This window comes from Caballeronia sordidicola (genome assembly GCF_002220365.1).
GTDB classification, from domain to species: domain Bacteria; phylum Pseudomonadota; class Gammaproteobacteria; order Burkholderiales; family Burkholderiaceae; genus Caballeronia; species Caballeronia sordidicola_C.
The window spans coordinates 1-115,343 of the sequence record NZ_MTHB01000256.1; the positions used below are offsets into that span (position 1 = coordinate 1).

A 115,343-nucleotide genomic window follows, 5' to 3' on the forward strand; every position below is an offset into this window, starting at 1 on the left:
TCCTGCAAGTCATTAGCGATGTCCGTCAGTTTCTCTACCCACGCTAGCACTTCAAGCTCCGACGGCGTTAGTCCCTCTCGAGCGATGTCGGGTAGTGAGAATTTTTTTGGAAGAGTCACGAGTGCGGATCAAATGATGTTGGTGCGACAAACGTTAACATCGTCATCCGCAGTTTACAAGCGCAATCATGAGCGCACGCAACGAAGCTATCGGCTACCTCGACCGCGTGCGCAGATCAAATAACACAGCACGGCGCGTGGTGCTCGCCCCGGGTTATTGAGAAGTTACACCTGGTTCGCGACGAACTTTTCATGGATGGCAATTCGCGTCAGAACGTGGCGACCTTCTGCACGACCTATGCAGACGATGAAGTCCGCCGGTTGATGGATTTATCGATCGATAAGAACATGATCGATAAAGACGAATATCCGCAGACCGCCGAAATTGAAAAACGCTGTGTCCATATGCTTGCCGACTTATGGCATGCGCCGCGTTCGTGGGAGACCACGGGATGCTCGACAACGGGTTCGAGCGAAGCCTGCATGCTGGGTGGACTCGCGCTCAAATGGCAATGGAAGAAGCGCCGCCTGGCTGAAGGCAAATCGGTCAACAAGCCTAATATTGTGTGCGGACCCGTGCAAGTATGCTGGGACAAGTTCGCCCGTTATTTCGATGTCGAGCTTCGCCAGGTTCCTCTCAGTGGCGACTCGCTCGGTCTGCAACCTGAGCAGCTTGCCGCCTATTGCGATGAAAACACCATCGGCGTGGTCGCTACGCTCGGCATCACCTTCACGTGCGTTTATGAGCCCGTCAAGGCACTCGCCGGCGCACTGGATGCATTGCAACGAGATGTTGGCCTGGACATTCCCATTCACGTGGATGCAGCCAGCGGCGGATTTGTCGCGCCTTTCATTCAACCGGATCTGGAATGGGACTTCAGCATAGAACGGGTGAAATCCATTAACAGCTCGGGCCATAAGTATGGCCTGGCGCCGCTCGGAGTAGGTTGGGTGGTATGGCGTAGCGTAAAGGACCTGCCGGACGAGCTGATCTTCATGGTCGACTACCTTGGCGGCAACATGCCCACGTTCGCGCTCAATTTTTCGCGGCCGGCGGGGCAGATCATCGCGCAGTATTACTTGTTGCTCCGGCTAGGCCACGAGGGGTACAGGCGCATCCAGCAGGAATGTGCGGACACAGCACAATTCCTGGCAGAGGGTCTCGCCAAGCTCAGCGCCATAGAAATGGTGTACGACGGCCGCGGTGCGCTGCCTGCGGTTTGCTACAAGCTGCGCCACCCCGATACCGCCGGCTTTTCGCTTTTCGACCTGTCGGACCGCGTTCGCATGCGGGGCTGGCAAATCGCCTCTTACAAGCTTCCCGCTGACCGTGAGGAAACGATCGTCCAGCGCATCCTGATTCGCCGGGGCATCACGCGCGACATGGCGGTACTGCTGCTGAACGACATCAAAAATGCAATCACGCATCTGTTGGAAAACCCGGCGCCTAATTCAAAGGCGGGACCGAGCTTTCACCATGACTGAACTTGAAGGCTTAACGACCAGGGGTCTGATATGACTGCGACAGCAAAGAAGCGCACTTACCTGAGTGCAACATCAATCGGCCTGATGACGGCGGCCGCCGTGGTGACCAGCTTGCGCGGCTTGCCGCTGCTCGCGAAGGAAGAGATGACGATGTTCGTCTATCTCGCGTTCACCGTGATCTTCTACCTGATCCCGGCGTCACTGATCTCCGCCGAACTTGGCGGTGCTTTCGCCGACCGGCGCGGCGGCATATATACGTGGGTGGGTGAGGCATTCGGCAATCGATGGGGCTTTCTCGCGATCTGGCTGCAATGGATTCAAAACGTGGTGTGGTACCCGGTCGCGCTGACGTTCGGCGCGGCGGCTATCGCTTATACGATCGGCCGCCCGGAGCTGGCGACCAATGGCGTCTATGTCGGCGTGTTTTGCATCGTTGCCTATTGGCTTGCTACCTGGGTAGTGCTGCAAGGCGTGGAGGTTTTCGCGCGGATCGCCAATTGGACATTCATTATTGGCACGATCGTTCCCGGATTCGTATTGCTCGCGTTGCTGGCGTACTGGATCTACACGGGGCATGCACTCGGCTGGCAGCATCTGAAGGACCCGGCACTTTCCGCAGCGGGCCATGCGCGTTATTGGCCCGCCATCCATGGCTTCGGCACCATCGCGTTTCTTGCCGGTATTGTGTTGCTGTTCGCCGGCGTAGAAGTCCAGGCCGTACATGTGATGGACATGCGCAGCCCGAGCCGCGGCTACCCGGCAGCAATCGGTCTGGGCGCCATCATCTCGATCCTGATTTTTGCGCTGGGCGCGCTGCCGATCGCCGGCATTCTTCCGTACGAAAAGATCTCGCTGCAGTCCGGCGTATTCGATACCTTCGCCGCGGTCATCACGGACATCTGGCACATGCAGTGGCTCGTATCGGTTCTGTCGCTGCTGGTGGGCGTGGGTGCCATAAGCGGTGTGCTCGCGTGGCTTGGCAGCCCTTCACGCGGACTGCTTGAAACGGCTCATGAAGGCGAACTGCCGCCGGTGCTGCAAGCCAAGAACAAACAAGGAATGCCCACGCATATCCTGCTGGTGCAAGGGGTGATTGTTACCCTGATGTCTTGCTTTTACTTCGTCATCAAGGACGTATCGGTCGCGTTTTTCCTGATCTCGGCAATGACTATCGCGCTGTATTTGATCGCTTACATGCTTATGTACGCGGCCGCGATAAAACTGCGCTATAGCGCGCCCGATCTCGAGCGTCCGTTCACGGTGCCAGGCGGGATCGTGGGGATGTGGATTTTTGCGGGCGTGGGCCTCGCGGGTGTAGTGTTCAGCTTCGTGGTGTCGTTTTTCCCGCCCGACCAGTTGCCGGTGGGTTCGCCTGCCATGTACATCGGGCTGGTGACGCTGGGCATTGTGGTGTTTGGCGGCGTCCCGCTGATCATCCACCATGTGCGCCGCAGTAACTGGGCTGCACCGGCTGATGCGCCGGTGTTGGCCGCGGCTGCCGCGAAGTAAGAGAGGAACCGGACCCGCGTGGGGAACCCGACAGCCTGAGGGGTTCTGCCGGGTTCGCCGGCTGATTGATGCTGAATTTGGCTTACGTGGATCGATCCTCGCGCAATCGTCTTTATGCAAGGCGAGGGAACGCCGGTCCATCGTGGAAGATGAAGCAGATGTGATTGTCGAGCAGCGCAGGGCTGCGGTTACGCGGCGTTTATATCTGGGTTACCTTGTTCTTTAATAGCAATGGTTCGGCAAACACCCTTGGGGAGCACTGCGATGGCGGAGCGCTTGATTGATGTGTTGGACGGCAGTGGAACGGTTATTCATACCTACCCGGTCACGCTGGGGCACGCGGATGATCCCGCCGATGATGCGCGATACGAGGCAAAGGCATTGGAGGCAGCAGCCCACGGGCGCCTGGTGCCCGATGCCGAGTTGCCGAGCTTGAGCGCCAGAGTCCACGTGGGGCGGGGTGGTCAACTGGCGTCTTATGGCGACGATCTAGATAGTCGTTCGGAAACGAGACAAGCTCTGGAGCAGGGCATTCGCGAGCGTGCCTACCTTTTGTGGGAACAGGAGGGTTGCCAGGAGGGCCGGGCAGATGATTATTGGCAGCGTGCCGCCCACCAGCAACTCAGCGAGCGCGCGTATGTGCTCTGGCAGCAAGAGGGGAACCCGGAAGGACGTGCCGATGAAAACTGGCATCGGCTACGGGAATTCGGGGCTCAATGACCTGAGACTTCAGGGCAAGGATCGGGGTCATGGTTTGACCGACTACGATCACCTGAAGCGTGAACCCTGACATCGCTGCGGTTTCCCGCAGCGATGTCATTATTTATTCAAACAGGATCACCGCTTTCCCCGGTCCATGTCCCGTCTTGTTGCGCTCGATTGCAGCGGTAGCGTCGCTTAACCTGGCGACTTCCGACACTTCCACCTTAACCGTGCCTTGGTCGACCATGCTCACAATCTCCGCAAGTTGTGCCGCATCGGGTCGCATCTGAAACCAGACGCCATGTTTGCCCGGCGGCGTCTGCGCTGCAATATCAGGCGCGGCCGTGCTCACGATTCTTCCCTTATCGGTGATTACTTGCCACGAGTTGGTCAGCGCCGCGCTACCGACCAGATCAAGCACCAGATCGATGTCCTTGGTCCGCTCCCAGAACGAGGAAGTCCGGTAATCGATGACCTCATCCGCACCCAACCCACGCAGATAACCCGCGTTGATACCCTGGGCCGTCGCTATGACACGCGCCCCGGCACGGCGCGCGAACTGGACGGCGAAACTACCGACACCGCCGGCTGCACCATGAATCAATACGGTCTGGCCGCGTTTCAGTTCTCCTGCTTCGAACAACGCCTGCCACGCAGTCAGCGCCGCAACCGGGATCGCCGCAGCACGCTCGTCGGTCAGGCTGGCAGGTGTCTTCACCAGCGTGTTTGCGGCAATGGCGACAAAACCGGCATAGGCGCCGAGTCCGGCCACCGGACCCATGACCCGATCGCCGATGGCGAACCCAGTCACGTCGGCACCGACTTCGGTCACCTCACCCGCGAGTTCAACCCCAAGCGTCGCGGGGAGGGGCAACGGGAAATCGTTCTGCAACCAGCCGTCACGGATCTTCCAGTCGAGACTGTTGATTCCCGCGGCCTTGACGTGAACGACTACTTGGCCTGAAGCGGCGGCGGGCATCGCGATGTTGTCAATCTTCAGGGCGTCTGGACCGCCGTAGGCGTGGATACGGAGAGCGCGGTTCATTGAGCTTTCCTCCAGTGCAGGATAGTCGATATACCCATTCGCGCCGGGTGAATAGAACGTGCTGCTGTCAGGTGCGTTGAGCGGCGCGTGGGCGAGCAAGCGTTGCGGCAAATCCGGGTTGGCGAGATACAGGCTGCCGAACACGGTTGCATCGGCGTTGTCCTGCTCGATCAGCGTTTGCGCGCTTTCGCCGGTCAGCCCGCCGCCTGCCAGATAGGGACCATCAAACAACGGGCGCAGGAACGTGCGGTAATCGGATTCGCTCTTGGTTTTCATCACATGCAGATACGCCAGCTTGAGCGCGTTGAGTTGCTCCACGAGATAACGATAGGTCTCCTGCGGCGCTGCATCGATCACATCGTTGAAGCCCATTTCAGGCGCGATCTTGATACCCACTCGGTCGCTGCCCGCTTCCTGAGTCATCGCACCCAGTACTTCCAGGATGAATCGTGCGCGATTCGCCAGGGATCCGCCGTAAAGGTCGGTCCGCTGATTCGTTCCCGATGACAAAAACTGCTCGGGCAGATACCCCGAAGCAGCGTGCAATTCAACACCGTCGAATCCGGCCGCCAACGCGTTGCGCGTGGCAAGCCGATACCCCTGAACAATATTCGCTATCTCATCGGTCTCAAGGGCGCGCGGTTGTACAAACTCCTGCGGTCCTGCTGCGGTGAATACCTTACCGGCGGGCCGGATCGCCGATGGCGCGACTGGCGTTGCGCCGTCCGGCAAGAGGCTCGGATGAGAGATACGTCCGGTGTGCATGAGCTGCAGGAAGATAAGGCCGCCCTTGGCGTGCACTGCATCGGTGACAGGCTTCCAAGCCTCGGTCTGCGCCTCGGAATGGATGCCCGGCGTGCGCACGTAGCCTTTGCCCATCGGCGCGGGAAAGGTGCCTTCCGTGATGATCAGGCCGGCGTTGGCGCGCTGGCCGTAGTAGTCCACCGCCATGGGCGAGGGCACGCCCGTGGCGTCATCGGCGCGTGAGCGGGTCATCGGCGCCATGACGAGGCGATTGCGAAGCGTATAGCGGCCAATCCGGGTAGTGCTGAAGAGCGGGTTCATGTCGATTCCTTGGTTGAGGAGGTGCAGACACATAGTGCATTGATCCACCCAAGGGATAAATAGCTATAATTGAAAACAGTGATCCACCAGTGGAGCAATCATCGTGGAACTGTTGAGCTATATGCGTTTGTTCGTGGAAGTCGCCCGGACCAAAAGCTTCAGGGGCGCGGCCGAAGCGCTGGATATGCCCAATTCAACGCTGTCGCGCCATATATCGGAGCTGGAAAAGACGATTGGTCTCCAGTTGCTTCATCGCTCGACGCGCAAGGTCGAACTCACCGCCGCGGGCGAGGTGTATTTCAAGCGGTGCCAGGGCATTGTCGAAGAAGCGCGCATTGCGCACGAATCCCTGCTTGATGTAGTGGAACGCCCGAGCGGCACATTGCGGGTGTCTATGCCGGTCGATCTCGCGACCGGTTATCTCGCGCCGATCCTGAGCGATTTCGCGAAGGCTTATCCGCTGATCAGCTTCGAATTCGACCTGACGCCGCGCCGCGTGGACTTGCAGAGCGATCCGTTCGATCTCGCCATTCGCATTGGAGCGCCGCCGACAACGCCGTCGACGCTCGTCGCACGGCAGATCGCGCTGTTGCCACGCTATCTCTATGCATCGCCCGACTATCTCAAGGCTGCTGCGCCGTTGATCCATCCCGACGACCTGACTAATCACGTGCTGTGCATCGGGCAAGCGGCGACGAGCCAGGGGGAGGTGTCGAGAACGCTTCATCGCGGGGAAGAGGTGGTCAACGTGATGATCACGTCGCGCTTCAGGATGAATAGTGTCGGCCTGAGCCGTGCGCTGGCGATAGCAGGTGTGGGTATCGCCGTGCTCGATACGGAGCTTGCGCGCGAGGATGTGGCGGCGGGGCGCTTGCGACGCGTACTGCCGGAATGGAGTCTTGCGCCCGTTCAGGTACACGCGATTACCGACACGCGACTCCTGCCGGCGCGAACTCGCTTGTTCATCGATTTCATCAGGGCGCGACTGAGCTAGCGCAGTCTTTAGCGTTAAATCCTGGGTGCCATCAATGCCGGCAGGCGTACCATATGAACCGGCCCCACATCTTTCTTGTTAAGCACATGAGTCAGCGTATGCGTTCGCTCAGCAAGTAAGAAAAGCGAAAGGGAACCGGCCCTCAACGTTGTCATCCGCAATGGTATTGCCGCTTCTCGATCAACCGGGAGACGCCATGACTGCTGTTCAAAAGATCTGGGCTGTGCTGGTAGGCAAGCCGCTCGATCCTCTCGATCCGCGCACGCGCCATGCCATAGCCGTCACGCCCCTGCTCGCGTGGGTCGGCCTCGGTGCCGACGGCCTGTCTTCCTCCTGCTACGGTCCCGAAGAAGCATTCCTGGCGCTGGGCCAGCACACACCGCTTGCCTTGATTCTCGCGTTGGCGACCGCAGCGACTGTCTTTATCATCGCGCTCGGCTACAACCAGGTCATCGAGCTGTTTCCAACGGGCGGAGGCGGTTATCGCGTCGCGACTGCGTTGCTGGGATCAAGCCCGGGGCTTGTCTCGGGGGCAGCGCTCCTGGTCGACTATGTGCTGACGATCGCAACATCGCTCGCCAGCGGTGTCGATGCGTTTTTCAGTTTATTGCCGGTCAGCGCGCAGGCGTTCAAACTCGCGACCGAGCTGACGCTGATCGTCCTGATGACCGGCCTGAATTTTCGCGGCATGAAGGAATCGATCCTTGTGTTGTTGCCGATCTTCCTCGGTTTTGTCGTGCTTCATCTTGGACTGATCATCTACGGTGTAGCCGTTCACGGCGATCATCTGGCGGCCGTCGTGCCGGGCGCCGTCGCAGAAGCGCACACCATGTCGCATACGCTTGGACCGCTGGTGGTCGTGGCACTGCTGATGCGGGCGTTCTCGCTGGGCGGCGGTACTTACACGGGGCTGGAAGCCGTGTCGAATAACGTCAACATGCTGGCCGAGCCACGCGTACCGAACGGCAAGGTAACGATGTTCTACATGGCGACGTCGCTGGCGTTCACGGCGGGAGGCATCATCCTGCTGTACATGTTGTGGCATGCCCAGCCGGTCGAAGGCCAGACGCTCAACGCGGTGGTGTTCGCCAGCGTGATCGAGCATCTGGGACTCGGTTCGGCGTTCGCGCGTCATGCGTTGCTGGCGGCCGTGCTGGCGCTCGAAGCGGGATTGTTGCTGGTCGGTGCGCAAACAGGTTTTCTCGATGGCCCTGCGGTGTTGTCGAACATGGCGTCCGATTCATGGGTTCCCCGCCATTTTCGTGACTTGTCTACGCGCCTCGTCAGGCAGAACGGCATCGTGGTCATGGGGATCGCAAGCCTCGTGATCCTGATGTGGACGAGAGGCAATGTGGACATCCTCGTCGTGCTGTACAGCATCAACGTGTTCCTGACGTTCAGCCTGTCGCTGCTGGGTCTATGCACGTACTGGTGGCGTCATCGCCACGACGGCAAGGGCTGGGTGAGGCCGTTCGCGCTGTCGGCGCTAGGTCTGGCAGTGACGAGTACCGTGCTGGTCATCACGCTGATCGAAAAATTCACGGCCGGCGGCTGGCTGACTGTGCTGGTCACCAGCGCAGTGATCGCTGCGTGTTTCCTGATCAGGCGGCATTACAGCGACACGCGTTCGCAACTCGCCCGTGAAGATTCGCTTTTCACGGACTTGCCGCCCGCGGCCAGTGAACCCGACGTCTCTGCACCGGACCCGTCCCAGCCTACCGCGATCCTGCTGGTCGGCAAGCATCGCGGCGCAAGCATGCATGCGCTCTTGTGGGTCAACCGGCTGTTTCCTGAGCACTTCAAGAACTTCATCTTCCTTGCCGTAGGCGAAGTCGATGCGCAAAGTTACGAGGGCACAGAACACCTGGAACGTCTGCAGAAAACGATCCAGTCATCGCTTGAATATTACGTTTCATACTGCCGCCGACACGCAATACCGGCCGATTACAGGATTGCCTTCGGCACGCATCCTATCGGCGAATTCATGAAACTCGCCGAGACGCCGATGGACGAGTTTCCGAACAGCGTCTGCTTTGCTAGCAAGCTGATCTTCAAGCGCGTCAATTTCCTGACGGCGTGGTTGCACAACCAGACGCCGGTCGAAATCCAGACGCGCCTGCATCAGCAGGGCAAGCAGATGGTGCTGTTGCCGATGAACGTGGGGTGACAGCCATGGATCCGTGCTCATTCGGCGTAAAGGCCTGCTATTTCATGGTGATTTTATGACGATTAGGAATGCGACTCATAGATAAGCGCTAGCACCAGATCAGGTCAGCCCGTCGCAGCCTGTTCGCGGCGCAGTCCCGGCGCAATCGTCCCGTGTCATTTGCATTAGGGTGCGAACCTGAGAGATCACCCATTGCGCTGCCGTTCGGTCGGCGAGCGCAATGAACTCCTCACTCAGCGGTGACTGACGTAACCAGCATGCGTACCTGCGCCACTGGCGCTATGCTACCGGTTCCCCCAATTGAGGACCATGTCATGAAACAGTCACCCGGATCCATGATCACCTACCAACGCCCTGACGGGAAAGACGTCCGGGGTTATTTGGCGAAACCGCAAAAGCTCGAGGGCGCGCCCGCCATTGTCGTGATTCAGGAATGGTGGGGCTTGAACGACCAGATCCGCGGCGTGGCAGATCGCTTCGCACAGTCCGGTTACCTGGCGCTGGTTCCCGATCTTTTTCGCGGAAAAGCCACCGTCGAAGAGGAAGAGGCGAGCCATCTGCTGGGCGCGCTCGACTTCGCCGACGCCGCCGGGCAGGACATTGCAGGTGCCGTGAAATACCTCAAGGCGCATTCGGAGCGGGTCGGTGTGACCGGCTTTTGCATGGGCGGGGCGCTGACGCTGCTCGCGCTATGCCATGTCCCGGACATATCCGCCGGCACGGTGTGGTACGGTTTTCCGCCGCTCGAATACGTCGATGCATCGAAGATCAAGGCGCCGGTGCTCGGTCACTGGGCCACACAGGACGAATTCTTCCCGGCCGAAGCAGTTGATGCACTGGAGAGCAAGCTGACTGAGGCCAAGGTCGACGTCGAGTTTCATCGCTACCTTGCGCATCATGCGTTCGCCAACGAAACAGCGGTCGGCCCGGGCCGCATTGCCAGGACCCAGTTCGACCCGGTCTGGTCGCAACTGGCGTGGGACCGGACGCTCACCTTTTTCGGCCGCACGCTGTGGCCGCACGCCGGCTAGCATCGCGGCAGGAGTCTGGAAACCAGCGGCGAGCCGATGCCCCGCTGGTCAACCGGGCCTCACGGGCGCATCCCCTACAAGATCTCAAACACGCTGTAAACCGGCCCATAGGCGAACCGATGTCCCGTACCCACGGCGATGATCCGGTTCAGCCACTCATACTTTCCTGCGGGCGCTTCGAACAGGGGGCTGATCCGGAAGTAGTAGCTTGCCGGGTCGACTTCCTCGCCTTTTTCCAGTCGCTGAATGACATCGGCGGGTCCGTGACGCAAGCCGCGATACGCCATCGTGATGTTCACGGCGTCATCGGTTTGCAGGATCAGGCGCACGTCGAGCGTCGTGCTTGCGTCGCTGCGAACGGTTTGCCAGTCACTGCCGCCGTCCAGCACCTTGCCGGATAGCCGCTCGCCGGCAAACGTTCCTGAAGGTACGATTCCCACGCGACGAAACGGCCCCGGTGTTTCACCGACGACCACAATCGGCTTGACGTCTAGCCGCATGACGAACAAGGGGCGGGTTTGCACGCTCTTGAGCGGTGTGGGGAGATCATCGAACAGTGGAGTAGACATGGTATTCACCATCGCGTTATATAAGCAGCGGCGCCAGTCCGTATGACGAATCTGAAGGCTGCGTGTTCACTAGATTGCCTAAGCTATTTAAGCGGCGAGAAGTCCGTGGGCCGCATGATCCGCGACTCCATGCTGACGAGAATGTCCAGCGCTTTGACCTTGCTGCCGAATGCCTGCCAGCGGCTGTCGGCTGCCATCCGGTCGCGGCGTTCGAGTCGATCATCAAGACTTTTGTACGCCCAGATATGAACGATCTGGCTGATGTCGCCAATTTCAGTCGTGAAGAAGCCGATCAGTTCGCCGAGGAATTCCTTCTGAAGTGGCAGGGCCTCGCTTTCATACATCGCAAGCCATTCTGCAGCGCGCAACGGTTTGAATGTATAGGTTCGAATTTCGTAGAGCATCGGTTTTCTCCAGGGCAATTAAAAGAGGTTACGACGCGGTTCGTCCACCGTTGACCCTGAGGACTTCCCCGGTCATGAAGCTCGACTTGTCGGACGAAACGAACACAATGGCATCGGCGATTTCTTCAGGCGTTCCAGCGCGCTTGAGCGGGACCCCTGCGAGGAAGGCCGCCTTGCGTTCAGCATTGACCGTCAGGCGATTTAGCATTGCCGTCTCTATGGGACCGGGGGCGACAGCATTGACCCGTACACCGAACGCCGCAGCTTCCAGCGCCGCGGACTTCGTAAGACCCTCCACCGCGTGCTTGCTGGCCACATAAAGGGACGCGCCTGCTGCGCCACGCGCGCCCATCGTCGACGAGATGTTGACGATGCTGCCGCTGCCTTGCGCGGTCATCACGCGCAGTTCGTGTTTCATGCCGAGCAGTGTGCCGAGCACGTTGGTGTCGAAGACGGCTGCGTAGCGTTCAGGCGTTTGCTCCGTCACGGGCGCTGACTCGCCTTCGGCGCCCGCGGAGTTGACCGCTACATCGAGCCGGCCGAAACGGGCCATGGCGCCATCAACAAGATGTCGGACATCGTCTTCGAAACGGACATCGGCCTGGATGAATTGAGCTTCTGCGCCGAGCGCGTTCAGTTCTGCTGCGAGCTGTCGGCCCTCTTCAGCACGGCGGCCCGACACCACGATCCGCGCGTTTTCTCGGGCGAATGCGAAGGCGGTGGCGCGGCCAATGCCGGTCAGCGCGCCCGTGACAAGTACAACAGGATGGCTGGACATTTCGTTTGCTCCTTGATCGGTCAGTGCAAAGGGCAAGTCCTGCCGATCGCACTGCCATTAATCGGGTGCCGTCGCTCAGACCATGCGCCGGCGTTTTTGCTTACACCGTCACCACGATCTTGCCGAACTGGCCGTTGGTTTCCAGATAGCGATGCACGTCGACCATTTCGTCGAACGTGAAGGTGCGATCGATCACCGGTTTGAGCGCGCCGCTTTCGAGCCCCTTGAGCACATACTCGACCGCAGCCTTCCGGCGTGTCTCGTCACCGCTCGTCAGCCAGATGTTGTGGGCCTTGACGGTGATCATCTTGGCGATCATGTCCAGCACGGGCAACGGCGTTACGTCTTCGCTTAGCGCACCGTAGATGTAAGCAATGCCCTGGAACGACAGCGCGGAAATCAGCTTCGCGAAGTTCGGGCCGCCGACCGGGTCGAACACGACGCGCGCACCTTGGCCGCCGGTGATTCGCTTGACTTCTTCGACCAGGTCGCTCTCGTCCGTGACGATCACGTGCGCCGCACCCGCGTCGAGCAATTGCTGTTTCTTGTCGGCCGTGCGCGTTGTCGCGATGGATGTCGCGCCGGCGTAGTTGGCAATCTGGATCGCCGCGAGACCGACGCTGCTCGAAGCTGCCGGGATGATCACAAAATCGCCCTTGCTTACTTTCGCGTCTTCGATAAGCGCGCCGTAGGCCGTCACGAACATCATCCAGACGGATGCAGCCTCGGCATATGAAAGCGACTCCGGGTGCTTGACGAGCGCGTAGTCCGGCGCAACGATGACTTCGCCGTACGTGAAGTACTGATTCATCGAGAACGACGGAATCAGGTTGACCTTGTCGCCGGGCGCGAAGCCGGTGACGTCGCTGCCCACTGCATCGACGACACCCGCTGCTTCGTACCCCAGGCCGGCCGGGAACTTGACGGGTTCAATGTAGGCGTCCGCGCGCCACATTGCTTCGGCGCGATTGATGCCTATCGCCTTGACGTTGATGCGAACTTCGGTCGGACCGGGAGCGGGTACCTCTGTCTCCACGAATTCAAGGACTTCGGGACCGCCGGCTTTGGCAAATTTGATGGTGCGTGACATGAGACTCTCCAGAGTAATTGGGTTCAAGCTGTGGGTTCAAGCTGTGGGTTCAAGCTGGGTTCAAGTTGAGTTCAAACGAAGCGCCGTTCGGTTCACACGGTTTCCGCGACTTCTACAGCAGGCAAATAAGCCGGGAAATCCGAGTAATGCTTTTCATCTCCGCCCCAGAATGCGGCGCGGACATACGGTGTAAGCGGCAGCTTGTGCTTCAGACGATACGGCAAATCAGGATTCGACGAGAAGTGACGACCGAATGCGACCAGGTCTGCATCGCCGGATGCCACGATCGCTTCGGCACTGTCGCCGTCGAAACCGCCGGCCGCAATAATCGGACCGGAGAAGTGCGGACGAAGATACTTCGTGGCAACAGGCGCTTGCCCTTCATGCAGCGTTTCGTCGCCCTTGATGCGTGGCTCGATCACGTGCAGATACGCAATCTTGTATTCGTCGAGCACCTTCGCGACGTAGCTGAAGGTTGCTTCGGGATTGCTGTCGGAGATGCCGCCCCATTCGCCTGACGGCGAGATGCGCACGCCGACCCGGTCCGCACCCCATACCGAGATGAGGGCCTCAACGGTTTCGCGCAGGAAGCGCACACGGTTTTCGATCGGGCCGCCGTAAGCGTCGGTGCGCTTGTTGGTACCGTCCTGGATGAACTGATCCACCAGGTAGCCGTTCGCACCGTGAAGCTCGACGCCATCGAAACCTGCATCCAGCGCGCGTTGTGCCGCGGTGCGAAACTCTTCGACAATGCCCGGAATTTCTTCAATGCCAAGCGCCCGATGCGGCGAAGCCGGAACGAAACCGTCCTTGGTCAGCGCGACGCCGTCGAACGGGACGACCGAAGGTGCGACCGGGTCAACACCGCCGGTCATCTCTACGTGGCTTTGACGGCCGCCGTGAATGAGTTGCATGAAGACGCGGCCACCCTTGTCGTGAACGGCATTGGCGATCGCTTTCCAGCCTTCTGCCTGCCCGTCGTGATAGAAGCTCGCTGCGCCCAGGTACGAGCGGGCAGGGATCGAGATGCTGACGCCTTCAATGATTTCGAGCCCGCCATTCGATGCGCGCTGGCCGTAGAAGTCCGCCATCATCGGGCTGGGGATGTCGCCTGGCTGGATGGTGCGCAGGCGGGTCATCGGTGCAAGGGCGACACGATGCGACAGGGTGTATGCGCCAACTTTCTTTGGTGTGAACAAGTGAGCCATGATCTTTCCTTTAGCAGGTAATCAAAATTTGGTTTGCTACGCGCCGGTTTAGCGCAATTTAAATCTGGATACCTAATCAATGCGGATTTTCACAAACACTGAAAATATGCTCGAATTCGTCCGATCAGAGTTTGGAGCCGCCGTCTACATGCAGCGTGTCGCCGGTAATCCAGCGCGATGCATCCGATGCAAGAAACGCAACTGCACTGCCAATGTCATCAGGCTGTGCGACCCGTTTCAGCGCCTGCATGCCGATCACCACTCCGCGTCCCTCGTCAGTTTTCGTGAAACTCGACATATCGGTTGCGACCACACCGGGCGCCACCGCATTCACGCGAATCCCGCGTTCGCCAAGCGCGGAGGCGAAATGCTTGACGAGGGTATCGACTGCGCCCTTGGTCGCCGCGTAGGCAGGCAGCTTGCCGACCACCGCATGCGCTGCGAGCGACGACAGCAGAACAACGCTACTGCCTTTGCACATCACCGGCAGCAGTTGCTGCACGAGGAAATAGGGTGCGCGCACATTCACGGCGAACAGGTCGTCGAAATCTTCGACCGTCGTTTCCTCGATACTCGCCGACTTCGAAATGCCGGCATTCGCCACCAGAATGTCCAGCCGATGGCCCACTACAGCGCGTGCCCGTTTGGCAAGCGTATGCGGACCGTCTGCATCGCGCAGATTCGCGGCGACTTTCTGAGCGTTGCCGCCTGCCGCACGGATTTCGGCTACGACCGCGTCCGCTTCCTTTTCCCCGCTGCTGTAGTGGACCAGCACTTGTGCGCCTTCCTTGGCAAGTGCGAGCGCGCTGGCGCGGCCGATGCCGCGTGAAGCGCCTGTGACGAGAGCGGTCTTTCCGGTGAGGTTGGTCATGATCAGACTCCTGAAGGTTGAATGAAAACGATCTGACAATTCAGTGCATGGGCATGGGCATGGGCATGGGCATGGGCATGGGCATGGGCGTTCGCTCAGGCGTGTTCGCCGCTCTCGGACAGAAACTGCGCCACATGTGTCACGAAGCGCTCGGGATACTGGTAAAGCGAGCCGTGATTGGCATCCGGGTAAATGATCAGCTGCGCGTTCGGAATGTTCTGCTGCAGGATCCACGAGTTGATCGAGTAGATGATGACGTCGTTATCCCCATTGACCACGAGCGTGGGCTGCGCGAGCGCTGACAGATAGTCGAAAGGGTTGTCGTGGGGCGCACCCCACTTGCCGAGTGCGGCGAGTTGCGCCGGTGCGACCGTTTCGTTGGCTTCGGGATCCCGGCCTTCGGTGCGCAGGCGCAAGCGCTGCAGGAACTTGCGGCCGGCTGCCTGGCTGGCATCCGACGGCGAGAAGTGCACGCGAAGCCACAAGTGATCCGGCTCCTCGTAAGTCGCGCCGAAAATATCCTGTGCTTGCGGCGTGAGCGATGCCATGCCCTCGCCGCTGCGGGGGCCCGTGCCAACCAGGATCAGGCGGCGTACGAGCTGCGGCTCGGCCAGCGCCAGTTCCTGTGCGATCAGGCCGCCCATCGAAAAACCGAGCACGTCGACTTGCGTGAGCCCGAGTGCCTTGATAAAGGCGGCAGCGTTGGCAGCCATCTCTTCAATCGACTGCGGCACCTCGCCCGACGTGCTGGAGATCCCGGCGTTGTTGAACAGGATCACTTCGCGACCCTGCGCAAGACCGTCGGTGACAGCCGGATCCCAGTGGTCCATCGTGCCGGTGAAGTGGATGTTGAACACGAGCGGCACGCCGCCCGTCTTGCCGAAGCGCCGATAAGCGAAGCGGATGCTGTTTGCATCAACGAATTGCGTCGGGGCGGTTTGGTGCGTATGGCTGGTCATGGCGATTCTCCGGTATAGATGAAAGGCATGGAGTGCGGTAGATTCAAGTCGTCGCGACGAACAGGTTGTTGCCGTTGCGTCGCTGCCTGATGCGTAATCTAGTTGGCCATTGCGGAAAGTAAAAAGACTTTGTAGGCTGAGGGGCATGCCTGCCAGGCATGGCCGAATTGAAGGAGGTGTATGGAGCTTCGACATCTGCGGTATTTCGTGGCCGTCGCGGAGACCGGTAGCCTGAGCGTTGCGGCCGAACGCCGCCTGCATACGTCGCAACCGTCGCTTAGCCGGCAGATCCGTGATCTGGAAGACGAGGTTGGAGCAGAACTGTTCAACCGCAGCGCGCGTGGAGTCGAGCTGACGCCGGCGGGCAAGGCTTTCCTCGACCATGCGCGCTTGGCACTGAGCCAGGTCGATGCCGCTATTGAAGCGGCGCGCCGCGCCTCTCAACCCACGAAACAGGTATTCGCGCTCGGTTTCCTGACCGGTCAGGAAATGACCTGGCTGCCGCGCGCCATGCAGGTGCTGCGCGATGAACTGCCGAACATTGACGTGACGGTATCGAGCCACTATTCGCCGGACCTTGCCGATGCGCTCGCACGCGGCAAGCTCGACCTCGCGTTTTTACGCGCCGAACCGGGGTTTGATCTCGACTATCGCGTAGTCAGCGGTGAAAAGCTCGTGGTGCTCATGCCGAGCGACCACCCCTTGACCGAGCGAGCGACGATCCGTCCGGAGGATCTTGTCGGCCAGCCTTTCATCATGGCCTCGAACAAGGCGAGGGTGCTGCACGACGTGATTGAGCGGTATCTGCAGCAGAGCGGGATCGATATCACGCCCGAACACGGCGTCGATAATCTGGCGATGGCCATGTCGCTCGTCGCATCCACGCGCGGGCTGGCGCTGATGCCGGAGTACGCGGAGAACTTGCTGCCTTGGTCGGTAGTCAGCCGTCCTCTTGAAGGCGACGCACCGACAATTGATTTGGTTATCGGCTATAGCAGGTCAAATACCTCTTCCGTGCTGAAGATGTTTCTTTCGAGAGCAGACGAGTTGACGATGCACGCTCCCACTTGATCTCCATGATCTTGCGATACACGTAACAAGTCCGGTCGCTGGGAGATAACAACTGCGAGTCCTGACAGGTGTCCTGTCTACCTCGCTCTGTCATGCTGGGTTTGACGCGCTGCAAGCGCGTCCCAGCGGCCGCGTTGTTAATCTAAATCAGAACTGAGAGGGCATCATGGTAAAAGACAGTGAGTTGAAGGCGAGCGCGCAACAGGTAAACGTGTTGGTGGTCATCGACACCGACTATGTGAAGGCGCATTACCCTCCTAATACCAATCAGTCGAGTCCCCAGGGAATTGACCATAACAGTCAATTCATGATTTGCACCGGATCCAGGACGCCGCCCGTTGGACAAGGAACGGCTGACCTCCAGTTCAGCGCGAACGTGGGAGATTTTGTTTCCTTTACGGGTACATCCATCTATGCCAATTCGGATGATGCTGTGATTATCTACGGCATCAACTATTGGCAAGGGGACAAGGTCTTCAACGGTTTCGAATCGGACCTCACGACCCGGGCCGGAGCGGTGATGCCGAACCCGGCCAGTCAGCCGACCGGATTGCCCGCCAATCAGGAAACGATCACCTTCGCCAGTTATGACTCACGGATTGCGAAGGGAGGTCTTGAGTACTTCTACGTTTACTTCGCGCTTTACTCGCTCGATAGTTCTGGGGAAAAGCAAAACCTGTACGGATACTTCTACTGGGATCCGTCGGTGAAGGTCGCCTGAAAAAGGTTGCGCGACGACAACTGCACGCTGCCCGACCTGACGCTCGACTCCCGTCAGGCTGCTTGAGCGAGACTTCATTCTACGGGCTGCGCTCAGCGCTCAATATGCATGGTTCGACCCCTGAAGGTTGGGGCCGAATCATGCACTTCACGCGATGGAGGTGGTATGGCTTTGGGTTACCAATCCGAATTGAGCAGGCCCATAGCCATTGCCTTGACGACAGCTTGCACCTTATTTGTGGAATTAAGTTTCAATAGCACGTTGTTAATATGAAAATTAACCGTGCGCTCGGCGATGTTCAGGATCCGCCCGATTTCATAGGAGGTCTTTCCTTCACTGGTCCAGCACAGTACCTCGCGTTCGCGCGCGGTCAGTGACGCGGCCGCTTCAGGCGTAACCTGCGCCAGGATAAAGCGGCTCATCATCATGTGCGAGACGTTCGCCAGCCAGTTCGCCGGTAACGGCAAGTGACTGATCTCAGCCGGCGTCAGCGCGTCTGCGTTGCGGGACATGGTCAGAAGTCCAAAGACGCCGTTTGCGCTCCAGCTGGAGTGAGCCACGCCGACGGTCAGGCCAAAATCATGGGCGTCCGACCACAGGCGCGAAGTCTCTCGGGAGGACCTGTTTGGCCAAACGATCAGGCTCGAGCTGTGCATGCCGGCGCGCACGGTCGGATCGATATCGATGAAGCGGTTCTCCTGATAATGCTTCATCCATCCGGCCGGATAAGTGTCAAAAATAGAGATAGCCGGCCTGGCAAGGGGTGACGGTATGCGAATCCCATAACAGCAATAATCAAAGCCGAGCCGCTTCGCAAATTCGGCGATATGTTGGAAAAGCTGATGTTCGTTCGCAGCCGCATGAAACTGTTGATGGGCGTCCTGGCAGACTCGTTCCATTGCTCCCCCGTGGTGGTCTGGTTATGTTTTCAGGTTCCATTAGCTTGACGATTTGGCAAAGGTCTCCCCATGAAACTCTCTTATTTGAATTCTTGCTTCCCGCGGTATGACGCGCGGTATGACGGCTACGTCCGCGTTGCAGAGCAAACGCTGAGTAGTTTGCAATTAGCCCACGTAATGTCGGGTTTCGACGATGGATTACTCGCCGAACTGCGTACCGCCAAATATGACGCTGTCGGTGCTGGATATACAGAGTGGCAAACTACGGTCTCGGGAGCCAGGCAAATATCGGTCGGATGGGATTGGTATGTCGACCGTACGTCGGGAATTCGCATAGTGGTAAAGAGCGACGTGAGAAGCAATGTCATGGGAACCGATTGTTTCGGCTTCGACATCGGCATGAAAAACACTGCCAGCTCACTCAGGCTTGGGCTTGCCCGGTTGGACTGGACCCATGCAGTCGCGGCCGCCATGTCGTTCACCCCGCAGCATATCAAACCACCTGCTCGCTGATTTTAAGTCTGTCCATCAGACTTTCCATCAGACTTTCCATCAGTCGTTATGCCAAACACAGCCGCCACCCGCTTCTGTTCGTTCTTTATAGACAAATTAAAAAGTTTTATCAATCTTCGACCATAAAGCCGACGTTAAAAGCGAGCCGCTCGACGCCTGTCAACGTTGACAGTTCCTGTCCGAAGAAACGCGCGTTGTAATGCATCCCTTAAAAAACAATACAGGGAGCATGATGCGCACTTTTGTTCATCAGGACGGGCCGCTGTCAGAGAGCGTGAGCGTGGCGCTCGCGCGCTACCGGTATCAGATATTCGTCGAGAACTTGGGTTGGGGACTGCCGATGGCAGACGGCTTTTGCGAGCGCGATCAATATGACCGGGACGATACCGTCTATGTGATCGCGAACGACGATGCCGCATCTATTTGCGGATGCGCGAGACTGTTGCCGACCACGCGCCCCTATCTGCTCGGACAGTTGTTCCCCTCTTTGCTTGCGCAAGGCATGCCGGTGCCTTCATCGCCTGACGTATGGGAGCTTTCTCGATTTGCCGCAACTCCGGCTGTCAGCGCACATCTCGAGGAGGGCAATCTCGCATGGGTCGTGCGCCCCATGCTCGCGGCCGTTGTAGAGTGCGCCGCCCAACTTGGGGCGCGACAGTTGATTGGCGTCACGTTCCTCAGCATGGAGCGGCTGTTCCGCCGCATTGGCGTGCATGCGCACCGGGCAGGGCCGGCACAACGCATCGATGGCAGGATGGTAGTTGCCTGCTGGATCGATATCGATGCTCAGACACTGGCGGCACTCGATATCGACTTTGCGGCAAAAAGTTATACTGAACAGGATAAATCGGGGCGTGAAAGTATCCTGTCGCTGGCGTTGTCTCACTGACTTGAGCCGTGGCTTGACGCGTTGACCTAGGTCAACGCCGCCACGATACGCTTGCGTACGATCTTCCACTCAGTGTGGGTTTAATCGGACCGCCGCATCAGGCTTGATCTTGCGGCGCGTCCGATTTTTTTTGACCTATCGGGTAGCAATTCGGCAATGCACGGAAATGGCGCATGTCAGGAATCGGGCGGCGGCTAACCCCGCGCCTTCAACGATTCCACCCCGCGCAGGGTATTGCGTTGCCGCCACTGCAGCGAATCGAGATTCGTGATGCGCAAATTTGGCAGCCGCGAGAGCAGGGTGCCCAGCCCCGTTTCGAGTTCCAGCGTTGCGAGCCGCGCGCCCAGGCAGTGATGAATGCCGGCGCCGAATGAAAGCAGCCGGCCCTGGAGCTGGCGCCCGATGTCCAGCTCATCCGGCTTCTCGAACTGGTCTGGATCGCGATTCGCGGCGCCGATCATCATGAACACCATCGTGCCGCGCGCGATCGAGTGGCCCGCCGCCTCCAGGTCTTCAAACGCCGTACGCACGATCATTTGCACCGAACTGTCGAATCGCAGGCACTCGCCGACAGCCTTGGACAGGAGCGACGCGTCGCCCTTGAGCCGCGCAAGTTGCTCAGGCTGGCGATGCAACGCAATCAGCGCATTACCCAGCATGTTCGACGTCGTTTCATGCCCCGCCACGAACAGCAGCAGCACGTTAGAGATGATCTCGGCTTCGGTAAGCGATTCGCCGGCTTCCTCCGCACGAATCAGCGCGGATACGAGGTCGTTGCCGGGTTTCGTGCGCCGTTCCTCGACCACGCTTTTGAAATAGCGTTCCAATGTTTGCGTTGCTTCGTTCGCGGCGGCAAGGTGCGCGGCGTCCATGGGCGCGGCTTCCAGCGCGTTGCCGAAGTGGCTTGCCGCCGAGCCGAGTTTTGCCCCATCTTCGACAGGCACATCGAGCAACCGGCAGATAACGTTCACCGGCAACGGCAATGCGTAGTCGCTGACCAGGTCGAACTGCGCGTCTGGCTCGAACGCATCGATCAGGCTGTCCGCCGTGCTCTGTGCGGTGTCGCGAAGCAGATCGATCTGACGGGCATTGAAAGCCGCCATCAGCAGACTGCGCAGGCGCGTATGCGTTGGCGGGTTGATCATGAGGAACATGCGGCTGAGCGCCTGGAACACCGGCTGCTCGGGTCCGCTTTCTCCGTAGCGCGCGACCACGCTTTGCATATAGGTCTTCCCCATGCGCCGATCGCGCAGCAGCGCGTCCACCACTGCGTAATGGCCGGTGATCACAACGTTGGGCGCCAGTGGAATCAGTGCGCCTTGAGAGCGAAGCTGTTCGTAAAAGGGGTAGGCATTTTCATAGAAGGCAGGAGATGAAAGGTCGCTGAATTTCATTAGATGCGTGGGTGAGTGGTGATACTGCGGACCGAGGCAAGGCAGGGGCCTTACGCACTGAGAACACATGCGTGGGCCGGTTTATTCCATCGAGTTCTTCCCGGCCGCGAGAGCGGTTGAGAAACGGGAATGCGCATAGATAGAATGTTGAACTTAAGGAGTAGGGTAACGCTGCCAAAATTGCGCGTTGGTGACCGGTGTGATTGCTTTCGTGGCCGCAGCCAGCCGCAGTACCCAGCGCTAAACAATAGCTCTTGACAGGATGGATGATGGGCGCACAGATTCGAGAAATGGTACTGGCCGACTATGACGCTGTTGTTGCACTGTGGAAAAGTGCGCCGGGTGTCGATATTCGTCCGGTGACCGACAGCCGCGACAGGATTGAACGGTTGCTTGCGTGCGCTTCAGGTCTTGGGTGCTCGGTGCGATCGTGCACGTGGTGGATGAGCGTGAGCGCTCAGGAGTGCCTCTCTCGAACGCAACGCCGATCACATCATGTGATGGCATCCGGGACAGATTGCCAGTTCGCAACGGGTAGCTGGCGAAGCGAGCAGCAGTTAAGCACGCTCCGCCCGCATCACTCGACCGTCACATCAGCCGCAAGCTGGTTTCGCCTTCGTGCAAGCGTCTGCGAGCTGAGCCGGAGGATCTTTCTTGAAGACGATCTTGTACGCTTCGAGCACGTTCGACTGAACCACCGGCAGCGACTGCACGCCGATCCAAGCCGGCGGCGTCTGTCCAATGAGCGCCTTCATCATGGCCATGGCCTCGGCTACACCCTGATCATAGGGGCGCTGCGAACCCGTTGCCTTCAGCGGTCCGCCCTTGGCGATCTCGATCGCGGATTCGAGGCCAAGATCGACTGTCGTGACCGGGATGTTTACGCCCTGAGCCCGCATCGATGTCAGCGTGTCCAACGCCGGTTGATCCCAGACAGCGAACAGTCCCTTGACGTCCGGATTGCCCGTCAAGAAGTCTCCCGCGATCTGCCCGACTTTGGACGGGTCGGTGAAGTCGACCTGCTTGATCTTGAGGTCAGGCCGGTTCTTTTTCATCCAGTCATTGACTGCTTTGGTGCGCTCCTTCGTGCTGAAGTAATCCACGCCGAAATTGACCAGGCCGATGGTGGCACCTTTGGCTACGCAAGATGCAAGCACCTTGGCCGCGATCTGGCCGTTGCCTTCGCTGTCTGCCGAGATCATCGACGCGTATTGTTCCGGATGCTTCAGGCCGGTCGGCACGTTGTCCATGAACACCAGCTTGATACCGGCCTGGGACACCTTCTTGTACGTTGCCGCGGTCGCGGTCCCATCGACCGGAATGGAGATGATGCCGTCCGGATGCCGCTGAATGGTGTTCTCGATATCCGCAATCTGCTTGTCGACCTGATACTCGGCCGACGCCGTTCCGATGACCTCCACCCCATATTTCTTCAGCGTGTCGGTTATGCCCTGGACCTGCAGTTGCGACCAGTCGAGATTCATGGTCTGCATCGAAATGCCGACCTTGAACTTGCCGGCTTTGACCTTGGCCGCGTCAGCGGCGCTCAGTTGCACCGTGTCCACCGACGCCGCTTTTTCGCCATTCGGTCCCTGCCCGACAATCGTTTTCGGTCCTATCGATGCAACCGGTAATCCGGTCACGCACTGCGCGCCGGCGTCGAAAGAAGACAGGGCCGCAACGCCTGCCGCTGCCATCATGCCGGCTAAAACCATTCTTGAGCCACGACGATGTTTCATGATTCTCCTCCGTTGGTTTTGATGTACTGCGTCCCCTGCCTACTTGCCGAAACCTGGCCGTCCTTAACCATTGTTTCCTGCATCGCGAGTGATCGGCATCCCCCCGTCACTTCTTTGTAAAGGCGACCGCCGCGACGATGATCGCCCCCTTGATGACAAGCTGGAGCGAAGAACTCACGCCCAGCAGAACAAGACCGTTATTGAGTGTGCCGATAATGAGGCTGCCCAGCAGCGTGCCGAGGACGAACCCCCTGCCACCGAACAGGCTGCAACCGCCCAACGTCACGGAGGCGATTACATCGAGCTCAAGCCCCTGAACGACATCGGGCCGGGCTGCGTGAGAGCGCGCGGACAGAACGAGCGCAGCGAGACCGGCAAGCATGCCGGTGAGCACGAACGCGAGCGTCGTCACGCGCTTGATGTTGATGCCCGAGTAAAGCGCTGCGGTTGGATTGCCGCCGGCTGCATAGATCTGCCGGCCAAAGACGCTGTAGTGAAGCAGCAAGATGCCGGCGATCACGGCCAGCACGGTCCAGATGATCGGGACCGGCACGCCGAAGATGTCGCCTTCGCCGAAGATCGAAACAAAGGAGTCGTTGGTGATGATGACCGGCCGGGTTGTGGTGACCAGCAGGGCCAGCCCGCGCGCCGCGCTCAGGGTCCCCAGCGTGACCAGGAACGAGGGAATATTCAGCCGGGTGACAACGAACCCGTTGATCGCGCCCACGATCGCGCCGGTCCCAATGCCCGCTATAGCCCCGATGATCCAGTTGTCGCCAACGTGCGCCATGGCGAGTGCGGCGGACATGCCGGACAACGCCAGTGCAGACCCCACTGACAAGTCGATCTGCCGGGCAATAATCACGAACGTCATGCCGATCGCGATGATGGAAACAAGCGCTGTCTGGCGGCCGATGTTCAGGAAGTTGTCGATGGAGAGGAACCACGGCGACGCAAAACTGAACACCACCAGCAGGATGGCGAATGCGAAATACAGCGCGTAGGGCCGGTCGCCCTGCAGCAGGAGTCTTACCAACTGCCACTTGCGGCCTCGCCGCTGTTGAGCTGCCTGCCCGTCAGTCGCGGGCGTTGAGACAGAGTCGTTCATGTTGCGTGCGCCCCGAAGGAAGTCCCCTTGGGGGACTCGGTGGTGGAACGGGAAAGCTGAATCAGGTGATGCAGCGCTTCGGCGTTGCCGAGATGAGCGCGATCCAGGGTATTGACGATGCGGCCATCGACGACAATCGAGATCCGGTCGCACAGGCGCAGAAGCTCATCGAGATCCGACGACACGACAAGCACACCTGTACCGGCCCGGGCAGCGTCCTGAACCACGCCGTATATTTCCTCGCGCGCGCCAACGTCGACGCCGACCGTGGGTTCATCGAGTAAAAGAAGCTTGGGCCGCGGGTGATCCCACTTGGCAAAAACTACTTTCTGCTGATTGCCGCCTGACAGGAACTTGACGTAGGTGGACGATCCCGGTGCTTTGACCGCGAGCTTTTTCATCGAGTTTTGCGCCTGCTGCACGGCAGCTTGGCTGCGCAGCCAACCCCAACGGGAAAATTGAGGCAGCCGCGGCAAGGTCAGATTTCGTTCGATAGAGTGATCGAGGACCAGGCCTTGCACATGGCGATCCTCCGGCACGAGCGCGACACCGAGTTTGATGGCTTGGGCCGGTGTTATCCGTGACAGCGCCTGGTCATCGATCACGATGCTGCCGGTATCAACTACCCTGAGTCCGAAGATGGTTTCCAGGATCTCGGTACGGCCGCTGCCAATCAATCCCGCGAGTCCATGGATCTCACCCTTGCAGACGGTGAGGTCCACATCGCGCAACCGGTCGTTGCCCACTTTGGACAACGCAAGAATGGGCTGGGCGGCTACGGCGACGTTCTCCTTGCCCACGGCAGGCACATTGCTCGCGGACCCCACAGCGGTCCTTTCCCGCGCATGCAAGGCCGCATGGCCGGGGCCAATAATGGCCGCCACCAGTTGTTTCATGTCGGTTTGCGCCGTTGGGAACATCCCGACGTTCAACCCGTCACGGAACACCGTGACACGCTGGGAAATACGAAATACTTCGTTCAACCGGTGCGTCACATAGATGACCCCCACACCGCGACTGGTCACCGTGCGAATGGCGTCGAAGAGAATCTGTTCCTCGCCACCGGTCAGCGCCGAGGTGGGCTCGTCGAGGATCAGTATGCGCACGTCTCCCATCAACGCCTTGCAGATCTCCGTCATCTGGCGATAGGCGAAGGGGAGGGAACCCACAGGCGTTCGCGCATCGAGCGGGATGCCGTGGGCCCGGAGAAAGTCGTTGACCATGGCCGTGAGCTGGCGTTTCTTGACGAAGCCCAGGCGCGTGCGCGGCTCTCGTCCCAGCATCAGGTTTGCCCCGACCGACAAGGACTCGACCAGGCTCAGGTCCTGATAGACGACGGCAACACCGGCGGCGCGCGATTGCGCCGGGGAGTCGAACGCGACTCTCTCGCCCGCGATCTCGATGGACCCTTCATCGTAAGCATGAACACCGCTCAGGATCTTGATCAGCGTTGACTTCCCGGCACCGTTTTCGCCCAGCAACGCATGGACTTCTCCGGGAAGCACTTCGAGGTTGACCCCGCGAAGCGCTTGCACGCCGCCAAACCGCTTGGTGACGCCCGCAACACGGATCAACGGAACCTGAGGCGATGATGCGGCCGCAACCGGCTCACTCATCTCGCTTGTCTCCTTCGTCTGCATGACGAAATTCTTTTATGGTTTCTTTTATGGTTTTGCGAATTTTTGCTATTGATCGCAAAACCATGTTGTGATCTTCTCATCAGCCAAATGGCGAGTCAATAACATTTGCGGCCGCCAGGATGTTATGAATGGCATTGAAATGTGATGATCGTATCTTTCGATGTAACTATTATTTCGTTTCTGGTAAACCCGGCTTGAATTCGCCTCGCTGCTGGTAGCGGGCGGTTCGCCATGTTGTCTCTTTGACTCGCCGTTCAATTGCCGCTCAACTTGCGATAGTCTTCGAGACATGAAGATCACTCCAGATCACACCTGTCGGGTTTTCGGCTCGCCCTGGGCAGATGTCTATTGCACGGATATCAACAGCGCTCGCCACTACGGCAAACACTGGCACGCAACCTACGGTCTCGGGCTACTGGAGAGCGGTGCGCAAAGCTCCGCTAGCGGTCAAGGACAGGTCGAGGCCCACGCAGGCGACCTGATCACGACCAACCCCGGTGAAGTGCATGACGGCCGCCCGATTGGCGGCGCATCGCGTCGCTGGCGCATGGTGTATCTGGAGCCCGCGGTCATCGCTTCCATGTTGGGCGATCCTCAGTCTCGCGCTGGCGCGGACGTGGCGCTCACGCGTCCTGTCATAGAGGACGCGCGACTCCGTGCGGCGCTGCGAGAACTGTTTCGGCGCGTGGAGAATGGCGGCGCCGGGCAGCCGCCGACCGACACCCATGTTCTCGCGTGTGAAGAATCCCTGGTCCAGACCTGCGCGCTCTTGTTGAACTTCCATTCGACAACTCCGCCTGCCCGGGAAATCGAGGTTGACCTGAGACGGGTTCGCGAGCGGCTGGGCGATGACCTGCTTAATCCGCCAACGCTCGCTGAACTAGCCGCCACGTCCGGCCTGAGTAAATACCAGGTGCTGCGCCGCTTCGAAAAAACGTATGGCATACCGCCCCATGCGTGGCTGCTGCAACAGCGCACCGAGCGGGCGCGTGGTTTGATTCGCAACGGACTTAGCCTGGCGCAAGCGGCTGCCGCTTGTGGCTTCGCGGATCAAAGCCACATGAACCGGCTTTTTATCCGTCATTTTGGATTCACGCCTGGTGCGTGGCAGAAAGTTACCTTGCGCGCACTGCAATAACGTTCAAGACGAGGGCCAGAGTATTCGTGACACTGGGCCACCTACTTGAAGGAGGTCTGGATTCATGGAAGCGTATGTACACGGTTATCAGTGGAACGAGAACGAACGCCTGCAAAACCAGGCGCGAACGCTCACTGACCTGCTGCACTCCGATACGGTTTATCCTGCGGGGCAGACCGTGCTGGAGGCCGGATGCGGCGTTGGTGCGCAGACGGTTACGCTAGCCGCGCGCAGCCCGGCCGCTCGATTTACTTCTATCGACATCAGTTCTCAGTCTATCGACGCAGCGCAACAAAAAATCCGCGCGGCCGGATTGACGAACGTCACGTTCCAGCAAGCCGATATCTTTTCGCTGCCGTTCGAACCTGAGTCTTTCGACCACGTTTTTGTCTGCTTCGTGCTGGAGCATCTCGGACAGCCGATGGAAGCGCTCATGCGGCTTAAGCGTTTGCTCAAGCCGGGCGGCACTATCACGGTCATTGAAGGGGATCACGGTTCGACCTATTTCTATCCGGACAGCCCTGCGGCCCGGGCCGCCATCCAGTGCCAAATCTCGTTGCAACAGCAAGCGGGCGGCAACGCGCTTATCGGCAGGCAGTTATATCCGCTGATGAACGCCGCAGGTTTCAACCAGGTTCACGTGTCGCCGCGCGTGGTGTACGCGGACTCGAGCCGGCCCGATCTGGTGGACGGATTCACACGGAAGACCTTCACCGCAATGATCGAGGGCGTGCGTACATCGGCAATATCGGCCGGCCTGATCAAGCCTGAAGATTTCGATGACGGTGTCCGGGATCTGCATCGGACCACTCAAGACGATGGCGTGTTTTGCTACACGTTCTTTAAGGGCGTGGGGCATAACTGAGATCGGTTGAGCGCTATCCAAGGCTGCTGCCTCGCCTGGTGCACATGATTGCAGCACGGCCCGTTCGGCCGTCGCGAGTCACGCATTCGCGTGACTCGCGACGGCGGTCGGTCCTTAGCTACTTGACCGTGAAACTGTAATGCCCCTGGGTGCGATGCCCGTCGTCGGCGACGGCAACCCAGGCGACCGAATAGACACCGGGCGTCAACGCATTCAGCGCAACCGACATATGTTTCTTGTCCGCCGGATCGACGACTGACTTTGCGCTGGTGACAGGCTTGCCCTGCGCATCGGTCACGGCGATCGAACTGAAGGCGGGTTCGAGTCCGTCGTCGAACTCGACCGCCACTTCCTTTTGCGAAGTCGACACGGTGGCTCCAGCGCCCGGCTCCTGATGCTGTGGATAGGCGTGCGCTTGAGCGAGTTGTGCACTCGCGAGAGCGGCTGCAGCAACTAACGTACGCACGGTGGCGGAGTTCAAAAGAGCGATTTTCATGGATTGAAGAGTGGCTTGCCGACAGAGTTAGGGAAGATATCGTCGAAATACAGATGTGCCTGCAGCAGGATCCCGACGTGGTTGCCCGTCGCGCGATTGACCGGGATCTGCGCTTCGATACCTAGCTGACCATAGCGGTTGAGCCAGATGAAACCGGGATTGATGGTTCCTGTCGTATGGCCGGAACACGGACCCGCCGTGCAGGTGTTCATCGGGAATTCGACCACCGGAATCAGGTTGGCGAGCGGCTGCGGCAAGCCGAGGTCTTTCACCTGCTGCTGCAGATACGGAATGCTGTACTGCAGCGTCGTGCCCCAGTCGAGCGAGTTCGGTGATGATCGCGATGTCGTCAGGTTAGGTCCGATTTCACCCGTGATTGCGAATGGTTTCAGGATGCCGAGACTCGAGGGAAGGTCGCCGAAGCCCTTGCCGAAATAGACTGTTGGCGTGATGGTGGAAGACGAATCGCCAATCGCGCGAGCGCCTGTGCCGCCCAGTTCGGTGTTCACGCCGACCGATGCCATGAACTCATGGCGAGCGTTGGAATAGGCCAGATATTTGAGGCCAAGCGTTATGTTGTCGAAGCCCTTTGCGGAACCGCCGTTGGGCGCGTTCTGCGTGACGTAGGCGCTGGCAATGCTGAACGCCAGATTCGACGTAATCAGCTTGTCCCATTCGAACGAGGCGGTGTTGACGTTCATGTTGTCACCGTCGTCCGTCGGGCTCTTGATGTGGCCGTACTGGAAGTCGAACTCATCGCCAACGCCAGGGTCGTCCACGGCCATCGTGGCGGGGAAGACCCGATCGCCGACCACCGCATGTGCCCAGGTGCCGGGTGAACCTGCAAGGCAGGCGGCACCGGCCGCCCACATAAGCGCGGCGCGTGCAGGCGCCGCGTGCCGCTTGAGAAGCGTACGCATTGTGATTCCTTTGTCATGATCGTTGTGAGCGCGCTATCGAACGCTGTCGTGTCTGGCACGCGACGGCATCGCGCAGCTGTGAGCCGCGCGAATGATAGGCACGAAATGAGTCAGTGATCAGGAAACGACAGGAGGCGCGCGAGGTTGGGCGGCAATGAAAAGCGGCACCGCGCGAACGGCCGCGCGTACCACGGGAAGCGGAGCACTGGTCACCGACACGGCGGCGGCAAAGGCCACCGTGGAACCGGTCAGGATGGGGAAGTGCGCGAGCAGGCCGCAGTAAGCGCAAGCCTGCCAATGCAGTGCGCCGGGGTGTGAGGAGGGGTCTGCATTCCCCGGTTCACTAAAGGCCGGGTCCGCTGAACAATACGTGCTCAGTGCTTGCCCTAGCCGGTCGTGCGCGGCTAGCGCATGCGATATTGTCGGCGCGATCGAAGTCATCAGGATTGCTAGCAATCCCAGGATACTTCCGATCTTCTTTAGGCGGCGGCGAAACATGCTGTGATCAGCACCGGACAGTCGATGATATGGCGCCGATTATGCCACGCGTTAATCAATTCAAAACGCAATAATTATCACGCGGCCTAAAGGTGCCTGAAGAGACGTTTGAGGTCGTACTGCAGGTACATGTTCAGGAGTATTGCCTCACGCGGGGCGTTAGGCGCTCAGGCGCTTGGCAGGCCAGGAATGTCCACGCCGAATGTTTGCAGCAAGAGGATTACGTTGAGGGACAACACCGCGAAGGCCGCCACAATGGCCACGAATTTGACTAGTGTCCGGTTCTTGTACGAGCCCATGACATCGGTCCGGCACGTGAACCAAACGAGTGCCGCCATGGGAAAAGGCAGCGCGAGACTGAGCACGACCTGACTCATGACCAGCGCCTGCGTAGCATTCACGCCCAGCCAGACCACGACGAAACTCGGCACCATCGTAATCGCGCGACGCAGCCATAGCGGGATGCGAAAGCCGACAAACCCCTGCATGATCATTTGACCGGCCATGGTTCCCACGACTGAACTGGAAATGCCCGACGCGATCAGCGACAGCAGGAAAATGCCCGCAGCGGCAATACCCAGTAGCGGTGCGAGCGTGTGATAGGCGGTCTCGATCTCGGCCACTTCCGGATGACCCGAGTGAAACGCGCCGGACGCCATGATGACCATGGCCATGTTGATCATGCCCGCAATCGTCAGCGCAATGATCACTTCCAGGTTTGAGAACGTGAGCAGCCTTTTGCGTTCGCCTTCAGTCTTGGGGGGATGGCGGCCCTGGGTGAGTCCCGAATGAAGGAAGAGCGCGTGCGGCATGACCGTCGCGCCGACAATACCCACCGCTATGGTCACCGCTTGCGCATCGGGTAAGTCCGGCTTGAACAGATGCAGTCCGACCTGGCCCCAGGCTACCGGCGCAATGAAGAGCTCCGCGAGGTAAGACAAGCCGATGATGCCGACCAGCGCGCCAATGATCAACTCCAGCGGCCGGTATCCCGCTTTCTCGAAGAACAACAAGCCATACGTCACGATTGCCGTGACGATCATGCCGATCAGCAGCGGCATGTGAAAAAGCAAACTCAGGCCGATTGCGCCGCCCAGGAACTCGGCCAGGTCGGTGGCCATGGCCGCGACTTCGCTGACGGCCCACATCACATAAACGAGCGGTTTGGGTAAATGATCCCTGCATAACTCCGCGAGATTGCGTCCGGTGACAATTCCCAGTTTTGCGGAAAGTGACTGGAATAACATGGCAATGACGTTTGCCAGCAGCACAACCCACAATAATCCGTACCCGTATCGCGCGCCGGCCTGGATATTGGTCGCGAAATTACCCGGGTCCATATAAGCCACGGAGACCACCACCGCCGGTCCGGCAAAGGGCAGGAGCACCGACCAGCCCGTGCGGCGGCCTTCCAGCACATCGCGCATGGCGAGTGTCGTACTGTCGCTCATCGATCGGCTAGTTTCAGCGCGGACACGGTCATCCATTGCTTGACTCAATACGTTAAAGATAATGGGTTGCTCTGCGCGAACCGGATTAAGGTCGTCATTGCGGCATCACATGCAGTGCATTTAATTGCTTAGCCCGACAGCAAATTAGCGCGTTAAGCAATCAGAGCACAGTTTTAGCCTTTTTGGGCATTCTCGTTGTTATTCCTTTCAATGTGCTTAGCACTGCAATCAGAAACCTTTCGATAACGGCGGTTGTTACCTTGCTTTTCCATCATTTCGCTTTAGCAGAGCCGCCGGCCACTTCCAAAGTCATCGTGCTCGACTCCGGTGAGGCGCAGTTCAGCTTGATCGACGAAGCGAACCGAAAGGTCGTTGGGACCGAGCCGACAGGCAAGGAACCCCATCACTTGATGGTGACGCCGGATGGCAATTCGCTCATGGTCGCCGACTCGGTATCGAATGATCTGATCTTTGGGCCCCGATGACATGGAATTGTCCGCCGATCGCAAGACGCTTTGGGTGACCTTCCGTTTTGCGCGCGACGTTGGCGTGATCGATCTCAACAGCCGCAAGCTGATCGACACCATCGCACCCGGACGTTCGCCGCATGAGCTTTATTTTGCGGATCGTGCCCCCGTGTACGCACCGAATCCGGATTGACCATGCGCGGTGTTTTAATCCGGCCTGGTTGAACCACCGAAACGGCGCAAAGCCCGGTTATCCTGAATGGGCCAGAAGGCTGGCAACGGGCTTGCCAGCCTTCACAATAATAATTTATTCGCCACTTGCTGCAGCATCGACAAGCCTCGACAAATGCGTCCTGGCGTCGTGAATATTGACGGTTTGCATATTTGCTTCCAATGGGCTAACGCCCTGTTCATCCACGCACCATCGGCGCGTACGCCAGCGCGCCCGTCTTATTCCTGTGTTGAGTCTTCATCGGTAGTGCCGTGCCCGCCAAGGCGCTACATCGGACCGGGCACCCGGCTCGGCTTCACGCGCAGATAAATCCGCAAGCCCTTCAAACGCCCCCACGCCCCGCCTGACTCCCCAGCGTCTTTACACTTTCTTTATATCCCCGGCAGTTCTCTTTTCCGGTCGTTTACGCGCGATCAACTAACCTTCAGCACGTCCAAATCCGCTACGGGAGATCAAAACAATGGACCTGCTATATATCGCCGGCATCATCGCCTTCTGGGCAGTGTGCGCGGCCCTGACCATCGGTTGCGACAAATTGCGTCGCGCCCCGGGAGGTCGTCCATGACCACCTGGATGCTGTTGCTGGCAGGTGCTTCGACTCTGCTCTTGTTCGTGTACCTCGTGTACGCACTATTGCGTGCGGAGGATCTGGAATGAACGCCAATACCGTATTTCAAACGGGCCTTTATATCGTCGTGCTGATCGCGCTTGCGATTCCGCTCGGTCGATACATGACCTCCGTCCTCGATGGCTCGTCTGTCGTTGTTCGACGCATCGGCCGTCCAGTCGAAGCGCTGCTTTACAAGCTTGCCGGCGTAGACGAAAAGTCGGAAATGTCGTGGAAGCACTACGCATTCGCCGTGCTTGCGTTCAACGCACTCGGCGTGCTCGTCGTGTACGGATTCATGCGCTTGCAACAGTGGTTGCCGTCCAACCCGCAGGCCTTCGGTGCCATGACCCCGGACGCCGCGTTCAACACGGCGGTCAGCTTCGTGACCAACACGAACTGGCAAGACTACACGCCTGAGTCGACCGCGAGCTATCTCTCGCAGATGGTCGGCCTGACCGTGCAGAACTTCTTCTCGGCCGCGACCGGCATTGCCGTTGTCGTCGCGCTGATTCGCGGCTTCGCACGTCATACGGCAACGACAATCGGCAACTTCTGGGTCGACCTGACGCGTATCACGCTGTACATCCTCGCGCCGCTGGCGACGGTGATCGCGCTGGTGTTCGTGAGCCAGGGCGCGATCCAGAACTTCGAGTCGTACCAGGACGTCGCCACGCTTCAAGTGACGACTTACCAGACGCCGAAGACAGATGCGCAGGGCAATCCGGTCAAGGATGCCAAGGGCAATCCGGTGATGGTGGACAACAAGGCCGACAAGCAGACGATCGCCATGGGCCCGGTTGCCTCGCAAGAAGCGATCAAGATGCTCGGCACGAATGGCGGCGGGTTCTTTAACGCCAACTCCGCGCATCCGTACGAAAACCCGACGCCGTTCTCCAACTTCGTCCAGATGATCGCCATGCTCGTCATTCCGGCGGCGCTGTGCGTGGTGTTCGGACGCATGGTGGGCGACAGGCGGCAGGGCTACGCCATCCTCGCTGCGATGACCATCGCGTTCACCATCGCATGCTGGGGTGAAATCTCATTCGAGCAGGCCGGCAATCCGCTGTTCACGTCACTGCATGTGGATCAAAGCGCATCAGCGATGCAGTCAGGCGGCAACACCGAAGGCAAGGAAACACGCTTTGGTATTGCGCAGTCGGGCATCTTCACGGTCGCCACCACGGCGGCTTCCTGCGGTGCTGTGAACAACGCGCATGACTCGCTGACGCCGATGGGCGGCTTCGTACCCCTGTTGTTGATCCAGCTTGGTGAAGTGATCTTCGGCGGCGTGGGGTCGGGCTTATACGGAATGCTGGTCTTCGCCATGCTCGCGGTATTCGTCGCCGGCCTGATGATTGGCCGAACGCCTGAATACATCGGCAAGAAGATTGAGTCGTACGAGATGAAGATGGTGGCGATCGTCGTGTTGCTGACGCCGTTCCTGGTGCTGCTTGGTGCGTCGATTGGCGTGCTGACGGCAGCGGGGCAAGCGGGTATATCGAACCCCGGGCCGCACGGATTCTCCGAGATTCTCTACGCCTATAGCTCCGCCGCCAACAATAATGGCAGCGCCTTCGCGGGCCTCACGGTAAGCACGCCGTTCTACAACATCTCGACCGGCATTGCCATGTGGTTCGGCCGCTTCGGTTCGATCATCCCGGTGCTGGCCATTGCCGGTGCGCTTGCCGCTAAAAAGCGTATTGCCACTACGGCCGGCAGCTTGCCGACCCACGGTCCGCTGTTCGTCGTGTTGCTGCTCGGCACAGTCGTGCTGGTTGGTGCACTGACGTATGTACCCGCGCTTGCGCTGGGTCCCGTGGTCGAGCATCTGATGATGCTCTCGGGCAAATAAGCGGTCACTGATACAGAGGAAAGTATGAACACAATTGTCAAACCGCCAGTGAAAACGCCGAACAAGGCACCGGAGAAGGCGCCGGAGTCGAGTGGCAATTCACGCTCGGCAGCCCGTTCGATGTTCGACCCCGCCATCGTCATGCCGGCGATTGTGGACTCGTTCAGGAAACTGGGCCCGCGTACGCAGTTGCGTAACCCGGTGATGTTCTGCGTCTACATCGGCAGTATCCTGACCTCGGTGTTATGGGTCGCGGCCCTCTCGGGCCAGGCTGAAGCGCCGGCAGGATTTATTCTCGCAGTCTCGCTGTGGCTGTGGTTCACGGTGCTGTTCGCCAACTTCGCCGAAGCATTGGCCGAGGGTCGCTCGAAAGCGCAGGCGGCGTCGCTGCGCAGCGCCAAGCGCGACGTGATGGCGAAGAAGCTCGAGTCGGCGAATCCGAAGTCGTCGTTGCGCATTACAACGGCAACGGAGCTGCGCAAGGGCGATATCGTGCTGGTCGAAACGGGTGACGTCATCCCGGCGGACGGCGAGGTAATCGACGGCGTGGCCTCAGTCGACGAGTCCGCGATCACGGGCGAATCCGCTCCGGTGATCCGCGAATCGGGTGGCGACTTTACCGCGGTCACAGGGGGTACCCGTGTACTGTCGGACTGGATCGTGGTGCGCGTGACGGTCAATCCCGGCGAGGCGTTCCTCGACCGCATGATTGCGATGGTGGAAGGCGCCAAGCGTCAAAAAACGCCTAACGAAATCGCGTTGACCATCTTGCTCGTCGCACTGAGCCTGGTGCTGCTGTTCGCGACTGCCACGCTGCTGCCGTTCTCTATGTTCTCGGTCGGCGCAGTGAAGGCCGGTCACGTGGTGACGATCACCGCGCTGGCCGCCTTGCTGGTCTGCCTGATTCCGACCACCATCGGCGGACTGTTGTCTGCCATCGGTGTGGCCGGTATGAGCCGGATGATGCAGGCGAACGTGATCGCGACTTCCGGCCGTGCAGTGGAAGCAGCGGGTGACGTCGACGTGCTGTTGCTCGACAAGACCGGCACGATCACGCTGGGCAACCGTCAGGCATCCAGCTTCGTACCCGCTCCAGGTCTCTCGGAGCAGGATCTGGCCGACGCTGCCCAGCTGTCGTCGTTGGCTGACGAAACGCCTGAAGGGCGCAGTATCGTCGTGCTCGCCAAGCAGCGCTTCAACATTCGCCAACGCGAGATGGCAACCCTCCATGCGACCTTCCTGGGCTTCACGGCACAGACGCGCATGAGCGGCGTCGACCTGCCCGATCGTGAGATCCGCAAGGGCGCAGCCGACGCGGTCAAGACGTATGTCGAGCGTCATGGCGGCCGTTATCCGCAGGAAGTATCGAATGCGGTCGATGAAATCGCGCGTCGCGGCAGCACGCCGCTGGTCGTCGCCGACCGGCGCGAAGAAGAAGGTGCGCGTGTCCTCGGTGTGATCGAGCTGAAGGACATCGTCAAGGGCGGCATCAAGGAGCGCTTTGCCGAGCTCCGCAAGATGGGTATCAAGACCGTGATGGTGACGGGTGATAACCGTCTGACTGCTGCGGCGATTGCGGCCGAAGCGGGTGTTGACGACTTCCTCGCGGAAGCTACGCCCGAAGCGAAGCTGGCGACCATCCGTGGTTACCAGGCAGAAGGGCGGCTGGTTGCGATGACGGGCGACGGCACCAACGACGCACCGGCGCTGGCGCAGGCCGACGTGGCCGTGGCAATGAACACCGGCACGCAGGCGGCGAAGGAAGCCGGCAACATGGTCGATCTCGATTCGAATCCGACCAAGCTGATCGAGATTGTCGAGATCGGCAAGCAGATGCTGATGACGCGCGGCTCGCTGACGACGTTTTCTATCGCCAATGACGTGGCCAAGTACTTCGCCATTATCCCGGCCGCGTTTGCATCGACGTACCCGCAATTGCGTGTGCTCGACATCATGCATTTGACGTCGCCTTCGTCCGCCATCTTGTCCGCCGTGATCTTCAACGCGCTGATCATCGTGTTCCTGATCCCGCTGGCACTGAAGGGCGTGAAGTACCGGCCGCTCGGTGCCGCGGCATTGCTGCGCCGCAATTTGCTGGTGTATGGCCTCGGCGGGATCTTGCTGCCGTTCCCGTTCATCAAGATCATCGACATGATTCTGACGGCGTGTGGCTGGGCCTGACCGACCAAGCAGCGTGAGCCGGGTTTGCCTGAGGCATACCCGGCGGCTGCCACCTTCGGTCTTATAACAATCTAACTGGATTGAATCATCATGAAAAATATCCTTCGTCCTGTGCTCGTGTTGTTCGCGGCATTGACCGTGGTGACCGGGCTGGTGTATCCGATCGTGGTTACTGCAGTCTCGCATGCCGCCTTTCCGACCGAGGCAAATGGTAGCCTGATCGAGAAGAACGGCAAGCTGGTCGGCTCGGAACTGCTGGGTCAGCAATTCGATGCACCTGGCTATTTCTGGGGCCGCCTCTCGGCAACCTCGCCGAACCCCTATAACCCGCAGGGTTCGAGTGCTTCGAACCTTGGCCCGACGAACCCGGCGCTCGCCGATGAAGTGAAAGGACGCATCAGCGCGTTGCACGATGCGGACCCAACGAATACGGCGCCGGTACCGGTTGACCTCGTCACGTCCTCAGGCAGTGGCCTCGATCCCGAGATCAGCCCGGCCGCTGCCGCCTATCAGATCGACCGCGTCGCCAAGGCCCGCAAGCTGTCGCACAACGACGTCGATGCACTGGTTCAACGCGCAACGAGCGGCCGTCAGTTCGGCATTCTTGGCGAGGCCCGCGTGAACGTGCTGAAGCTGAACCTGGCGCTTGACGAACTGAAGCCCGCAAGCTGATGGACCGCCCCGATCCCGACGAGCTGCTCGACAAGATCCAGCGTGACGAAGAGAAAAAGCAGCGCGGCAGGCTGAAGATTTTCTTCGGTGCTTCGGCTGGTGTGGGGAAGACCTATGCCATGTTGCAAGCTGGGCACCGTCGCCGTGAGGAAGGGGTCGACACGGTCGTCGGGATTGTCGAGACACACGGCCGCAAGGAGACGCTTGCGCTCGTGGAGGGGCTGGATGCCGTACCGCTGACGCTGTACGAATATCGCGACCGGAAGCTGCCCGAATTCGATCTCGACGCCGCGCTTGCACGCAAGCCGCAACTGATTCTTGTCGACGAACTCGCGCATTCGAACGTGCAGGGTGCCCGTCACCTTAAGCGGTGGCAGGACGTGTATGAGTTGCTCGACGCCGGTATCGACGTGTACACCACCGTCAACGTCCAGCACCTTGAGAGCCTGAACGATATCGTTGGGCAGATCACGGGTATCCGGGTATGGGAAACCGTGCCGGATCGCGTGTTCGATCTCGCCGATGAAGTCACGCTCGTGGACCTGCCAGCCGAGGAATTGCTCGACCGGTTGAGGGACGGAAAAGTCTATATGCCGCAGCAAGCGGCAAACGCGGTCAAGAATTTCTTCCGCAAGGGCAACCTGATTGCATTGCGCGAACTGGCGCTGCGTCGAACGGCCGACCGCGTGGACGCGCAGATGCGCGAGTATCGCGCCGATCAGTCCATTAGCCGGATCTGGCAGGCCCGTGAGCGACTCATCGCGTGCATCGGGCCGGGGCCAGAAAGCGCCACGCTGGTTCGCTCGGCCGCGCGTCTCGCTGCGAGCCTCAAGGCGGACTGGCTCGCGGTTTATGTTGAAACACCCAAGCTGCAGCGCCTGCCTGACGTATGGCGCAAACGCACGCTGGATGCGCTCAAGCTGGCGTCCGAGCTGGGCGCCGAGACGGTAACCCTTGACGGCGCCGACGCGGCCGCCACGCTGGTTGCCTACGCGCGCATGCGCAATGTGTCCAAGATCGTGGCGGGAGCGTCGGACGCGCCCGGCTGGCGCCGCCTGCTTGATCGACCCGTTGCCGAGGCGTTGGTGCACCACGCACACGATATTGACGTGACGCTGGTGAGCGTGAAAGCAGCAAAGGAAGGCCGCGAGCGCGATGCCAGCACCCCGGTATTCGCCGCTGTGCGCAACGAAGCCCGTTCCTCGCCCAACGCCTATTTTTTTGCGGCTGCTATTGGCGTCGCGATCACGGCGTTGGCGAGCCTGCTGTCGCGCCATATCGACCTCACGAACCTCGTGATGTTGTACCTGCTGGGCGTGGTCTTTGCAGCGGTCCGACTTGGACGGGGTCCCGGCGTTCTTCTGTCATTCCTGAGCGTGGCGGCGTTTGATTTCTTCTTTGTTCCGCCACAACTTTCCTTTTCTGTTTCAGATACGCAGTACCTGCTCACCTTCTTCGTGATGTTGCTGACTTCGCTCACGATCAGCCACCTGACTTCGAACCTTCGGCGCCAGGCTCGCGTAGCCTCGTTACGCGAGCGGCGCACGGGCGCCATGTACGCGATGACGCGCGAACTGGGCGGCGCGTTGATGACCGAACAGATCATCGAAATCGGGACGCGCCACGTAGGCGAAATCTTCCAGGCGAAGGTCGCCATTCTTCTGCCCGACAGCGCTGAAAAAATCCGTCAGAAGGTCGACGATCCCAATCCCCAATTCACGCTCGATGCCGCCGATCTCGACCTCGATATCGGGCAATGGGTATACGACCAACAAAAACCTGCGGGACGCGGCACGGACACGCTGCCGGCCAGCAATGCGCTTTACCTGCCGCTCAAGGCGCCGATGCGTACACGCGGTGTAATGGCGCTTATCACCGGTCATGCAGCCGAGCTTGCGGTCCCTGAACAGCAACGCATGATCGACACCTTCGCCTCCCAGATCGCGCTCGCGCTCGAACGTGTCCACTACGTCGAGATCGCGCAGGATGCGTTGGTCAACATGGAGTCGGAGCGCATGCGCAACTCGCTGCTGTCGGCCATCTCGCATGACCTGCGCACGCCGCTGACCTCGATCGTCGGATTCGCTTCGGTGCTGGAAGAGCAGCAGCGCGTTTCCAACGTTTCGGCCGACAGCGCACGTGAACTGGTTCACGCAATCCACGAAGAAGCACTGCGCATGAGCGGGCTGGTGACCAATCTGCTCGACATGGCGCGGCTCCAGGCGGGCAGCATCCGGCTGAACCGGCAGTGGTTGATGTTGGAAGAGGTGGTCGGCGCGGCGCTTGCCGTATGCCGCCGCACCCTCGCCGGGCACGCGGTGCAGGTTCGCGTTCCAGCTGACCTTCCGCTGATACAACTGGACGCGGTCCTGATGGAACGGCTGCTCGCCAACCTGTTTGAGAATGCGGCCAAATACACGCCGCGTGATTCATCGCTGTCTATCCACGCAGCGGCCGAACAGCACTCGGGCGAGCGCTACGTGAGGGTTTGCGTCGACGATAACGGCCCGGGCCTGCCGCCCGGCATACAACAAACGCTCTTCGATAAATTTACCCGCGGGGAGAAGGAGTCCGCGAAGCCTGGGATCGGTCTGGGCCTGGCAATCTGCCGGGCGATCGTGGAGGCGCATGGTGGAAAGATCGGCGCTGAGAACAGGGTGGATGGTGAAGGGAAGATGCTGGGCGCAAGGTTCTGGTTCACGTTGCCGGCCGATCAGGCGCCGCCCTTCGAGGCGCTTCCTGAGGAAGAGGGCGACGGGCCGGACGCTGCCGTGCATACGGATACTCCATGAGCGAGCCTACGTTGACCATTGTCGTCATAGAAGACGACAAGCAGATTCGCCGTTTCGTAAGAAGCACGCTTGAAGCGCAGGGTATGACCGTGTTCGAAGCTGAAACGGGACAGCAGGGTTTGCGCGAAGCCGCTTTTCGGCTGCCGGATCTCATTGTCATTGACCTTGGCTTGCCGGATACCGACGGTATCGATGTGATTCGTGAACTACGTACCTGGACCGAACAGCCATTGATCGTGCTTTCGGCACGCACTCACGAAGATGCCAAGGTTGCAGCGCTGGATGCGGGAGCGGACGACTATCTGACGAAGCCATTCGGCGTGTCGGAGTTACTCGCGCGAATCCGTGCGCAGCTAAGACGGCGTAACCGCGGCGGGCAGCAGGAGACACCGCAGGTTCGGTTTGGGCCGGTATCGGTGGATCTATCTGAAAGGCGTGTCACGCGTGACGGTGAACTGATTCATCTCACGCCAATCGAATACAGGCTGTTGACTACGCTGGTACGCCACGCCGGGCGAGTCATCACGCATCAGCAACTGCTGCGCGAAGTCTGGGGACCCGCTTATGTGGAGAACCAGCATTATCTGCGTGTCTATATGGGACACCTTCGCCACAAGCTGGAGCTCGATCCGGCGCAGCCGGTTCATATAGTCACGGAGACCGGGGTCGGCTATCGGCTTGTGGGTGCGCAGTAGCCCTTGGCTTAAGCGTTGTTTGACGGCGTTCCCATGCGCGTCTGATGGCGCGCTAGCGCCGTTCACTATTCGCGGCCCAATCGCGGCTTATGGAAAAAGCGCAAACGGCAGCGTGGCAGCAATATAAACCGCCAGACCGGTCGCAGGCAGCCCCAAGGTTATTGCGATCGCAGCAACCACCGTACCGCCCAGCGATACAGCAAGCAGCGTGCGCCGACGCGTTTGCCGTCCAGCGATGTTCGATCGTGTGCCTTCATCGTCCGGCTCGGTTTGTCTGGCCGCGCGTTTCCAGAACGTTAGGGCGTGCATGTTATTGACTCTCTTGATGGAGACCGAAAGTGTCGCTCTGCTTGCGCAATGACGGCGTTTAAATCGCGCAGGAGAGCGTATAGCTTTTATCAATTCGGCGCTGATCGCTCACGTCTTGACGCGTTCTTGATACGGCATGGTCCGCTTTTATCCCGATCGATACGCCGGGCGGCGTAGCCTTCCCGGACGCAAACGAGAAGGGACCGTGATGCATGAGAACCAGTCAAAAGAGTCAAGGCGACGGTTGCGCACGAAACTTGCCCTCTGCGTGTTTTCGTTCATGGTCGCAAGCGCGGCATATGCGACCGATGCAAGCGATGCAACCAATGAGCGGTCGGTGCCGGACGGAGAAATTTCGGTACGCGTCGAATCTCCGCCCAGCGAATCGCCACAGGTTGCAAATGTAGCTGCAGTGTTATGGCGGCAGTTTCGAGTGGCCCGGCAGGAGGCCACGCTGATTGCGCGTGCGGTCATCAGCGCGGCAAACGAATATGCAATGTCACCCGAGCTATTGCTGGCGGTCATTGCAACCGAGTCAGGGTTCGACCGGCAAGCGGTCAGCGTTGCCGGCGCGCAGGGGCTGATGCAGATACTCCCAGCTGCTCATCCGCAGGTATTTGCATCGGGCAACGATCTGACCGAGCCCGCGGAAAACGTGCGGATCGGTTCTTCGATCTTGCGTGAGTATCTCGATGCGTCGGGCGGTGACCTGGGTGTCGCGCTCAAACGATACAGCGGCGGCGGCAAGGGATATGCCCAACGCGTGGCTTTTCGCATGAGGCAGTTCTCGGCCAGCCTGCACACGCCGCCGGACGATGCAGCCAAGGTTGCGCTTGTAAGGTCGCCTTGACACAATTTTTACGCGCCAGGTTCAAAAATCTGCTTACGTTTAACACTGGACCTGCTGTAATCAAGTTGTAGTGATAGCTGAAACAAGGATGCTTATGTTACGGGTACTGATACCGGTGATAAACAAGGAAGGCGCACTTCAGGCCGCCCGGCACGCCGCATTTCTTTTCGCCGAGCACTGCGTGTCCGAGGTCGAGTTGATGGAGGTGCTTGAGCCTCCGGATCAGGGGCGCGCCAGTGCGTTTCATTCCCGTGGCACATTGCGCTTGCAGGAAAAGCGCGCGATGCTGAGCGCGCTCAACCAGACACGCGCCATTCTGGACGACGCGGGGGTTCCGTATCACTGGTCTCGTGTGTTTGGGCCAGTGGCTGGAGCCATTGCAGCGCGCGTGGCTGAAAAACACTCGGACATTGTCCTGGTCGATGCCAGCCACCTGGGCTTTCTTACCCGATGGTGGGTGCTGAACAAGCTGTGGCGGAGCATGCAAACACCGGTGACGATGGTTCACTAGGCAAGCATGCAATAAGCAGGCAATAAGCCCGTTGATCAACGAACCAACATTTATCAGCGTTCAGACAAGAGTACACAATCGTGTTAAAGCTTCATACGGCCATGCGGATCAGGGGCATGGCGAAGGTGGTGTGCGTCGCTATCGTGGCGAACCAGGTTCTGACCATGGCATTCGCGTATGCGGTGCAACAGCTTGATCCGGGTGCGCCGAGTCTTATCACGACCATTTTCAGTTTCCTGACGTGCGGTCTCGTGAGCATATGGCTTCAGTCAGACGCACGGCGCGCGTATTTGCTGGCGCGCGAGAAGGGCTGTATCACCCCTGTTGACAAGACCAACCCGGCGCTCAAGATCGCGCCCGATTGCCCGAAGTTGTGGCTGGTGGTTTTGCACATCGAAATGAATCCGGCTGCGGTGGGACTTTAAGCGGCTGGGCTGACAGCACCGGCCCTGGGGCGCGAACTCTTCGGCGCCCTCTGGCTCGCACATGACGACCCCCGCCTGGACGCTGAGCGCCGCGTACGAGTCGAGCGGAGTGCACGAAAATTGTTCGAGTTCAACGCAGTGAAACGCTGAAAACGGGACGGTCGACGCCACTTCGGCGGCCCAAAAAAGCCGGATTCATTATCCTGGCCTCGCTCAGTCGCGCGTTAGAAGAGCGCCGAAGTGAACGTGTAAGTGAGCGCCTAAGTGAGCGCCTAAGTGAACGCGGACAGGCACACACCGGTCATACCTGCTCCAGCCTATCAGAGCAGACGCCTTACTCCCTCTCTGGCGTCCCGCCGGAGCTCATCCAGATCCAGCCCGGGGATCTCTCCGTCGTCGACCACCACGCGGCCATTCGCGATGCTGTATCGAACCTTGCTCGGCTCGCCGGCCGCCACCGGCGCGATCGCCATATCGTGAAAGCCGTTGAAACGCAGCGCGTCGACGTCGTAGAGCACCAGGTCTGCCGCCTTGCCCACTTCCAGCGTACCGACCGCATCCAGACCAAGCACGCCTGCGCCGCCGGCCGTCCCCCAGTGAATGGTTTCTTCCACGGTAGTGGCGGATACCTGTTGCGCCGCACGGTGCAATAACCACGCGAAATGCGCTTCGTCGGTCATGCTGCCGGACTCGTTCGAGGCCACGCCGTCCACGCCCAGTGACATGGGCACGCCTGCTGCCGCCATCTGCGGCGCCGGCGCAATACCGCTGCCAAGCCGCGCATTGCTGACCGGGCAATGCGAGCAGCCAGACCCCGTCTCCGCGAGCATCGCGATCTCGGCGGGTTCCAGATGAACCAGATGGGCGAACCATACATCTGGTCCGAGCCATTCATGCTCAGCGACAAACTCGACGGGCAACATGCCGAATTTCTCCTGGCAGAAGTCGACATAGCGACGCGTCTCGGACAGGTGCGTATGCAGACGCAAGCCCATGCCGCGCGCTGCGCGTGCGATTTCCGGCAACAGCGCGGGCGGCAACGAAAAGGTTGGCGTGGTGGGCGCGACCACGACCCGGCGCATGGAGTCGGGGCGGGCATCGTGATAGCGGGACTTCAGGCGCTCGATGTCGCCGAGCATCTGGTCAAGTGACTCCGGATGTAACACGCTGTTCGCAAACCCCGGATGGTCCCCCGCAGCCTGAAGTGCGCCGCCTCGGCACAACACGAAGCGCATGCCGAACGCAGCGGCTTCCTCGAACAGAAGGTCGCCGGTTTCTGTCGTGCCTTTTGCGTGGTAAAGATAATGATGATCGGCGCAGGTGGTCACACCCGAGAGCAGGAGTTCCGCCAGCCCCAGCCGGGCGGCGATGCGAGCGAGGTCCGGTGTAAAGCGCGCGAGCCGAGGGTACGGCACCGCAGCCAGCCATTCCTGAAGATCGGCGTTTATACCGGCGGGGACCGCCTTCAGCAAGTTCTGGAACAGGTGATGATGCGTGTTGACCCACCCCGGATAGACGACGCAGGAACTGGCGTCGATGACTCTTTCATTTTCTCTCGCCACGAGTTGCGGACCGATTTCCTCGATCCGTCCCGCGCGAACGCGCACGTCGACTTGACCGAGCCGGGCGCGTTCGCCGCGCAGGCCGCTCATGACAGCAATCGGATTCTTGATCAACAGGGCTTCGCTCTGGGTGCTCACGTTTGTTTCTCCTTGCAACGCATTTCCTGCAGCGGCGCAGAGACGGCCGCCGTACGATTCGATTTGACTTATTCCCGGACCAGTTGATGTGTCTCGGCCACGACCTCGTCGTGCGCGCCGTTAAGCACTGCATTGAGCGCCACGGAGACGAGACAGGCGAGCACGACGCCGCTATGCAGGAACGGCTGGGTCCATTCGGGCATCTGCTTGATACCTCGGGTGCCATTACGGGAATCAGCGCTGTCGCGATCGTGAAGCCCACGATCAGCACGTTGTATCGATTGCTTTCGAAGTCGACCTTCGAGAGCGTCTGCACGCCCGCTGCCACGACCACGCCGAACATGGCGATCCCCGCTCCGCCGAGCGCGGCGGCAGGCGTTGCTGCGACGACCGCGCCAATCTTCGGCACCAGGGCCACGATGCACATCAGCGCTCCGCTGGTGGCAACCACCCAGCGGCTTCGCACGCCCGTGAGGATCACGAGCCCGACGTTCTCCATGAACGCGATAAACGGAAACGCCGCGAACATGCCTGCAATGGCGCTGGCAAGCCCGTTAGCGCGCAGGCCGCGCACGACGTCTTCCTCGGTGACCTGCTTGTCGACAATCCCGCCGATCGCGATGAAAAGTCCCATTGACTCGACCATCTGCACCACCATGACAACGATCATGGTCAGCACCGGCACGACGGCGAATACCGGTGTGCCGAAGTGGAACGGATAAGGGACGGTGAACCACGGCGCGCTCCTGACACCGCTGTAGTTCCCCATCCCGAGCAGACACGCGACAATCCCGCCGGCAATGAGCCCGATCAACACTGACAGGTTGCGCAGGAACGGCGAGCCGAAGCGATTGACCGCGAGTATCACGAGGGCGACGAACAGCGCGACCAGCAGGAATGGCGATGCGCCGAATTGGGGGTTCTGCCGACCGCCCGCTGCCCACTCATAGGCCACCGGAAACAACTGCAAGCCGATCACTGTCACGATGCAACCGGTCACGACTGGAGGAAAGAAGCGTCGCAGCCGGCCGATCAGGGGGGCGGCGAACAGCGTGAACAAACCCGCCCCGATCACGGCGCCGCACACGCCCGCGAAGCCGACATTCGGATTCGAGCCAATGGCGATCACCGGTCCGACACTGCTGAACGCAACGCCTTGCAGGATCGGCAAGCGCACGCCGAATTTCCAGAAGCCAATGGTCTGCAGCAGGGTCGAGATACCCGAGCAAAAAAGCGCGGTGCTGATCAGGATGGTCGTGTCGGCGGACGACATCTTGAGCGCCGACGCAACGATGAGCGGCACGGCAATCGCGCCGATATAAGCAACCAGCATGTGCTGCAGTCCGAGCGTAATCACCTGGCGCTTCGGCAGGCGCTGATCGACAGGGTGTGGGGCGGTGTTCATCGAATGTCTCCTGGATTTCGTTATTGACCAGCCCGCGGTCCGCGGCACAAGTGCGCGTTTGCACGCGTCGTTTTGGCAGCAGTCGCGCCACGAGTCATCCGCGGGCCGGCTGTTCAACCCGTCAGGCCGTTATAGGTGCGCCGAGACAGGCATGGAAGCGGTCGGTCAGCTCGGCGCGATCGAGATCGCGGCCGATAAAAACAATGCGGCTGGTCCGAGGCTCGCTACCCCAGGCCTGCGCCGCGCGCAGCTCGATCACGTTGTGCACGCCTTGCAGCACGTAGCGGCAGGGTTGCCCTTGCACGGCAAGAATGCCCTTCATGCGAAACAGCTTGCTCGCATCCGATACGCGTAGTTGGGCGAGCCAGTCCTGCAATGCGTCGAGGTCGACCTCGGCGGATACCTCGATACCTACCGACGAGACACTGGCGTCGTGTTCGTGTTCGTGCTCATCTGCGCGCTCGTGGTGATCGTGATCCTCATGCTCATGCTCATGCTCATGCCCGGAAAGTCCGCCCGTTTCGACCAGCTGCTGTGAGAACTCGGAGGCACCGACGCCAAGGATCTTTCCCAGGTCGATCAGTGCGTAGCTCGACGGGACAATGTCGGCGGTGGCGTTCAATGCGCGAATCCGTGTGGTCAGGGTGGCCACTTCCTGCTCGCTCACAAGGTCTACCTTGTTGATCACAATGCGGTCCGCGCATACGATCTGGTCTACTGCCTGATTGTCAGAACCGTCGAGGAGGATGTCGTCCAGATGTGCCGCTATATGCTTCGCGTCAACCATCGTCACGACTGCGTCGAGTGTGACCTGTTTCGCGATTGGATCGTCGAGGAAGAAGGTTTGCGCGACCGGATACGGATCGGCAAGACCGCTCGTCTCCACAATGATGTGATCGAGCCGCTCGGGCCTGTCGATCAGGGTGCGGACGATGCGCACCAGATCCTCGCGCACCGCGCCGACACAGCAGACACAGCCGTTCGTCATCTCGTAGATTTCCTCGGTCGATTCAAGCACGAGACCGCCGTCAATACCTATTTCGCCGAACTCGTTTTCGATCACGGCAATCTTGCGGCCGTGGTTTTCGCGCAGGATGTAGTTCAGCAGCGTTGTTTTGCCCGCGCCAAGGAAGCCGGCCAAAATGGTGACTGGAATTTTCGCGGCTTCATGATGGGTCATGTGGATGGTGTTCATCGATCGTCTCCTGGTGGTCATACTGACTGCTGATGCGTGGCCAAGCTTCATGCGAACTTCACGCAGTAAGCGGTTCTTCGACGGCTTCCCGCCACCGCGTAACGGTGCCTGTCTCGAGTCCGAACAAGTCGAGCACACGGCCGAGCGTGTGATCTATCACTTGTTCGAGCGATTGCGGCCGGGTATAGAACGCGGGAACGGGCGGCGCCACGATGGCGCCCATCTCGGTCACGGCGGTCATGTTGCGCAGATGCGCCAGCGTAAGCGGTGTCTCGCGCGCGAGCAGGACAAGCGGCCGGCGTTCTTTCAGCGTTACGTCGGCTGCTCTTGAAATCAGGCCGAGCGACATGCCGTTAGCAATTTCGGCGAGTGTCTTCATCGAGCAGGGCGCGACAATCATTCCCATCGTACGGAACGAGCCGCTTGCGATACCGGCTGCGAGGTCGTCGCACCGATGTGTCGTGGCAGCGAGCGCGCTGACATCGGCGAGTTTGTAATGGGTCTCGTGCGTCATCGTAAGAAGGGCCGCCCGCGAGATGATCAGGTGCGTTTCCACATCCAGTCCTCGAAGCAGTTCAAGCAAGCGCACGCCGTAGATGAATCCCGATGCACCGCTGATGCCGACCACCATGCGGCGGTTTTTATCGATCGTCATGCCGGCACTCCGCGCTCGAGACCAGCAAGCAATGAACGCGCATGCTCGATCGCACGTTCGCCGATGCGTGCGCGAATGCCGTCGAACGTGGACCCGCGAGTCGCATCAATACCCATGCGCGAAGTCGTGCCCGAAGCCGACGACGAAGGATCGAGCGGACTGCCCGGCAAGCCGTCGATTACGAACAGGTCGCGATGCGGCTGGAAATGCGTGGCGAGCGCCCATAACACTTGCGAGTCGTCGCTGATGTCGATGTCGCTGTCCACCGCGATGACGTTCTTCAGATAAGGGTCCCAGCCGAGCAATGCGAGCATGATCTGGCGCGCTTCACCGTCGCGTGACTGGTTCAGTGCGACATAGCAATGGAAGTGCGTGCCGGAGTTCGGGTAATGAAGTGCTGTCACGGAGGGAAAACGCGCCTTCAACTTCTCGCTCATTTCCGCCTCGCGCGGCAAACGCGCGAGCGTCAGGTGCTCGGCATACGGACCGCCGACCACGTCGACGAGCCATGCATCGCGACGGCGCATCATGGTGTCGACGCGAAGCAGATTGTTGGTCGAGCGGTCCGACGAATAACCGGAGAACTCCCCGAACGGACCTTCTTCGGCGTGCTCGGCCGGATCGATCGTGCCTTCGAGCACGAACTCCGCAGCAGCCGGTACACCGATGCCGTAACGCGGCGTGCGCACGAGTTCAAGCGGCGCGTTGAACAGGCCACCGGCTATCGAACGCTCATCCGTCCCGAACGGTACCCGCGCGGAAGCGGCCAGCATGAACAGTGGATGAGCACCAATCACCATCGCGACGCGGAGCACGTCGCCGCGTTGCTGCGCGCTTTGCAGCATCCGCCAGAGGTGGCCGCGTGAGTGCAGGCTGGTGGCGAGTGCATTGCGCGCTTGGCGCATGGAACGGTGGTAGCTGAGGTTGGCGATGCCCGTCACCGGATCTTCGGCGACGATCACCGCGTTGGTAATGTAGGGGCCGCGGTCGGTATCGAAATGCTGGATCATTGGCAGGTGATCGAGGTTGACTGCATCGCCTTCGTTGACCTGATCGAGAACTGGACCGTTCGCTACGAAACGCGGCGCAAGCGGTGCATTCGCACGGCGTTGATAGGCTTCAAACAAGTGCGGCGGTTCGACACCGAACAGCCGCGCAATGCGACTGCGGGATGCAAAGACGTTGGTGACGAGCGGTGTGTCCAGACCATCGACCTGCTCGCAGACCAGCATCTCATGCCGGCCTCGCGCCGCCAGTTCCGCGACCAGCGCAGTCACATCCTGATCGGCGGACAACGGCTGCCTGATCGTCAGCACGTCATCGGGAAAGAGGTCGCGATAGGTAGACACGAACGCGTGAAAGTCCTGCGTCCCCGCGAGTTCGTGCAAGCGTGCATCGGCCATGATGGGCTCCGGCGTGTGGATAAACGAGGTGAGACGACCGCGGGCGCAGACTCGGATACGGCTACGGCGCCCGTGGTCTTTCATCAACTACACATAGCTCGCCTTGAGGCGCTTCTCAGCCTCGGCCAGATCTTTCGGCGGTTTGCTCGGCTCGATGCCGACCAGCCTCGCGATGTTGTTACCCATGTAGTCTTCGAGTCCGTCTTCGTCCAGATCCATGCCTTGCGGCGCCGGCGAACACAGCATCTCCAGTTCACGCAACCACATGCCCGGCTCGTTCGGTGGCGAGTCCGCGCCGAACACGATCTTGTTGCGCGGCAACTCTTTCGCGAACTCGACAATGCGCGACTGATAACACCAGCCCGACTCGCAATACACGTTCGGCGTGTCCATCGCCATCCAGAAGGATTCGAATGAATAGTTGCCGCCGGTCTGAATCCCGAAGTGGCCAATGATGAAATTCACCATCGGAAATTCGCGGATGATCGGATAGAACTGCGTCGGGATGGTGTAGGGTCCGTCGCCGGTATGAATCAACACGACCACGCCCAGTTCCGCGCATTTCTTCATGGCGGGACGCAACCAGTCGAGCGCCCGGTCGGGCCGGTAGCCATGCATGTTGGCGTGCAGCTTCAGCATCTTGAAGCCGTACTCCTTCACATGGAACTCGAGTTCGGCCGCGCCGTTTTCCGGGCCCCAGCGCGGGTTGTAGGTGAAGTTGCCGATAAACCTGTCGGGGTATTTCTGCGTCAGTTCGGCGATATACGCCATGTAGTCGCGAATGCCTTCGCGGCCACGCCGGTTACCGTCGCGATAACCCGTGTTGCCGGGCGGCGGCTGGATGAACCCCATGTCGATACGGCGGGGCTTGCCGTTGATCATGTACGGGCCGTCCATCATCTTGAGCAGGCGCTCGCCGGTGAACGGTTCGCCGGTATGGCGCCAGGCTTCGTCGACGAGATTGGTCGGGTGCAGATGGGTATCGATGATCACGCGCGGACTCCGGCGAACTGGTTCAGATAATCGTGTGCTTGCTCCACACTGCGCGGCGGCGGACTCGGTTCGAGGCCGATCATTCGCGCGAGGTTGTTGCCGAGATAATCCTCGAGCGTGTCCTCATCGAGATTCAGACCTTGCGGCGGCTCGTGGCACAGGACTTCGAGCAGGCGCAGCCACATGCCCGGTTCGTTCGGCGGCGTGTCGGAGCCGTACAGGATCTTGTGCGTGGGCAGCACCTTCGCAAATTCGACAATGCGCGATTGCAGGCACCAGCTCGATTCGCAATAGACGTTGGGGGTATCCATGGCCATCTGGAACGGCTCGAAGCAATACACGCCACCGGTCTGCACGCCGAAGTGCGCCATGATGAAATTCACCGACGGAAATTCCCGGATCAGCGGATACCACTCGGTCGGAATGCTGTATGGACCATCGCCGGTATGAAGCTTGACGAGCAAGCCCAGCTCGGCGCATTTGCGCAAGGCCGGGCGCAACCAGTCAAGCGCGCGGTCCGGCCGGTAGGCGTGCATGTTCGCCTGCAACTGGACCATCTTGAAGCCGTGCTCCTTCGCATAGAACTCGATAGCCTTGGCCCCGTTCTCCGGACCGCAACGCGGGTTGTAGACGAAGCAGCCGAGCAGCCGGTCGGGGTAGCGTTGAACCAGCTCGACGGTGTAGGCCATGTAGTCGTCGATCGACTCGCGGCCTGAGCGCTCGCCGTCGGTCCACGTATAGATGGTGTTGCCCTGGGGCGGCTGGATAAAAGCCTTGTCGATGCGGCGCGGTTTGCCGTTGATGATGTACGGCCCGTCGAGCGTCTTGAGGAGGCGTTCGCCCGTGAACGGTTCGCCGTCGTGGCGCCAGGCGAGGTCGACCAGGTTGGTCGGGTAACAGCTTGTGTCGATGATCATGTACTCGATCTCCCATAACAGAGGAACTGGCATTAACCAGTTGCCGGATCGCTGGCAGGCGCATCTGCGGATGTGCATTGCGGCCCTTGTCAAAGCACTATTTTTTTAGTGCTTTCCCCTCGCCGGCATCGAGTGTCACACTGATGTGCACTGCTGCTTGATTCGCAGTCTCTTCAAACAAAAGCGCTCTGTACAATATTTTTTAACGTGACTCTTGATACGTAGGCGATATGGACATCCGGCTGTTGCGTTACTTCGCGGTGCTTGCCGACGAGTTGCATTTCGGCCGCGCAGCCGCGCGCCTGCACATTTCCCAGCCCCCTTTGAGCCAGCAGATCAGGCTGCTTGAAGAGGAGCTGGGCACGGCTCTTTTCACGCGCTCGCAACATCGTGTCGAGCTCACGGAGGCAGGGAAAACACTGAAGGAACAGGTGCCCCTGGTGTTCGCGCAGTTCGAACGGGCGATCGATCTGGCCCGTTGCGCGGGGCGAGGGGAAGTAGGCAACCTCGAGATAGGCATCATCAGTTCGGCCATGGTCGACGCCATTCCGCTTGCGCTGCGCGCGTTCGACGAGCGTTATCCGGCCGTACGGTGGACGCTGCACGAAATGACGCCTGCCGCGCAGATACAAGCGCTGAAGGAGCACCGCCTGGACGTGTGTTTCTTTCGTCTGACGCATGACGACCCCGAGATCCACAGCGAGGTGGTCGTGAGGGAATGTGCAATGGCCGTGCTGCCGCCGGGGCACCGGTTTGCACAGAGACAGGAGATCGCGTTGAAGGAGTTGCACGCGGAGCGCTTCGTGTCGTTTGGCCTGACGCAGTCGAAGCTTGCGAGGTTCTTACGGGACTGTTGTATTGAAGCCGGGTTTACGCCGAAGATCGAGCAGGAGGTGGTCGAGGTGCAGACGTTGCTGTGCCTGGTGCGGCAAGGGCTTGGCGTGGCCCTCGTGCCTTCCTCGTCGCAGCAGTTGACGACCGGCGGTGTGGTCTTCAAGCCGTTGAGCGGACAACCGCCGGAGGTGTCGCTCTATGCGCGCTTCCGGACCGGCGATACGTCGCCGGTGCTACGGCTGTTTCTCGATACCGTACGCCAGTGTGCCGAAGGCTCTTCTACTGAAGTCCCTCTCACCCAAGGCTCTGCGCAACCAGCGCCGTGAGCGTCTCCACCACGTCCGCCACCCTTTCGCGTTTGCCTTGCGGCCACACCGCGTAAAGGTTGTAGTGGGTGGCAATGGCCACCTCGGTCAATGCCACCAGTTGCCCCGCACGAAGCGCATCCGCCGCGAGCAAACCCCGTGCGAGCCCGGCGCCTACCCCGGCCGTCATGGCTTCAATCAGGCTCGCGGCGTTGTCGAACACGGCTAGCACGTTCGAAGGTTCGAGCGCCGCCAGGCCGGCCGCTTCGAGCCACGGAATCCACGATCGCTTCGTATAACCGAGCAGCGGCAACTCGAGCACCGCTTCGGGGGCGAGCGGCAAGCTCAGGCCGAATCTTTTCACCAGCGCCGGTGAGGCCATGACCGTCAGCCGGTCGGTGCACATCAGCTTGTTTTCATAGCCCTCCCATTCGCCGTAGCCGTATCGCAACGCTATATCGATGCGTTCGAACGCGGTGCGCTCGTGGCGAGGCGTGGACAACACAGTCAGGGCACGTCCGTCCAACGCGTCGATCAACCCCGCCAGGCGGGAGCTAAGCCAGTGTTGCGACAACTCCGGATCGACATCGAGCGTCAGGGAGTGGGCGACCAGGCGCTCCTGCACCGAAGACAACGCGCGGTCGATCTGCTCGAAGCCGTCGCCAAGCAGGTTGGCTAACAGCACGCCGGCGTCGTTAAGCATGACGCGCCCATTCTTGCGTTCGAACAACGGCTGCCCGACGAATTCCTCCAGCGTCCTGATTTGTTGACTGATTGCGCTATGCGTGAGGTCGAGCTGCCTTGCCGCGCTCGAGAAACTGCCGCCGCGCGCCGCGTTGAGGAAGGCCTGCATCGACTGGATGGAAGGATAGCGTTTGAACATACCTGTTAGCCGGACTGACGGCCGTTAGAAGAAATTGTCGCTGGCGCGGGATTTAACGGCTTTCAATAATCGGCGCGACGGCTGGACAACAAGCGACAAGCGAAGGGAGACACCCATGATCGAGATCATCGTCAACGACGAGCGGCATACGCTCGACAATGTACCGGAAGACATGCCGCTGTTGTGGGTGTTGCGCGACCACCTGAAACTCACGGGCACGAAGTTCGGTTGCGGCGGCGGCTTTTGCGGTGCCTGCACGGTGCACCTCGACGGTAATGCGATGCGCTCGTGCGTGCTGCCGGTGGCGGCGGTAGCGGGGCATCGCATTACGACCATCGAAGGTCTGTCGAAGACCGGCGAGCATCCGTTGCAGCGTGCATGGGTGGAAGAGGACGTGCCGCAATGCGGTTATTGCCAGCCCGGGCAGTTGATGTCGGCGGCGGCGTTCCTCGACGGCAAGCCCGAAGTCAACGACGAAACGATTTCCGCAGCCATGTCGGGCAACGTGTGCCGCTGCGGCACTTATGCGCGCATTCGAAGGGCGATCAAACGCGCCGCTCCCGAACTCCTGTCGTCAAAGAAGGAGGCATGATGCGCGACGCAAGCAAATCGGCGGTGGCAGTGGTCGAGTCTCGTCAGGTCTCCCGCCGGCGTTTCCTGAAGCAGGGTTCGGCGTTGCTCGCCGCGGGTGTAGCAGTCGGCTTTCGTCTGCCAGACGCGCGGGCGAACGAAGCATCGGGCGGCGCTGCGTCAACGAACGCGACCAACGAATTCGAGCCCAACGCATGGGTCCGCGTATTGCCCGACGATACGATCAAGCTCGTGGTCCACAAGCATGACTCGGGCACCGGAACGCGGACCGCGCTGGCAGCGATCGTGGCGGAAGAACTCGATGTCGACCCGTTCGCGGTCGACGTGATCACGCCCGAGAATCCGTTCTACGCGGTCTACATTCATCCATTGTGGAAGGTCTTCTCAACGGGGGGCAGTACCAGCGTCTCGCTTGAATACGATCGCCTTCGAATGGCAGGCGCAACCGCAAGAGCGATGCTCGTCGCCGCAGCCGCGAACCAGTGGAACGTGCCGGCTGCATCATGCTCGACTGCGAGCGGCTATGTCGAGCACGCGCCGAGCGGCCGCAGAGCGAACTATGGATCGCTGGCTGAAGCCGCCGCGCGCGTGCCTGTGCCGAGCGCCATTGCGCTCAAGGACCCCGCGCAGTTCAGGTACATCGGCAAGCTGCGGAAGAAGCGCGGGGCGGCGCAGAAGGCCGCAGGGACGTTCCAATACAGCATCGACGTCGATCTGCCCGGCATGCTGGTCGCCGTGATCACGCGCGCGCCGGTGATCGACGCGCGCGTGCGCAGCGTCGATTCGTCCAACGCACTCAAGCTGCCGGGCGTGCGCAGCGTGATCGAGATTCCGGGGCGGCCGGATGTGCTGGGCGGCAATCAGGCAGGCGTTGCGATTCTCGCGGATGACTACTGGTCGGCGCATCAAGGACAGGCGGCGTTGCAGATCGAGTGGGACGACAGCCTCTTCGAAAGCTTCAACAGCGACGCGCTCGCGGCTCATCAGGCTGCGTGGCTCGACAGCCCGGCGGCGCATGTCGTGCCGACCATTCAATCCGGCGACGCAAAGGCCGCGTGGACGCATCCGGCTCGCGTGATAGATGCATCGTATTCGATGCCGTACAAAGCCCAGAGCCCGATGGAACCCGTCAACGTCACCGCATGGGCAAGCAAGGATGCAATTGCCTACTGGGGTGGTATCCAGGTCCCTTCAACGGCGCAGGAAGCCGCCGAAGTGATCGGTGGCTTCAAGGGGAATCAGGTCACGGTGCACGAGCTCGTATCGGGCGGCAGCTTCGGTGCGCGCGAATCGAAATACTGGCTGCTCGAAGTCACTTACCTCGCGGTAAAGACCGGCAAACCGGTCAAGCTGATGAACAGCCGCGAGACCGAGATGGGTGCGCTGTTTCATCACGCGGCTACGTACCATCGCGCGAAGGCGGCGCTCGACGAGGACGGCCGCCTCGCCGCGTTGCAACTGCGCGCCGTCTCGCCGGCTTCGCCGGAGCAATGGGAGCCGGGTTATTTCGATCGCGCGGATCGCATGGACTACAGCACCACCGAGGGCATCAATGCGCGCGAGTTCACTTACTGCGCACCGCATCTGGACATTGGCTGGGTGCGTCATGAAACGGGCGTCCCGACGGGTTGGTATCGGGCGGTCAGCTACATCCCCAATGTGTTCGCGGTCGAGTCGATCATCGATGAAGCTGCTCACCTCGGCAAGCAAGACCCGTTGCTGTTCCGCCTGGCTAGCATGCACGACCAGCCTCGCCACGCGGCGGTCGTGAGGCGAGCAGCGGAGCGCGCGGGATGGCATGACCCGTTGCCCGCAGGCGTGGCGCTCGGCATTGCGACCAATCAGGCCTATGGCAGTTATATCGCGGTCGTGGCGCGGGTTGCGAAGAAGGATGGAGCGATCGTCATAGAGAAGCTCACCTGCGTGGCGGATTGCGGTCTGGCGGTTTCTCCCGGTGGCGTGGAGGAACAACTCTATGGTGGCCTGATGTGGGGCCTCGGACACGCGAGCTTCGACCAGATCGAGATCCGTAACGGACGTGTCGTGCAGCACAACTTCGATACGTATCGGGTGGCGCGGATGAGCGACATGCCGGCCGTCGATATCGACATCGTGCAGGGGGACCTCGCTCACCCGGGTGGCGTAGGTGAGCTGTCCAGTCCGGCGGTGACGCCGGCGATTGCCAATGCCATTTATCGTCTGACCGGGGAACGCAAGCGTTCGACTCCGTTTGACCTGCGCGCCATTTGACCGGCGCGATTTGCAGCACCGGAGTCATGACAAAACCGCACGAGGAGCGCCACGGGTGGCGGGCGACGCGACTGCCGCGACAAGCTCGCGGCAGTCGCGTTTTCCCCTAGTATTTGAAGGTTGACTAAGAGTCGCAAGGGCACCAAACTTCATCTTACGGTGTGATCACAGGTCACATATCTCGTAAGGAGCTGTTTAATTGACAACACGTGAAACAAGCGCGGACGCGTTGCCGCTTGAGCTGGTGGCGCGCGAGACCATGGCGGGCCGCGTCTACGCGCAGTTGCGCGAGGCGATCATGACGGGGCGCTTTGCCCCCGGTCAGGCGCTGAGCTTGCGCGGGGTCGCCGAGGCGGTCGGCTCATCGACCATGCCGGTGCGCGCCGCGCTCACGCGACTGCAAGCCGAAGGCGCGTTGATCGACGGGCCGGGCCGCGCGCTGATGGTGCCGCCCATGACGCTGGACCTGCTCGAAGAGCTGCGCGACGTGCGGATCGCCCTTGAAGGCTGCGTGGCGAAGCGGGCGGCATCTCGGATGACCAAGGACCATTTGAACGTGTTGCAAGCGGTGTTCGACACAATGGATGCCCACGTGGAAGCCGGCGATGTCCCCGCGTACCTGCGCAGCAATTTCGAATTCCATATAGCAATCTACACGCATGGCGCAAGCGACCTGACGCTCGCCACTATCCAGAATCTCTGGATGCGTATCGGCCCATTCCTGAACCTCGTGGCACCGGACATCCCGCATATGAGGTTGTCGATGGCGGCGCACCGCAAGATTGTCGATGCCCTCTGGAAGGGCGACGGAGAAGGCGCGCGGGCGGGCATCGAGGAGGACATCGGCGGCGCCGCTGCGGACTTGCAGGAACGCTTGCAGAGCAGGGAAGCGGCCAGGGCCTGAAGTTGGCGTGGGCCTGTGATCGGCCCTCAAAAAAACAATGGAGACACGCATGACGGTTCTACAGATGTTGAAACCGCACGCAGGGTTGCGCGTGCTGGTCACGGGCGGCGCGTCGGGTATCGGTCTCGTGATCGCGCGTGCTTTTGTCGACGCCGGATCGCGCGTGCATGTCTGCGACTCGAGCCAGCAAGCTATCGACGCGCTAAACGAAGCCGAGCAAAGCGCCGAGATGAACGCGATCACTACGACGCTTGCGGACGTGTCGGAGCGCGCGGCCGTCGACCGTGTATTCGACGGCGTGGACGCGCAGCTCGGCGGCCTCGACGTGCTGATCAATAACGCGGGGATCGCCGGCCCCACGGGCGGTATCGACGAGATGAACACGGATGACTGGGAACAGACCATCGACGTGAATCTCAATGCTCAGTTCTACTTCGCACGTCGCGCCGTGCCGCTGCTGCGCCAGGCGCGCGATGGCGGGTCGATCATTGCGTTGTCATCGGTGGCAGGGCGGCTCGGATACGCGTACCGCACGCCCTATTCAGCGACCAAGTGGGCGGTCGTGGGCCTCATCAAGAGCCTGGCCATCGAGTTGGGACCGGACAACATCCGCGTGAATGCCATCCAGCCGGGCATCGTGAAGGGGCCGCGCATTGAACGGGTGATCGCAGCACGCGCGCAACAGTTGGGTCTTTCCTACGAGCAGATGGAAAAAGAGTATCTCGCGAAGATTTCCTTGCGCCGCATGACCACGCCCGAAGAAGTCGCGGCGACCGCGCTGTTCCTGTGCTCGCCGGGGGGCAGCGGCATCTCGGGACAGGCGATCTCGGTGTGCGGCAACGTTGAAGTGCTCTGAACGCTTTTCTTATCCGACGAGGGCTTACAGCATGGCAACCAAGCGTAAAGTCATTATTACCTGTGCTCCCACGGGCGCGATTCATACTCCGTCGATGTCACCGTATCTGCCGGTCACACCGCAAGAGATCGGCGACGCAGCACTCGCTGCGGCCAAAGAGGGCGCGGCTATCCTGCACTTGCATGCACGGGACCCCATTGATGGCCGCCCCACGCAAGACCCTGCCGTGTTCCAGCAGTTCCTGCCGCGTATCAAGGCCGAGACCGATGCGGTGATCAATATCACCAGCGGCGGCAGTCCGCACATGACGGTGGAGGAGCGGCTAAAACCGGCTCACCATTTCAAGCCGGAGGTGGCGTCGCTGAACATGGGTTCGATGAATTTCGGCCTTTATCCCATGCTCGAGCGCTTCAAGGAGTTCAAGCACGACTGGGAGCGCCAGCATCTGGCGAATAGCCGCGACCTGATCTTCAAGAACACGTTCAAGGACATTGAGTACATCCTCACATCGTGCGGCGCGAACGGTACGCGTTTCGAGTATGAATGCTACGACATCTCGCATTTGTACAACCTGGCGCATTTTGTTGACCGCGGACTCGCGAAACCGCCGTTCTTCGTGCAGAGCGTGTTCGGCCTGCTTGGCGGTATCGGGCCGCATCCGGAAGACCTCATGCACATGCGCCGAACCGCCGACCGCCTGTTCGGAAGCGACTATGTGTGGTCGATCCTCGGCGCAGGACGTAACCAGATTCCGCTTGCGACGCTGGGTGTGGCGCAGGGATCGAACGTGCGGGTCGGGCTTGAAGACTCGCTCTGGATCGAGGCTGGCAAGCTGGCTGAATCGAGCGCTGCGCAGGTCGTGAAGATTCGCCAGGTGATCGAAGGCCTGTCGCTGGAGATTGCGACCCCGGACGAAGCGCGCGCCATGCTCGGGCTCAAGGGTGCGGCCAACACGAATTTCTAGGCTTGCCCTGGCGGGCGCAACTCCTTCAACCTTTGACGGTGGAGATCATCGTGGCTGTGTCGAAACTCAAGGTCGTGGCCATGCCTACTGGCTGGCTGACCGTCGACCGTTCATCTCAGATCTATGGCCGCTACTACGGCCAGCAGATCAAGGTCCCGGTGTGGTCGACGGCGATTGTTGGCGGTGACAAGAAGATTGTGGTGGATACCGGGATTCACGATCCGGGCTGGGTGTCGAGCTTCGTCTGTCCTTGCGAGCAGGCGCCGGAAGAGCGGCTTGAACGTGCGTTGAAGGAGTATGTGGGCTGGAATGCGGACGACGTGGATATTGTCATCAACACCCACTTGCACTACGACCATTCCGGCGGCAATACGCTCTTCAAGAACGCGCGTTTCGTGGTCCAGGCAAGCGAGTGGGAATACGCGGGCAGGCCCCTGCCGACGCAGTCGGCGTTTTATCAGGAGTTTCTGATCGGCCGCGAACCGCTTGCCTATTTTCGCTGGCAGTTTGTGCACGGTGTAGCCGATATCGCACCCGGCGTGCGGGTTGTGCCAACGCCGGGACATACGCCGGGGCATCAATCGGTTGCCGTCGATACAGCCGATGGCGTGGTCTTGATCGCCGGCGACTGCGCAAGCTGCATGGAGAATATCGTGGATCTGGTACCGGTCGGCATTGTTCATGAGACGGCCGCTGAACTGGCCTCGCTCAGGCGTATCCGGCAGATCGCAGACTTCGTTATTCCCGGTCATGACCCGAATGTCGTGGCCGGCTCAGCGGGCATTCAACTGCCCGCCAGCGCACGACTGAAGCACGTTGAAAGTTAGTACTGCTGGTATTAAGCAAGCGTTGAAACGTAGCGAACCACATAACCATACGCAGGATCGGAGGAAGACATGAACGCACTGACGAACACCATCCGTCGGGGGGCAAGGCTCGCGCTGGGCGCCGCGCTTCTCATGACGCTAGCCGTCTCGGGACAGGCCTCGGCCGCGGGGAAATACAAGGTTTTTCTGTCGATGAGTTATGTCGGCAATGACTGGCAAACCGAAGCTGCCAACATGGTCAAGGCCATGGCCGCTACGCCGGGGCTGAAGGACAAGGTCGACCTGGAAGTGCAAGTCGCCGGCACCGACGCGCAGAAACAGATCCAGCAGATCAACTCGATGGTCCAGGCTGGCGCGAAGGCCATCGTGATCTATCCAATCTCCCCGACCGCGTTGAATCGCGCCATCAAGAACGCCTGTTCGAAGGGCGTGGTAGTGGCAGCGTATGACGGTGAAGTGACCGAGCCGTGCGCCCACAATGTGACGATCGACCAGAAGCAGGCCGGCACGGTCACCGCTGAATGGCTCGCGAAGACGATCAACGGCAAGGGCAACATCGTGCTGATCAACGGCGTGCCGGGCACGTCCGTTGATCGCGCGCGCACCGACGCCGCGAAGGCCGTGTTCGCCAAGTATCCGGGGATCAAGATCGTCGCGGAAGGCACGGGCATGTGGAGTCAGGCGACGGCCAAGACGGAGCTGTCGAAGATCCTGGCGACCAATAGCTGGGACAAGATCGACGGCTTGTGGATGCAGGTGGGTTGCTTCACGGCGGCATCCATGCAACTCGATGCTGGAATAGCAGACGACAAGATCAAGCCGTGCGCGGGTGAGTCGTCGAACGGTCATCGCGTGCAGATGTTGCCGCCGGGCACGGTGAAGGGCGAGGGTGCCTATCGCTCGATTGGCTATCGCTCCATCTCGTATGGCTCGCCGCCGTACTCCGGTGCGCTGGCGCTGAAGATGGCCGTGGACAAGCTCGACGGCAAGGATTTTCCGGCGCACGTAACGCTCAAGCTGCCGTTGGTGGAGACCTCGCAATCGAAGTTGTGCACGACCGGCTCCATGGATGAACTGAAGGGCGGGTGCACCGCGTTCATGCCGGACAAGGTGCCGCCGGGCTGGTTTGCGGACATCTATTCGCAAGAGACGACCGAGGTTGGATTCAACGCGGCACTGACCGGCAAGCCGGACTAAGAGTAGAGGAGTGACGCCATGTCGAGTGCAGGGACAGAGACGATGACAGCGATGGGAACAAGCAGCAACGAATGGGCGCTCGATCTCTCGAAGGTCACCAAGCGGTTCGGCGCCACTGTCGCGCTCGACAACGCGTCGTTCCGCGTCAGACGTGGCGCCGTTCATGCGCTGCTCGGCGAGAACGGTGCCGGCAAATCGACGACCGTCAAGCTGTTGTCCGGTCTCATGCAGCCGGATGCAGGCAGCATCTCCATCATGGGCCGCAACGTGAGCATGCGCGGTCCCAAGGACGCGCATCGGGCCGGCGTGCAGACGGCATTCCAGGAGATGACGCTGGTAAGAGACCTGACCGTCGCGCAGAACCTGCTGATGGCGTACGAACCGACTGGCTGGTTTGGCCGTATCCGCCAGCGCGAATCACAAAAGCAGGCTGCGCAATGGCTCGAACAGCTAGAACTGGGCGATATCCGCCCGGGTGCGTATATCCGCGATCTCGCGCTACCCGTGCGCCAGAAGATCGAGATTGCGAAGGCGCTGGTCCGTCAGCCTGAAGTGCTGCTACTCGATGAACCTACGTCCGCGCTCTCCGGGCGTGACGTTGCGTGGTTGTCGCGACGAATCGAGGAGTTGAAGGCGCGCGGGGTGACTTTTGTGTTCATCACGCACCGGATGCAGGAAGTGCGCGAGTTCTGCGACAGCCTCACGGTGTATAGAAATGGCCATGACGTAGGCGCTTTCGACACCCATTCGATCTCTGACGACGAAGTCATTCGCCTCGTGATTGGCCGGTCGATGGACGCCAAATATCCGCCAAAAGTGGCGACCCCTTCGACGCTTCAAACCCCGGCGATGGAAGCGCGCGGCATCAAGGTGGACGGCGTGGTCACCGACTTCGACCTTACGCTCAAGCCAGGCGAAGTACACGGCATCGCCGCACTACAAGGCATGGGGCAGCGCGAAATTTTCGAGGCACTGTTCGGTGCCGAGTTTATCGACGCGGGTCAGATCCTCATCGATGGAAAGCGGGTAACGCTGACCTCGACCGCCGATTCGCTGAAGTCCGGCGTATCGACGAGTTTCCTGCCGGAAGACCGCAAGACCGAAGGTCTGTTCTTGCGTCTACCCGGCGGGGAGAATGTTTCGCTGCCGGTCATCAAGCGCTTCTCGCGCTTCGGCCTGATCGACAGGAAACGCGAGCAGGCCGCCATCAAGCAGGCGCTCGCGCAAATGGAAGTCAATCCGCGGGCGGTCTACAAGCCGTGCCTTTCTTTCTCTGGCGGTAACCAGCAGAAGATCGCCATGGCGAAATGGCTGCTCACGCAAAGCCGCGTGTGGCTGATGTTTGATCCCACGCGCGGCGTTGACGTGGGAACCAAGCACCAGATCTTCGTGCTGATGCGTGCGTTCGCGGCAGCCGGCGGCTCGGTGCTGTTCTATTCCACCGACGTGCCGGAGCTGGTCAATGTGTGCGATCGCGTTTCGGTGGTGTATCGCGGGCGCAATGTCGCCGAGTTGGCAGGCGAGGCGCTCACCGAAGAGAACGTGATGCGCAAGATGCTTTCAAGTTGATGGGCTCATGAAGCTCGTTCAGGCAATCCGAGGTCGATCATGAAAATTGCAATTGCGTCGCCCGATAGCGAGGTCGTGCGACCCGGGGGGCGTGTCGGTTTGTTGGCGCGCGTGGATCATTACCGCGGGCTGATCATCGCGATTGGTGCGCTGCTCGCGATGATGATTACGTGGGTGTCGCTGTCCGCCACGCCGGTCGGGCTGTACGACGTCGGCTCCGTGATCTCCAGCAGCGCGACGCTCGCGCTTGCGGCGATCGGGCAGACCATCGTCGTGCTGAGCGGTGGCTTCGACCTGTCGGCGTCGGCGGTGGTGTCGTTGTCAAACGTGCTCGCGGTCCGCTTCGTGCAGGGCACGCCGATCGAACAATGGGGTGGCGTTGCGCTGATTCTTGCGATAGGCGGGGGCATTGGACTGATTAACGGCGCGTTGATCGCGTGGTTCCGGTTGCAGTCGATCGTGGTCACGCTCGCCACCATGTTCATGGTGCAGGGTTTGACGCTGCTGATCCAGAACAAACCGGGCGGGAGTATCGGCGATCAGTTCGGCGCATTCATCACCTCCGATCTCGTGGCCGATAAAGTCCCCATGTCAGCGGCCGTGCTGGTCGCTGCCCTGCTCGTGTGGACCTCCGTCAAACGTACGCGCTTCGGCGTAGGCCTCTATGCGCTAGGCAGCGACCCCGATGGCGCCTATGCGAACGGTATGCCTGTCAGAGGCTACCGGATCGCGACCTATGCGCTCGCCGGCATGTTCTACGCGGCTGCGGGCTTGTATGTATCGGCACAGACCGGTTCTGCCGATCCGCTGGTGGGCCGGCCGTTGCTGCTCTCCATGTTCACGGCCGTCGTGCTGGGCGGCACGTGGCTGGGTGGCGGGCGAGGGGGTTGCGTGGGCACGGTGTTCGCCGCGATGACCCTGATGATCACGGTCAATATCCTGCTGGTGCTCAACGTCTCCGCGTTCTTTACGACCATCGCCGAAGCCGTGATCCTGATCCTGGCGGTGCTCGGGTCGTCGGTCGGCAAGCAGTCGGCAGCGCATCATTGCGCGCGCTACGCCGGACGATGGTTCACGGCGTGGCGCACCGGAACACGTGCGCGCAATGACCCGGGAGCGCGGCGCGTGAAGTTCGAAGTGGAGAACTTCCGTCCGATAGAAAACACGGAGCTAAAGGGGCACGTGCTGGGCGACTGGATCGAACGCAATCGCGAATGGGCCAAGTACGTCGTGCCGGCGTATCTGCTGTTCTTCGCGGTGATCGCGATCACGGGCGTGGTCTATGGCCCGGGTGTCCTCGCGAGTGCCAACTTCTATACGAGCTTGCTGACGCTGACCTTGTTCCTGGCCGTTCTAGGGCTTGGGCAGGGCGCCGTGATCCTGACGGGGGGGCTCGACCTTTCCGTGCCCTGGCTCATCACGCTGTCTGGCGTGTTGCTGACCGGGCTGACGCACGGCGTCAATGAAGCCGCGACGTGGGCCGTGCCGCTGGTGCTGTGCACCGGCTTGCTGGTAGGCGTGTTCAATGGTGTGGGCGTGGTCGTGTTGGGCTTGCCGCCCATCGTGGTCACGCTGGCAGCCAACGGCTTGCTTCAGGGCATTACGCTTATCTATTGCAACGGTTCGCCGCAGGGCTGGTCACCGTCGGCAATCAGTAATTTCACGAACGGGCGCGTGGGCCCCTTGTCGCTCGCCGCGTGGTGCGTGCCGCTGTTCCTTGCATTGGCGTTGCTGCTGCTGCATCGCACGGCTTTTGGCCGACGCATCTATGCAGTGGGCAATTCGCAGGTCGCGGCGAAGCTGTCGGGCGTGCGCGTAGGCGCCACCTTGATCGCGGTGTATTGCCTCTCAGGTTTGTGTTCCGCCGTGGTGGGCCTGTTGCTTGCCGGCTTCAGCAGCCAGGCTTTCCTCGGCATGGGCGACCCCTATCTGCTGCCTTCCATTGCGGTGGTGGTCGTGGGTGGTGCGTTGATCACCGGTGGCCGCGGTCATTATCTCGGTGTATTCGGCGGCGCGTTGCTGCTGACTGCGCTGGGCACGCTACTCGCCGGCACGACCGTGCCGCCCGCCGTACGCGACATCATCAACGGCCTCGTTGTACTGGCTGCCGTCATTACGTTGCGCGATAAAAAAGCTTGATCGTCGATGGAGCCACACCATGAGCAGACGCATTGCAGTGATCGGATCGGGACGGATAGGCCGCGCGTGGGCGATCGTGTTCGCGCGTGCGGGGTTCGAGGTCAGGCTTCACGACGCCGACCGCGCGATGCTCGACGGCGCGATTCCATCTATCCGCCGCAGTGTCCTGGATCTCGGCAAGTACGGACTGATCGATGAGCCGCAAGAGCAGATCGTGTCGCGTGTCACGGCATGTGAACAGCTCGCGGACGCGGTAAGCGACGCCGACCTGGTGCAGGAGAACATTGCGGAGATCGTGGAGGTCAAGCGCACGTTGTTCGCCGAACTGGACAAGCTGACACGCCCCGACACGCTGTTGGCCAGCTCGACCTCTGGCCTGCCTGCCTCCACGTTCACCGAAGCCCTGGAGGGTCGCGCACGGTGCCTTGTGGCGCATCCCGTAAATCCACCTTCGCTCGTGCCGCTGGTCGAACTCTGCGGGGCGCCGTGGACGTCGCCTGACACGCTGGCTCGTGCGCGTGCATTGTACGAAGAGGCTGGTCAGGAGCCTGTGACCGTTGCACGTGAGATCCCGGGTTTCCTGTTGAACCGCCTGCAAGGCGTGCTGCTCGATGAAGCATTGAGCCTGTACGCGCGAGGTTATGCAAGCGCCGCCGATCTCGACACCGTGATGCGCGATGGCCTCGGGCTGCGGTGGTCGTTCATGGGGCCGTTTGAAACCATCGACCTCAATGCGCCCGGCGGCGTCGCGGATTATGCGGCGCGTTACGGCGCGATGTATCGCTCCTTTGCAAAGGACAGCGTGCCGTTCGACTGGTCGCCCGACAGCATCGCGAGACTCGATGCCGAGCGCCGTGAAGCGTTGCCTCGCAATGAAATAGAAAGCCGCAGCCGCTGGCGTGACCGGCGGCTGATGGCCCTGCTTGCCCATCGTCGCGCGACCTCGAAGTCCGATGACGACAAGAGTTGATGACCGGAGACAACCATGATCGAAACCCGACTGATCGTCGATGCCAATAATCATCTTGGCGAGGGACCGCTGTGGGATGTGAAGGAGCAGCGCCTTTACTGGATCGACAGCACCGCTGCCGAAATCAGCAGTTGCCGCGCCGACGGCGGCGACATACGGCGTTATTTCGTGCCGCGCCACATTGGGTCGATGGCGTTGCGCGAGCGCGGCGGTGCCGTGGTTGCGCTCGCGAACGGCCTGCATTTCTACGACTTCGAGACGCAGACGGTCAAGCTCATTGCCGACCCGGAAAGCGACGATCCCGAGACGCGTTTCAATGACGGCAAGGTGGACCGGCGAGGGCGGTTTATCGCGGGCACGATGGCTTACGACTTCGACCGCTACGACGCCGATCGCGGCCAGCGTTCCAGCCGAAGCGGTGCGTTGTATCGGCTGGATACGAATGGTTCGGTAACGCGTCTGGACGGCGGTATAAGTTGTTCGAATGGACCCTGCTGGAGTCCGGACAGCCGCGTCTTCTATTTCACCGACACCTACGACAAGCAGATGTACGCATACGACTACGACATCGAGACCGGGGCAGTGGCGAACCGGCGGGTGTTCGCATCGGCGCGGGACATGGCGGGCACGTTCGATGGCGCGACAGTCGATGCTGAAGGCTATGTCTGGTCAGCGCTTGTCTTCGGCGGACGGATCTTGCGCTTCACGCCGGACGGCAAGCTTGATCGCGTGGTGGAGTTTCCTGTGCGCAACCTGACGAGCGTGATGTTCGGCGGTCCGAATCTGGACATCTTGTTTGTCACGACCATGGGCCGGCCGATGTGGGGCATCCCGCAGAAGGAGCGTGACAAGGGTGGGTTGTTCGCGATCACCGGGCTGGGCGTGAAAGGTTTGCCCGAGCCCAGGTTCGCAGGATAGGGGAGCTCGCATGCGTTTGAGCCGGCACAACAACCGTCCCTGGCGAAATCAGTACGCTGCCCAATGCCCGCGTTCCCACAACCACTGATTTCCCGCCCACCTGTAGTGTCCTTTCACCCAGTGATAACCCGGGGCCGGTTGTGCCGGCACGACTTCAACAAGCGGCTCCGGCCGTGGTGGACGTGCGGGTTCTACCACGCAAGCGGTGAGCATGATGCTAAGGAGTGCGAGGCTGATGACATGTTTCATTTTAGTTTTTTCCTGGTGAAGTTAAATAGGTGACTGCTTGTCAGTCGTTGCGCTGCTAAGTCCGCAGCAACCGGCTGGACATCGGGCTGGCGCTCTTCTGTGTAAAAAGAGTCGCCCTGACGTGAACCGGATCGAGGCCGAACGTTTCTCCGGCCGCGGCCGCAATCAGGCTGTCCAGCCCGAGCGTGGGCCGCAAATCCCTGCCCTGATACAGCGCCGAGGGCGCCAGCCCCGGCCAGTCCGCCAGAACCCGGCCGCCTTGCACCGCTCCTCCCAAAAGCATCGCGGCTGACGCCGTGCCGTGATCCGTGCCACCCGTTCCATTCGCCGTCGCCATGCGCCCGAACTCGGTGGCAACCAGGACGGTCGTGTTCGCCCAATGCTCGCCGAGGCCATCGCGCATGGACGCCATCATCGTGTCGAGCGCCTTCAGTTGCGCTCCCAGCCGCTGGTTCTGCGCGCTGTGCGTGTCCCATCCACCCGTCTCGATCATTGCAATGCGCGGGCCGTCGCTGCGGCCGAGGAAACTCGCGGCTAGCTTGCCGAGGCTTGCAGGGTCCTGACGCGCACCGGCGTCGGCGGCAAGGCCGCGAGCGTCCATCGCGGAACTCCAGAGCGCATGAAGCTGAGGGTCACCGGAATAGAGCTGGGAGACGCGCACCAACAGGTCATCAGGCGCCTGCGGCAACGCGGATGGTGCATACGATGTCACCTCGGCACGGCCGCGCAGCGCCAGCGGCACGGTGGACGCAAGCGCTATTGCGTTGGCTTTGGAGGCGGGCAGCATCGACACCAGCCGGTTGAGCCAGCCATCCTTCATTTGATAAGGCGCAGTACCGCCGGTTTCGAGCACGTTCTGGCCGTCGAAGTGTGAGCGATCACGGTACGGCGATGCAACCGCATGGACGAACAGCGCCTGCTGGGCGGCGTACATCTTCGCCGTCTCGACCAGCGACGGATGCAGAGCAAACGTACCGTCGAGCCTGGTTGCGCTCGACGGGTCAATCGCAAGCGCGCCGCGCAGGCTTGCATAAGCGGGATCGGCATAGGGCACGACAATGTTGAGACCATCGGCGGCGCCACGCTGGATCACAAAAACAAACCGCCGGTCCGACTCCACCGAAGCGAACGCCATGCGCGACCCGATCAGCATCGCACCGGCGCCTGCACCGGCGCACAACAAGAAATTCCGACGCGTGGTCATCGTGTCATCTCCTTTGGAAGTCGGGGGAAACCAGCAGCAGCGCAAGTGCGGTCGGCGCGCTTTCCGCTCGCGATAGTTCGGATGCCGTAGCATCGCTTAGCGAACCTGCAAGCAATTGGTTGCCGAGTGTGCGCGCGTCCAGCGTATCGCCAACGCGTGACGCAAATCGCTGTGCCAACTCCACCCGGCGCACGAGCGCATCGGGTGCGGCCCAGCTTGCGGCTATGTCGTCGTAGCCTGCGGGCGACCCTGGCCGCCACACAGGCTGGCCGAGCTGCGTCAGCAAGGGCGCGATCTGTGTGTTGCCGAGAGTGTTGAAACCCAGCCCCCGCAGCGACGACACCGTCCAGTCCCACGGCGTCTTGAACTTCGCGTCGACCGGCGCCCACGCCTCGGGCGAATCGATCAGCACCTGGTACACGCTGGACAGGTCGCCGTTCGTCGCGCTGAACACGCTGGCAAGGCGGTCGACCAGCGCGGGCGGTGGGGTATCGGCGACAAAATGCCGGGCGAGCTTGCCGGCAATGTGTTGCGCAGTCGCGGGCGAGGCAGCCAGATCGTGCAGCACGGCGAGGGCCTGCTGCTCGCCGGCCTGATCGTACTGCCGGTTCATGATCGTGCGTGTCCCCGGCTCGTGCAGCGGCTGGCGAAACACGAACTGTCCAGGCGCGGCAGCGTCATTGCGCTGGGCACCCGCACCCATGCCGCCGCCCATCGCACCGATGCTCCAGCCTGTCAGCGCCCGCGCGAACTCGGTCACGTCGTTTTGATCGTAGCCGCTGCGCACACCAAGCGTATGCAGCTCCATGATCTCGCGGGCCAGGTTCTCGTTCAGGCCGGGCTTGCGCTCAGGATGTCTTGCGGCGGCGCGTTCGGCCGCGGGGCTATCGGGGCCGACCGAGCGCGCCTGATCCAGGAAGATCTGCATGGCGGGATGACGTTCGACCGCAACCAGCATGTCCTCGAATCGGCCAAGTACATGCGGGCGGATGGCTTCGGCTTCGAACGAGCCGGCAAGCATGGCCACAGGCGGTTTTTCCACCGATACCGCGAAATGGTTCGACCAGAAGACCACCAGCCGCTCGACAAAAGGCGTGGGAGTTTGCAGCGCGCTCACGAATCGCGCGTTGACGGCTGCGCGATAGATATCGCGGAGTTTTTCGTTATAGGACTTGCGTACCGCCTGCTTGTCGTCGGCGCCAGCGTTGCGGATGGCGCTCTGGCGATCGGCGAATTCGGCTGCGAGCGCACTGCTTGATGGTTGGTCTCCTAACGCTTGCGGCATCGCCTGATAGCTTGCGCCAAAAAGCTGGCTCTTGAGCCAGCCCTTTGGATCGGACGGCGCTGCTTCGCCCGCACGGGCACCGAGTCCGAAGCGATTCAGCGCGATCGCGGCGGGGGTCACGGATGTAACCACGGATGTAGCGGATGTGCCTGATGTCACGTCAGCCATGGCTGTTCCCACGAATCGAGTTGCTATGGTGCTTGAACGGTGGGGCCGCCTGAATCCGTCGGTGTCCAGCCAAGTTTATTTTTTAGGCGGCGGCCCGACATGCAGCGGCCCGTGGCGCTCCAGCGCATCCACGAGTTTGAGCCGTTCATCGGGCGTCAGCGTGCCGGCGAAGTCAGCCACCGTTGCTTCGACCCGCGCACGCACCGCAACGTCGGCCTCGCGCGTGCGGGCGAGCGCTGCGTCGAGCGCGGCGCGATCGAATTGTGGAGCAGCAAGGGCCTGTACGACATCGAGTCGACCCGAGCGCGCGCCTACTATCAGCGGCAGGCTCTCACGGCGTGTCTGCCGCAGCGCCTCGCGCAACTGGTTCTGACGTTCCGGAGGCAATTCAGCCGCAGCGAAGCGCAAGCCGCGTTGCTGCGCGAGCACCTCGGCCTTCTGCTTCGCCACCCATCGATACGTCCCGCCCGCTATTGCCCCGAGCAGAAAGATGTTGAGCACCAGCGACACGATCAGCAGTGTCTTGAGCCGGGTTGTCGGCATGGTCATTGGTCGCTCCAGTCGGCCGTCGCGCTGCTAAATACGGTGCTTTCACCGGTTTGATCGAAAAGGCTCGGCGGGTTCGCCGGCGTGATGTAGATAGATCCGGTCAACGAAATGGCCAGCACGCCCGCCGCGATTCCCGCCACACCCACGCCCACGAGACCCGCGCCCGAGAGCCACCAGTGCGGCCGTTTCCACGCAGGTTCCTGACGTGCTGGGGCCAACGGTGCGCACGCCAGGATACGCCGGACCAGATCCGATTCGGGCGCGGCAACGCTGTGCCCCGACAGCACGAGATCGAGCGAGCGGGCGTCGGCAAGCGCAGCCAGGACGACCGGGTCACGTTGAGCGAGCAGCGCTTTGGCTTCTGCGCGTTCGGCGGCCGGCCAGTGTTCCGGCATGGCGCCATAAGCCTCGGTGAGGCGGCGAAAACGTTCGGGGGTCATCGGCGTTCCTTTCCAAAGACATGCTCGCCGCGTTCGCCGGCAAGACGGCTGCGCAGCGTGCGGCGTGCGCGCGAGAGCAGGCTTTCCAGCGCTTCGACGCTGATACCCATCAAAGCCGCTGCCTCGACATTGGGCAGTTCCTGGTAGTACTGCAACACCAGTGCCTCGCGCTGGCGTGCCGGCAACGCAGCGAGCGCGGCGGCAATGCGCTCACTGCGCGCGGACTCGTCGAGTTGATCTTCCGGCAGCGGCGCCTGATCAACGGGTTCGGGCGCGTCGTCATCGGAGATGACATCCTGACGGCGCCGCAAGCGGTCATAACACAGGTTGAGCGCCACGCGGTGCAGCCAGGTGTCAAAGCGTGCCTGGCCCCCCTTCCAGCGCGACGCCTGCTTCCAGATCCGGATGAACGCTTCCTGTGCCACGTCGCTCGCTTCGTCACGGTCTCCCAGCATCCGGGTCGCGAGCGCGAGCAGCCGCGGCAGTTTGCGCGCGACCATCTCGCGAACCGCTCCGGGTTCCCTGCCATCGATACGGGCTAGCAACTCCGCGTCCGGGTCTTGTTCGTTCAATGTGGTTGATCTCGCAGCACATGTTCAACAGCCTGCGCCGGGTTGGTCTGCGGCCCGGCGCGCCAGCGTGGGAAATGCTCAGTACACGACGACCGCCGGCCGATAATAAGCCGGCCGGGCTGGATAAACGACGCACGCAGAAAGCGCTGCGGCCGCAAATGCAATGGCGACTAGAGTTTTAAGCATGAGTGTCTGTCTTTGCCCGGGAGGTGACGAAGCGACGGTGAGCGTAGGTGGGCGCTGATTCAGCGTGCCCAGTGACCTTCGATCCAGCGCCAGTTCGGTCCGCGTTGCACCCAGTGCCCCGGCACCCAATGTGCGCCGACCCGTACCGGCCGCCAGTGGCCCGGCACCCATTCATAGCCGCGGCCAGCCCAGCGCCAGTGGCCGCTGTCCCACACATAACCGGGACGTCCTGAGGGAATGACTTCCGTGCGCATCGGCGGCGGTGCCGACGGGGCGATGATCACCTCTTGCGCGAATGCCGGCACGCTGGTCAGCGCGGCGAGCGCGGTAACGACGGCCAAAACGGCCTTTACCGCGAACGTGGGCGAAGCCCGTTTTCCTGGTGCTTTCATAACGGTTTCCTGGAGGTAGAAAAGACGCTCGATGCAAGTGCTGTCGAGTGCTTAAACGCGGGCTCACCGGAAATCCGTCGCACGATTTTGATTTTTTCAAGCGTGCTGAAAACAGGGCGAGATGTCGCGATGCGCTCGCCCGTATAAAAGCGGCTAAGCGCGCCGCTTTCCCTTATTCATCGCTGATTCGACACGTCCCCAAGTCATGGACGTATCGAATCATCCGACAAATAGATGAAAACTTTCCTAAAGTATTTTGTCGGCTTGCCGTAATATATTGGTAATTAATCGTAACATTGCGTAACACGCGCTGCCGCTCAGTTGCACGTCGACGCAACACGCAAATGAGCGATTGAGCGCTCCGGATTAACGCAACCACTCAAAGCCTTTTGGCAATGACTTGAACGGCTATTTTCCCGGCTTGTGTCACGAAAGTGTCATCTCGTATGAAGGGGAGATGCTGATCAGCCCAACCCAGGGATAACCCAAGGGAGTTCCAGTTTCCATGTCTGACGCAATCAAGTCCGCGGGACAATCTCTAATCAACGGCTCAACCGGCAAGAATACCGACGTCCCCGCGCTCGTCGCGGCTATCGTCAATGCCCGGGTTGCCGGATTAAACGCGGCTAACGCGGCAAAACAGAAAACCAGCACCTCGCAACTGACCGCTGTCGGTTCGTTGAAATCGGTCATGTCGTTGCTGCAAAGCTCGCTGGCGTCGCTGTCGGATGGCACCGCGCTGTCCGCCGTCACCGCTAAAGCCGACGGCAAGGGCTTGACGGCCACCGCCGGCAAGGGCGCCACGTCCGGCAGTTATGCGATCCAGGTCACCAACATCGCGACATCGCAAAGTATCACCTCGGTTGGGTTCGGCGCCAAGGAAACGCTGGGGGAGGGCACGCTGAAACTCTCGGTGGGCGGCTCGGACGTTTCGATCAAGATCGATTCGTCGAATAACACGCTGAGCGGCATTGCAGCCGCAATCAATGCCGCCTCGGGCAATCCCGGCGTGAGCGCAACAGTGATCACCGGCACGGACGGCGCGCATCTCGTGCTGCACTCGTCTACCACGGGCGTGGCAAACGGTATCTCGGTGGAGGTCACGCCGACCGGCTCGGGCGACAACACCGGGTTATCGAAGCTCAACGTCAGCTCGTCCACCTCCACCGTCGACCCGTCTGACCCGACCAAGACCGTGGCGCCGTACACGACTATCGGGACATCGGCGAACTGGAAACAAACCGCCGCTGGCAAGGACGCGTTGCTGATGGTGGCCGGCACGGAGGTCAGCAGCCCGAGCAACAGCGTGACATCGGCCATTGCGGGACTGTCGATCAACCTGACCTCTGAGTCCGTGGGCACGACGCAGACGCTGAGCGTCACTACCGACACGACTGTCCAGCAGACGTCGATCAAGGCCTTCGTCACGGCCTATAACAACTTCGTCAACATGGCGGCGTCGCTGACTTCTTTCGACAAGTCGCAACCGAAGGGCTCGCAGGGCGGTCCGTTGCTCGGCGACTCGATGATGAACACGGTCAGGAATGCGCTTGCAACCGTGATCAGCAAGGGCGTCCCGACTGCGTCGGACGGGACCAAGGCAATGACGAACCTCGGGACGATCGGTATCACGCTGCAAGAGGGCGGCACATTGAAGATCGACGAGACCGCGCTGAACGCGGCGCTGGCCAACAAGCCCGGCACGGTCAACGCGTTGTTCAATTCGAGTTCCGGCCTCGGTGCGGAGATGAACAAAACGCTCAAGACCTTTCTCAAGAAAGATGGCCTGCTCGATACCCGGACGACGTCGCTCAACAAGGACCTCGACAACATCAAGGTCCAGGGCACGAAGCTGGATGCATTCGCCACACAACTGACGAACGGCTACAACGCGCAGTTCACTGCGCTCAATACGCTGATGGCGCACATGAGCAGCAATGCGAGCTACCTGACCGCGTTGTTCGGCGGGGCCAACAGTGCGGGCGCACTGGCCGGAAACAAGGGTTGATCAGGAACGCGCCGCGCGACGAATGACGGTAAAAACGAACCGGGGCGTCCTGTCAGGACGCCCCGGTTCGTTGCGCGACGAAGAAAACGCGTGTGCTTCGTTACTTTGCTGCTTACTTGCGCTGCTTACTTTAAATCCCAGCGGATCTGCTCGACGATCCCAATGCCGCGCGAAGTCCGCACGCATTCGCTGACAGAGTCGATAAACGGCAACTGCTCGAAGCCGATCTCTTCGCGCAGGCGGCGGTTATAGAACTGGTAGTCCAGGTTGGCGAACCCGGCATGGATACCCCGCACATGTTCGATCAGCCGCGCCGCGCCCGAGTTTTTACGCGCGACTACATCGCACGCGATCCTGCGGAAATGGCGCGGTGCGCGGATCGAGTAGCGTTTCCCCGATATACCCGTGGCCTCATCTATTGCGCCGATGATCTGGCCAATGGCCGGCGCTTGCGATCCGGCCGAGACGTGGTAGGTGTCGAACGCCAGCTTCGGCTTGAGGGCGAACAAGACGTGCGCGCGGGTGCAATCGTCGACCGAGACCACATCGAGCCGGTCATCGCTTTTGCGCTGAAGCTTTACCGGCAGCGGAAGGTACTTCAGGTGGCGCGACGGCTATCCGGGACAATAGAAGGCCGGTGACCAATCCCCTAGTCTGATGGTCTATGCTATGTCCAGCAAAACACCATTCGATCATCATGAAGATGCCGAAATTTGTCAGAGCAGTCGTTGCACTCCTCGTCCCCCTCTTCCTCCTCGCAGCCGGAACGACATTCGCCGGACCTGTCGGCGAGATGCATCGCGTGACGGCTGATCCAACCGCAAGCCTGCGTGACGCCCAGCACCGCACGGAGCTTCGGATCACAGTGTGGTACCCAGCCGCAGCCGATGCTGCCGAACGTGAGATCACCGTTGGCGCTCCCGGCGCGGCGATCTTCAGAGTAGGATCCGTGGCTCCCGACGCAGCATTCGCCTCCGATACCGAGCGTCACCCCGTGATCCTTTTCTCTCATGGCTACGGGGGCACGGCCCGGCTCATGGGCTGGTTCGGAATTGCGCTGGCGCGCGACGGTTATATCGTGGTCTCGGTCGATCATCCCGGCAACAACGGCTTGGACACCATGACGCCCGCGGGCGCAGCGCTGTGGTGGGACCGCGCGGAGGATCTGCGTCTCGCGCTGCAGACGGTGGCCGAGGACCCCGTTATCGGTCCGCATATGGACTTGTCGCGGGTCGGCGCCGCAGGTTTTTCAGCCGGCGGTTTCACTGCGCTCGTGGCGGCTGGCGCCCGGGTTGATCGCGCGCATTTCGCCCGGTTTTGCGATGCGAATCCCGACGATGGTGTCTGCCGTGCGCAACCGGAATCCAACTTCACGGCGCAGGATTATGCGCAGCTGTTCAAGCGTCCTGAGATCCAGGCGGAACTGTCGCGTGCAGCCGATGACCACAGCATCAAGCAAGTGCGCGCTGCGTTCGTGATGGCGCCGGCGCTGGTGCAGGCCCTGCAACCCGCAAGCCTTGAACACTTGCCCAAACCGGTCGAGATCATGCTGGGCGATCTCGACACAACCGCGCCTCCCGCAACGAACGGCCTTGTCGCAATCCGAATGATCCCGAACGCTTCGCTTACAGAGCTTTCGGGTGTTGGCCACCGCGATTTTCTGTCGACCTGTACCAAGCTCGGACTAGCCAAGGTTCCGATCTGCAAAACGCGCGTTCCGCAAGACGATACTCATGCGCAGGCGATCAAGGCGGCTGAAGTTTTCTTCGATCGGCAGCTAGGCGTGTCGCGTTGATCGGACGCATTGATCGGACGCATTGAGCGAGCTTCTCGCGGCCACGAGCTAGCCGGTTTGCAGTGGTGGATGAAGTCATTGCTCGTGACCATTTTGCCGGTCCGCAAAATAGCGGGCGGGCGGCTTGCCCAATGCCTTCTTGAACATGGTGATGAACGCGGTGACCGACTCGTAGCCGAGATCTTCCGCCACCTGCTGAACCCGCGCGCCGGCTGAAAGGCGTTGCAACGCAATGACGATATGCAACTGCTGCCGCCAGCGGCCGAAGGTCATGCCGGTCTCGTTCTTGACCAGACGCGCCAGGGTACGTTCGCTCATGGCGACCCTTTGGCCCCACTCGGCGAGGGTGCTTCGATCCGCTGGGTCATTCGTCAGCGCGTCGGCAATCTGTCGCAGTCGCGCATGGGCGGATATCGGCAAATGGAGGTTCTCCATGGGCATCTGCGCGAGTTGGTCCAGCAAGACTGCTGCCAGGCGCCCCGTCGGGCCGTCGACGTCGTAGAGGTGCGCAAGAGCCGCCAGGTGCTCGATCAACTCGCGCACGAGCGGCGTGATGGCCAGCGTGCAACATTGGTCCGGCAAGCTCGCGGCGTCTGTTTCCACAAACAGGAAACAGACGCGCCCATTCGCCGTGACGCGGTTGCTATGCAGCATGCCACCCGGAATCCATACCGCGCACTGAGGCGGCACCATCCATAGCCCGTCGGGCACTGCACACGTGACGCCGCCATGCAGGGCAAGAACGAGCTGGCCTTTGCGATGCCGATGCATCGGCAACTCGATGTCGTTCTCACGAACATCGACACGCAAGGCAACGGCTGGCCGATGCAGCGCATCCGGATCGAAGTCCGCCAGCGAATCTTCCAACGAGGGCACGGAGGACGACATAGGAGAAGCAATGAGAGAGGAGAGGCCCTTGGCAGAGGCAAACAGACGTTTGACAGGATTTAGCGATATTTTGTCATTATCGCGGAATTCTTGTCGATGATGAATGCGTACGCTGGGGTCTTGTCGTCTATCGTCGAGAGTCCTCATGCAACATCAATCAACTGTAGCCAGCGGTGCTTCACGACCGGTATGGCTCATCGCAGGCATCCTGCTGTTCGCGACCAACCTGCGCGCGCCGATCACCGGCGTCGCACCGCTGCTGGACATGATCCAGAACAGCCTGGGTCTTGGCACGACCGCTGCCGGGATGCTCATCACATTACCCTTGCTGGCGTTCGCTGTCGTCTCGCCTTTTGCTGCGCTTTTAGCGAGGGAATATGGCCTGGAGCGTTCGCTGTTCATCGCTTTGGTGCTGATCGGAATGGGTATCGTCATACGCTCGACGGGTCCGGTCTGGAGTCTTTATCTTGGGACCTGGATCATCGGCAGCGGCATCGCGATCGGCAACGTATTGCTCCCCAGCCTGCTCAAGCGGGATTTCCCTGAAAAGGTCGCCACGCTTACCGCTGTCTATGCGCTGACGATGGGCTGCGTGGCAGCAATCAGTTCGGCTATTGCATTCCCTCTTGCGCATTTTTCCGGCTTGGGATGGCGGCTTGGCATTGCGATGTTCGTCATCCTGCCGCTTGTCAGTGCCCTCATATGGTTGCCGCAACTCGGCAATCGCACCGCGCCGGCGCAGGGGACAGCCGCGCCGCCGCATGGTGGCCGCGTGTGGCGTTCGGCCCTTGCCTGGCAGGTGACGCTGTTTCTTGGGCTCAACTCTTTTGTCTACTACGTCACGGTGAGCTGGCTTCCGACGATCCTGCGCGATGCCGGTTATTCGCCGGAACATGCCGGTTCGCTGCATGGCGCGTTGCAACTTGCCACAGCCGTTCCCGCGCTGGTGCTCATGCCGGTGATGCGTCACTTGAAAGACCAGCGACTGGCGGCGTTCAGTTCTTCGATCATTACCATGATCGGGTTGCTAGGTCTGTTGCTTGCGCCTGAGTGGGCAACGATCTGGACCGTGATGGTGGGCCTCGGGACGGGCGCGGCGATTATCCTTGGACTGGCATTCGTCAGTTTGCGGGCAAGCAGTGCGCATGAAGCGGCTGCTTTGTCGGGCATGGCTCAATGCGTCGGTTATCTGCTGGCCGCTCTGGGCCCGACGCTCGTGGGCTGGTTGCATAGCGATTTGGGCGGCTGGGGCGTGCCCTTAAGCCTTTGCGCAGCGCTTTGCTTCGTGATGGCATTGTTTGGTTTGCTCGCGGGGCGCGCGATTCATATCGTCGGAGCGGTGGCGAGACGCAGGCTCGCTTAGCGCGGCAACATTGCGGAGCGACGTTAGCTTTAGCCAAGTACACCGCTAAGAGCTCCTATGAGTTTTTGCCAGCATGCGCATCGTCGAACTGGCAGCAAGACTTACCCGCATGTGCGGCTCGTATTCACGCTTCTCCAAGGCGCGCGTTCTCGCTGTGCAAATCGTTAAATGTTGTCAGATCGAGATCTGGTTTATTTCCTTTCGACGCGAATGCGGAGACACTAGCATCACCCTTCCGAGGGTGTGTCCCGCGACGAAGGTGATCCTCGTCGTGCTTAAGTCCCATCCCGCCTGGGTGGGACTTCTTTTTAACGTGCCGGTCATTCCAGGCGAGCGGGCCCCTGGCGGCCAAGTGCTTCGACTAGCGACTCGTGAAAGCCTGGCTGCGGCGGAACAGATCACGCGCGATGGAACAGAAGAGAGCCGTGGTTTGCCCTTCATCCTGAAGACGTCGGCTCATGATGATTGGCGACGTAGGGCCGGGTTCGGGCAGCTGCCGGTAGACGACGCCATGCACCCTTAAACCATCCACGCTCTCGGGTACAAGCGACACACCCACTCGCGCAGCCACGAGTCCAAGCGCTGTCTGCAACTCCCGCACTTCGTGCACGGCGGCAGGTTCAAGCGCATGATCGCGCAGCGCCGATAACTGCTGGTCCGCATAACTCGGGCGCGGTGAGCTTGGATACACAATCAGCGTCTCGCGGGCCATATCCTCCAGCGTCAATTCCACCGATGCGTCCGCTAACGGATGGTCTTCCGGCAGCGCGGCAATCATCCGCTCCTCGACGAGTACTTCGCGCGTCAGTTGCACGTCGTCGAAACGCAGTCGTCCAAAGCCGACATCAATTCGTCCGCCCTTTAATGCGCCGAGTTGTTCCAGCGTAAACATCTCGATCAGCGACAATTCGATCTGCGGAGCGGCCTCGCGAAATGCACGGATCACCTGCGGCAGCGCCCCGTAAAGAGTAGACGGCACGAAGCCGATCACAATGCGTTCCGCCAATTGCGCGAGCCTGCGTGTGAGCGGCACGAGCTCGTCGCTTTCATCGATCAGGCGCTTCGCCTGTGCGTAGAAAACGCGACCCGCTTCGGTCAGGCGCAAAGGCCGCGAGCCGTGTTCGAACAGCGGCAACCCGACGCTTTCTTCGATCTGCTGGATCTGGCGGCTAAGCGGCGGCTGCGTCATGTGCAGGCGTCCGGCCGCGCGCGTGATGTTCATTTCTTCGGCTACCGCAATGAAATAGCGGAGTTGTCGCAGCTCCATGCAGACCTCAAACAGTTAAAGATCCAGCGGGATTGCCGATACGTCCGAATTTCTCCGAAGCACGGGCGCAGAAGATTGCAATGGAAGATGCCGGGCACCCGCGTCTCGCAGGCGCGCCGGCCGTGATTGTGGCACGGGCAATGAGCGAATCGGCAAACAAGACGTTTGCCGGCATGGAACAGCTTCTGGGCGCGCAGCGGATTGGGGATATCGACGCGCCGGGCATTCGCCTACCGAGGTCGCTACCCAAAGCCGCGATCAGCGTTCCTTGGCAGCTGGCTCGACCGCACCGCCTGGCGATGGGTTAGGGGCTTTATCGGCAATGCCTGTCCTGAGAATCCAGTTGTAAATCGCGCCCGCGATCATCAATGCCGAGGTACCGAAAAACACTTCACGCATGCCGAAATGTCCTCCGACGAAACCACCGGCAAGCGGCCCGACAACCTGCCCGGTATATTGGGCAGACGTCGAATAACCGAGCATATTGCCGGCTACCGACGCCGGTACGTTATGCCGGATCACGCTGGCAACGCAAGGCAGCAGGCCGCCGAGTGCCAGGCCCATCAGGAATCTCAGAACCACTAATTGCCAACCCCGTGTGACGAACGCTTGCGGGATGAGAAGGGCACCCGCCACCGCGAGGCAGCCAATAATAACGTTCCAATGCCCGACGCGATCGGCGAGCTTACCCAGGTAAGAGGACGAGAGAATACTGCCCAATGCTGCCGCCGACATCACCAGTCCCGCGACAAACGTGACCTGATGGACATCGACTACTTGCGCCACGTAGACCGTGATAATCGGCTCGATCGACATGTTTGCGAGCATCAGGAGCATGCCGGTCACCAGCATGGCGACAGTCGGCCGCTTGTCTGCGATCTCAGCCCAACTCCCACGCCGCTTGCCCTTCTTGTTCAAGCCCGGGTGACGCTCGTTCTTGACGAAGAATACGGTCGCGAGGAACGTAATGAAAATAAGGGCCCCCGAGGCGAGAAAGGTCAATCGTATTCCGATCAGTGGTGGCAGTGACCCACCAATGATCGGGCCGACCAGGTTACCGGCCATGATGCCGGAAGACAGGACACCGAGTGCCCAGCCGCATCGGTCTTTCGGCGTCTGCGTGGCGACCAGCACGGTGGAGCCCGACGCAAAGCCGCCAAGCAAGCCTGCGAGCAGCCTGAGGCCGACGAGTTGCCAGACGTTATGCGCCATCCCCATCAGGGACATGATGATGGCCATGCCAAGGCTGGCGCGGATCAGCATCGGCTTGCGGCCGTAGAGGTCGGCAAGCCGTCCCCAAAGCGGCGCGGTCAGTGCGGCAGTGAAAAAAGTTGCACCGTAAGCGACGCCGGACCACTGGACGATCGCGGCGTGATCCTTGACGCCTAACTGTTCCACGTAAAGCGGCAGGAACGGCAACATGAGCGTCATGGCCACAATGGTCGTGAACGAACCAAATACGCAGACGATGAGATTGCGCTGCCAGTGGGTGAACTCCTCCGCTTCCGGAGGAGTGTTGTAACTTGCGCTTGCCGTTTGTTTGTCCATCATTCTGTCCGGGTCGGCGTGGGCGGTTGAGGATTGCCCGGCGACCTCTTGAGGGTCGGAGCAACTGCCTGGCGCAAAGTGGGGAAGCGAGCTTGCTTTAATCCGGATCCTACGGCGTGAGTCGTTGCGCAGCCAGTCCGCTGGCTATACCGGTATCGCGACTACCCGGCACATCTCCGTGGGTCCCCGGTTGCTGGCGTTATCAATGGAGTCGGTAACGCGCGTTGACGGCTAAAGATCGGCCGCAATCCGCCGATAAAAAGGGGAAGTTTGCGCTTTTCTGCCAACCGTCACGTAGCAAGGACTCTAGCGGACGGCTGGCATGCTGTATCACCCCGGCAGAGGCTTTGACGATTGCTCTACAGCCCGGCTGCCCATCCTCGAATTTGCACCGCAATTCGCACGCGAACGCATTTTCCATTGCAACGTGAGCCCTCGAACAGTCGCTGATATGACGACAGAGGCTGGCGCAAGCACGTCTGCACGGCACTGCTTAAGGGATTTGAAAGACAGCAAGTTGAAAGAATGTCATATCGCCGCATGGTCCGCTAAAGCGGATATCGCGTGTTTTAAATTCAATCTACAAGGTCATCTTGATGAGCCAGTTCAAAGTTGTGACCCGTCTGTCGGTCGCCTTCGGTGCGTTACTCGTTCTTCTCGGCGTTGTGTCTATTGTCGGCCTGTTCGGCATGTCGAAAATCAACGAGGCACTGACGAGTATTGTCGAGCGCAGCACGGAAGAGATGACGCTTGCCCAGACGATGCGCTCTTCCCTCGACCAACGTTCCATCGCTGTCCGCGACATGATGCTGGTCGACAACGAGGCCGACGTGAAGGCCAATGTGGAAAAAATAAAGCACGAAGAAGGGATCTATGCGGATGCATCGCGAGCCTTGAATGACATCTTCGTGTCGAGCGGGGCAATAACGAACACGGAGCAAACACTGCTTGCGAAGCTGATAACGGATGAAGCTTCCACGCGACCGCTTATGGCCAACGTTGTTCAGCTCATTCTTTCAAATGATAAAGCCTCGGCCGGCAAGGCTTTATTGCAGGATGTCGTTCCGAAACAAACTCAATGGCGAGGCACGCTACGATCGCTGATCGAGCTTGAAAAAACGACGATGCATGACAAGGCAAACCGGGCCGAGAGCAGCTATGCGCAGCTTAGAGTCGCGATGATTGGCGCCGCGTTCGCAGCGCTGATCGTCGGCGTGATAGGCGCGTTGCTGATCACGCGCAGCATCCTGAAGCAACTCGGTGCGGAGCCAAGCGAAGCGCAACGCGTAGCCAGCGAGATCGCGGATGGAAACCTCGCCGTGCCGGTTGTGATCGCGCGCGGCGCAAGCGGGAGTTTGATGGCGTCGCTCGAGGCAATGCGCGCACAACTGAGCAGCATTGTCGCGGGGATCAAGACATCAGCCGATTCGATCGCGGTCGCGGCCAATGAAATGGCGCAGGGTAACGTCGACCTGTCGCAACGCACGGAGGAACAAGCGGCTTCGCTTGAACAGACCGCAGCGAGCATGGAAGAGCTGACGTCCACGGTGAAGCAGAATACCGACAATGCGAAACAGGCAAACATGCTTGCCCAGACTGCATCGGACGCTGCGACTGCAGGCGGGCAAGTGGTTGAGCGCGTAGTGACAAAGATGCGTGATATATCCGCTAGCGCCTCGAAAGTGGGTGAGATCATCAATCTGATCGAGGGCATTGCGTTTCAAACCAATATCCTTGCGCTGAACGCGGCCGTTGAAGCTGCACGCGCAGGTGAGCAAGGGCGCGGTTTCGCTGTTGTCGCCGCAGAAGTGCGTACGCTCGCCCAACGCTGCGCGAGTGCAGCCAAGCAAGTGAAGGATCAGATTGGTGAGTCGCTCGATCACGTTGATACGGGTTCGGGCCTGGTTGCCGAAGCCGGCAAGAGCATGAACGAATTGTTGAGCTCGGTTAAACAGGTGACCGACATCATGGGCGAAATCTCGGCCGCTTCGTCAGAGCAAAGCACCGGCATCGAGCAAGTCAGCGTCGCTGTTGGTCAGATGGACGAAGTGACGCAACAAAACGCTGCGTTGGTCGAACAAGCAACGGCGGCAGCGCAAGCAATGGCCGATCAGGCCAAAAGCTTGCGCGAAGCGGTGGGTGTTTTCAGGGTAGGAGTGGGAAGCAACTGAGGCCGCCCGGAACCCTTGGGCGCCGACGGGTTAGGTGCGACTTTGCTTGAATCGAATCGCCGGGGGGAAGGGTCAAGGGACAGAGAGTCAAGATGCGACAGTCCCGGCGAAAGGCTGTTGGAGCCGCGCTACCCCGGCACTTGAGCGTGTGACTGCGTGCTTTGTAATATTAACGGGCACGCGGGGACGCCGCCTTCATGGGGAATCATTGCGCGTATAGCTTACTCTTTTTTCGATCGGTGTCCGCGACCGGGTTGATGCCGGACCCCGTTGAATTTGGTGTTGATGCTGCTCGTTGCAAACCTCTGGAATCTTGCGATACGTCGGCTGCGGGCATCGGTAACGCCCTGTCGGGGTTCGCCAGGTTATACAAAGCAGTGCCCAACTGTCCTGCCGCGATTCCGTCGTCGTAGTCATCAGGGCTCTGGGCGTGAGCGAAAGTTACTAAAGAAAATGCTGCGCAGGTCATAGTCATTAAACGTTTCATTTCCATCTCCCTTGCCGCCGCACCGACCGTTAAATCGTGCTCGGTAGGCTTGTCTTGCAAGACCTGACAACGGAAACTTAATTTATAGTCTCTCAGCTTTACAAATAGCTCGCACCTCTCAAACCATCAGATTCGGCTATTTTCTAAAGTGCGATCCGCTCTTGCCGTAAACTCCTATACCAGTCTTGAAACAGCTTGCATACTTTGAGGTCGCACAGTGGCAAAACAGCATTCGCTCACGTTCCGGATGACTGCATTCATTGTCGTAGTCTGCGCCTTGCTTGTGGGCACGGACATCTGGCGCAGCTTTGCTGCCCGACAGGTGCAGCTGAAGGAAATGACGTCGGCCACCGCGAATCTCGCCCGCGCGATGGCGCAACACGCGAACGACACGATCAAAGAGTCTGACACAGCATCAATGGGCATCGCCGAGCGGGTGGAACACGACGGCACCAACCCTGTTGCCCTGGAACGGCTCCACCAATTATTCTCTTCTCGATTACACGAGCTTCCACAACTCAACGGCCTGTTTGTTTTTGATCGAACCGGTCAGATGATCGTGAGCTCGAGCCTGGGACACTGCGCAGCTCCAACAACGCAGACAGGGACTATTTTGTCTTTCATCGAAGCCACCCGGATCGCGGTGCCCGCGTGGGTGTGCCGCTGCTCAGCCGGTCGACCGGGAAGTGGGTCGTTCCGGTGTCACGAAGAATCGTTGACGCGAACGGTAGTTTCGCTGGCGTCGTAGTGGCGACAATCGACATCGATTTCTTCTTGCGGTTTTACAACAGCCTGGATATTGGGCATGCGGGCGCGGCGGCGCTGATCCTCGATAACGGGCACATGATCGTACGCAGACCGTTCGAGAGCCGTTTTCAGGGCGTGGACGTATCTGATACGGTTCTTTTTCGCGCCCACCAGCAGACCAAGTCGGGAACGTTCCTGACGAAGTCATCGCAAGACGGCGTTGAACGGCTGAATAGCTTTCGAAGCTTGCAGGACTATCCGCTGTTCGTCGCCGCAGCTTTGTCGCAGCAAGAAATATTGGCGGCCTGGTGGTCCGATACGCTTTGGCATTCGGCCGGTGTAGGGGCGCTGGTTATCGCGCTCGCGCTGTTCGGCTTTCGTCTCATCCGGCTCATCGGGCTAAGAACTGCGGCGGAAGAGAGGCTTGCTGCAAGCCTCGACATGACGCGCGCCATTCTTGATACAGCGATCAACCCGATTATCACCATCAATAACGTGGGCGTCGTGCGCTCGTTGAATCCTGCCGGTGAAAAGACCTTTGGCTACGCATCGCAGGAGCTAATCGGACGAAACATCAGGACGCTCGTTCCCGATAACTTTGTCGATGCCTACAACGATTATGTCGCTCAGTTCGCACAACGCAGCCGGACGGAAATCGGCAGTGGCCGGGAATTAGCGGGACTGCGCAAGGACGGCTCGGTCTTTCCCGCGCACGTTTCCACTGCCCCAATGCTCGTCGCCGGCGAGCTTTGTTTCGTCTGCGTCATCACGGATCTCACTGAACAGCACGTGCAACGCACCCAGCTGGCGGCCGCGCGGGACCAGTTGTTACTTGCAGCGCAAACAGCAGAGCTTGGAATCTGGTCCTGGAACCTGGCCGACAACGCGCTTAGCTGGAACGCGCGCATGTTCGAGATCTACGAACAACCGAAGACGTTACTTGGCAACGGTTTGAACTTCGATCACTGGCGCACGCGCGTTCACGCGGCGGACGTCGATGCCACGATGCATTCGCTCAACGCCGTGATCGAAGGCAATGGCGACGAGCTCCCGTTGTTTCGAATCGCGCTTCCGGGCGGCCGGATCCGCTACATCCAGTCGCGCATCCGGGTGGAGCGCGACGCGAATGGCACACCTGTCGTGATGACAGGGATCAATCGCGACGTTACGGACCAGCATCAACTGGAACTGCGTTTGCGCGAGGCGAAGGAGCAGGCTGACGCGGCGAGTGCCGCGAAGTCGTCGTTCCTCGCGAACATGAGCCACGAAATCCGTACCCCGATGAATGCCGTATTGGGCATGCTGCATCTTGTACAACTAAGCAACCTCAATCTGCGTCAGCGCGACTACGTCAGCAAGGCGCAGACAGCAGCGAAGTCGTTGCTTAGCCTGCTTAACGACATTCTCGACTACTCGAAGATCGACGCGGGCAAGCTGCAGCTCGACGTACATCCGTTCGAGCTGGAACCGCTGATGCAGGACCTGGGCGTGGTCCTGTCCGGCAATCAGGGCGAGAAGAGCGTCGAGGTTTTGTTCGACCTGGATTCGGCTCTTCCCGATTCGTTGATCGGCGACAGCCTTCGGCTGCAACAGGTCCTGATCAATCTGGCCGGCAACGCCCTTAAATTCACTTTGACCGGACAAGTCATAGTCAGCGTCGAGCAACTGGAACGTGTGGATGCGACAGTACGCGTACGGATTGCGGTAACCGATAGCGGTATTGGCATTAGCGCAGAGCAGACCGGACGTATTTTCGAAGGTTTCAATCAGGCCGAGACATCGACGACACGCCGTTTCGGCGGATCGGGCCTGGGATTGGTCATCTGCAAGCGCCTGGTCGGATTGATGGGCGGTGACCTTCAGGTTGAAAGCGAAGTAGGCGTTGGCAGCCGGTTCTGGTTCGACATCACACTCGGTGTCGATGGCGCAAAATCGCCCGCCGATGCACCTGTCATCGACCGGCCTTTGCGGTTGCTGGTAGCGGATGACAATCAGATGGCAGGAGAACTGCTGGTCCGAACGGTCGCGGCGCTTGGATGGCGGGCGGATCTTGTTTGCGGTGGTATCGACGCTGTCAGGAAGATCAGCGAGTCGGTGCAGGCCGGCGAACCTTACGACGTCGTATTGATGGATTGGCGCATGCCGGACCTGGATGGATTGAACGCGGCAAAGCTCATTCGCGGGGCGAAAGACGGCCTGCCTCTTCCCGTGGTCGTCATGGTCACCGCCTATGGGCGCGAAGTGTTGGCTGAGGCGCGCGAAAGTGGCGAGGCGCCGTTCGCAGGCTTCCTGACCAAACCGATCACGCCGAGGCAACTAAGCGACGTTGTACTGCGTGCGCTGAGCAGTACCCCGAATCCCGCGGGTACGCACCAGCCCGAGGTTCAGGAGCCGGCTTCCAAACCTGCTGCTCGCCTTGCCGGGCTTAATCTGCTCGTGGTGGAAGACAACGCCTTGAACCGTCAGGTTGCTGAGGGCGTGCTAAGGGCGGAAGGCGCTCAAGTGCAATTGGCCGAGGGTGGAATTGAAGGCGTGAGAAGGGCGACGGCGACAGGCATTGCGTTCGATGCAGTCTTGATGGATATCCAGATGCCGGATATCGACGGGTTCGAAGCGACACGGCGCATTCGCGCGAATCCTCGCTGTGCGGCGCTGCCCATTATCGCGATGACGGCGAATGCATCGAATGCCGATCGGCAAGCGTGTCTTAACGCCGGTATGAACGATCATGTGGGAAAACCCATTGATGTCGAACTACTGGTGTCGGTGCTGCACGCTCAAATTGACGGAGGAAAAGTCCCGCTCGCGTTCGCACCCGATCAAGCGCAGTTCGGCGAGGTACTTATTGCCGAGCCTCTGGTCGAAATGAAAGCGTCGATCGTCGCGCGTTTTGGTGGCAATATTGCACTGATCAACAGCGTCTTGAGTAATTTTGGGTCCCAGACTGAAAAGCAACTCTTGTTGCTTAGCCAGCAAATCAGGCATGACGAGCCGCTGGGTGCTGCCTCGGTGCTGCATGCGATTAAAGGGACCGCAGGAACAGTGGGGGCGCGCGCTCTTTCCGCGCGAGCCGGCCAGCTTGAATATGATCTGCGCCACGCCGTTGCCTCAGCAACGAACGTTGTCATCACTGACGAGGGCGTTGCCGATCTAAGAAGTCTCCTGCAAGACAGTGTCGCTGCATTGGCACATGAATTTGACGATGACACAATCGAGACACCCGCAGTCGACGTTGCATTGCCGTTGGCGGAATGGAAGCTGCGCCTGAACGAGATAGTGGCATTTCTTGAGTCGTCGAATCTGCAGGCCATTGCGCTTGCCGAGGCGCTGGTTGCTTACACCGGTTCGGAGCAACGGGTTCAATTCGATCATTTCCTGGTGAAGGTAAGGGAATTGGATTTCGCGGTCGCGGCGCTCAGCGCACGCGACATGTTGGAGCGATCGTGATACATGGAGCATATTCTGGAAAGCTGGTTACTTCATACGAATCGCCGTCCCAAGATCCTGATTGCCGACGATCAGCCGACGAACATTCGTGTTCTATTCGAGCTTTTCCGCGACCAGTGTGACGTGTTCATGGCAACGAGCGGAGCGCAAACTATACAAATCTGTCGCGCTGAGTTGCCCGATCTCATTCTTCTGGACGTCGTGATGGATGATATCGATGGTCATGAAGTCTGCCGCCGTCTCAAGGCCGACTCACTGACCAGCGCCATTCCAATCATCTTCGTGACCTCGCAGAATCAGGAAGCGGATGAAGTCATCGCCTTGGGGTTGGGTGCGGTCGACTTCATTACGAAACCCATCAACCCGGTCATCGTGCGCGCGCGGGTGCGCACCCACTTGACCTTGAAGCTACAGGGTGATTTGCTGCGCGCAAGCGCCTTGCTTGACGGGTTGACGGGTGTTGCGAACCGCCGCAAATTTGACGAGGATGTGCAGACTGACTGGCGCCAGTGCCTCAGAGAGAGCGCCCCTCTTTCACTGATTTTGATCGATATCGACTATTTCAAGCTCTATAACGATCGCTATGGTCATCAAGCGGGTGACAATTGCCTGAAGCTCGTCGCAATGGCTCTATTTGAAACGCTTAGACGTCCATATGACAAGCTGGCCAGGTACGGGGGGGAAGAGTTTGCCTGCCTTTTGCCAAAGACCAAACTCTCAGGAGCGAGCGCAATGGCGCAAAGAATGCAAACGCGCGTGAGCGAATTGAGAGTGGAGCATCTTGGCTCCAACGTTGATCAGATTGTGACCATCTCCCTAGGTGTCGCTTCAATGGTACCGACGCCCTCGGTTACTCCCGAATTATTGTTGAAGGCCGCTGATCAGCAACTCTATGAAGCGAAGCGCACGGGCCGTGCGCGCGTTTGTGCGTTGGCGGCGTCCTGATGAGTCAGGCACGTTTTCATGCCGGCCAATGGCCCGCGCGTCAATGACGCGATGCTAGTCCAACTGTCATAACGGATGTTTACCCTCGCGTTCCGTTGTTTGAAGCGAATGAGTGTCCACTGTCTGCCAATATTGGACAATTGCGTGAATCTCTGCTTCGATGCGTCGCACCGTGTCGATGATGCTTTGAATTCGGGCTTGCAAGACGACAGACTTGAATGGTTTGGTGATGACATCGGCGGCGCCCAGGTCGAGGGCTTGCTGTTCAGCGTCGACGTCGGCCGCCGGTGCGATATAAACAATCGGCACATGTTCGAGCGCCACCTCGGCTTTCAGTGCGGCGCAAATTTCAAAGCCGTCGTTGTGTGAGGTATGTGTGTCGAGAAGAATGAGGGTAGGCGCGTAACTACGCGCTAGTCGCAATGCTTCTTCGGAGGTGCCCGCAAAATGTAAGGTGCCTGTATTTTCCAGTGTTCGCCGCAAGAGTTGGATACCGGAAAGATCGTCCGCGATAATCAGCAGGTTAGGCTTTGCCGGAGTCACCGGCCATGTTCGTAACTTGCCGGCTCGACAGTCCCGATCAATATCCTTCACGACCTGTCTCACGCGGAGTTGGGCGCGCACGCGAGCCTTGAGTTGTGCTGCGATGAGCGGTTTCGTGACGTAATCCGCTGCACCTAGTCTCAACGCATCGACTTCCAGTGCGGGCGCGTCGTGGCTCGTCACGAAAATGATCGGGACGTGTGCCAGACTTGCGTCGCTCTTAAGGACCTCGCATACGTCAAATCCGGTCATGCCCGGCATATCGGCATCAAGGAGAATAAGGTCAGGGGGAGCATCCTTCGCAAGCACAATGGCAGCTTCGCCTGAGGTGGCGAACCGTTGATCGGGGTACGCGTCAAGCATTTGGCCCATGATTCGAATGGTCGACGGATCGTCATCTACTAAAAGAAGTCGCGCACTGTTTGCTGACATTCGGTTCTTCCTCAGGATTTTTTAATGTACGGCACCATGATGCGGCAATCCGACACAGCTTGATCGGGGGAAATGCGACGGCATTAGACCTTAAATCGTTTCTTGAAGCGGCCACGAAAATGGAGCGTTACCCTATTCTAATCTAGTGGTGGCCTGAAGGTCTGATGATTAAGCGTCAAAGTCTAATAGCATAAGACAGCTGTATTTCATTGCGATCGAGGTTATTGCCTGGATGCCGATTGCTTACGCCCTCGCTAATTGATGAGTGGGAGGCATTGATAGACCGAATTCTCAAGACTGCGCGCAAGAAGGAATTTCGTGAGTAAGCCGTAAAGTTGGTAATAACGGAAAGCACCGGTGCGTCAAAAGCCGTGCACTGACTTTCAATATCAGTGAAGACGTTGGCGACAGGGTATGGGCCGCGAAGGCCGGCAAGCCGTTGTTCAAAAGACCACCTGGCGCTGACGATCTACTCCTCGATGATGGCGGGAGCACGATCGTCAGACTTCCGGCCTGAACTTGTTCGGCCGCCTTGCAGAGGCGACGCGTCCAATGCCGTTCTCGCGGCGCACCGCCTCCATCGCCGCACCCTGTTGCTCACTTGCCGCCAGTGACATCGAGGAATGTGCCGGTTATGAAGGAAGCCTCGGCGCTTGCTAGCCATAGGATCGCCCGCGCAACCTCTTCAGGCTGACCGCCTCTTCCCATGGGGATCGAGTCTTTGACGCGATCCACCCGTCCCGGCTCTCCGCCGCTAGCATGCATGTCAGTGTAGATGTGCCCAGGGCGAATGCAGTTGACGCGTATCCCATCCCGCGCGACTTCTTTGGCAAAACCAATAGTGAATGTCTCGACGGCGCCCTTCGACGCAGCATAGTCGACATATTCGTTTGGACTGCCGAGCCGGGCCGATGCCGATGAGATGTTGATCACGGCGCCGCCCCGCCCATTGTGACGATACGACATCCGCTTCACCGCTTGCTGTGCACAGAGGATAGGGCCGATCGAGTTGACCGCGAAGATACGCCGCATCCGCTCGAATTCGAGATCCTCCAGCCGGGACTGCGGCGCAATGATCGCGGCGTTATTCACCAGTACATCGATCCGGCCGAACTCCCGGTCGATCGCGGCGAACAGCTGAGCGATCTGCTCTGGATCCGCGCTATCCGCGCGCACGGGTAAGGCCCGGCGCCCCACGGCTTCTACATCAGCCGCCACCGCTAGGGCGGCAGATTCGTTGGAGACGAAGCTTATTGCCACATCGTAGCCTTGTGCGGCAGCAAGACGCGCCGTCGCGGCGCCTACGCCGCGACCTCCGCCCGTTATCAGAATTAGCGGCGCCTGCGGGACGGTATCCATTTAGCGAACCTTCATGTGGTGGTGGGATGATGATTTGGGGTCGGGACGAAGGAATGCTGGCCGCTCATTGGCGGCTCATTGGCGACTCATTGGCGAGCTTTAGCCGATCCATCTCAACACAGATGGACGTAAGAATAACTATAGTGAAGCGCAAAGACAAAGCAGATTAATTGCTCGTCCGAGTTAGAAAAACTCTTTCGATGAAAAGCCTGCTGGCGTCCATGTGAGGTCTCGGAACCGGCTCTATTTCACCGGTCCCACACCTCGTGCGGCAGAGGCAACCCTTCCAGATCGGCCGCCGTCACCGGCTCGACCGGCTTGATACCGTCGCTCTCCAGCATCAACATGATCTGCCGGGTGTGCTGGGCGGCATGCCATGCGGTGCGTTCGAGGATTTCGTGGAATGGCCGGACGCCATAGTAGGTTTGCACCTTGAAGTCCATGCTCGCATTCTTCTGCGTTTCCCACCATGCCAGGAACCGCGCATGCACATCCTCGCCCCACTTGGCGATGTCCTCGCCGCTCCACTCATTGGGCGGAAGTTCATCAAATGATTCGAAGCGCAACGCAATACCTTGCGCGGCCTCCATGCCCATTTCGGCGACGCGGAACACGTGAAACGCGAGTCCCGCCGGCGTCCGGTTGCGGTTGCGAAAAACCATCTTGAGTTGCCCGGGCGCGAACTGACGCACGTAGCGTGCGGTCGCGCTCATCACCAAGTCGAGCTTTGCCACGAGTTGCGCGGGCGGAAGCGGTTCCATCACGCGGGTTTTCAGATCAAGGAACTTGATGACGTCGTGGATCGATTGGCAGAACGTATAACGCTTGCCGATCGATACCACCGGCACGCTGCGCGCGCCAAGTTCTGTCAGTTGAGCACGTGCGGCGGGATCGTTATGAACGTCCAGTGATTCAAACTCTATACCCTGTTCCGTCAGAAATTCTTTCGTGCGCAAGCACGACGAGCACCCCGGTTGCCAGAACACTTTAATGTGCGCGGCGGTCGTTGGGTCAGTCGATGTCTCAGTCATGGTCGTTCTCCGGGATGAACGTGTCGGTCAAGGCGCTTTGATCAGGCGTTGATGCCACTTCAGCATCGCGAGATTCACTACAGTCGCGAAGATGAAAAGAAGACTCGCGAGCGCCATGATGGTCTGTGAATCGTTGCGGCTCATGGCAATCATCAGCATGTGTCCGATACCGCTTTGCGACGCGAACATCTCGCCTATCAGCGTGCCGAGCAGGGTCAGCGAAAAGCCGATACGCAAGCCCGCCAGCACTTCGGGCACGGCGGCCGGGAGCAATACGTGACGCGCATACGACACCGGACTCAACCGGCACGCGCGTGCCGTGCGTGCGAACACGGGACGCATGTTGCGCACGGCGTTCATTGTGAAAATGGTGATCGGGATGATGCCGTGGATCACACCGAAGGTGACCTTTGCATAAAGCCCGAGTCCGAACATCAGCAGTACGACGGGGTAGAGCGTGATCTTCGGAATGGCATAGAACGCCATCAGGATCGGCTCGACGATGTCGCCTGCCAGGCGCTGCGCGCCGAGCACCAGGCCAAGACACACGCCGCCCATGCACGATATCGCGAAGCCCAGCGCGAACGCGACCGCCGTCACGCGCAGGTTCTCCGGAAAGTCGTCGTCGCTCATGATCGACTTGAGCTTGAGGAACGTAAGCCACGGACCGGGCAGCACCTCGGCGCCGAGCAGCGAGCTTGCCACCTGCCAAAGCGCGAGGAGCGCAACGACGAGCAGCGCGCCATCGCTCCACTTGCGGTGCTGATGCGCCGGCTTAAGTGTCGACGTCAGCAAGGTGCTCATGCGGACGCCCTCCGGGTGCGGCTGTAGAGACGTTCCTCGGCCATGTGCAGCAGCATGTTCAGCGTGCCCACGAATACGAGCAGCAGAAGCATGAGGCCGTACATCGTCGGGTTGTCGAAGTTGTTATATGCATACGCGATCCGGAATCCGAAGCCTGAACCCGCCAGCACGAACTCGCCCGCGATCACTGCGATGAACGCATACACCACCGCCAATTTGACGCCCGTGAACACGTACGGCAGGCTTGCGGGCAGCGTGATCAGCCGGATTTCATCGATCGTGCTCATGCGCATCGCACGTGCCGAGCGCAACAGCACAGGCGCAACGCGTTCGAGTCCGTTGAGCGTGTTGGTCGCCATCGCGACGACGCCGAACAGAAAGCCGATCGCGACCAGCGGCCAGCGATTCAGGCCGAAGATGACGATCAGCACGGGATACACCACGAAGATAGGCACCGCGTAATACGAGAGCAGGAGCGGATCGACCACGCGGCGCAGGCGCGGCAGCTTGAAGAGGCACACGCCGAAAACGAAGCCGCCCGCGACCGCAAGCAGTACCGCGAGCGACGCATTGGCGAGCGTCTGCAGGATGTCGTTCGTGTAGTCGCCTGACGCCAGCAGCGCCCACGCGCCTTCTGCCATTTTCGAGGGAGGAATGAACGAGACCGGATCGATCCACGCGCGCCGGCTCGCGATTTCCAGCGCGCCGACGAAGGCCACGACAAGCACCAGACGCCACCGCGCGGCGAGCTTCATGACTGGTTACCGAGCGCCTTGAGCGCTTCGCCTCGTAGCAGGCTCCAGACCTTCGCCGTCAGTTCGCCGAAGCGCGGGTCGAGCGCGGTGTTGCTGTCGCGCTGCCGTGACCAGCCAGTATGTATGGTCTCGATAAAGCGGCCCGGACAGGACGACATTACACCGATACGGTCGGAGAGCAGCACGGCTTCATCGATGGAATGGGTAATCAGCATCACTGTCGCACCGGTCTCGCGCCACAGATTGAGCATCTCCTCACCCATCAGCAGGCGCGTTTGCTGGTCGAGCGCGCCGAAGGGTTCATCGAGCAGCATGAGGCGCGGACGAACGACCATTGCGCGGGCGATGCACACGCGCTGGCGCATGCCGCCCGAGAGTTGCACTGGATACGAATGCGTGAACGCCTTGAGGCCCATGAACGCGAGCGCATGCTCCACCCGCTCGCGGATCTCGTTCTCGGGCACGCCGGCGCGGCGCGCGCCGAACGCGGCGTTGTCGTAGACGTCGAGCCACGGAAACGTAGCGTCCTCCTGGAAGACTATGGCGACCCCTTCCGGCACTTTGTCGCGCACCGGCACACCTTCAAACGTGACGGTCCCGGAACTCGCGGCATTAAGACCCGCGATGACGTCGAGCAGTGTGGACTTGCCGCAGCCGGACGGGCCGACCACGGAAAAAAACTCGCCCGCCTGGAGATTCAGGCTGACGGGTCCGAGTGCATGAAACGGCGGCTTGCCTTTCTGGCCGGCGTAGATGCGAGTGACGTCGGTGAGGGCGGCATGGATCGCGCAGGGCGTGCTATCTGGCGCGCGATCCGGCACGACCGTCAGCGGTACGCGTTTCATCGGCAACCTCACTTGGTACGCTCGCTTGCCGGCAGCATGGATTCATCGACGATTTTCTTCCAGTCGAACGGACCCGGCTCGATCGCCTTGATCAGCACGAGACCCTTGACCACTTCGTCCATGCTCGTGTAGTTGAAGCGGCCGGTGCTCCAGTAGCTCGGGTCCGTGTCGAGGCAGTTGTCGATCGCGGATTTTGCGACGGCAGGGTCGATCTTGTAAGCCTTCGCGAGAATTTGTGCGGATTCCTCACGATGCGCAATGATGTACCGCACGCCTTTGCTGCGCGCATCGATGATCGCCTTCACCGTATCCGGATGCGCCTTCAGGTAGTCGGTGCGTACGACGCCCACGGTCTGCGTCTCGGCGGGCACGATGTCGGTCGAGCGGAACGCGATCCTCAATTGGTCCTTACGTGCGCTGAATGAGGGTTCGGTCATGTACGCGACATCCACGGCGTGCTGCTGCAGCGCGATCATCATCGTGCCGGATGCACCCACTGGCTTGCGCTGAACCTGGCCGCTCAATCCCGCGCGATCGAGTCCGACGATCGTGATCATTTCGGTCATCGACTTCGGGCTGCTATAGCCGATGGTCTTGCCTTTCATCTGCGCGATGCCATTCACGTTGCCGTCCTTCAATTCCACCCATAGCAAGTCCGCGACGCTCTGCACGCCGCTATGGACGATCGTGATCGGCACACCTTGCCTGATCGCGGCGATAGCCGCCGGCAACGCGACTTCGCCGTATGGAATCTCGGACGCCATCGCGTTACGCACCGACGTGCCGCCACCCTCTGACGTGATGAAGCCGGTGACGTCGACGCCGTTCTGTTTGAAATAGCCTTTGTCCAGCGCCACCGCGAAGGGCACGCCATACATGCCATCGATCCAGTGCGTCACGGTCAGCGTGGCGGCCTGGCTGGTGTTGGCCGCAGCGCTCACGGTCACGAATGCGGCGCATGCGGCAAGCCGCACCAGGGCATGGATGGCTTTCATCGGCTGTCTCCTGAACATCAGGTTTTGGTTTGTCTGTGTCGAAAGTGTAGGACACTTTTGGAGGCACGGACGAGGGTAATGCATTCTTGTTTACACCTAATTGCCGGATTTATCCCTTTAAAAATGGCGTTTTTCCCTTTCCGATCAGGGTATATGCTGATGCCGATCGACCGGATTGTCACTAGTTTTGTCCTACACTTTTGCTTGATACTTTAGCCAATCGGCACGGCAGCTTCCGCTGTGTCCAACCATGCAGATCATGAATTACGAATCAGTCGAAGATGCTGACGACGCCGTCCAAGCCGTCCTCGAGCCGGTCTTGCGCACCGGCGAGACGGTCGATCGCACCGCCGACCTGCTCAAGCGCAAGATCCTCGAGGGCAGTCTCGTGCCCGGTCAGCGCTTGATATCGCGCGATCTGGTCGAAGAACTCGGCATCAGCCGCGGTCCGCTGCGCGAAGCGTTCCGGCGTCTTGCCGCCGATGGCCTCGTCGACCTCATTCCGAATCGCGGCGCGGTAGTACGCCGTCTATCCGTCGATGAAATCGCGCACATCTATCAGATTCGCGAGGCGCTCGAAGGGTATGCGGCGCGGCGCGCGGCCCAGATGATCGATGAGGGCGACAACCGCGCCCGCTTTACCGAGGTGCTTGAGCGTGGACGGCGTCATTTCACGCAGCCCGATTTCCAGGCGTTCGTGGTGGACAACCGGCAGTTCCACAGGATCATCGTGGACATGTGCGGGAATCCTCAATTAAGCGAATTGATCGACAAGTATCAACTGCCGGTATTCATGATCCAGTTGCGCCAGCGCATTGGCGTTGACCAGATCGTGCGCAATTCCCTCGCTGAACATGAGGCGATCGCGACCGGAATTCTGGCGGGCGACCCGGATGCCGCTGAAGAAGCCATGCGCCGGCACCTGTGGCATTCAGCCGATGAACTCGTCAAGCTGCCAGCGCTGAAGCTGCCTGAGTGAAATTAACGTGGTAGGCAAGGCGGCCGAGGGTTCCATCCCGCCCAACGAAGAGGTACCGACGCGTGGCAAAGACCCTGTTCGATAAAATCTGGGATCAGCACGTCATCGAGGAATTGCCGGGCGGAGTGAGCCTGCTGCACGTCGATCGTCATCTGATGCACGAGTTGACGAGCGTGGCGGCGATTCGCCAACTGGAAGCACGCGGCGCGAAAGTTCATGATCCGTCACTCACGTTCGCCACGCTCGATCACGTGATCTCGACGCGCCCGGGCCGCACTGCCGGCGATGAAGCCTGGAGCACCATTGCGATCAAGACGCTGCGCGAGCAGACGGGGCGGCTCTCCATCACGCGTTTTGATGTCGATGACGGCCGTCAGGGCATCGTGCACGTGATCGGTCCGGAACTAGGGCTGACGTTGCCAGGCGTGCTGCTTGTCTGCGCCGACAGCCACACCTGCACGCATGGCGCGCTTGGCGCGATTGCTTTCGGCATCGGTTCGACCGAACAGGTACACGTGCTCGCCACGCAGACGATCCGCCAGAAGCGGCCCAAAACCTTGCGCGTGCGCTTCGAAGGCGCGACTCGACCCGGTGTGGAAGCGAAGGACATGATCCTGTACCTGATCGGCGCGCTGGGCACGTCGGGCGGGACGGGTTATGCCATTGAATATGCGGGTCAGGCGATCCGCGCTTTGCCAGTGGAAGCGCGCCTGACGCTCTGCAACCTGTCGATCGAACTCGGCGCAAAGATCGGCATGATCGCGCCCGACGACGTGACGTTCGCCTACATAGAGGGCCGCGATTATGCGCCAGCGGGCGCGGCGCTCGATAAAGCCATCGCGCAATGGCGGGAACTCGCAAGCACCGATGACGCCGTGTTCGACAAGGAAATCACGATCGATGCCACGCTGATTCGCCCGCAAATCACATGGGGCACGAGCCCGGAGCATGTGATCGCGATCGATGCGCAAGTGCCCGATCCGCTCAGCGAAGCCGACCCCGTGCGGCGCGAGTCGCTCAAGACGGCGCTGGCTTATATGCAGTTGACGCCGGGACAACGGCTCGATCAGACGCCAATCGACCGGGTGTTCATCGGATCGTGCACGAATAGCCGGCTGAGTGATTTGCGCAACGCGGCGCAAGTGGTCAAGGGCCGGCACGTGGCCGCGCATGTAACGGCGTGGGTGGTGCCGGGTTCCATCGAGGTCAAGCGCGACGCCGAACGTGAAGGTCTGGATCAAATCTTTCTGGACGCCGGTTTCGAGTGGCGCGAGCCGGGCTGTTCGATGTGTGTCGGCGCGAATGGCGACATGGTCGGGCCGGGCGAGCGTTGCGTATCAACGTCCAATCGCAACTTCGTCGGCAGGCAAGGTCCTGGCGCGCTCACGCATCTGGCAAGTCCGCGCGTGGCGGCGGCGAGCGCCATCGCCGGCAGGATCGCCATGCTGGCAGGGGAAGAGTAAGCGGAGGTCGGTGCATGAAAGCGTTCACTGTTTGCGAAGGCATCGCCGCGCCGCTTATGCGCGACAACATCGACACGGACATGATCGTACGCGTGGAGCGGATTGCCCAGCTCGGGCGTGGCCAGTTCGCGCCATGGGCGTTCGAGATGGCGCGCTATCAAGCCGATGGCGCCGAAGACCGCAGCTTCATCCTCAACCAGCCGCCATTCCGGGACGCGCAAATCCTGCTGTCCGGTGCGAATTTTGGCTGCGGCAGTTCGCGCGAGATGGCGGTCTGGGCGCTAGAGGAATTCGGCATCCGCTGCGTGATCGCGCAGAGCTTCGGCGATATCTTTTACGCCAACTGCCTGCAGAACGGGCTGTTGCCAATTCGCCTTGACGGGGCGCAGATCGAATCGTTGGCAAAGCCGGCCTTAATCGGTGAACGGCTTCGCGTCGATCTCCGGACGCGCACGATCCAGGCGCCCGGTATTGATCAAATTGCATTCGATTTCCCCGACGATCGCCGCGAAGCCTTGCTTGAAGGTATCGACGAGATCGACCAGACGATGAAACTCAACGCGCGCATCCTGGCGTTTCAGCGCAATGACGCGGTGACGCGGCCTTGGGTTTATGTGCAACGCTAACGAATATTGACTGGAGCTGAAAATATGGTGAGCAGTACTGTTCATGCAGGCGCACGACTCGACCGATTGCCTACGTCGCGATTCCACCGGCGGATCCTGTGGCTGATCGGCGGCGGCATGTTTCTCGATTCGTTCGATATCTACCTCGCCGGCGGCGTGCTTGGCGCGCTCACCCGCAGCGGCTGGTCGAGCATGACGCTGAACGCCGCGTTTTTATCTTCCACGTTCATAGGCATGTTGATTGGTGCGTTCACCGCCGGCATACTCGGCGATGCAAAAGGCCGTAAGTTTACCTATCAGTTCAATCTGGCGATCTTCGGGCTGGCATCGCTTGCCGGCGCGTTTGCCCCCAACATGACCTGGCTGATCGTGTGCCGCTTCTTCATGGGACTTGGACTGGGCGCGGAAATCGTTGTGGGCTATGGGTCCATCGGCGAATTCATTCCGCCTGCCGTGCGCGGCCGATGGTCGGCATATCTGTCGCTGATCACAAACTCCGCTCTGTTCTTTTCCACCTTCCTCGGCTACCTGCTGATTCCGGCAATCGGCTGGCGCGCGATGTTCGCGCTGGTCGGGGTTGGCGCAATGATCGTCTGGCTGCTGCGCAAGAAGATGCCCGAGTCGCCGCGCTGGCTCGAATCGAAAGGGCGGCTGGATGAAGCTGACGCGATCCTGAAGAACATCGAGGCGGAGACCGCAGAAGGGCGCGAATTGCCGCCTATCGTCGAACCCGCAGGCACGCCGATCCGCGCTACCACGCTTGGGACCACGCTCGGTAGCCTGTTCAGGCCGCCGCTGCTGCGCCGCACCGTGCTCGCAGTGACCATCCAGATAGCCATCAATGTTGTGATCTACGGGTTCATTGTGTGGGTGCCGACGTTCCTCATGAAGCAGGGGCTCGGCGTGGCGTCATCGCTCGGCTATTCCACGCTGATGTCGCTCGGCGGTCCCGCTGGCGCGCTGATCGGCGTGTTGATCGCCGATCGCATCGGCCGCAAGAACGGGCTGATCGGCATTGCGGTGCTGGCGGCGATCGTAGGCTGGCTTTACGGTAACTCTTCGAGCGTCGGGATGGCCACGTTGCTGGGCTTCACGCTATTCACGCTGACCTACCTCATGGTCGCGCTCGGCATCGCGACGTATATCCCCGAGCTGTTCGCCACCGAAAACCGCATGCGCGCGAATGGCATCGCGGGGTCGGCGGGGCGGCTGTCGGGCATTGTCGCGCCGCAACTGGTCGTGCTGATGTACGTGTCGGGCGGCATCAAGGACGTCCTGTCGATCATCAGCGGCGCGCTCGTCTTGATGGTCGCGGTGCTCGTGATCTTCGGCGTCGAAACGAACCGGCGTTCGCTAGAGGAAATCGCAGCCGTCTCCGACGTCGAATCGCTTCATCAACCTGCTGCCGAACTTCCCGGCAACTGACTCTATTCATTCATTTCATTAACTCAACGAGGTCGAGCACATGACTGCCAATTCCCGCAGAAAAGCCCTTAAAAGCAAGTTCGCGTCGCGCGAGATTGTCGTGGCGCCCGGCATCTTCGACATGATTTCCGTGCGGCTCGCGGATACCATGGGCTTTGATTGCCTTTACATGACCGGCTTCGGTACTGTGGCCTCCTACCTTGGAGAGCCGGATGCGGGACTCGCGACCTACACCGACATGGTCAACCGCGTCACCGCGTTTTGCGGCGCGGCGAAGACGCCGCTTATCTGCGACGCCGACACCGGCTACGGCGGTTTGCTCAATGTCGCGCACACGGTGCGGGGCTACGAACGCGCGGGCGCGGCGGGCATTCAGATCGAGGACCAGGAGTTTCCGAAAAAGTGCGGCCACACGCCCGGTCGACGGGTCATCGCAATGGACGACATGGTGAAGAAGATCAAGGTCGCAACCGAGGCACGCGAGGACGCTGACTTTCAGATCATCGCGCGAACCGATGCACGCACATCGCTCGGTCTCGATGAAGCGTTGCGTCGCGGCGAAGCGTATGCGAAAGCGGGCGCGGACGTGGTGTTCATTGAATCGCCGGAAAGCGTGGAAGAACTGGAGAAGATCGGCAAGTCGTTCGATGTGCCGTTGCTCGTCAATGTGGTTGAAGGAGGGCGCACGCCGCAGTTGCCGCCCGCCGAACTGCAGCGGCTCGGCTTCGCGCTGGCGATCTATCCGTCGGCTGGCTTCTTGAGCGTGGCGCGTGCCCTCGAAAAAGCGTACGGCGAAATCAAGGCGATGAAAGGCACCGCGGCTCTTGAAAGCGAGCAGATGCCGTTCAAGGACATGTGCGAACTGATGGGCTTTCCGGCGGTATGGGAGTTTGATCGGTTGCATGCAGAGTGACACTGACGTGCCTACACTGAAGGAGGGCGTCAAGCTTCGACGTCCTGAACGGCCGAAAAATGCTGCGCCTGCGATGACGCTGTACTAGGGAGCCGCGACGCCAAGCGCGGATTCGAACAATTGATTGGTCATAGCGTGTTGGCTTGGCATGAGTGATTCCCGGATTCTGCCGCAATCACCCGCGACTCGGCTCACCGCTTGACGGCGCAGCAAAGCTTCGTTGCGTCGGGCTTACGCCCGCTGTCGACCAGCCAAACACACCCGCTCAAAATTTAAAAGAGGCTATCAGATCAAGCGCTTCGCCCTCGTCAACGACTTCCGCATACTTGGCCTGAAGGTCGAACAGATTGCTTTCGTGAGGCGCAAGCGCACGATCGCCGCAAGCATCGCGCACGACAAACGGCGTAAAGCCGTACTGCAATGCGTCGAGCGCCGTCGCCCTGACGCAGCCGGAGGTTGAAAAACCCATGATGAGCAGCGTGTCCACGCCAAGCGCGGCCAAACTTGATGTCAGGCTCGTGCCGAAGAATGCCGAAGCATACTGCTTGGTGACGACCAACTCGTCTGCGAGAGGTTGGAGGGTTGAGGGAAAGGCACCGAATGGTGAGTCCCCGAGGAAGCTTTCAAGCGCGCGAATCTTCTTGTAGAAGAGCCCCCCGTCCATGCCGTTCGCATTGTATTTAACCCGGGTGAAAACCACCGGAATCCCGGCGACACGAGCGGCTGCTGTGAGTCGCTGGCAAGCCGCTAGCGCTCTCACGAAGCCCGCCGCATAGAGCGGGCTTGCTCTATCAAGATAGGCCTGGACGACATCCACGAGGAGCACGGCCGGGCGGTTCCCGAATGCGAGGTGCCCGTCAAATCCGGCTTTGTTGTAGTCGGCTTGCAAGTCTTCTTGCTTATGGATGGTGTTAGTCACGCAGGTACTCCGTAGAGGTGGATCGAAGGTGGCGCGTAGAAGGTCAAGGTCCCGTAGCTCGCGTCAATGCGCTTAGCTGTTCAGCGTTTGCGCCTCCCGCTCTGAGCAGTCACTTCATTCGCTCGCGAAACGCAACGCGCCCGACCGGAAACGCCACGCCGATGGCCCTTCTTTCAAGGCTTCAATGGTGCGGCGGTGTATGGTTTCTGTGTCGAGGCTGTCGCCGAATGCGGGCTGCGCGGATGGTTGACGATCGAGCCAGTGTCCGAAGATAGCCTCGTCGCGCATGTGGTACCAGGCGGCTGCCAGATGTGCGCCATCGGCGCTGACGGAAAGGCTGCCGGGCACGGTGACTGTTTCCAATGAGGCGCAGCGCGGCCTTGCAGAGGTATATAGATGCGGATACAGGTCCTGAAGCGCGTGCGCCACCCATGTACCCAGCCCCTCGCCATCGACATCTGCGGCACTGATGCCGCATTGCGTGACGGCAGCATGGACCGCCTGCGCGGCATCGATGAATGCAGTGTCGCCCGTTGAGTCGATCGCATCCGAATCGCCGTGCCCAGGCAAATCTGGTGCGATGACTGGCCGTCCCTGCGCACATGCCCGCTCAATATAGCGATCCATGCCACGGGCGCCCCCGGGTGACCCGTGCAACACGATTAGTGGCTTGCCCGTGCCGCCGAGTGTGCCGCGCAGGTGCATGCGCGATGAGCTGGCGCGAACATAGGCGTCGCCAGCCGCGACCGCAGGCAACTTTGCCTCGATGCAGGCGTTCGTATGGGAGCTTCCGCAGGGTTCTGCTTTTCCCAGGAGACGCCAGATGGCCGTGGCCCACGCTTGCCTGTCGTCGGGAAAAGTGGCTAATTCAACACCTGGCGGTAGTGTGCCAAGACGTTCGAGATGCCCGAATAGCATGTCATCGTGTCGCGCGCCAATACAGGTGGGCACCCGCAGGTGCGGGAGCCAGCGTTGAGGGATGAACGAGAACGCTGCTGTATAAGGGGCGCGGTAGTTGTCACCCGCTGCGAGCAGATCGAGTGCCACTTCGTGCAACTGCAGTGCCGAAGGAAATGCCGTTCGAAGGCGCGCGCCGGCACCACGGTGATTCCACGGAAAGAAAATGTATTGATCGCGCACGCGAGCCCAAAGCCACGCTAGATGGGTTCCGTCAACGTGAGGCGTGAAGGGAGGAAGGTAGCCCGCTAGAATCGCCGCGCGTTCGTCGGCGCAAAATGCGCTCAGCCCATCGAGTACCAGTTGCGACACCCGCTCGGGATAGAGCGCGGCGAACGTCAGAGCGATTGCCGCACCGGTATGGGTGCCGTAGGTTGGCGCGCATTGGATGCCGAGGGCATCCAACGTTGCTGCGAATGCATGGGCGTAGTCGGGGACATCTGGGCGCCCGAGCGGTAAAGGCGCGGAATAACCGCAACCGGGTGTGTCGAAGGCGAACACGGTTATATCTGCGGGGCACGCCTGCATCAATGGCACGAGCGCGATTGACGACCGGGGTGAGGCGTGCAGCAGGACGACCGGAGGTCCGTCGCCGCTACGCCGATAGTGCACCAGCCGACCATCAACGCAGACGTAATGCGAAGTGACAAGACGAGCCATGGATAAGGGTCCGGATACAGGGAGAATGAGGTGCGCTTGAAGAAGCAAATATGTCAACCACGCTAGGTAACCACATTAGGCAACCAGCGGCCTCTCTGCAAATCGCGTGTAGGCAGTCTTCGCTACGTGGATAGCCCGGTCCAGTGCCATAGCCGCGCGAACCGGCTTTTGACGTGAGTAAAGTAAAATATTCCTTAAAAACAGGCGGCGCGGAGCAACTGTCTGTTCATCTGTCGGATTTTCCTCCAACGGTTTTGACGCCCGAATACTGGCTGACGAAATTGTTTCGTGACGAAGATTCATACGTCATCACGAAGTTGTCCAACAACACGAATTCAACTGGAAAAATTCCATGGCGCACGTTAACTTGAATGCTGCCGGCGATCTGGCTCGGGAGAGTCTGGAAGAGGAGGCTCATGCCACCTCGAATGCGTTACCGGACCCTGTGCCATGGCCCCGCCCTGGTCTTGCGTGGTACACGGTCGCGATCCTTCTGATCGCATATATGTTTGCTTACGTGGATCGCGCGATTCTCACCGTTCTGGTGGAGCCGATCCAGCGCGATTTTCATATCAACGATACGCAGATCGGTCTGTTGCATGGCTTCGCCTTCGTGATCTTTTATGCGAGCCTCGGCGTGCCTCTTGGCTATATCGCAGATCGTTTCAGCCGCAAGAAGTTGATCGTGGTCAGCATTGCGCTTTGGAGCCTGGCGACGGCGAGTGGTGCAATGACGAAGTCCTTTGGCGGGCTGTTCGCCAGCCGTATTGCGGTGGGAATTGGTGAGGCTGGACTGTCGCCAGCCAGTTATTCCATGATTGCCGATAATTTCGCGCCCGCCAAACGCAGTCTGGCGACGGGAATTTATACGATCGCCATCTACCTTGGCGGTGGCATGGCCATTCTTATTGGCGGTGCGCTCGTCGCTATTATTGGGCCGGCGCCGACTGTGGTCGTGCCGGTATTAGGCACCATTCGCGCATGGCAATTGCTCTTTTTGATGGTGGGATTACCGGGCCTGATCGTTTCAGCCGTTGCACTTACGCTTCGTGAACCCGCACGTCACGCGGTAAGTGACGAGGTTCCCGGACAAACGCTTGGTTCCAAGTTGGCCGAGGTCTTGTCGCATATCAAGAGCTTGCGGCGCCTCTACCTCTGCCACTTCTTTGGATTTGCCTTTCTCGGTGTTTCGTTCAACGTCGTCCTGCTGTGGGCCCGGCCGTATCTCTCGCGCTCATTCGGCATGGGACGCAGTGATGCTGCGATGCTGGTCGGAACGTTGATGATCGTATTTGCCACTGCCGGGATCATTTGCGGTAGCCTGCTGGCCGATCGCTGGCAGGCGCGTGGCAAGGTGGATGCGACGGTACGCGTCGGCCTTCTTGCAAGCTCGATGATTTTGATCCCACTCATTGCCTATCCGATGATGTCGAGCGTGTTCAGCGTTGGCATCTGTCTCGCGTTGCTGCTCTTTTGCGGCGCGTTTTCTTTCGGCGCCGCTCCTCCTGCGTTGCACCTCGTCACCCCTAACCGGATGAGGGCCATTGCGTCGGGCCTGTACCTGATGGTCAATAACCTGGTTGCACTCACCGTAGGCCCGACGCTGACGGGGGCGTTGACCGATTACGTATTCCACGATCCCAGGCAGATCGGTCTGGCAAGCAGCATCGTGGGGGCGGGAAGTGCCTGCATCGCGATAGTTTTGTTTGCTCTGATGCTACGTCCCTATCGGGAGGCCGCAATTCGCCTTTCTCCCGGAGTAGTAAAGGCATAGCAGAGAAAGAACCAAAAGATCAATTGGAAAAAACACAGAATTTTCATTCGTCTTTTTAGACAGATCAGGATCCCGTCGTAGAGGGTGCTGTCTTGAGAGGCGAGTCGCGCTGATTTCAACACTATATATTTCGGAGTGCAAAATGAAATACACCATATTGACTGTTTGCTCGATGGGATTGATGTGCGCTACTGCGCACGCGCAAACAAGTGTGACGCTGTACGGTGTTGTCGACGCTGGCATTGCCTACAGTTCAAATTCGAACGGGGCGCGCCAGTACTACATGAATAGTGCAAATGCCGGGGGTAATCGCTGGGGGCTGATTGGATCGGAAGATCTGGGTGGCGGGCTGACGGCAGTGTTCAACCTGGAGGCAGGATTCAGCAGCACAACGGGGGCGATCGGACAAGGCGGAACGGAGTTCGGACGCAACGCTATTGTAGGCATTTCCAGCTCAAAATACGGAACGGTCACTTTAGGGCGACAGAGCGAGTCTCAGTACGATTTTCTGTTTCGATACTCTGCGGGAGGATGGTGGGCGACGCCGGGGTCGGGATATGCCTCCCATCCCGGCGATCTCGACAATCTCGACAACTTTAATCGAGTGAACAACTCCGTAAAATTCAAGAGCATCTCGTATGGCGGCTTGACGGTTGGCGGCATCTACGGGTTCGGAAACAAGGCTGGAGACGTCACGCAAAATCAGATCTGGTCTCTCGCGGCAGCTTATGCGTTTGGTCCCTTTAGTCTCGCCGCTGGCTACTACAACGCGCGCGATCCAAACTATTCTGCATTTGGTAACCAGGCAAACGGCAGCACTGTAAGTACTAACATCACGAACCTTGCGATCGCCGGGTATGCATCGGCCAGAACGCAGCAGATCATCGCTGCGGGGGGGCAATATATCGCCGGTCCAGTGACTCTAAGTCTGCTTTACACCAATGCACAATTCAAGGATGTCGGTTCGGTCGCTGTTCAAGGATTGTCCGCGACGCAACAGGCCTTCAGGGGCACGGCAGTATTCAACAGCTATGAAGCAGGCCTGCAATATCAGCTGACGCCGGCTTTGGCGCTCGGCGTCGCCTACTGGTACACGCATAACGGCAACCTATCCGGTCTTGGAACTGCGCATTACGAGCAGATTGACGTCGGAGCGGACTATAGCTTGTCCAAGCGCACCGATGTTTACGCCTATGGGGTCTACGAACGGGCTGGCGGCACGGACTCCACCGGTGCTCCGGCAAGAGCGGCGATCACCTTTGCGTCGCCATCGAGCAGCAACGCTCAGACTATTGCCATCGTCGGTATGAGGCACAGGTTTTAATCAGGCGAGGGCGGAAGTCGACGGCCGCGTTGCCGTCAATGATGCCGCCGGGGCCTTTGCTGGTTCGTTACCTGTTCATGCATTCATATCCTGGCGAGCGGCGGCATCCGCCTGTCGGATACGAATACGCCCCGGATTTCCCGGTCATCCAGCGCCACGTAACATCAATATGAGTTCAAGGTTCTGCACACGCGCGTTGTGTGGAAGCTGTCCGAAAAAGTCGGGCAATGCTCGGCACCAGTACTCAAGGAGACTTTTTGAACGCTCAAACGCTGTATGACAAGCTTTGGAAGTCTCATCTTGTCCGTGAATATGCCGGTGGAGCGGGTCTGTTGTACATAGACCGGCAGTTGTTGCACGAGGTGAGCAGTCCGCAAGCTTTTGCCGGCATGAGATCCAGCGGTCGGGAGATCAGACGCCCAAACAGTCACCTGCTCGTTGCCGATCATGCGATTCCTACACGCCGGCCGAGCGATGGCCGCATACCCAACGAACAAGCACGTGCGCAAGTCCAGCTTCTTGCGGACAACGCCATCGAATTCGAGCTCGCTCATTTCGGCATGAGCGATGCACGACACGGCATTGTCCACGTGATCGGACCGGAGCAAGGCTTTACTCAACCTGGGATCACGTTAGTGTGTGGCGACTCTCATACGACGACACATGGAGCCTTCGGCGCACTGGCTTTCGGCATTGGCGCATCAGAATGCGAGCGCGTGCTTGCCACCCAGACTCTGCGGCAAACACGCGCCCGCAATCTGCGAGTCTGCGCAGAGGGAGCCTTTACTTCCGGGGTGTTCGCGAAGGATCTTGCGCTTGCGATTGTCGGCACGATAGGCGCGTCCGGCGGACAGGGCTATGCCATTGAATACTGCGGCGAGACGGTGCGTCAGTTATCAATGGAGGCGCGCATGACGCTTTGCAACATGACCATCGAGGCAGGCTCCCGAGTAGGTCTGATTGCTCCTGACGACACGACTTTCGCTTATATCGAGGGCCGCCCCAACACGCCCCATGGCGCCGCGTGGGAACGAGCCCTCGACTACTGGCGCTCGTTGCCAACCGATGCAACAGCACGTTACGAACAAGAAATTTATATTTCTGCGGAGTTGCTTGAACCACAGGTCACCTGGGGCACAAGTCCGGACCAGGTAGTGCCCATAACGGGATATCTGCCGGATCCGTCGCTGCAGGAATGCGAAATGGCAAGCAAGAAGATAGCGCGAGCACTAGCCTATATGGGGCTTGAGCCTGCAGCGGCCGTTGAGGGTATCGCGATCGACCAGGTGTTCATCGGGTCCTGCACAAACGGGCGCATAGAGGACCTGCGTGCAGCCGCAGCCGTGTTGCGCGGACGGCACATAGCGGACTCGGTGCAAGCATTGGTGGTGCCCGGTTCTGCGCAGGTTAAGCGAAATGCGGAGTCCGAGGGGCTCGATCGTGTATTCATCGAAGCAGGATTCGAATGGCGTCACGCAGGATGCTCGCTGTGCGTCGCCATGAACGACGACCGACTTGCTCCAGGTAAGCGCTGCGCATCAACGTCGAACCGGAATTTCGAGGGCCGACAGGGCGCGGGAGCGAGAACACATCTGATGAGCCCAGCGATGGCTGCCGCCGCTGCTGTCACAGGGCGCATCACCGACGTACGCACACTCTTACAGGGTCGCCCTGCCGGACAAGGTGCACCGTGGAAAAGTTGACACAAGTGACGTCGATCCCGGCATCGCTTCCCGATGCCAACATCGATACCGACATTATTTTTCCTGCAAGATTTCTGCTGATCACGGAGAAACGCGGACTCGGCCGATACGCATTCTATGAAAAACGCTTTGACGCGGATGGCGCTGCACGCGACGATTTCGTGCTGAACCGCGAGCCATGGAACAAGTCCTCGATCCTGATTACCGGAGACAATTTTGGCTGCGGCTCCAGCCGCGAGCAGGCGCCATGGGCGCTATACGACTTAGGAATTCGCTGCGTCGTGTCTACAAGCTTTGGTGAAATTTTCGAGGCTAACTGCTTGAACAACGGCATTTTGCCGGTGATGGTGAAACAGGTGGAACTCGCCGCACTGCACGAGGATGCAGGCTGTGCCCGCGAGTTGACCGCAGATCTTGTAGCGCGAGCGCTTGTGCGACATGACGGTACGCGAATTCCCATTGGTCTTCCTGAGTGGCAAAGCCAGGCCTTGCTCAATGGTTGGGACGAAATCGACCGCGCATTAAAAGAGGACTGCGAGCACACCGAACGCTTCGAGATCTTCCAGCGCGAAACCATGTCGTGGCTTTATGACAATGAAACACGTCACACCTAAACTTTAGTGAGTGCATTCATGGCCAATCCGGCTTTGCGGCAAAAATTGTTATCGAAGGAATTTTTCGTGGTTCCTGGCATACAGGACATGATCGCTTCAGTCATCGCCAATCAAGTTGGTTTCGATTTCGTGTATGGCACCGGGTATTGGATGACAGCGTCGGCGTTGGGTTTGCCGGATGCAGGCATTGCCACGTACACGCAAATGCTCGAGCGCATGGCGACACTCGTGAAATCGAGCCACTCCGCCGTCATCGCAGACGCGGACACGGGCTATGGCGGCTTACTCAATGTACATCACACTGTACGAGGTTATGAGGCTGCCGGCGTGACAGCGATTCAGCTCGAGGATCAGGAGTTTCCAAAGAAGTGCGGCCATACACCGTACAAAAGATGCATTCCAATGTCGCAGATGGTCGACAAGATCAAGGTTGCGGTCGATGCGCGTGAAAGCCGCGACATGTTGATTATCGCGCGGACGGACGCCCGAGCAGGCGATGGCTTCACTGCAGCCATGACGCGCCTCGAAGCTTACGCGCGCGCCGGGGCCGACGTGCTTTTCTTTGAAGCGCCTCAATCGAGAGAAGAGATGGTTCGCGCGTGCGCGGCGTTCGATCTTCCCATGGTCGCGAACATGGCCGACGGCGGCAAGACACCGATCCTCACTGCTGCCGAACTTGCTGAAATCGGCTATGCATTTTCCATCTATCCCTCCATGACAAGCCTCGTTGCCGCGGCAGCAATAAACGCTGCGCTACGTCGATTGAAAGACGCCGGTGTCAGCCAAAGTCCGGATTTGCCGATGTTCGACTTTACGGAATTCTGCGAGTTGATCGGCTTCAGTGACGTATGGGAATTTGAGCGGCGTTGGGGCCACGACGCCTGACGCGGTCAACCTCGAACATTTTTTAATCTTTGGAGTAGTTCCATGCCGTACGAAACCATCACATACGAGAAAAACCAGAACACTGCGGTCCTGACCTTCACAACACCTGAAGCGCTCAACGCGATTACTGAACAGCGTCTCGATGAGTTGGACCACGCGCTTGATGAGATCCACGCGAACCCCGACGTGCGAGCGCTGATCATAAGCGGTGGCGATGCGCGAGCGTTTTGCGTTGGTCTGCATCTTGACCTGCTTGCGCGAGCCTTCGAAGATCTTGACTATTTCGAATACGTAGTGCGCCGTGTAGCGGGGGTCATCAAGAAAATTGAAGATCTGCCGATACCGACAATCGCAGCCGTAAACGGTCTCGCAAGAGCGGGTGGCTTTGAAATCGCACTTGGGTGTGACTTCCTGTTGATGGCAGATGAAGCGAAAATCGGCGATGTTCATACGGACGCGGGTGTTCTGCCCGCAGCATCGTCGTTGCGCCTGCAACGTCGTATCGGCAATCAGAAAGCGAAAGACGTGATCTGGAGCGCGCGTTGGATGAGCGGGGCAGAGGCCGTGGAGTGCGGTCTGGCGCTGCGTTCATACCCTCTGCGTGAATTGCAACACGAGGCACTCAGGTTTGCCGAGAACTTTGCGACGAAGCCGAAAATGTGTCTCGCGGCGAACAAGTCTGTTTTCATGGACGGCGCCAACCTGGGTTCTCAAGAGGGTGCGGATCTTGAGCTGGAAGTTTTCAGCCGGTATATGCGAGCATACGGTTACGGCAAGGAGGGCTATACGGCATTTCGTGAAAATCGCGCACCCTCATGGCTTGTCAACCCGTAAGAGTACGCGCGACGCGGCCCCGTATATGTCGTCAGCCACGGCGTGCGCAGGCGTAGTAAACACCGCATACGGCCTAATGCCCGGTTGCCCTCAGATTCTGTTGAGTTGACAAGCTCATTGCACCGAACGACGATATAGCGCTGATGTCGTGGCTGGGTTGACGTCCGAGGTGTCGCATCCATCCCGGGAAGTCTCGGGCTTCCAGTATGGCTGCTCACCCTGGGCGCCCGACGTTTGGATTTCCGGCTTTGACACCGTAGATTCTGGAGGGGCCGAGTGGAAAAAGGTGTTCCAATTCGTTCCATCGCACGGGCCATTTCGGTTCTGCAGTGGATCAACCAGCGCGGCTCGTTGTCACTGATGGAAGTCGCAGTGCTCGCGAATCTTCCATATGCAACTACGTTTCGCATCGTCCAGACGCTAATGCATGAGGGATTCGTCACGCTGGAGCCTTCCCGCAAACGCTACCGCGTGACGAGCCTCGTGCAGACGCTGTCGCTCGGATACCGCGACCACGGCAGTCTGGTCGACATCGCGAGGCCTTACATGGTCGACCTGACGAAAAAATATAGCTGGCCGGTTTCGCTATCGACCGCCGTCGGCGGTTCGATGATGTTGCGCGACTCCACCTATTCGCTGTCTTCACTGTCTTTCAGCAACTATTATCCTGGCTACACATTTCCGATTCTCGAGGTTGCTTCGGGACACGCGCATCTGGCTTTTATGAGCGACGAGGCGCGCATTTCCATCCTTAACGGCCTGCGCGAGATCGGTGCAAAGTCATTGATACTCGACATGTTCGTTTCCGGAAAACTCACTGAGCGTATCCGCGAGAAAGGTTACGCGGTGCACGATCGCACCATGCAGACCGCCAACCCGGGCAAGACCTCGTCCATTGCGGTACCGATCATGGAAGCCGGGCATGAGACTGCCGAACTGACGCTAAGCTATTTCGTCACTGCCATGTCGCCCAGCGAGGCAGTTTCGCGCTACGTGGACCCGTTGAAAGCCGCCGCCGCCCAGATTGGCGAGGAGCTCACCCGCACGGTGGAAAATGCAGGCGAAAGCCAATCGGCTCCCGGATCAGTGTAGCTCGGATGTTGCACAGGATCCGGCCGTCATGGTGATCTGTCGCATGGACGGCGGGTACCCGTTGTTGCCTTGACTATTCCTTCTCAGTAACAAAGACGTTCGCCACTTTCTCTTACGCCTGATTCTTCGGAGCGGGCTGCTGGGAGACGCTGGCCGCCGAGCATTGAATCGGCCCTTGAGACCCCATCTTCGTCGCGCAGCCAGACCTGCTCGTCTCACGTCGCGCAGGCAGTCGGTTCCCGCTCAGTGGATAACCGGTCGTTACGCTTTGGCCTCGAAAAAGTGGCGATGCATGATTGATCTCATGTTTTCCATTTAACCAGAACGGTCGCAGACAGCGCCGTTCGCAAACCCAATGCGCTTATGACAGGTCACATTGATATTGTCGTCAATCTGTTTACGCCGGAAGAAGTAAATAACGGCCAGACCGGCTTCGATGGCAATTTTACAAGCCAGGTTCGTATGCCCGAGGCGATGAAGTCGGGCGTGTCAATCGAAGCGTATCTGAGAAAGATGGATCGGGCGGGCGTGGAGCGGTCGCTGCTCATTGCCGTACGTGCGGGCGATTTGCGTATGAAAGGCTCGTTCGAGATCCCCTACCAACAGGTGGCGAAGTGGTGCGATCGCTACCCGGATCGATTTTCCGGACTCGCGGGCGTGGACCCCTATCGCGGCATGCAGGGATTACGCGATCTAGAACAAGCGGTGCGTGAGTACGGGTTTATCGGTGCACACCTATATCCGCACTGGTTTCGGCTTGCACCGGACGCTGCGCTTTATTACCCGTACTACGCGAAGTGCTGTGAACTCGATGTGCCGGTCATGATGCAGGTCGGCCAGAACCTCATCTATCAAAAGGAAGTTCGGCTTCCGAGCGTTGCTCGGCCCATTCTGCTCGATCAGATTGCCATCGACTTTCCTGAGTTGAAATTGATTGGTATCCATATTGGAGTGCCTTGGACTGACGAAATGATCGCGATGGCGTGGAAGCACGCGAACGTCTTCATCGGTATTGATGCCTATGCGCCTAAGTATCTTTCTCCATCACTCAAGCACTACATGAATAGTTACGGCTCCGACAAGGTGCTATTTGGCACCGACTGGCCAGTGATAGACCCTGAACGCGCGGTTGCCGAAATGGTGGCGCATCAATTCAAACCCGACGCATTGGCGAAGATCATGCGTGGGAACGCGGTGAAGGTGTTCAAGCTATGAGCCAACCCATGACGCCTGATACGCCGCCTGTTTTGCCGATGGGCTTTCGCAATCTGACCGTTTCGAGCGGCATCCGAAGTTCAGCAAAGAGAACGCCCGAGAAGGTAGCGCTGATATGCGGAGACGAACAGAGAAGTTACGCGCAACTCGTTGAGAAAATTAATCGGGTTGCCAATCTCGCACGGGAATTCGGCATGCAGGCAGGTTCTCACGCAGCCGTGATTGCGCCTAATACGATTGAGTACATTGAGATCGTGGCGGGCGTGTCGGATGTGGGCGCCGCGATAGCAACACCCAACCCCAAGCTGACTGGAAGGGAGCTTGCCGACATCTGCAACGACGCGCACGCCACATTGGTATTCATTCATCCGGATTGCGCAACCGTTATTGACCGATCGCTATTCAACACCGTTAAGAAATTCGTGCAGCTCGGAGAGGAATATGACGCCTTGTTGAGCAAGGCGTCACCCGAGTTCGATCCCGCGTCAATTGCCGAGTGGACCACGTTTTCAATTCCTTATACCTCGGGGACGACGGGTCGTCCGAAGGGGGTCATGCTTTCGCATCGTTCAAGGAGCTTGGGCTTTCTCGCCTATGCGGCTGAGTACGGCATTTACTCTCCTGACGACCATTTTCTGGCGTTTGCGCCGATGTGCCACGGTGCGGGCCTGGCTTACGCAATGGCAGCCGTTTTTGTCGGCGGGACAACGGAGATTCTGGCGAAATTCGATCCGGAAGTTGTCTTGCGAGCCGTTCACTCCGGACGCGTGACAGGCATGTTCACGGTTCCGACGCACTATCACGCGATCTTTGGCCTCGATCGGGCCGTGCTCGAAGCAAACCGGGGCAATCGGCTAAAGGGCATCGTGGCAAATGCCGCACCGCTTCCGCAGAGTATGAAAGAGCAGATCGTAGAGTATTTCGGCGATGGCCTCTTGCATGAAACCTATGGTTCAACGGAAGCCGGTGTGGTGAGCAATCTACGTCCTCGGGACCAGTTGCGCAAACGCAATTGCGTGGGACAGCCATTCATTGGCAACAGCGTGCGCCTGCTGGACGAGCAGGGCTTGGAAGTCGGACCCGGCGTGGTGGGCGAGCTCTTCAGCACGTCGCCATTTCTATTCAATGGCTATTGGAACAATGAGACAGCGACGCAGGATGCATTTCGTCATGGCTGGGTCTCGGTGGGCGACCTGGCGATGCGAGACGAGGAGGGCTATCTGTACATCGTTGACCGAAAGAAAGACATGGTGATCAGCGGCGGGATGAACATTTACCCACGCGAAGTGGAGGACGTACTCAACGGCCACCCGAGTGTTGCGGAGTCCGCTGTGTTCGGCATACCGGATCCGCAGTGGGGCGAGTCGCTTGTCGCATGTGTGGTTATGTGGCCTGAGGCGCAGTTCAATTCTGATGAGCTGATGGCTTTTGGACGGACCAATCTCGCCTCATACAAATTGCCTAAAAAATACGTTCCGATAGATTCGCTTCCGCGTAACGCGAACGGCAAAGTGCTTAAGACAAGTCTTCGCGAGTGGTATGCAACGCTGAGCTGCTGACGTGAAATTCGCCTTGTTGCTGATCACATTCACCTATGTGTCGGAACTGCCAGGCGACGCCAACAGGCGCGGCTTCGACATCACTGAACCGGACTGAAACCATGACTTATCGACTAGGGGTAGATGTAGGTGGCACGTTCACCGACTTGCTGTTGTTCAACGACGCAGATGGCAACTTCTGGCGCCACAAAACGCCGTCGACGCCCCATGATTCTTCTGAAGGGATCATGACAGGCGTTGCGCAGATCTGCGAGCAAGCCGGTGTGACGCCTGCTGATATCGACGTATTCCTTCACGGCACGACGGTGGCGACAAACGCAGTCCTCGAAGGCAAGGGAGCGCGCGTGGGTCTGGTGGTGACGCAAGGTTACCGTCAGGTTCTTCAAATTGCCCGGTCCCTTGTACCGGGCGGCCTCGCCGCATGGATCGTATGGCCTAAACCCGAGCCTATTGCGCGGCTTGAGGATACCGTTGAGATCAAGGGACGCCTCGATGCGCAAGGTCAGGAGGTGCGGCCTCTTGTCGAGGATGATATGCGAGCGCAGCTTTCGACGCTCGCGGCAAGCGGAGTTGAAGCGTTGACGGTCGCGCTCATGAATTCATACGTCGATGGCCGGCATGAGCGCGAGGTGGCGCGTATTGCCGCCGAGATCATGCCCGGCATACCGGTCTCCTTGTCGCACGAGGTGCTGCCGGAAATGCAGGAGTATGAACGTACCTTGACGACGGTAGCTAACGCTGCTGTCCGGCCGCTTGTGGGTCGCTACGTGGCCAATTTGCGCAACCGGCTTCGCGATCTCGGGATGAAAGGACGCATTTCGTTGCTGCGCTCCGACGGCGGCTTGATGTCGACGGAAGCCGCGGAAGAACGTCCGGTTTCTCTGTTGATGTCCGGACCAGCCGGCGGTGTCACGGGTGCCCTATGGGTCGCGCGCAACGCCGGCCTGAAAAACATTCTGACGCTCGACGTTGGTGGCACTTCCACGGATGTCGCCCTGATCGAAAACGGCGAGCCACGGCTCGCCCGCACCACCGACGTGGGACATCTGACTGTGCGTGTATCGGCGCTCGACGTGAAAACCGTGGGCGCGGGCGGCGGATCGATCGCCAAGATCCCCGAGCTGACACGTGCCTTGCGCGTCGGCCCCGAATCCGCAGGCGCCGTTCCCGGACCGGCTGCATATGGTCGCGGCGGCAAGCTCCCCACCGTGACTGACGCCAACGTGGTGCTTGGCTACTTGCCGGAAAACCTGCTTGGCGGCACATTCCGGCTTGACCGCCAGGCAGCACACGATGCGGTCCAGACAATTGCAGATGGACTTGGCGTGAGTCTGCACGAAGCGGCGCGCGGCATCATCGACATCGTCAACGAAAACATGTTCGGCGCGTTGCGCATGATCTCGATCCAGCAGGGCTACGATCCGCGAGACTTCGCGCTGATGGGTTTTGGTGGCGCAGGACCGCTGCACGTCAACGCGGTCGCACGCCTCATGGGATCCTGGCCCGCGGTATCGCCGGTGTCGCCAGGCGTGCTCTGCGCGCTCGGTGATGCCACTACCCGCACGCGAACCGAGACG

Annotated in this window: 102 protein-coding genes and 2 pseudogenes (1 of these 104 running past the window's edge); 57 read left to right on the forward strand and 47 right to left on the reverse strand. The window is 59.9% G+C overall.

The genetic code is table 11. The features are described 5' to 3' along the window. Positions 1-290: 290 nt before the first annotated feature. The 3 genes from BSU04_RS35930 (at position 291) to BSU04_RS35940 (ending at position 3,773) form a co-directional block, all read left to right on the forward strand. Positions 291-1,544: a glutamate decarboxylase gene (locus BSU04_RS35930; protein ID WP_306427251.1), complete on the forward strand. Its 1,254-nt coding sequence runs from the start codon at positions 291-293 to the stop codon at positions 1,542-1,544. A 30-nt stretch (positions 1,545-1,574) separates the two neighbouring features. Continuing rightward, positions 1,575-3,053 carry an amino acid permease gene (locus BSU04_RS35935; RefSeq protein ID WP_089164993.1) on the forward strand — a complete coding sequence of 493 codons (1,479 nt, stop codon included), beginning with the start codon at positions 1,575-1,577 and terminating at the stop codon, positions 3,051-3,053. Positions 3,054-3,317: 264 nt separating this feature from the next. Then, the gene (locus BSU04_RS35940; RefSeq protein ID WP_089164994.1) at positions 3,318-3,773 is read left to right on the forward strand and encodes a DUF2934 domain-containing protein; all 456 of its coding nucleotides are present in this window, start codon (positions 3,318-3,320) and stop codon (positions 3,771-3,773) included. A 103-nt stretch (positions 3,774-3,876) separates the two neighbouring features. On the opposite strand, the gene BSU04_RS48650 is transcribed toward BSU04_RS35940, so the two are convergent. Beyond that, complete coding sequence (locus BSU04_RS48650; RefSeq protein ID WP_089164995.1) at positions 3,877-5,865, reverse strand: oxidoreductase; 1,989 nt, start codon at positions 5,863-5,865, stop codon at positions 3,877-3,879. Positions 5,866-5,968: 103 nt separating this feature from the next. Here BSU04_RS48650 and BSU04_RS35950 point away from each other — a divergent pair, with 103 nt between their 5' ends. The 3 genes from BSU04_RS35950 (at position 5,969) to BSU04_RS35960 (ending at position 10,057) form a co-directional block, all read left to right on the forward strand. Then, positions 5,969-6,859 carry a LysR family transcriptional regulator gene (locus BSU04_RS35950; protein WP_089164996.1) on the forward strand — a complete coding sequence of 297 codons (891 nt, stop codon included), beginning with the start codon at positions 5,969-5,971 and terminating at the stop codon, positions 6,857-6,859. A gap of 196 nt (positions 6,860-7,055) precedes the next feature. Next, the gene (locus BSU04_RS35955) at positions 7,056-9,026 is read left to right on the forward strand and encodes an APC family permease (protein WP_089165189.1); all 1,971 of its coding nucleotides are present in this window, start codon (positions 7,056-7,058) and stop codon (positions 9,024-9,026) included. Between the two features lie 314 nt (positions 9,027-9,340). Continuing rightward, positions 9,341-10,057: a dienelactone hydrolase family protein gene (locus tag BSU04_RS35960; RefSeq protein ID WP_089164997.1), complete on the forward strand. Its 717-nt coding sequence runs from the start codon at positions 9,341-9,343 to the stop codon at positions 10,055-10,057. A 74-nt stretch (positions 10,058-10,131) separates the two neighbouring features. On the opposite strand, the gene BSU04_RS35965 is transcribed toward BSU04_RS35960, so the two are convergent. The 7 genes from BSU04_RS35965 to BSU04_RS35995 form a co-directional block, all read right to left on the reverse strand. Further along, positions 10,132-10,626: a DUF3237 domain-containing protein gene (locus tag BSU04_RS35965; RefSeq protein ID WP_089165190.1), complete on the reverse strand. Its 495-nt coding sequence runs from the start codon at positions 10,624-10,626 to the stop codon at positions 10,132-10,134. A gap of 83 nt (positions 10,627-10,709) precedes the next feature. Next, positions 10,710-11,030: an NIPSNAP family protein gene (locus tag BSU04_RS35970; protein WP_179258559.1), complete on the reverse strand. Its 321-nt coding sequence runs from the start codon at positions 11,028-11,030 to the stop codon at positions 10,710-10,712. Between the two features lie 28 nt (positions 11,031-11,058). Continuing rightward, positions 11,059-11,808 carry an SDR family NAD(P)-dependent oxidoreductase gene (locus BSU04_RS35975; protein WP_089164998.1) on the reverse strand — a complete coding sequence of 250 codons (750 nt, stop codon included), beginning with the start codon at positions 11,806-11,808 and terminating at the stop codon, positions 11,059-11,061. Positions 11,809-11,908: 100 nt separating this feature from the next. Then, positions 11,909-12,898, reverse strand: a complete 990-nt coding sequence (locus tag BSU04_RS35980) for a zinc-dependent alcohol dehydrogenase family protein (protein ID WP_089164999.1) — start codon at positions 12,896-12,898, stop codon at positions 11,909-11,911. 92 nt (positions 12,899-12,990) lie between these two features. Beyond that, positions 12,991-14,106, reverse strand: coding sequence for an alkene reductase (locus tag BSU04_RS35985; RefSeq protein WP_089165000.1), 1,116 nt, complete (start codon positions 14,104-14,106; stop codon positions 12,991-12,993). Between the two features lie 124 nt (positions 14,107-14,230). Next, complete coding sequence (locus BSU04_RS35990) at positions 14,231-14,977, reverse strand: SDR family NAD(P)-dependent oxidoreductase (protein WP_089165001.1); 747 nt, start codon at positions 14,975-14,977, stop codon at positions 14,231-14,233. A gap of 95 nt (positions 14,978-15,072) precedes the next feature. Beyond that, entirely contained in the window at positions 15,073-15,936 is an 864-nt protein-coding gene (locus BSU04_RS35995; protein ID WP_089165002.1) for an alpha/beta fold hydrolase, read from the reverse strand. Positions 15,937-16,116: 180 nt separating this feature from the next. Between BSU04_RS35995 and BSU04_RS36000 the strand changes: the two genes are divergently transcribed. Further along, positions 16,117-17,007, forward strand: a complete 891-nt coding sequence (locus tag BSU04_RS36000) for a LysR family transcriptional regulator (RefSeq protein WP_089165003.1) — start codon at positions 16,117-16,119, stop codon at positions 17,005-17,007. Between the two features lie 166 nt (positions 17,008-17,173). After that, positions 17,174-17,728, forward strand: coding sequence for an inclusion body family protein (locus BSU04_RS36005; protein ID WP_089165004.1), 555 nt, complete (start codon positions 17,174-17,176; stop codon positions 17,726-17,728). A 176-nt stretch (positions 17,729-17,904) separates the two neighbouring features. Here BSU04_RS36005 and BSU04_RS36010 read toward each other — a convergent pair whose 3' ends face one another. Next, positions 17,905-18,627, reverse strand: a complete 723-nt coding sequence (locus BSU04_RS36010) for an autoinducer binding domain-containing protein (protein ID WP_089165005.1) — start codon at positions 18,625-18,627, stop codon at positions 17,905-17,907. Between the two features lie 69 nt (positions 18,628-18,696). Here BSU04_RS36010 and BSU04_RS36015 point away from each other — a divergent pair, with 69 nt between their 5' ends. Together BSU04_RS36015 and BSU04_RS36020 are read left to right on the forward strand one after the other, a co-directional pair. Beyond that, positions 18,697-19,140 carry a DUF4902 domain-containing protein gene (locus BSU04_RS36015; protein WP_089165006.1) on the forward strand — a complete coding sequence of 148 codons (444 nt, stop codon included), beginning with the start codon at positions 18,697-18,699 and terminating at the stop codon, positions 19,138-19,140. A gap of 232 nt (positions 19,141-19,372) precedes the next feature. Beyond that, positions 19,373-20,029 (forward strand): acyl-homoserine-lactone synthase, encoded by a 657-nt coding sequence (locus tag BSU04_RS36020; RefSeq protein WP_089165192.1) that lies wholly within the window; start codon positions 19,373-19,375, stop codon positions 20,027-20,029. Positions 20,030-20,223: 194 nt separating this feature from the next. On the opposite strand, the gene BSU04_RS36025 is transcribed toward BSU04_RS36020, so the two are convergent. The 4 genes from BSU04_RS36025 to BSU04_RS36040 form a co-directional block, all read right to left on the reverse strand. Further along, positions 20,224-21,423, reverse strand: a complete 1,200-nt coding sequence (locus tag BSU04_RS36025) for a cytochrome P450 (RefSeq protein ID WP_089165007.1) — start codon at positions 21,421-21,423, stop codon at positions 20,224-20,226. 593 nt (positions 21,424-22,016) lie between these two features. Next, complete coding sequence (locus BSU04_RS36030) at positions 22,017-23,162, reverse strand: substrate-binding domain-containing protein (protein WP_089165008.1); 1,146 nt, start codon at positions 23,160-23,162, stop codon at positions 22,017-22,019. A gap of 106 nt (positions 23,163-23,268) precedes the next feature. Then, the gene (locus BSU04_RS36035; RefSeq protein WP_089165009.1) at positions 23,269-24,270 is read right to left on the reverse strand and encodes an ABC transporter permease; all 1,002 of its coding nucleotides are present in this window, start codon (positions 24,268-24,270) and stop codon (positions 23,269-23,271) included. Continuing rightward, complete coding sequence (locus BSU04_RS36040; protein ID WP_089165010.1) at positions 24,267-25,886, reverse strand: sugar ABC transporter ATP-binding protein; 1,620 nt, start codon at positions 25,884-25,886, stop codon at positions 24,267-24,269. The genes BSU04_RS36035 and BSU04_RS36040 overlap by 4 nt, the downstream gene beginning before the upstream one ends. A 313-nt stretch (positions 25,887-26,199) precedes the next feature. On the opposite strand from BSU04_RS36040, the gene BSU04_RS36045 reads away from it, so the two are divergent. After that, positions 26,200-27,048 (forward strand): AraC family transcriptional regulator, encoded by an 849-nt coding sequence (locus BSU04_RS36045; protein ID WP_089165011.1) that lies wholly within the window; start codon positions 26,200-26,202, stop codon positions 27,046-27,048. A gap of 64 nt (positions 27,049-27,112) precedes the next feature. Then, the gene (locus tag BSU04_RS36050; protein WP_089165012.1) at positions 27,113-27,913 is read left to right on the forward strand and encodes a methyltransferase domain-containing protein; all 801 of its coding nucleotides are present in this window, start codon (positions 27,113-27,115) and stop codon (positions 27,911-27,913) included. Positions 27,914-28,031: 118 nt separating this feature from the next. On the opposite strand, the gene BSU04_RS36055 is transcribed toward BSU04_RS36050, so the two are convergent. The 4 genes from BSU04_RS36055 to BSU04_RS36070 form a co-directional block, all read right to left on the reverse strand. Further along, positions 28,032-28,409, reverse strand: coding sequence for a copper resistance CopC family protein (locus BSU04_RS36055; protein WP_089165013.1), 378 nt, complete (start codon positions 28,407-28,409; stop codon positions 28,032-28,034). Next, complete coding sequence (locus BSU04_RS36060; RefSeq protein ID WP_089165014.1) at positions 28,406-29,329, reverse strand: hypothetical protein; 924 nt, start codon at positions 29,327-29,329, stop codon at positions 28,406-28,408. Before BSU04_RS36060 ends, BSU04_RS36055 begins: the two co-directional genes overlap by 4 nt. 117 nt (positions 29,330-29,446) lie before the next feature. Then, complete coding sequence (locus BSU04_RS36065) at positions 29,447-29,827, reverse strand: DUF2946 domain-containing protein (RefSeq protein WP_089165015.1); 381 nt, start codon at positions 29,825-29,827, stop codon at positions 29,447-29,449. Between the two features lie 167 nt (positions 29,828-29,994). Further along, complete coding sequence (locus BSU04_RS36070; RefSeq protein WP_089165016.1) at positions 29,995-31,314, reverse strand: Nramp family divalent metal transporter; 1,320 nt, start codon at positions 31,312-31,314, stop codon at positions 29,995-29,997. Positions 31,315-31,592: 278 nt separating this feature from the next. Between BSU04_RS36070 and BSU04_RS49005 the strand changes: the two genes are divergently transcribed. The 8 genes and pseudogenes from BSU04_RS49005 to kdpE all read left to right on the forward strand — a co-directional run bounded on the left by BSU04_RS49005 (position 31,593) and on the right by kdpE (position 40,779). Further along, positions 31,593-31,763, forward strand: coding sequence for a YncE family protein (locus tag BSU04_RS49005; protein WP_373452908.1), 171 nt, complete (start codon positions 31,593-31,595; stop codon positions 31,761-31,763). Further along, a pseudogene (locus tag BSU04_RS49010) lies at positions 31,750-31,938 on the forward strand (YncE family protein); the annotation flags it as partial. The gene BSU04_RS49005 and the pseudogene BSU04_RS49010, both read left to right, overlap by 14 nt. Before the next feature lie 600 nt (positions 31,939-32,538). Beyond that, on the forward strand, positions 32,539-32,634 hold the full coding sequence (locus BSU04_RS36085) for a potassium-transporting ATPase subunit F (protein WP_035566418.1): 96 nt from the start codon (positions 32,539-32,541) through the stop codon (positions 32,632-32,634). Next, on the forward strand, positions 32,631-34,439 hold the full coding sequence (gene kdpA, locus BSU04_RS36090; RefSeq protein ID WP_089165017.1) for a potassium-transporting ATPase subunit KdpA: 1,809 nt from the start codon (positions 32,631-32,633) through the stop codon (positions 34,437-34,439). The genes BSU04_RS36085 and kdpA overlap by 4 nt, the downstream gene beginning before the upstream one ends. A 120-nt stretch (positions 34,440-34,559) precedes the next feature. Beyond that, a complete protein-coding gene (gene kdpB, locus BSU04_RS36095) occupies positions 34,560-36,620 on the forward strand; it encodes a potassium-transporting ATPase subunit KdpB (protein WP_089165193.1) in 2,061 nt (686 codons plus the stop codon). Positions 36,621-36,710: 90 nt separating this feature from the next. Then, positions 36,711-37,292, forward strand: a complete 582-nt coding sequence (gene kdpC, locus BSU04_RS36100; RefSeq protein ID WP_089165018.1) for a potassium-transporting ATPase subunit KdpC — start codon at positions 36,711-36,713, stop codon at positions 37,290-37,292. Then, on the forward strand, positions 37,292-40,084 hold the full coding sequence (locus BSU04_RS36105) for a sensor histidine kinase (protein ID WP_089165019.1): 2,793 nt from the start codon (positions 37,292-37,294) through the stop codon (positions 40,082-40,084). Before kdpC ends, BSU04_RS36105 begins: the two co-directional genes overlap by 1 nt. Further along, positions 40,081-40,779 carry a two-component system response regulator KdpE gene (kdpE, locus tag BSU04_RS36110; protein ID WP_089165020.1) on the forward strand — a complete coding sequence of 233 codons (699 nt, stop codon included), beginning with the start codon at positions 40,081-40,083 and terminating at the stop codon, positions 40,777-40,779. Before BSU04_RS36105 ends, kdpE begins: the two co-directional genes overlap by 4 nt. An 87-nt stretch (positions 40,780-40,866) precedes the next feature. Here kdpE and BSU04_RS36115 read toward each other — a convergent pair whose 3' ends face one another. Next, on the reverse strand, positions 40,867-41,088 hold the full coding sequence (locus BSU04_RS36115; protein ID WP_089165021.1) for a hypothetical protein: 222 nt from the start codon (positions 41,086-41,088) through the stop codon (positions 40,867-40,869). Positions 41,089-41,332: 244 nt separating this feature from the next. Between BSU04_RS36115 and BSU04_RS36120 the strand changes: the two genes are divergently transcribed. The 3 genes from BSU04_RS36120 (at position 41,333) to BSU04_RS36130 (ending at position 42,874) form a co-directional block, all read left to right on the forward strand. Beyond that, complete coding sequence (locus BSU04_RS36120) at positions 41,333-41,938, forward strand: lytic transglycosylase domain-containing protein (RefSeq protein ID WP_256983717.1); 606 nt, start codon at positions 41,333-41,335, stop codon at positions 41,936-41,938. Between the two features lie 94 nt (positions 41,939-42,032). Next, positions 42,033-42,449 carry a universal stress protein gene (locus BSU04_RS36125; protein ID WP_089165022.1) on the forward strand — a complete coding sequence of 139 codons (417 nt, stop codon included), beginning with the start codon at positions 42,033-42,035 and terminating at the stop codon, positions 42,447-42,449. A gap of 80 nt (positions 42,450-42,529) precedes the next feature. After that, positions 42,530-42,874 carry a hypothetical protein gene (locus BSU04_RS36130; protein ID WP_256983718.1) on the forward strand — a complete coding sequence of 115 codons (345 nt, stop codon included), beginning with the start codon at positions 42,530-42,532 and terminating at the stop codon, positions 42,872-42,874. A 320-nt stretch (positions 42,875-43,194) separates the two neighbouring features. Here the strand turns inward: BSU04_RS36130 and BSU04_RS36135 are convergent, their stop codons facing one another. The 7 genes and pseudogenes from BSU04_RS36135 to BSU04_RS36165 all read right to left on the reverse strand — a co-directional run bounded on the left by BSU04_RS36135 (position 43,195) and on the right by BSU04_RS36165 (position 51,142). Next, a complete protein-coding gene (locus BSU04_RS36135) occupies positions 43,195-44,526 on the reverse strand; it encodes an amidohydrolase family protein (RefSeq protein WP_373452909.1) in 1,332 nt (443 codons plus the stop codon). A gap of 116 nt (positions 44,527-44,642) precedes the next feature. After that, positions 44,643-45,979 (reverse strand): annotated as a pseudogene (locus BSU04_RS36140) (nucleobase:cation symporter-2 family protein). 121 nt (positions 45,980-46,100) lie between these two features. Continuing rightward, positions 46,101-47,174 carry a CobW family GTP-binding protein gene (locus tag BSU04_RS36145; protein WP_089165025.1) on the reverse strand — a complete coding sequence of 358 codons (1,074 nt, stop codon included), beginning with the start codon at positions 47,172-47,174 and terminating at the stop codon, positions 46,101-46,103. Between the two features lie 58 nt (positions 47,175-47,232). Beyond that, positions 47,233-47,829 (reverse strand): UbiX family flavin prenyltransferase, encoded by a 597-nt coding sequence (locus BSU04_RS36150; RefSeq protein WP_218827401.1) that lies wholly within the window; start codon positions 47,827-47,829, stop codon positions 47,233-47,235. Further along, complete coding sequence (locus BSU04_RS36155) at positions 47,826-49,232, reverse strand: UbiD family decarboxylase (protein WP_089165026.1); 1,407 nt, start codon at positions 49,230-49,232, stop codon at positions 47,826-47,828. The genes BSU04_RS36150 and BSU04_RS36155 overlap by 4 nt, the downstream gene beginning before the upstream one ends. Positions 49,233-49,319: 87 nt before the next feature. Then, positions 49,320-50,225, reverse strand: coding sequence for an amidohydrolase family protein (locus BSU04_RS36160; RefSeq protein ID WP_089165027.1), 906 nt, complete (start codon positions 50,223-50,225; stop codon positions 49,320-49,322). Continuing rightward, complete coding sequence (locus BSU04_RS36165; RefSeq protein WP_089165028.1) at positions 50,222-51,142, reverse strand: amidohydrolase family protein; 921 nt, start codon at positions 51,140-51,142, stop codon at positions 50,222-50,224. The genes BSU04_RS36160 and BSU04_RS36165 overlap by 4 nt, the downstream gene beginning before the upstream one ends. Positions 51,143-51,372: 230 nt before the next feature. Between BSU04_RS36165 and BSU04_RS36170 the strand changes: the two genes are divergently transcribed. Beyond that, a complete protein-coding gene (locus BSU04_RS36170) occupies positions 51,373-52,302 on the forward strand; it encodes a LysR substrate-binding domain-containing protein (protein WP_089165029.1) in 930 nt (309 codons plus the stop codon). On the opposite strand, the gene BSU04_RS36175 is transcribed toward BSU04_RS36170, so the two are convergent. After that, entirely contained in the window at positions 52,271-53,164 is an 894-nt protein-coding gene (locus BSU04_RS36175) for a LysR family transcriptional regulator (protein ID WP_089165030.1), read from the reverse strand. The genes BSU04_RS36170 and BSU04_RS36175 overlap by 32 nt on opposite strands. A gap of 115 nt (positions 53,165-53,279) precedes the next feature. On the opposite strand from BSU04_RS36175, the gene BSU04_RS36180 reads away from it, so the two are divergent. The 11 genes from BSU04_RS36180 to BSU04_RS36230 all read left to right on the forward strand — a co-directional run bounded on the left by BSU04_RS36180 (position 53,280) and on the right by BSU04_RS36230 (position 66,349). Continuing rightward, complete coding sequence (locus tag BSU04_RS36180) at positions 53,280-53,756, forward strand: (2Fe-2S)-binding protein (protein WP_089165031.1); 477 nt, start codon at positions 53,280-53,282, stop codon at positions 53,754-53,756. Beyond that, positions 53,753-56,005: a xanthine dehydrogenase family protein molybdopterin-binding subunit gene (locus tag BSU04_RS36185; protein ID WP_256983719.1), complete on the forward strand. Its 2,253-nt coding sequence runs from the start codon at positions 53,753-53,755 to the stop codon at positions 56,003-56,005. Before BSU04_RS36180 ends, BSU04_RS36185 begins: the two co-directional genes overlap by 4 nt. A 259-nt stretch (positions 56,006-56,264) precedes the next feature. Continuing rightward, positions 56,265-56,909 (forward strand): GntR family transcriptional regulator, encoded by a 645-nt coding sequence (locus BSU04_RS36190; protein ID WP_089165196.1) that lies wholly within the window; start codon positions 56,265-56,267, stop codon positions 56,907-56,909. A 49-nt stretch (positions 56,910-56,958) separates the two neighbouring features. Continuing rightward, positions 56,959-57,765 (forward strand): SDR family oxidoreductase, encoded by an 807-nt coding sequence (locus BSU04_RS36195; RefSeq protein ID WP_089165033.1) that lies wholly within the window; start codon positions 56,959-56,961, stop codon positions 57,763-57,765. A gap of 31 nt (positions 57,766-57,796) precedes the next feature. Beyond that, positions 57,797-58,729 carry a 3-keto-5-aminohexanoate cleavage protein gene (locus BSU04_RS36200; RefSeq protein WP_089165034.1) on the forward strand — a complete coding sequence of 311 codons (933 nt, stop codon included), beginning with the start codon at positions 57,797-57,799 and terminating at the stop codon, positions 58,727-58,729. A gap of 80 nt (positions 58,730-58,809) precedes the next feature. Next, positions 58,810-59,556: an N-acyl homoserine lactonase family protein gene (locus tag BSU04_RS36205; protein WP_089165197.1), complete on the forward strand. Its 747-nt coding sequence runs from the start codon at positions 58,810-58,812 to the stop codon at positions 59,554-59,556. Between the two features lie 69 nt (positions 59,557-59,625). Further along, positions 59,626-60,753 carry a sugar ABC transporter substrate-binding protein gene (locus tag BSU04_RS36210; RefSeq protein ID WP_089165035.1) on the forward strand — a complete coding sequence of 376 codons (1,128 nt, stop codon included), beginning with the start codon at positions 59,626-59,628 and terminating at the stop codon, positions 60,751-60,753. A gap of 18 nt (positions 60,754-60,771) precedes the next feature. Continuing rightward, a complete protein-coding gene (locus tag BSU04_RS36215; protein ID WP_256983722.1) occupies positions 60,772-62,322 on the forward strand; it encodes a sugar ABC transporter ATP-binding protein in 1,551 nt (516 codons plus the stop codon). A 39-nt stretch (positions 62,323-62,361) separates the two neighbouring features. Then, positions 62,362-64,461, forward strand: a complete 2,100-nt coding sequence (locus tag BSU04_RS36220) for an ABC transporter permease subunit (RefSeq protein WP_089165036.1) — start codon at positions 62,362-62,364, stop codon at positions 64,459-64,461. A 19-nt stretch (positions 64,462-64,480) separates the two neighbouring features. After that, on the forward strand, positions 64,481-65,431 hold the full coding sequence (locus BSU04_RS36225) for a 3-hydroxyacyl-CoA dehydrogenase (protein ID WP_089165037.1): 951 nt from the start codon (positions 64,481-64,483) through the stop codon (positions 65,429-65,431). 15 nt (positions 65,432-65,446) lie between these two features. Next, the gene (locus BSU04_RS36230; protein ID WP_089165038.1) at positions 65,447-66,349 is read left to right on the forward strand and encodes an SMP-30/gluconolactonase/LRE family protein; all 903 of its coding nucleotides are present in this window, start codon (positions 65,447-65,449) and stop codon (positions 66,347-66,349) included. 48 nt (positions 66,350-66,397) lie between these two features. Here the strand turns inward: BSU04_RS36230 and BSU04_RS36235 are convergent, their stop codons facing one another. From BSU04_RS36235 to BSU04_RS36265, 7 genes are all read right to left on the reverse strand, one after another. Then, complete coding sequence (locus BSU04_RS36235) at positions 66,398-66,598, reverse strand: YXWGXW repeat-containing protein (RefSeq protein ID WP_089165039.1); 201 nt, start codon at positions 66,596-66,598, stop codon at positions 66,398-66,400. A gap of 55 nt (positions 66,599-66,653) precedes the next feature. Then, complete coding sequence (locus BSU04_RS36240) at positions 66,654-67,802, reverse strand: DUF1501 domain-containing protein (protein ID WP_089165040.1); 1,149 nt, start codon at positions 67,800-67,802, stop codon at positions 66,654-66,656. Between the two features lie 4 nt (positions 67,803-67,806). Then, positions 67,807-69,255, reverse strand: a complete 1,449-nt coding sequence (locus tag BSU04_RS36245) for a DUF1800 domain-containing protein (RefSeq protein WP_089165041.1) — start codon at positions 69,253-69,255, stop codon at positions 67,807-67,809. A 75-nt stretch (positions 69,256-69,330) separates the two neighbouring features. Continuing rightward, positions 69,331-69,804, reverse strand: a complete 474-nt coding sequence (locus BSU04_RS36250; protein WP_089165042.1) for a periplasmic heavy metal sensor — start codon at positions 69,802-69,804, stop codon at positions 69,331-69,333. Continuing rightward, on the reverse strand, positions 69,801-70,244 hold the full coding sequence (locus tag BSU04_RS36255) for a hypothetical protein (RefSeq protein WP_089165043.1): 444 nt from the start codon (positions 70,242-70,244) through the stop codon (positions 69,801-69,803). Before BSU04_RS36255 ends, BSU04_RS36250 begins: the two co-directional genes overlap by 4 nt. Next, entirely contained in the window at positions 70,241-70,816 is a 576-nt protein-coding gene (locus BSU04_RS36260; RefSeq protein ID WP_089165044.1) for an RNA polymerase sigma factor, read from the reverse strand. The genes BSU04_RS36255 and BSU04_RS36260 overlap by 4 nt, the downstream gene beginning before the upstream one ends. A gap of 245 nt (positions 70,817-71,061) precedes the next feature. Beyond that, on the reverse strand, positions 71,062-71,394 hold the full coding sequence (locus BSU04_RS36265; RefSeq protein ID WP_089165045.1) for a YXWGXW repeat-containing protein: 333 nt from the start codon (positions 71,392-71,394) through the stop codon (positions 71,062-71,064). 505 nt (positions 71,395-71,899) lie between these two features. Between BSU04_RS36265 and fliD the strand changes: the two genes are divergently transcribed. Further along, positions 71,900-73,402 carry a flagellar filament capping protein FliD gene (gene fliD / locus BSU04_RS36270; RefSeq protein ID WP_089165046.1) on the forward strand — a complete coding sequence of 501 codons (1,503 nt, stop codon included), beginning with the start codon at positions 71,900-71,902 and terminating at the stop codon, positions 73,400-73,402. A gap of 125 nt (positions 73,403-73,527) precedes the next feature. Here the strand turns inward: fliD and BSU04_RS36275 are convergent, their stop codons facing one another. Next, the gene (locus BSU04_RS36275) at positions 73,528-73,911 is read right to left on the reverse strand and encodes a hypothetical protein (protein ID WP_144021460.1); all 384 of its coding nucleotides are present in this window, start codon (positions 73,909-73,911) and stop codon (positions 73,528-73,530) included. Positions 73,912-74,099: 188 nt separating this feature from the next. On the opposite strand from BSU04_RS36275, the gene BSU04_RS36280 reads away from it, so the two are divergent. Continuing rightward, entirely contained in the window at positions 74,100-75,197 is a 1,098-nt protein-coding gene (locus tag BSU04_RS36280; protein ID WP_218827402.1) for an alpha/beta hydrolase family protein, read from the forward strand. 75 nt (positions 75,198-75,272) lie between these two features. Here the strand turns inward: BSU04_RS36280 and BSU04_RS36285 are convergent, their stop codons facing one another. Then, positions 75,273-76,085, reverse strand: coding sequence for an AraC family transcriptional regulator (locus BSU04_RS36285; RefSeq protein WP_089165048.1), 813 nt, complete (start codon positions 76,083-76,085; stop codon positions 75,273-75,275). A 145-nt stretch (positions 76,086-76,230) separates the two neighbouring features. On the opposite strand from BSU04_RS36285, the gene BSU04_RS36290 reads away from it, so the two are divergent. Continuing rightward, entirely contained in the window at positions 76,231-77,448 is a 1,218-nt protein-coding gene (locus tag BSU04_RS36290; protein ID WP_089165049.1) for a CynX/NimT family MFS transporter, read from the forward strand. Between the two features lie 361 nt (positions 77,449-77,809). Here the strand turns inward: BSU04_RS36290 and BSU04_RS36295 are convergent, their stop codons facing one another. Both BSU04_RS36295 and BSU04_RS36305 read right to left on the reverse strand, forming a co-directional pair. After that, the gene (locus BSU04_RS36295) at positions 77,810-78,715 is read right to left on the reverse strand and encodes a LysR family transcriptional regulator (protein WP_089165050.1); all 906 of its coding nucleotides are present in this window, start codon (positions 78,713-78,715) and stop codon (positions 77,810-77,812) included. A gap of 258 nt (positions 78,716-78,973) precedes the next feature. Beyond that, the gene (locus tag BSU04_RS36305) at positions 78,974-80,263 is read right to left on the reverse strand and encodes an MFS transporter (protein ID WP_089165052.1); all 1,290 of its coding nucleotides are present in this window, start codon (positions 80,261-80,263) and stop codon (positions 78,974-78,976) included. 596 nt (positions 80,264-80,859) lie between these two features. Here BSU04_RS36305 and BSU04_RS36310 point away from each other — a divergent pair. Further along, on the forward strand, positions 80,860-82,434 hold the full coding sequence (locus tag BSU04_RS36310; RefSeq protein WP_089165053.1) for a methyl-accepting chemotaxis protein: 1,575 nt from the start codon (positions 80,860-80,862) through the stop codon (positions 82,432-82,434). 205 nt (positions 82,435-82,639) lie between these two features. Here BSU04_RS36310 and BSU04_RS45960 read toward each other — a convergent pair whose 3' ends face one another. Next, positions 82,640-82,921: a hypothetical protein gene (locus tag BSU04_RS45960; protein WP_144021462.1), complete on the reverse strand. Its 282-nt coding sequence runs from the start codon at positions 82,919-82,921 to the stop codon at positions 82,640-82,642. Between the two features lie 217 nt (positions 82,922-83,138). Between BSU04_RS45960 and BSU04_RS48230 the strand changes: the two genes are divergently transcribed. The 3 genes from BSU04_RS48230 to BSU04_RS36320 are packed head-to-tail and all read left to right on the forward strand — an operon-like array spanning position 83,139 to position 88,060. Then, on the forward strand, positions 83,139-83,669 hold the full coding sequence (locus BSU04_RS48230) for a hypothetical protein (protein WP_256983723.1): 531 nt from the start codon (positions 83,139-83,141) through the stop codon (positions 83,667-83,669). After that, positions 83,669-87,115, forward strand: coding sequence for a response regulator (locus BSU04_RS36315; protein ID WP_256983724.1), 3,447 nt, complete (start codon positions 83,669-83,671; stop codon positions 87,113-87,115). The genes BSU04_RS48230 and BSU04_RS36315 overlap by 1 nt, the downstream gene beginning before the upstream one ends. A 3-nt stretch (positions 87,116-87,118) precedes the next feature. Beyond that, positions 87,119-88,060 carry a diguanylate cyclase domain-containing protein gene (locus tag BSU04_RS36320; protein WP_089165054.1) on the forward strand — a complete coding sequence of 314 codons (942 nt, stop codon included), beginning with the start codon at positions 87,119-87,121 and terminating at the stop codon, positions 88,058-88,060. Positions 88,061-88,126: 66 nt separating this feature from the next. Here BSU04_RS36320 and BSU04_RS36325 read toward each other — a convergent pair whose 3' ends face one another. The 7 genes from BSU04_RS36325 to BSU04_RS36355 all read right to left on the reverse strand — a co-directional run bounded on the left by BSU04_RS36325 (position 88,127) and on the right by BSU04_RS36355 (position 94,824). After that, positions 88,127-89,035 (reverse strand): response regulator, encoded by a 909-nt coding sequence (locus BSU04_RS36325; protein ID WP_089165055.1) that lies wholly within the window; start codon positions 89,033-89,035, stop codon positions 88,127-88,129. Positions 89,036-89,632: 597 nt separating this feature from the next. After that, entirely contained in the window at positions 89,633-90,394 is a 762-nt protein-coding gene (locus BSU04_RS36330; RefSeq protein ID WP_089165056.1) for an SDR family oxidoreductase, read from the reverse strand. Positions 90,395-90,642: 248 nt separating this feature from the next. Next, positions 90,643-91,425 carry a glutaredoxin domain-containing protein gene (locus BSU04_RS36335; protein ID WP_089165057.1) on the reverse strand — a complete coding sequence of 261 codons (783 nt, stop codon included), beginning with the start codon at positions 91,423-91,425 and terminating at the stop codon, positions 90,643-90,645. A 27-nt stretch (positions 91,426-91,452) separates the two neighbouring features. Next, a complete protein-coding gene (locus tag BSU04_RS36340; RefSeq protein ID WP_089165058.1) occupies positions 91,453-92,229 on the reverse strand; it encodes an ABC transporter permease in 777 nt (258 codons plus the stop codon). Further along, entirely contained in the window at positions 92,226-92,984 is a 759-nt protein-coding gene (locus BSU04_RS36345; RefSeq protein ID WP_089165059.1) for an ABC transporter permease, read from the reverse strand. Before BSU04_RS36345 ends, BSU04_RS36340 begins: the two co-directional genes overlap by 4 nt. Further along, entirely contained in the window at positions 92,981-93,829 is an 849-nt protein-coding gene (locus BSU04_RS36350; protein ID WP_089165060.1) for an ABC transporter ATP-binding protein, read from the reverse strand. The genes BSU04_RS36345 and BSU04_RS36350 overlap by 4 nt, the downstream gene beginning before the upstream one ends. An 8-nt stretch (positions 93,830-93,837) precedes the next feature. Then, positions 93,838-94,824, reverse strand: a complete 987-nt coding sequence (locus tag BSU04_RS36355; protein WP_089165061.1) for an ABC transporter substrate-binding protein — start codon at positions 94,822-94,824, stop codon at positions 93,838-93,840. Between the two features lie 259 nt (positions 94,825-95,083). Between BSU04_RS36355 and BSU04_RS36360 the strand changes: the two genes are divergently transcribed. The 5 genes from BSU04_RS36360 to BSU04_RS36380 all read left to right on the forward strand — a co-directional run bounded on the left by BSU04_RS36360 (position 95,084) and on the right by BSU04_RS36380 (position 100,230). Continuing rightward, positions 95,084-95,803, forward strand: coding sequence for a GntR family transcriptional regulator (locus BSU04_RS36360; RefSeq protein ID WP_179258560.1), 720 nt, complete (start codon positions 95,084-95,086; stop codon positions 95,801-95,803). A gap of 62 nt (positions 95,804-95,865) precedes the next feature. Beyond that, complete coding sequence (gene leuC, locus BSU04_RS36365; protein ID WP_089165063.1) at positions 95,866-97,266, forward strand: 3-isopropylmalate dehydratase large subunit; 1,401 nt, start codon at positions 95,866-95,868, stop codon at positions 97,264-97,266. Between the two features lie 14 nt (positions 97,267-97,280). Then, positions 97,281-97,892 carry a 3-isopropylmalate dehydratase small subunit gene (leuD, locus tag BSU04_RS36370; RefSeq protein WP_089165064.1) on the forward strand — a complete coding sequence of 204 codons (612 nt, stop codon included), beginning with the start codon at positions 97,281-97,283 and terminating at the stop codon, positions 97,890-97,892. Positions 97,893-97,916: 24 nt separating this feature from the next. Continuing rightward, positions 97,917-99,317 carry an MFS transporter gene (locus BSU04_RS36375; RefSeq protein ID WP_089165065.1) on the forward strand — a complete coding sequence of 467 codons (1,401 nt, stop codon included), beginning with the start codon at positions 97,917-97,919 and terminating at the stop codon, positions 99,315-99,317. Between the two features lie 40 nt (positions 99,318-99,357). Continuing rightward, entirely contained in the window at positions 99,358-100,230 is an 873-nt protein-coding gene (locus tag BSU04_RS36380) for an isocitrate lyase/PEP mutase family protein (protein ID WP_089165066.1), read from the forward strand. 265 nt (positions 100,231-100,495) lie between these two features. Here BSU04_RS36380 and BSU04_RS36385 read toward each other — a convergent pair whose 3' ends face one another. Both BSU04_RS36385 and BSU04_RS36390 read right to left on the reverse strand, forming a co-directional pair. Then, on the reverse strand, positions 100,496-101,149 hold the full coding sequence (locus tag BSU04_RS36385; protein WP_218827403.1) for an isochorismatase family protein: 654 nt from the start codon (positions 101,147-101,149) through the stop codon (positions 100,496-100,498). A 114-nt stretch (positions 101,150-101,263) separates the two neighbouring features. Continuing rightward, positions 101,264-102,766, reverse strand: coding sequence for an alpha/beta fold hydrolase (locus BSU04_RS36390; RefSeq protein WP_089165067.1), 1,503 nt, complete (start codon positions 102,764-102,766; stop codon positions 101,264-101,266). Positions 102,767-103,118: 352 nt separating this feature from the next. On the opposite strand from BSU04_RS36390, the gene BSU04_RS36395 reads away from it, so the two are divergent. From BSU04_RS36395 to BSU04_RS36440, 10 genes are all read left to right on the forward strand, one after another. Further along, positions 103,119-104,540 carry a spinster family MFS transporter gene (locus BSU04_RS36395; protein ID WP_089165068.1) on the forward strand — a complete coding sequence of 474 codons (1,422 nt, stop codon included), beginning with the start codon at positions 103,119-103,121 and terminating at the stop codon, positions 104,538-104,540. Between the two features lie 142 nt (positions 104,541-104,682). Further along, entirely contained in the window at positions 104,683-105,864 is a 1,182-nt protein-coding gene (locus BSU04_RS36400; protein WP_089165069.1) for a porin, read from the forward strand. Positions 105,865-106,121: 257 nt separating this feature from the next. Continuing rightward, a complete protein-coding gene (gene leuC / locus BSU04_RS36405; protein WP_256983726.1) occupies positions 106,122-107,567 on the forward strand; it encodes a 3-isopropylmalate dehydratase large subunit in 1,446 nt (481 codons plus the stop codon). After that, positions 107,555-108,181: a 3-isopropylmalate dehydratase small subunit gene (leuD, locus tag BSU04_RS36410; RefSeq protein WP_089165071.1), complete on the forward strand. Its 627-nt coding sequence runs from the start codon at positions 107,555-107,557 to the stop codon at positions 108,179-108,181. Before leuC (BSU04_RS36405) ends, leuD (BSU04_RS36410) begins: the two co-directional genes overlap by 13 nt. 18 nt (positions 108,182-108,199) lie before the next feature. After that, on the forward strand, positions 108,200-109,066 hold the full coding sequence (locus BSU04_RS36415; RefSeq protein ID WP_089165072.1) for an isocitrate lyase/PEP mutase family protein: 867 nt from the start codon (positions 108,200-108,202) through the stop codon (positions 109,064-109,066). A gap of 42 nt (positions 109,067-109,108) precedes the next feature. Then, the gene (locus BSU04_RS36420; protein WP_089165073.1) at positions 109,109-109,900 is read left to right on the forward strand and encodes an enoyl-CoA hydratase/isomerase family protein; all 792 of its coding nucleotides are present in this window, start codon (positions 109,109-109,111) and stop codon (positions 109,898-109,900) included. A gap of 276 nt (positions 109,901-110,176) precedes the next feature. Beyond that, complete coding sequence (locus tag BSU04_RS36425) at positions 110,177-110,992, forward strand: helix-turn-helix domain-containing protein (RefSeq protein WP_089165074.1); 816 nt, start codon at positions 110,177-110,179, stop codon at positions 110,990-110,992. Between the two features lie 363 nt (positions 110,993-111,355). Next, positions 111,356-112,207, forward strand: coding sequence for an amidohydrolase family protein (locus BSU04_RS36430; protein WP_089165075.1), 852 nt, complete (start codon positions 111,356-111,358; stop codon positions 112,205-112,207). Beyond that, a complete protein-coding gene (locus BSU04_RS36435; protein WP_089165076.1) occupies positions 112,204-113,766 on the forward strand; it encodes a class I adenylate-forming enzyme family protein in 1,563 nt (520 codons plus the stop codon). The genes BSU04_RS36430 and BSU04_RS36435 overlap by 4 nt, the downstream gene beginning before the upstream one ends. Before the next feature lie 101 nt (positions 113,767-113,867). Further along, positions 113,868-115,343: the 5' portion of a hydantoinase/oxoprolinase family protein gene (locus tag BSU04_RS36440; protein ID WP_089165077.1), read on the forward strand. Its footprint extends 576 nt past the window's final position; the window shows 1,476 of its 2,052 coding nt (coding positions 1-1,476); its start codon is at positions 113,868-113,870; its stop codon lies off the right edge, out of view.

What these genes read in the sequence shown, in the direction of transcription:
- BSU04_RS36050 (WP_089165012.1), top strand. Translation starts at nt 27,113, where the DNA reads ATGGAAGCGTATGTACACGGTTATCAGTGGAACGAGAACGAACGCCTG.
- BSU04_RS36350 (WP_089165060.1), bottom strand. Translation starts at nt 93,829, where the DNA reads ATGAAACGCGTACCGCTGACGGTCGTGCCGGATCGCGCGCCAGATAGC.
- BSU04_RS36305 (WP_089165052.1), bottom strand. Translation starts at nt 80,263, where the DNA reads ATGGACAAACAAACGGCAAGCGCAAGTTACAACACTCCTCCGGAAGCG.
- BSU04_RS36390 (WP_089165067.1), bottom strand. Translation starts at nt 102,766, where the DNA reads ATGGCTCGTCTTGTCACTTCGCATTACGTCTGCGTTGATGGTCGGCTG.
- BSU04_RS36085 (WP_035566418.1), top strand. Translation starts at nt 32,539, where the DNA reads ATGACCACCTGGATGCTGTTGCTGGCAGGTGCTTCGACTCTGCTCTTG.
- BSU04_RS35980 (WP_089164999.1), bottom strand. Translation starts at nt 12,898, where the DNA reads ATGTCACGCACCATCAAATTTGCCAAAGCCGGCGGTCCCGAAGTCCTT.
- BSU04_RS36340 (WP_089165058.1), bottom strand. Translation starts at nt 92,229, where the DNA reads ATGAGCACCTTGCTGACGTCGACACTTAAGCCGGCGCATCAGCACCGC.
- BSU04_RS36295 (WP_089165050.1), bottom strand. Translation starts at nt 78,715, where the DNA reads ATGGAGCTGCGACAACTCCGCTATTTCATTGCGGTAGCCGAAGAAATG.
- BSU04_RS36320 (WP_089165054.1), top strand. Translation starts at nt 87,119, where the DNA reads ATGGAGCATATTCTGGAAAGCTGGTTACTTCATACGAATCGCCGTCCC.
- BSU04_RS36230 (WP_089165038.1), top strand. Translation starts at nt 65,447, where the DNA reads ATGATCGAAACCCGACTGATCGTCGATGCCAATAATCATCTTGGCGAG.
- BSU04_RS36045 (WP_089165011.1), top strand. Translation starts at nt 26,200, where the DNA reads ATGAAGATCACTCCAGATCACACCTGTCGGGTTTTCGGCTCGCCCTGG.
- BSU04_RS36005 (WP_089165004.1), top strand. Translation starts at nt 17,174, where the DNA reads ATGGTAAAAGACAGTGAGTTGAAGGCGAGCGCGCAACAGGTAAACGTG.
- BSU04_RS35960 (WP_089164997.1), top strand. Translation starts at nt 9,341, where the DNA reads ATGAAACAGTCACCCGGATCCATGATCACCTACCAACGCCCTGACGGG.
- BSU04_RS36250 (WP_089165042.1), bottom strand. Translation starts at nt 69,804, where the DNA reads ATGACCATGCCGACAACCCGGCTCAAGACACTGCTGATCGTGTCGCTG.
- BSU04_RS36185 (WP_256983719.1), top strand. Translation starts at nt 53,753, where the DNA reads ATGATGCGCGACGCAAGCAAATCGGCGGTGGCAGTGGTCGAGTCTCGT.
- BSU04_RS36225 (WP_089165037.1), top strand. Translation starts at nt 64,481, where the DNA reads ATGAGCAGACGCATTGCAGTGATCGGATCGGGACGGATAGGCCGCGCG.
- fliD (WP_089165046.1), top strand. Translation starts at nt 71,900, where the DNA reads ATGTCTGACGCAATCAAGTCCGCGGGACAATCTCTAATCAACGGCTCA.
- BSU04_RS36195 (WP_089165033.1), top strand. Translation starts at nt 56,959, where the DNA reads ATGACGGTTCTACAGATGTTGAAACCGCACGCAGGGTTGCGCGTGCTG.
- BSU04_RS36245 (WP_089165041.1), bottom strand. Translation starts at nt 69,255, where the DNA reads ATGGCTGACGTGACATCAGGCACATCCGCTACATCCGTGGTTACATCC.
- BSU04_RS36155 (WP_089165026.1), bottom strand. Translation starts at nt 49,232, where the DNA reads ATGGCCGATGCACGCTTGCACGAACTCGCGGGGACGCAGGACTTTCAC.
- BSU04_RS36145 (WP_089165025.1), bottom strand. Translation starts at nt 47,174, where the DNA reads ATGAACACCATCCACATGACCCATCATGAAGCCGCGAAAATTCCAGTC.
- BSU04_RS36285 (WP_089165048.1), bottom strand. Translation starts at nt 76,085, where the DNA reads ATGTCGTCCTCCGTGCCCTCGTTGGAAGATTCGCTGGCGGACTTCGAT.
- BSU04_RS36035 (WP_089165009.1), bottom strand. Translation starts at nt 24,270, where the DNA reads ATGAACGACTCTGTCTCAACGCCCGCGACTGACGGGCAGGCAGCTCAA.
- BSU04_RS36310 (WP_089165053.1), top strand. Translation starts at nt 80,860, where the DNA reads ATGAGCCAGTTCAAAGTTGTGACCCGTCTGTCGGTCGCCTTCGGTGCG.
- BSU04_RS36345 (WP_089165059.1), bottom strand. Translation starts at nt 92,984, where the DNA reads ATGAAGCTCGCCGCGCGGTGGCGTCTGGTGCTTGTCGTGGCCTTCGTC.
- BSU04_RS36150 (WP_218827401.1), bottom strand. Translation starts at nt 47,829, where the DNA reads ATGACGATCGATAAAAACCGCCGCATGGTGGTCGGCATCAGCGGTGCA.
- BSU04_RS36375 (WP_089165065.1), top strand. Translation starts at nt 97,917, where the DNA reads ATGGTGAGCAGTACTGTTCATGCAGGCGCACGACTCGACCGATTGCCT.
- BSU04_RS35940 (WP_089164994.1), top strand. Translation starts at nt 3,318, where the DNA reads ATGGCGGAGCGCTTGATTGATGTGTTGGACGGCAGTGGAACGGTTATT.
- BSU04_RS35995 (WP_089165002.1), bottom strand. Translation starts at nt 15,936, where the DNA reads ATGACCAGCCATACGCACCAAACCGCCCCGACGCAATTCGTTGATGCA.
- BSU04_RS36420 (WP_089165073.1), top strand. Translation starts at nt 109,109, where the DNA reads ATGCCGTACGAAACCATCACATACGAGAAAAACCAGAACACTGCGGTC.
- kdpC (WP_089165018.1), top strand. Translation starts at nt 36,711, where the DNA reads ATGAAAAATATCCTTCGTCCTGTGCTCGTGTTGTTCGCGGCATTGACC.
- BSU04_RS35985 (WP_089165000.1), bottom strand. Translation starts at nt 14,106, where the DNA reads ATGGCTCACTTGTTCACACCAAAGAAAGTTGGCGCATACACCCTGTCG.
- BSU04_RS36030 (WP_089165008.1), bottom strand. Translation starts at nt 23,162, where the DNA reads ATGAAACATCGTCGTGGCTCAAGAATGGTTTTAGCCGGCATGATGGCA.
- BSU04_RS35955 (WP_089165189.1), top strand. Translation starts at nt 7,056, where the DNA reads ATGACTGCTGTTCAAAAGATCTGGGCTGTGCTGGTAGGCAAGCCGCTC.
- BSU04_RS36105 (WP_089165019.1), top strand. Translation starts at nt 37,292, where the DNA reads ATGGACCGCCCCGATCCCGACGAGCTGCTCGACAAGATCCAGCGTGAC.
- BSU04_RS36215 (WP_256983722.1), top strand. Translation starts at nt 60,772, where the DNA reads ATGTCGAGTGCAGGGACAGAGACGATGACAGCGATGGGAACAAGCAGC.
- BSU04_RS36205 (WP_089165197.1), top strand. Translation starts at nt 58,810, where the DNA reads ATGCCTACTGGCTGGCTGACCGTCGACCGTTCATCTCAGATCTATGGC.
- BSU04_RS36165 (WP_089165028.1), bottom strand. Translation starts at nt 51,142, where the DNA reads ATGATCATCGACACAAGCTGTTACCCGACCAACCTGGTCGACCTCGCC.
- BSU04_RS35975 (WP_089164998.1), bottom strand. Translation starts at nt 11,808, where the DNA reads ATGTCCAGCCATCCTGTTGTACTTGTCACGGGCGCGCTGACCGGCATT.
- BSU04_RS35970 (WP_179258559.1), bottom strand. Translation starts at nt 11,030, where the DNA reads ATGCTCTACGAAATTCGAACCTATACATTCAAACCGTTGCGCGCTGCA.
- BSU04_RS36265 (WP_089165045.1), bottom strand. Translation starts at nt 71,394, where the DNA reads ATGAAAGCACCAGGAAAACGGGCTTCGCCCACGTTCGCGGTAAAGGCC.
- BSU04_RS36235 (WP_089165039.1), bottom strand. Translation starts at nt 66,598, where the DNA reads ATGAAACATGTCATCAGCCTCGCACTCCTTAGCATCATGCTCACCGCT.
- BSU04_RS36000 (WP_089165003.1), top strand. Translation starts at nt 16,117, where the DNA reads ATGGAGCTTCGACATCTGCGGTATTTCGTGGCCGTCGCGGAGACCGGT.
- BSU04_RS36255 (WP_089165043.1), bottom strand. Translation starts at nt 70,244, where the DNA reads ATGACCCCCGAACGTTTTCGCCGCCTCACCGAGGCTTATGGCGCCATG.
- BSU04_RS36240 (WP_089165040.1), bottom strand. Translation starts at nt 67,802, where the DNA reads ATGACCACGCGTCGGAATTTCTTGTTGTGCGCCGGTGCAGGCGCCGGT.
- BSU04_RS36115 (WP_089165021.1), bottom strand. Translation starts at nt 41,088, where the DNA reads ATGCACGCCCTAACGTTCTGGAAACGCGCGGCCAGACAAACCGAGCCG.
- BSU04_RS36015 (WP_089165006.1), top strand. Translation starts at nt 18,697, where the DNA reads ATGAAACTCTCTTATTTGAATTCTTGCTTCCCGCGGTATGACGCGCGG.
- BSU04_RS36170 (WP_089165029.1), top strand. Translation starts at nt 51,373, where the DNA reads ATGGACATCCGGCTGTTGCGTTACTTCGCGGTGCTTGCCGACGAGTTG.
- BSU04_RS36355 (WP_089165061.1), bottom strand. Translation starts at nt 94,824, where the DNA reads ATGAAAGCCATCCATGCCCTGGTGCGGCTTGCCGCATGCGCCGCATTC.
- BSU04_RS36325 (WP_089165055.1), bottom strand. Translation starts at nt 89,035, where the DNA reads ATGTCAGCAAACAGTGCGCGACTTCTTTTAGTAGATGACGATCCGTCG.
- BSU04_RS36040 (WP_089165010.1), bottom strand. Translation starts at nt 25,886, where the DNA reads ATGAGTGAGCCGGTTGCGGCCGCATCATCGCCTCAGGTTCCGTTGATC.
- BSU04_RS48650 (WP_089164995.1), bottom strand. Translation starts at nt 5,865, where the DNA reads ATGAACCCGCTCTTCAGCACTACCCGGATTGGCCGCTATACGCTTCGC.
- BSU04_RS36280 (WP_218827402.1), top strand. Translation starts at nt 74,100, where the DNA reads ATGAAGATGCCGAAATTTGTCAGAGCAGTCGTTGCACTCCTCGTCCCC.
- BSU04_RS36220 (WP_089165036.1), top strand. Translation starts at nt 62,362, where the DNA reads ATGAAAATTGCAATTGCGTCGCCCGATAGCGAGGTCGTGCGACCCGGG.
- BSU04_RS36025 (WP_089165007.1), bottom strand. Translation starts at nt 21,423, where the DNA reads ATGAAATTCAGCGACCTTTCATCTCCTGCCTTCTATGAAAATGCCTAC.
- BSU04_RS36070 (WP_089165016.1), bottom strand. Translation starts at nt 31,314, where the DNA reads ATGGATGACCGTGTCCGCGCTGAAACTAGCCGATCGATGAGCGACAGT.
- BSU04_RS36210 (WP_089165035.1), top strand. Translation starts at nt 59,626, where the DNA reads ATGAACGCACTGACGAACACCATCCGTCGGGGGGCAAGGCTCGCGCTG.
- BSU04_RS36380 (WP_089165066.1), top strand. Translation starts at nt 99,358, where the DNA reads ATGACTGCCAATTCCCGCAGAAAAGCCCTTAAAAGCAAGTTCGCGTCG.
- BSU04_RS36290 (WP_089165049.1), top strand. Translation starts at nt 76,231, where the DNA reads ATGCAACATCAATCAACTGTAGCCAGCGGTGCTTCACGACCGGTATGG.
- BSU04_RS36065 (WP_089165015.1), bottom strand. Translation starts at nt 29,827, where the DNA reads ATGTTTCGCCGCCGCCTAAAGAAGATCGGAAGTATCCTGGGATTGCTA.
- BSU04_RS36175 (WP_089165030.1), bottom strand. Translation starts at nt 53,164, where the DNA reads ATGTTCAAACGCTATCCTTCCATCCAGTCGATGCAGGCCTTCCTCAAC.
- BSU04_RS36335 (WP_089165057.1), bottom strand. Translation starts at nt 91,425, where the DNA reads ATGACTGAGACATCGACTGACCCAACGACCGCCGCGCACATTAAAGTG.
- BSU04_RS36010 (WP_089165005.1), bottom strand. Translation starts at nt 18,627, where the DNA reads ATGGAACGAGTCTGCCAGGACGCCCATCAACAGTTTCATGCGGCTGCG.
- BSU04_RS36020 (WP_089165192.1), top strand. Translation starts at nt 19,373, where the DNA reads ATGCGCACTTTTGTTCATCAGGACGGGCCGCTGTCAGAGAGCGTGAGC.
- BSU04_RS36180 (WP_089165031.1), top strand. Translation starts at nt 53,280, where the DNA reads ATGATCGAGATCATCGTCAACGACGAGCGGCATACGCTCGACAATGTA.
- BSU04_RS35965 (WP_089165190.1), bottom strand. Translation starts at nt 10,626, where the DNA reads ATGTCTACTCCACTGTTCGATGATCTCCCCACACCGCTCAAGAGCGTG.
- kdpB (WP_089165193.1), top strand. Translation starts at nt 34,560, where the DNA reads ATGTTCGACCCCGCCATCGTCATGCCGGCGATTGTGGACTCGTTCAGG.
- BSU04_RS36395 (WP_089165068.1), top strand. Translation starts at nt 103,119, where the DNA reads ATGGCGCACGTTAACTTGAATGCTGCCGGCGATCTGGCTCGGGAGAGT.
- BSU04_RS35935 (WP_089164993.1), top strand. Translation starts at nt 1,575, where the DNA reads ATGACTGCGACAGCAAAGAAGCGCACTTACCTGAGTGCAACATCAATC.
- kdpE (WP_089165020.1), top strand. Translation starts at nt 40,081, where the DNA reads ATGAGCGAGCCTACGTTGACCATTGTCGTCATAGAAGACGACAAGCAG.
- BSU04_RS35990 (WP_089165001.1), bottom strand. Translation starts at nt 14,977, where the DNA reads ATGACCAACCTCACCGGAAAGACCGCTCTCGTCACAGGCGCTTCACGC.
- BSU04_RS36330 (WP_089165056.1), bottom strand. Translation starts at nt 90,394, where the DNA reads ATGGATACCGTCCCGCAGGCGCCGCTAATTCTGATAACGGGCGGAGGT.
- BSU04_RS36360 (WP_179258560.1), top strand. Translation starts at nt 95,084, where the DNA reads ATGAATTACGAATCAGTCGAAGATGCTGACGACGCCGTCCAAGCCGTC.
- BSU04_RS36435 (WP_089165076.1), top strand. Translation starts at nt 112,204, where the DNA reads ATGAGCCAACCCATGACGCCTGATACGCCGCCTGTTTTGCCGATGGGC.
- BSU04_RS36430 (WP_089165075.1), top strand. Translation starts at nt 111,356, where the DNA reads ATGACAGGTCACATTGATATTGTCGTCAATCTGTTTACGCCGGAAGAA.
- kdpA (WP_089165017.1), top strand. Translation starts at nt 32,631, where the DNA reads ATGAACGCCAATACCGTATTTCAAACGGGCCTTTATATCGTCGTGCTG.
- BSU04_RS45960 (WP_144021462.1), bottom strand. Translation starts at nt 82,921, where the DNA reads ATGAAACGTTTAATGACTATGACCTGCGCAGCATTTTCTTTAGTAACT.
- leuD (WP_089165064.1), top strand. Translation starts at nt 97,281, where the DNA reads ATGAAAGCGTTCACTGTTTGCGAAGGCATCGCCGCGCCGCTTATGCGC.
- BSU04_RS36415 (WP_089165072.1), top strand. Translation starts at nt 108,200, where the DNA reads ATGGCCAATCCGGCTTTGCGGCAAAAATTGTTATCGAAGGAATTTTTC.
- BSU04_RS36200 (WP_089165034.1), top strand. Translation starts at nt 57,797, where the DNA reads ATGGCAACCAAGCGTAAAGTCATTATTACCTGTGCTCCCACGGGCGCG.
- BSU04_RS36125 (WP_089165022.1), top strand. Translation starts at nt 42,033, where the DNA reads ATGTTACGGGTACTGATACCGGTGATAAACAAGGAAGGCGCACTTCAG.
- BSU04_RS36400 (WP_089165069.1), top strand. Translation starts at nt 104,683, where the DNA reads ATGAAATACACCATATTGACTGTTTGCTCGATGGGATTGATGTGCGCT.
- BSU04_RS36190 (WP_089165196.1), top strand. Translation starts at nt 56,265, where the DNA reads ATGGCGGGCCGCGTCTACGCGCAGTTGCGCGAGGCGATCATGACGGGG.
- BSU04_RS36060 (WP_089165014.1), bottom strand. Translation starts at nt 29,329, where the DNA reads ATGCGTACGCTTCTCAAGCGGCACGCGGCGCCTGCACGCGCCGCGCTT.
- BSU04_RS36055 (WP_089165013.1), bottom strand. Translation starts at nt 28,409, where the DNA reads ATGAAAATCGCTCTTTTGAACTCCGCCACCGTGCGTACGTTAGTTGCT.
- BSU04_RS36135 (WP_373452909.1), bottom strand. Translation starts at nt 44,526, where the DNA reads ATGAGCGGCCTGCGCGGCGAACGCGCCCGGCTCGGTCAAGTCGACGTG.